Raw genomic sequence first — 115,343 nt, 5'->3', positions numbered from 1 at the left:
GCTTGAAGTGCTTGAAGATTCCATTAAATTCTCCATTTGATTGTTCGATTAAATAAGCTAAGAATCCCGTTCCACTTTTGATCATTTTATTAATCATGCTTGGAAATTAAATGATTTTGTTTGGGTTGGGGGAAGAAAATTCAGATTCCTAAATAGAGGCGAAACACCTCTTAATAGTACATCAGTATTATGTAATGTCAATTTTATCTTCTTTGGTTATGCAGATTGTCATGCACTATTGAATCTGCTATATATAATATTAAAAATCTATAAAATTAAATTAAATATATATAATTCTTTTATTTACTCAATTAAGAGCCTGAATCGAAATAAAAATAGCTAAAAGTTAAATTTAGAAAAATTCAATATAAAATTATTGTTTATATTATATTTTTATTTTAGATTTTATTAAGTAGTAATTAAATTTGTTTATAAATAATTTTTATGAGGACGTACTTAAGCATAAGTTAATATTCGATATTATTCTATATCATAAATATATATTTCTCATATTTTAAAATAAAAATTGAATAAAATATTCGCTATGGAATCATTCAATATTATATATCTATATTATTAACCTAACTAAATGTAAATTTATCTATAATTAGTATCTCTTGTTCTGAGAAATCACTAGCAGATATACAGTTTATCCACTCTTTATACTCTTGTGCAATAGCTAATTGATCCTTAGGGCTCACTTCTACTGTTCTTTTTAGAATATGTGATAAACCTTTAACTAATATGTCTTCTATGCTTTTTTGATCTTTTTCCATTTGCATTTAGCATGTATTTCATACTACCTTTTATCGATATAAGTGTAAATAGATAGATAGCTTTATAAAGACAATTATTTAGTATTGATGTTAGATATAAAAAAATTATAGTGCATTATTATCATTATTGTTTTTTATAGAGGGAATGAATCCTAGCTCTTCTATTTTTTCAACTAATGTAAGCTGGGGACCATTTGTTATTGATTTTGTATTGATAGAATCAGATTTTTTTACCTTATCTTTTTTAATTAACACCTGATATACTTTTTCAATTATTAAATCTATTTTTAATGATCTTAGAAAACTAGTAATAAAATTAATGTTAATCAAATATAATGAAAATATAATTCCAATCAGAACTAATAAAATATTATGAATAAAAAAATAGGAGATAATTACGGTTGCTGATAAATATTCTAATAGATTATTTATTTTATTTATTTTCATAATTAGGCAATATCTTGTTTGTTTATCTTGTTTTGTCTTTCTAATAACGTAAGATCGTATGATGATTGAATCTGATTATTGTAATCTAGTTCATCGATGAACTTTGAGATATATTCTTTATTTTGTATCCACTTACGTCTTATTGTTTTTGGTAGATTTGGGAGTTCAACTATTTTTTTATCTAGTGACCTTATATATCTTTTTCTCTGCCCACTATCGATTGTAGAGATATCCAATGCATTGTTTTTAGAAAGAGTTTTTTTAATATCTCTTGAGTCAGTCATTACCATTAACTCTGAAATACTTCTAATAAATGGAATCATGCTGCGTACCTTTCTGGATTCTTTTTGTTTGTTTTTATTTCTAATTTATTATTTTTTTTATAAGCATTTATATAGTGGACATCGTATGATCCCAATCCTTCTTCCTTTGGGTTGTATAAATGGATGAATCCATTTCTAGATTTTGATTTCTTATTCATAATCTTAGGCAAACCTCTTCTGATCTTTTCTGTCTTTAATGCCGTCTGTATCGCAAAGACTTTTGAGCTTGTATTTTTGAAGCAATCTCTTCATTAAACCTTGATCTGCGTTATCGATGCTATCGTTTTTACTAATTCCTTCATTTCTAGAACGAATTGTTGTGTTTGGTTTTTGCATTTTTAATAAAACTTGGGGAATAGTGGTTTTTCTTGATTGGCATTAAACAAGCGAGTCTATTTTTTCTCTATTTGATAGCAATTTGCTTAACTTTTTGTTTTCATCTTTAAGATTTATTATTACTTTTTTGTATGTATCAATCTTGTCTTTGAGGGATTTTATCTTTTCACTTTCTGTCTTTTTGGAAATCGTGGTTGCCTTTTTCTTGTTTCCTTTTACCAAAACTCTTACCGCTGCCTCTGTCATTCTTTCGCCGTTCCCAACGGCCTCGAATACCTTTTGACGCTCCTTGTCGGTTACTCCTTTGCTGCCCATCAGGGCTAGTGACCTAGGAGTTAAAGAAGCGAGTAGGTTGTCTTCTATATCTGAGCCAGCTAGCCAGTTGGTGTATGCGCTTACGAGGTCAATAGCAAACCTTTCGGAGCAATTAATCGCGCCTGATTTTAAAAAGGCTCTCCAGTTTCCTGGCTTGATGTTGCTCTTTATGTCTGAGAGATTTGCGGCAACAGCTCTCAGAGATTGGCCAACGCAGCTAAGCTCCTCGTTGATTTCGACGACTGACTCTTTAACGTACTCCACTTGGGCGGGGACGAGTCCCTTCGTGACCTCGCTATTTAGTGGAATATTTGCTACATCAACCACCTCTGTAGGCGATAAATTCATGAGCTTAGCCAATTACGTGTTTAATATACTTCTTGTGACGAATCGGAACAATGGATACAAATGTATTATCTTTTGTGTTGTCTTCTTGCAGCTTGGTTTGATTCCTCTATATTCTATTATTATAATAAATATGCTAGAATATTGTGGTATCTTAGTATTTAAAAAATGTTTTTATTCTAGAATGTGATTAATAGCTTTTTGAAAAATACTAATTTTAGCAATAATACTAAATATATGCTTTTTGACGTTTACTTAAAGATATTAATAATTTTTTTTTATCATTAAACCTTATTGCGATGTCATATTACTCTTAGTACTTGCTCTGCCACTATGTAAGTATATATACTTATGTGTACTCCGGTTTGGCCTCGTTAGGGGCTCGGTAATTGATTTGCGTTTGAATTGATTGCCCTTTTTGATCTATTCCCACCTTGATTGCTGGATATATTTTTTGGCTATTTGCTCTATAAAGTTATTTTTTTTCACCTTTGACTCTAGCTCTGTCAAAACTAATATTTTCTTGTGATACAAGGTTTTTGTTTTGCAAACACTTTTTTGATATACCGTATCAATATTTTTGAGAATTGATATTACAAGTCCATGAGATGTTTGATTACTTTTTGCCTTAGACTGTATTTTAATATTTAAGTATTTAAATTTTTAATGGAAGTTAAAAAAATATCTCCTCGAGTCAGTTGTTTTTTGCAAGTAAAATTAGATCAAGCAGTTGTTGATTATCTATGGAAAATTATTGATATTGGTAAAACGAATAATAAAAATCATAAAAACAAGTTAGTTGGTAATATTTCGCAAAGTCTTTTGTTAGACGATATTGATTCTTTTTTTTATAAATCTGTTTGTGTTCCTTTGATTAAATATTACCGTGAAAATAATCCTATTTCTGGTGACCCTGTATCTGAAAATACATTGTTAAAACCAGGATCTAAATTAATATTAAACAACCTATGGGTAAACTATCAATATAAGACAGAATTCAATCCTTCTCATGATCATAGTGGAGTCTATTCTTTTGCTATATGGATGAAGATTCCATATTCATGGGAGGATCAAAAAAAATTACCACAATTTCGTAATATTAGAGATGGAGATATAAAAGCAGGTTGTTTTGAGTTTGAATACATTGATTCTCTTGGAGGTATTCTGAACTCAATGTATAGATTATCTTCAGAATATGAAGGCTATATGGTTTTCTTTCCTGCTAGATTAAGGCACTGTGTTTATCCATTTTACGGTAGTGATGAACCCAGGATATCCGTTGCAGGAAATCTAAATTATTTACCTGATTGATATAATTAAAATATTAAAATCATTTAAATATTTCCATATTCTGTTTTTTCTTATAAACTTTTTATTTAAGTGTATTTTAAGTGTATATTTAGTAGATGAATCTATTAATTCTAAAAGAAAAATCAACTAGATAAGTCACTATATTATGTATTTCCAGGATATAATTTCTAGCCTCAATAATTTCTGGAGTGAGAAAGGTTGTTTGCTGCTTCAGCCATATGATTTAGAGAAGGGCGCAGGGACGATGAGCCCTCATTCTTTTTTAAGAGCGATAGGTCCTGAACCTTGGGCTGTAGCTTACCCAGAGCCCTGTCGTCGACCAACTGATGGTAGGTATGGAGACAATCCAAATAGAGCACAGCATTATTTTCAATATCAAGTTCTTATCAAGCCCTCTTTAGACGGTATACAAGAAATTTATTTGTCTTCTCTTGAAGCCTTGGGGATTTCAGCTAAAGATCACGATATTAGATTTGTTGAAGATAATTGGGAATCTCCAACTTTAGGCGCCTGGGGAGTGGGTTGGGAAGTTTGGCTTAATGGGATGGAAGTTACCCAATTTACTTATTTTCAGCAATGTGGAGGTCTTGATTGCAAGCCTGTTTCAATTGAGATCACTTATGGCCTGGAGAGACTGGCAATGTATTTACAAAATGTTGAAAGTATTTGGGACCTTTCCTGGAATAAAAAGAATAAATATGGTGACATCTGGCTTCCTTTTGAAAAAGGTCAATGTAAGTATAATTTTGAAGAATCTAACTCGGAAAATTTAAGGAAACTTTTTGAAATTTATGAGGAAGAGGCTCATCAATTAATCGCTAAAAATATACCTGCAACTTGCCTTGATTACGTTCTAAAATGTAGTCATACATTTAATTTGCTAGAAGCAAGAGGGGTTATTTCAGTTACTGAGAGAACTAAGATTATTGCAAGAATTCGATCTTTAGCTCGGAAAGTTGCTCAAGCTTGGTTAGAGGAAAGAGAGAGCCTCGGGTTCCCACTTTGTACCAATAATTAATTAACCTCTAGTAATAATTAGAGTTTTTAAGATAATAAAAAGTTCGAATATTATATTTGGCTGTATAAAAAGATACTTCTAAGAGCTTGAGTCCTGGAATGTCTTATTGAATACACTATTATAAATCCGAAATATTTGTGTGAGGACACAATGAAGCTTTTTCAGCGTTTGCTGGTAGCTCCTGCTGCTTTGGGCCTAATGGCACCTTTAGCTGCAAATGCCGACGTTTCTACAGTATCTAACGAGTCAGACCTTAGTTCTGAAGTTATTCAAGCTCGTGTTGATGGTGTTGAGTCTCAACTCGGCGAAATTATGGCTGGTCAATTCTCTTCATCTACAAAGATGAGCGGAAAGGCTGCTTTCATTACTGGTTATGTTGATGATGATGCTGAGTCAGATACTGACAGCATCACTATGGAATATATGTATCAGTTGAACATGAACACCAGTTTTACTGGTGAAGACATGCTCTACACAAGAATTAAGTCTGGTAATGTCGGCGATCATTTCAAAGACAAAGGACAAGGTACATACCTATCCGCTGCTAACGGTAATGCTGATGCATTAAAAGTTGACAAGATTTGGTATCAATTCCCGGTTGGCGATGACGTAACTGTTTGGGTTGGTCCAAAAATTGAGAACTACTACATGCTTGCAAGTTCTCCTTCTATCTATAAGCCTGTAACTAAGCAATTCACTCTTGGTGGAAACGGAACTGTTTATGGTTCTTCTACTAAAGCTGGTTTTGGTGCAGCTTATGTACAACCAACTGAAGATCCTTCAGAAGGTAGATTTGCAGTAAGTGTTGCTTACACAAATCAAAGTGGCGCAAAGTCTGGAAAAGACGAGGGTCTTTTCGGTGAAGATGGTAAGTCAGCTTTGCTTACTAAGCTTGAGTACGGCACACCTCAGTGGCAAGTATCTGGTGCAGTTGCATTAAAAGAAAATGGCTGGTCTGATAGCTACTTCACAACAGCTGCAGGTGGAAAAAGATCTGCTGCTGGTTCTGAAACTGCAGTCGGTTTAAGAGCATATTGGAAGCCTGATACAACTGGTGCTATTCCTGAAGTTCAGCTTGGTTATGACGTTTCTACTATTGACGACGCTCCAACTGGATATGCTGATGAAGCATCAGGTTGGATGGTTGGACTTGGTTGGAAAGACCTACTGATCGATGGAAATAGAGCTGGTGTTGCTTTTGGTTCAAGAGTTAGCGCTACTTCTATTGTTGGCGGTACTTCTGATCCTTCTGAAGACAACAGTGTTTGGGAAGCTTATTACTCCTTCAAAATTAACGATGGCGTAACAGTTACTCCTGCAATCTTTGGTGGTTCAGATGTTGAGTCTGAAGGCAAAGATGTTAGTGGAGCAGTTGTTCTAACTGAATTCAGATTCTAATTCTTGTAATTAGTAGATTTGAGAACGCCCCTACCTGGGGCGTTCTTTTTTTTTTTATATTCAAATGAAAAAGGCCCCTTACAGGGGCCTTTTTCATTTGAATATAAAAAGCTTTACCAGCAGTTCTCGCCCTCACCAATAGGGATGCAAACATTTGATTTCTTAGCTTTATCAGCAGCTTTTTGTGCAGCATCATCGAGCTTTCCATCTTCATCTGCTTCTTGATCTGTGGTCCATTCCTTGGTGCCACCCATGTCACCATGTTTGTCCCCAGCCATTGCATTTTCAGGAATAATTGCGGTTGTGGCTAATGCCGCTGTTGCCGCTAGGAATATTCCTACAGTTGTGTTTTTAGGCATATGTAATGAGGTTTGAGTCTATTTTGATAGCTAAAGTCTATCAATGAAAGTTCATTTTTTACGTTATTTAGTATAAAGAATCTATCTTAATCTCCCATTCTTCTAAGTAGATTGCTATATGCCTGAAAAATTAAGTCTAATTCGTCTGATCTCCCATGTTTAGCTAGTAAACCTTTTGCCCCTGCGTCTAGTTCAAAGAGGAAAGATCTATCTTCATTGTTTTGTACATAACTTTGAATCCACCCTACACATACATGACGTTCACCATCTTTGACTTCAGCTACAGAATGTAGTTTTGTGCTGGGATAAATTATCATTTCTCCAGCAGGCAGTTTGATAGTTTCCATCTTATTGATTGTCTGAATACATAATTCACCACCTTTATAATCTTCTGGCGCGTTTAAAAATAACGTAAATGATAGATCGCTTCTTCCCGAGGGCATATAAGGATTATCGATATGTGAGCCATAGCTATGTCCAGCTAGGGATTGAGTAAACATGAGTCCATGGATAAGGTTAGGTAATGTAAAACTTTTTAGAAGTGGATTTGAAATTATTTTGTTAACAATAATATCTCTAAGTTCAATTGATAATTTTGAATTTTTATCTAATTGAAAATTAGATTTTATTTTTGCAGCATGGCTTCCTGCTGTTTTTTTACCATCTTGCCATGATGATTTCTCTGCTTTTAGCTTATTAACTATTTGAAGAGCTTCTGATTCATCTATTAGAGAATGAGTTAGATATTCCATCTTTAATATTTAGATTTAATTTCTATCATAAAGTATAAATAAGATATCAATTTATACTTCAATACGTATCAAAGTTGCGAATCTATTCTTAGCAGTATCTTCTTGTCTAGTCTATTCAAAGTTATTAATCCCTTCCTAGATAGATTAATGAATTTAATTAAGCGTCTTTTCACTTCAGTAATAGCAGGTACTCTTTTAGTCTCTTCAAGTTTTAATTATGTAAAAGCCTCTGATAGAGAAGTAAGAATTTATTCAGGCAGGCATTACAACACCGATAAGCAGATATATAAGCAATTTGCAGAAAAGACTGGGATAAAAATCCGATTAATCGAGGCGACAGGAATTTCTCTAGTTGAAAGATTGAAAAGGGAAGGATCAAATTCTAAAGCCGATGTGATTCTTCTTGTTGATGCGGCTCGAATTAGCAATGCTGCCAAAAGCGGTCTACTTCAGTCGTATAGGTCTGCCAAATTAGACAAAAATGTTCCAGTGGAATATCGAGATCCTCAAGCAAGATGGTATGCCTTAACAAGAAGGGTGAGAGTCATGGTTGCTAACCCTAAGAAAGTTGATATTAATTCAATCAAAGATTATTCAGATCTTGCTAAACCTTCTTTGGAGGGACTTGTTTGTGTGAGAAAAAGAAGCAGTCCATACAATCAATCTTTAGTCGCTAATCAAATTGTCAATAAAGGAGAAGCGCAAACTAAAGAGTGGTTGAAAGGGATGATTTCAAATATTTCTCAGCCTTTTTTCCCCGGTGATATAGGTGTTATAAGAGCTGTCGCTCAGGGGAAGTGTGGAGTAGGTATTGTGAATCACTACTATATTTCAAGAATGCTCGCAGGTGTGAATGGAAGAAAAGACAAAGGTTTGGCTAAAAAAGTAAAGGTTCTTACTCCTAATCCTGCTCATGTGAATGTCAGTGCAGGTGGAATTGCTAAATATGCTGAAAACAAAGAAGAAGCTATTCAGCTCTTGGAGTATCTTGCCTCTCCTGCTGGGAGTAGTGGGTTAGCTGGTCCAACATTTGAACACCCTTTAGTTGGTTTTAATAAAACTAATGAGGTTGCACAATTTGGAGGATTTACTCCTGATAGTGTGACCATTGATCAATTAGGAGCAAATAATAAAAAAGCAATTCAGCTTATGAGAAAGGCAGGTTGGGATTAAACAATTAAGAATTAGATTTTTAATTCTGCTTATTCTTAAGTGGAAAGAGAAGATTGCCTTAAACTAACTTCTAGGGAGAGGTGGCTGAGTGGTCGAAAGCGAACGACTCGAAATCGTTTGATAGTAAACTATCCGTGGGTTCGAATCCCACCCTCTCCGCTTTTTGATTTATATCAAAAAAGAATTTACCCTTAATATGCAAACATGTGGAATTCTTTAGTTGCCTTTAGTATCTTTCGAAAATAATCCAATCAATGCATCTATTTCTAATGAAATAAAATACCCTCTGATGGTTTGTTCTCATGAGAGAAGTGGAACACATTTTCTTATGAATTCATTATCTTCCTCTACTTTTTATAGTGTTGAACCTTACTTAAATTATGACTATTCCCGTTTAGGATGTTCTTTGAATTTTTATAGTAAAAAAGATATATTTTCTTTTATTCAAAAGTGTTCAAATATTTCTACTAATACTGGTAGTTTTTGTATAAATAGTATCATAAAATCTCATTTTCCTCTGTCTTTGATTGGTGATGATTCTACTAAAATTTTAAAAATTGCATACATATATAGAAACCCTGTAGATGTGTTTATATCTTATTGGAAATTTCTTCATAAATGGGATTGGTTTGAAGGACCTAAACTAAAATGCCCTCTAGAACTTATGAAGACTAAACCTTGTGGCCATTCCCAGAGATACCAATTTGAAAATTATAATACTTATTTTGCTAGGTGGGCAAATCATGTAAGCAGTGCTTTCATAGCATCAAAAAAAATAAGAAATATTGTTTGTATTAATTATTCTGATTTACTTTCTAATTACACAAGTTGTATTCAAAATTTGTGTAAGGATCTTTCTATTGAATTAATTGAAGGAACAAAAATACCTAAAAAAAGTAATTATATTAAAGGTATCGAATCTTTAAAAGTTTCTGAGGATATAAGAACTGAAATGAGTGAATACTGCCGAAATGAGGTTCAGAAATATAAATATCTTCCTAGAGATATTATTAGTAATTTTTCCTGAATTGTATTTTTTCTTATTTTTCAAGGTCAAATCTAACGGTAAAACTTGTTAATTCTAATAGGTGAGATACTTACAACTGAAATCTTGATTAAAAACCATCTTCTTCGATTCATTCGTCTTCCTGAGGTGCTTCATCGCACTGGATTGTCGAGAACTACTGTTTACAGACTTATGGATTCTGATGAATTTCCTAGACAAATTCCTCTTGGTTCAAGAATTGTGGTCTGGAATGAAAAAGAAATTGAGCAGTGGATGAAAGAAAAATTGAGGGGTTAACACCCCTTCTTTTTTGGGTTTAAGTTTGTCCCTTACTATCCCATTTTTGGTGCTAGGGAATGTGCTAGGGAAAATCGACTTCAAACAGATACTCGTAGTCCCATATCATCCTATGCTGTGCCAAAAGGTACTATTTCGAGGACACCCTCTCCGTATTGCTCAGAAGTTGCTTTTTTCTACTATATTTTCTTGAAGACTTTTAAACTGACTGTATTTAATGTGCTTAAAATAAAGAAGAGGTTTAAATCATTTGAAAAAATTAGTAGAGCCTTCATCTTTTTATTATGAAGCAATTAATTTGATTGATCTAGATGATTATGATGGGGCCATTAACTATATTAAAAAGAATATTGATAGTCTTGAAGACCCAGATGATATTGCTTTAGCATATTTAAATTGTGGTTTCTTGAATGATAAGTTAGGAGAGAATAAATCGGCTATAGATGACTTCTCAAACTCAATTCATTTTGAATCTAAGATAGATATTATTAAACAACGGTCTAAAGACATTTCATTTAGTGGTAGAAGTGACTCTAGATATAAAACTGGAGATTATCAGGGAGCAATAGATGATAAAAGAAAAGCTAAAAAAATTAGATTATTGGAAATTGATAAATCCAATGAATTAGATAACATTAAAATAGATTATAAAAATATTTTGTTAGGTACATTTAAAAAAATCGATCTAGAACCTAAATATAATGCTTTGATTAAATGTTCAAAAATACGAAAAAGTAAATATGATTTAATTGCAGATTATAAAAAAGTGATTAGTGAGAAGAGAAAAGAGGAGGTAAGAAATAAATTAGAGGTTATTAGTGAATCAAAGTATAAAATAGGAGATTATAAAGGTTCAATTAAAGCTATTAGAAGAGCAGAGAAATATTATTGATTATCAAAAAGTTGGATTTATTTTCTTTTACCAATAGGGATCACTAAAAAATTCAACATTTAGTTCTTTTTTATCCGGAACTGTTGCAATACATGCACGTACTACTTCACCATTAACTTCTATTTCGCAAGCTCCGCAGCTTCCTCCTAGGCATCCAGTAGGGATCTCGATATCCGCATTATAGGCAGCTTTTAGCCAATCAACTCCAGGACAGCAATTGCTTGATTTCTTATTAGGCCAGTTTATTTTCACAGTATTCATTGTTTAAATTATTTGATTAAAATATCTATATTTATATTTTTTTCGAAGGCATCAGTTAATAAATCTAATAATTTTTCTCTTTTATCAATATTGTTTTCTTCATTAATTTCTATATGATTTAATCCCTTTTTCTGTCTTATTTTGTTGATCCATTGCCTTCGCCATTGATTATTTTCAAAAATTCCATGTAAATAAGTTCCTCCAATAAAGCTTTTATCTTTTTTTTCAATTACCCACCCTAAAGAACTGTTTTTAAATAGAGAAATAATTTCAGAATCTTTATTATTGATTAAATCACTCTCCCCATAATGCATTTCAAACCCCTTTATTTTCTGAGAACCTGGCCATGAAACTTTTTCTTCTCTTTGTGAGGTATGCTTGATTTCTCCAAAAGTTGTTTTGATTGGAAGAAGGTTCATCCCCATATTTGGAAATGCATTTATTTCATTAATACTTTCCTGCTGATGTGGGTCTTCCAATGATTTCCCTAGCATTTGCAATCCTCCACATATGCCAAAAATATTCCCCCCATTTTTGGCATATTCTTTTATTTGAGCGCTCAATCCAGTTTTATTTAAACTCTCTAGATCTTTAATCGTTTGTTTGCTTCCAGGAATTATTAATACATCTGGATTACCTAGGTCTTCTCCAGGTTCTATCCATCGCATTTGAATACTTGAATCGCTAAAGAAAGGATCTAAATCAGAAAAATTGCTAATTCTAGGTAATTTTATTATTGCGATTTCTATTTCTGCACTTTGATTTATTTGTTTCCTTTCAAGTAAGTCAAGGGAATCTTCAGGTGGAAAAATCTCTTTTAGCCAAGGTAATATTCCTAAAACTGGGATTCCTGTTTCTTTTTCTATCCATGTTACTCCTGATTCGAATAAGGCTTTATCGCCTCTGAATCTATTAATAATTATTCCTTTAATCAATTTTTTTTCATCAGGTTTCATCAATGCGATTGTTCCAATGATTTGAGCAAAAACGCCTCCTCTTTCAATATCTGATACTAAAATACAATTTGCATTTAGAAATTTTGCTAATTTCAAATTTGTAAGATCTTTATGTTGCAAATTCACTTCTACTGGGCTCCCAGCCCCTTCAAGAATAAGTCTTCCTTCTGTTTTACTCTTTAATAATATTGCTAGGCCTTTTTTAATAGCTTCCCACCCTGAATCGAACCAGTCTTCGTAATAATTGATTGCTTTGCAAGTCCCTACACTTTTGCCTAGATGAATTACTTCACTTGTGCAATCCCCTTTTGGTTTTAGAAGCACAGGATTCATTTCAGCACTTGGCTCTAAGCCTGCAGACCAAGATTGAAGGGCTTGAGAATATGCCATTTCTCTTCCCTGCTTATCAACCCAAGCGTTATTGCTCATGTTTTGGCCCTTAAAAGGTATTGGCTGTTCCCCTTTTCTTTTTAAGCATCGACAAATAGCAGTAGCTATGAGCGTTTTACCTGCGCCACTAGAGGTTCCTAAAACCATTAGTGGAGTCCTTTTGAGATCTATGTTCATCTTGGCGATAATCGATACTTTAGGCATGTAATTAATTTTTTTATAAGCGATATTCTTTTAGTAAATAAATCTGCACAGCTTTCTATTACTTTTCTTCCTGTTGGTGTAATACGAACTTTTGAAGTAAGCCCTTGGCCATCAACTTCCCTTCTTAATACACCAATTTTAATTAATTTAATAAATTCATTCTCTATTAATAAAGAACTATTGATAAACATAAATTCTTGACTCAAATATTTTGATTTATGCTCAAAAACATTTTGAGCACTGAGACTCTCTCTTTGAAGACTTTGAAAAAGGAATAAGTTAAAGGGACAATTCCTAATCCCTTTCTTTGCTCTTCTAAAGATTTTTTGGTCAATCAGCAACATTTAATTAAAAGGATTAATTTTTTAAATAGAAGATCAATAATAATCGTAGGTATTAAAAAATTTAGTTTTCTATGTTTGTGCTTGCCTCTGCATCCAAAGCACGTCAAAAATTACTTGATCAAATAGCTTTGAGATACAAAGTTATTGTAAGTGATATTGATGAAAAACAGCTTCAGGAACCAGATCCAACTTTGAAGGTCAAATTATTAGCTAAGGGTAAAGCTGCCGGTGCAGTAAAAAAGTTGATAGAAGAAAATCATACCTTAAATACTTATCAAGCTTTATTAGCTTGTGATTCTTTGTTTGAGTTTAAGGGGGAAATTTTCGAAAAGCCAATTAATAAAGAGCAATTGATATCTAGATGGCAAAGAATGTCAGGTCAATCTGGTTTTTTACATACTGGTCACTGTTTGATTTCGTTGGATAATTATAAATCTGATATGGAAAGTATTTCACAAAAAAATAGTTGCCAAGGAGTTGTGAGTACAAAAATTGAATTTATGAATTTATCCAATTTTGAGATTAAGAAATATGCTTCGACTTCAGAACCATACAATTGTGCAGGAGGCTTTGCGATTGAGGGTAATGGAGGACTCTTTATAAAAAAAATAGATGGATGTTTTAGTAATGTTATTGGTCTTAGCTTACCTTGGTTAAAAAATAATTTAGAAAAACTTGGTTTGTCTCGCTTGCTTTTAGATAGATAAATAATATTAAGATCAAATATTTTTAAGCATAAAAAAAGCCCTCTAGTAGAGGACTTTTTTTATTTATTTAAGGATCTAATCTAGATCAGGCATTGAAAGAGCAGGCTCTTGTGAACGACTAATACCTTTTTCAAATCCAGCTGCAGCGGCTCTTGCGCGTCCAGCATGCCAAAGATGACCTACAAAAGTAAACCAACCAAGGAAGAACTGAGCACCTGCAAGCCATTGACGCAAGTTAACAAAGTTAACTGCATTGGGCTCGGTAATGATTCCACCAACTGAGTTAATAGAAGCGTTAGGAGCATGTGTCATGTATTCAGCAGCACGGCGAACCTGCCAAGGCTGAATATCATTTTGAATTTTATCAAGACTTAATCCATTAGGACCTCTAAGAGGCTCTAACCATGGACCTCTAAAGTCCCAAAAACGCATTGTCTCTCCACCAAAGATGATTTCTCCTGTAGGAGAGCGCATTAGGTACTTACCTAAACCTGTTGGTCCCATAGTTGAACCCACATTTGCTCCAATTCGTTGATCACGAACTAGGAATGTGAAACTTTGGGCCTGAGAGGCTTCAGCGTTCGTTGGACCGTAGAATTCAGAAGGATAAGCAGTGTTATTGAACCAGATGAAACATGAAGCTACAAAACTAGCAACACAGATTCCACCAAGTGCATAACTTAGAAGTCCTTCACCGTTCCAGATAAAAGCTCTTCTTGCCCATCCATATGGACCAGTAAAGATATGGAAAAGTCCACCTATTATCTCGATCACTCCCAGGTAAACATGTCCTCCGACAATATCTTCCATTGAGTTGACACCAACTATCCAGCCTTGTCCACCCCATGGGGTTGAAACTAGGTATCCAAAAATAACTCTTGGATCGAGAGTTGGATTGATTAGCCTAACTTCTCCTCCACCAGGAGCCCATGTGTCATATGCACCTCCTATGTACATCCAGTTAATGGACCATAGAAGAGCACCAACTCCAAGAACAACCAAATGAAAACCAAGAATATTGGTCATTTGATTTTTGTCTCTCCAATCAGTGGAGAAAAATGGGAAATCTTCTTCAAGTTTCTCTGGCCCAGCTAGGGAGTGGAAAACCCCTCCAAAACCAAGAATTCCAGATGCAACAAGGTGAATAACACCTGCAATGAAGAATGGCCAAACGTCTGTGACCTCTCCGCCTGGGCCTATGCCATATCCAAACATGGCTACATGAGGCATACAAATTAAGCCTTGTTCCCACATGGGTTTATCCATGGTGAAATGACTTACTTCGAAAAGCATCATTGCGCCAGCCCAGAAGACAATTAGTCCTGCGTGAGCGATATGAGCACCTAATAGTCTTCCAGAGAGGTTTATTAGCCTTGCATTTCCTACATACCAGGCGTAACCAGTCTCTTCGAGACTTTGATTAGGAGCTTTAAGTAAACTATTAAAGGGCGTTTCCACGTGGGAGTACCTCCTCAGGGAATACAAAGTTTTCGTGTGGCTGGTCTACAGAAGACATCCATGCACGCATACCTTCATTAAGAAGGATGTTTTTGGTATAGAAAGTTTCGAATTCAGGATCTTCAGCAGCTCTGATTTCTTGGCTAACAAAGTCGTAAGCACGAAGGTTTAGAGCTAATCCGACGATTCCAATTGAGGCTGCCCACATTCCTGTTACTGGAACGAAGAGCATCAAGAAGTGAAGGAAACGCTTATTTGAGAAAGCAATACCGAAAATCTGACTCCAGAAACGGTTTGCAGTAATAAATGAGTAAGTTTCTTCTTCTTGAACTGGATCGAAACCTCTGAAAGTAGAACTCTGAGCTTTACCATCAGAGTACTGACTTGAATCTTCGTAAAGAGTGTTCTGAACTGTTGCGCCGTGAATAGCACAAAGTAGAGCACCACCAAGAATTCCTGCTACTCCCATCATGTGGAATGGGTTAAGCGTGATGTTATGGAATCCTTGAATGAAGAGAATGAAACGGAATATTGCTGCAACTCCAAATGAAGGAGCGAAGAACCAACTGTGCTGTCCTAAAGGATATATAAGGAAGCAAGCAGTAAATACTGCAATAACTGCTGAGAAAGCAAGTGCGTTATATGGACGGATACCAACTAGTCTTGCAATTTCGAATTGACGAAGCATGAAGCCAATAAGACTGAATGCACCGTGAAGAGCAACGAAATTCCAAAGGCCACCAAGTTGGAACCAACGTGTTAAATCGCCCTGAGCTTCTGGTCCCCAAAGGAATAGAAGACTGTGACCCATGGCATCGCCAGGGGTGCTAACAGCGGCTGTGAGGAAATTGCATCCCTCAAGATATGAACTGGCTACACCGTGGGTGTACCAGGAAGAAACGAAGGTTGTACCTGTAAACCATCCACCAATAGCTAGGAAAGCCGTAGGGAAGAGTAGTAGTCCAGACCAACCAACAAATACGAATCGGTCGCGCTTTAACCAGTCATCGAGGGCGTCAAACCAACCTCGTTCTGTTGCGCTTCCAACAGCGATCGTCATGGGAGGAGCGTTGCTGAGCTTTTGTATACGTCGAGGACTTTAACAACGATGACGGGGTTTGTGGGTAAATCTTTAACTTGATGAAATCCCTTGTATTGAAATGAGATAAAACTAATTTTTTTTATTTCTACTTTTTAAATGTCAAAAACTTAGTCTCTATAATGTTTTGAAAGGGATGTGCTTCCCAATTTAATTAGATTATGTCATCTGAATCAAATTTAAGCCAATCAGCAAAAGAGTTATCTGGTTTGGTTTTAGAACAAAAAATTAAAGGTTCACGTAAGGTTTCGAACTATCTAGTTGCTTCGATGCTGAGTATTGGTGGCGTTGGATTTTTGTTGGCTTCATTCTCTAGTTATTTTGGAAGAGACTTTTTACCACTAGGCAACCCTTCTACCCTTATTTTTGTTCCTCAAGGCTTAGTTATGGGGCTATATGGTATTGCGGCTTTTTTGCTGGCTCTTTATTTTTGGAGGCTAATAAGCATCGATTATGGTTCGGGAGTTAATAGATTTGATAAAAACAAAGGAGTTTTATCTCTATCTAGGAGAGGTTTGTTAAAAAATATAGAAATAGAAATCCCGATTGATGAGATTAAAGCTGTCAAATTAGAGGTAAGAGAAGGTTTTAATCCACTAAGAAGAGTATCTTTGAGAATAAAAGGTAGGAAGGATTTGCCAATATCTAGAGTTGGATCTCCTAAACCATTATTGGATTTGGAAAATGAAGGAGCTGAAATCGCGAGATTTTTAGAGGTTAACCTTGAAGGAATCTAAAAAGAAAAATACTATTTTCAGCCTATTAAATAATTCAACTTTAATTTATAGATTTTTTAAACCATTTTATATTTTTTTAATTGTCAATTCTATATTAATAACTGGATGTTCTGCTTTAAAGAAAAATGAAAATGTAGATATATGTTCTTCTACGAGCTTTCCTTGTCTATTGTCAAATGAATATGTTTTGCTAATTACCAACAGAGGAAATATAAAATTAGAACTTTATGGTAAATCAGCCCCAATAACTGTTGGTAACTTTATTGATTTTGTTGAAAAAGGTGCATATGACAAAACTATATTTAATAGAGTTATTAGGGAACCTTACCCTTTTATAATTAGAGGGGGCGAGAGCACTTTTATAGATAAAAATACAGGAAAAATAAGATATATTCCATTGGAAATCAAACTGAAAACCAAAAAATTACCAATTTATGGAAAAGAAATAGATATTTCTAATCAAATTAATAACATTGAACTTAAGCATAAAAGATCATATTTATCCATGGCAAGAAATAAATCATTGAATTCAGCCAGCGCGCAGTTTTACATATTATTAAAGTCTTTACCAGAACTTGATGGTAGGTTTGCCGTTTTTGGGAAAGTGATTAGTGGTATGGATATAGTTGATTTAATTCAAGAAGAAGATTTTATAATTGAAGCAAAAAGAGTTGATTTTTGAAGAGAAATATTACTTTGTGGCTTTTAGCATTTCAGTATTGACTCCTGAGGCCCTCTTTAGAGCAACTTTTCCTGTCCTGGCAATTTCTAAAATTCCATAAGGTTTGAGTAAGTTCTCTAGGGCAACAAGTTTTCCAGGGTCTCCAACAACTTCAAGTGTCAGTGCATTATCAGAAACGTCTACAACTTTTGCTCTAAAAACTTGAACAAGATCTAAGATTTTTCCTCTATTTTCAGAGGATGCTGAGACTTTCAAGAGCATCAACTCTCTTTCTACAGCGGGCAAAGTTGTTAAATCTAGAACCTCTAAAACATTTATTAATTTGTTCAATTGTTTGGTCATTTGTTGAAGTGTTGATTCGTCTCCTTCAACAACCATAGTTAATCTAGATATTCCTTTAGCCTCTGCAGGACCAACTGCCAAGCTATCAATATTAAATCCTCTTCGTGCAAAAAGCCCTGCAATCCTGCTTAATGCTCCAGACTCATCTTCAACTAAAACTGAAAGTGTGTGCTTCATATTGGTTGCTCAGAGGTTTTTAAATTCTCTAGCCATTTCAGAACAATTTGATTGAAATGATTTGGTAGTTCATCGTGAAGACAATGACCTGCATTATCGATAACACTTAATTTAAGCCAAGGATGGAGCTTTATAAGTTTTTTTGCCAAAAATATAGGTATCAATTTATCTTTATTGCCCCAAATCAATAAAATTGGTGGACGATTTGGCAGGTTTTTAATTTTTTCTAAAATTGACGGACCTTTTGAATAGTTTGCTCTATTACTCATCCCAACGCACATAGATCTAAGCGCTTTTGAGGCATTGGGTCTTCTAGCAGGAACTGTAACTATTCTTTTTAACAAATTGTCATTTGAAATTGAGCGAAAGTAAGCGCTTTGAAGAGCAAAAGTAATTAATTTTGTTCTTGATATTAAATTTATTAAGATCTTAAGTGGAAATAAATGAAAAAAAATTTTTATCAAAAAACTTTTAACTTTTACCAGCCAACTTGGAAAATAAAATTTAATTGGATTAATGAAAACTGGTTCTGGTAGTGGGGCTGCAATGATTGTTTTTATTAACTCAGGTCTCTCAGATAGTGTTGTTATTGCTGTTAAAGCTCCCAATGAATTTCCAATTAATATAACCTTACCGTTCTTTTGAATATCTACAATTTCATCAAGAAAAGAAGCTAATTGATTTGCCCAAAATTGATTCTCTAAATACTTTATTTTTCTTTGAAGATTTTGCTCTGATTTCCCAAAACCTATTAAATCTATTCCGAATACCCTAAACCCTTCTGAAGCAAATATTTCTGCATTATTCCTCCAGTGATCACTACTAGCTCCAAAACCATGTATTAGAACAATGGGAGGATTAGATTCATCTCCAGTCACTCTGAAGTGAACACTTAGATCTTTGTAGCTCCAATATTTAGACTCACCCCATTCAGGAGATCCAATGAAAGGATCTTTTTTAAAAATATTTGACTTCATTTAGTTCAAGACTCACTTTGACTTTGAGTTTTATAGTTTTTAAATCCATTTTAAGTTTATTTTAAAAATTTGCGTATGACTTTGGATTGTTATCTGAATGTAAGAGCTTTAGGTTTTAATAGTAAATGAGTTAAATTATTTGAATGGCATCAGAAATTTTCGGAATCGCTGCAGTCTTTTGGGTTTTAATTCCCGTTGGGCTTCTAGGAGGAGTACTTCTTTTGAAACTTCAAGGTGATTAATTTCCACAATCCATAGTTTGCCCATTTAAGCTCCAATCTTGTAATGAATTCAACTATGCAAGTTCTGGTGATTGGTGGCACAGGAACTCTTGGTCGCCAAATAGCCAAAAACGCCATAGATGCAGGGCATAAAGTGCGTTGCATGGTTAGAAAACCAAAATCTGCTTCATTTCTTCAGGAGTGGGGTTGTGAATTGACTCGTGGCAATTTGATAAATAAAGAAGATATTGAGTACGCTCTTGATGGGGTTGATGCTGTTATTGATGCTGCTACTAGCAGACCTGATGATCCCCGTAGCGTTTACGAAATAGATTGGGATGGAAAATTAAATTTATATAATGCTTGCGAAGAAAAAAATGTAAAAAGAGTTGTATTTCTATCTTTGTTAGGTGCAGAGAAATATAGAAAAATCCCATTAATGGACATTAAATACTGTACTGAAGAGTTATTGGTAAGTTCATCTTTGGACTACACCATCTTGCAAGGTGTTGCTTTCATGCAAGGTGTAATAGGTCAATTTGCTATTCCTATTTTAAATAATGAACCAGTTTGGATAAGTGGAAATCCCACTGAGATCGCTTATATGAATACGCAGGACATAGCTAGATTTGCCGTTGCAGCTTTAGATAGGCCTCAAACAATAAAGGGAAGATTCCCTATCGTTGGTCCCAAAGCTTGGAGCGCTAAAGAATTAGTCAATCTATGCGAAAAATTCAGTGAAAAAAGAGCAAGAGTACTAAAAGTTTCTCCAACAATCATTTCCGTTGCTCAATCAGTTGTATCGTTTTTTGAACCAACCTTAAATGTAGCCGAAAGGCTATCTTTCTCTGAATTGAGTGGTAGTGGAGGCAAATTGGATGCGCCAATGGATGATACTTATAGTGCGTTTGGGTTGAAACAAGCTGATGCAACAACAATGGAGGGTTATATACAAGAGTATTACGGGGTCATCTTGAAGAGGCTTAAAGATATTGGAGTTGATCTTGATATTGAAGAAAAAAAGAAATTCCCAATCTGATCTATTGCAAAAATGTAGTTAATATGTACTATCAAGGAAAATCCTTTTTCTAATGTCAATTAGTCAAATTAAGAACCTTAATAGAAGGCTAGAAAATCTATCTAAAGAAGCTTCTGCGGAGCTAGATAAGTTATGTGGTAATGAGTTATGGAAAAGTATTGGATTTGAAGCTTTTGATGGTTTGGCTGATGCTGGTTTAAGAGCTTCCGCGAATTATTATTATGGACAGTTTCAAACTGCTAGAGAGTTGAAAGACATTTTTAGTTAAATATACATTTATTGGTTAATTAAAGACTTTTTAGAATACAATCATTTAGTTAATTAGTGATGCAAAAAAAAACACATGATTGAAACATCCGGTGTGATTGAAAAAGAGCAAGGAAATGGATTCTATCTTGTAACTCTTGAACAGCCCGCTGGACATCAATGCTTGTGTAGGGCAGCAGGGAAATTGACAAAATTTAGAATAAAATTGCTCGCAGGAGATAAAGTTCTTGTAGAAATAAGTCCCTACGATTTAACAAGAGGTCGTATAACATATAGAGAAAGAAACGTAGGTCCTGGAGGAGGAAGACAAGGAGGGAATAGACCAGGAGGGCCAAGGAAAAGATAATAAGTTGTTAACCCAATAGTTCATCTAACGCTAATTTATATTCACTTCTTGCTTTAACACCTTTCCATTGCCTTTTTAATTCCTTATTTTTGAAAAGATGTACTGTTGGAGTTCCGCTCACTTCGGCTTGTTTAGCAATATCTTGATCGTTCTCAATGTCAATCTCAACACCTACTGCTTTTCCATTTGATTCATTAAGAACTCTGTTAAGTTGAGGCTTGAGTATGTGGCAAGGCCCACAACTACTAGATGTATATATTACAAAAAGAGGTTTTTGGGTCTCATGGTACAACTTTCTTAGTGCATAACTTCCCTTTTGCCAGGTTTTTTCGGGATCGAAATTTTGCTCGTTACTAACTTCTAAAGTTTTTGTTGTCTCAGCTTTTGATGGTTCTAATTCATCTCGTTTGATAATAGTTGCTAGTTTATTTTTTGATAGCCATCTTTCGGCAGCTAGAGCTGCTTTGCAACCACTGCCAGCAGCGGTAACACCTTGACGCCATTCCGAATCAGCAACATCTCCTGCTGCGTAAACACCTTCCAAAGAAGTTTCTGGTCTTCCAGGCTCTGTTAGTAAGTAACCTTTTGAGTCTGTAATTAACTGGTTTATGAACAAAGACGTATTGGGAGTATGTCCAATTGCATAAAAAAGGCCTTTGGCTAAAATTTCATCTTCCTGGTTGGTACTTTTTCGTTTAACTTTTAATTTCTCCAGCCATTCATTACCTAAAACATCTAAAAGCTCAGTCTCCCAGTGGATAGTAATATTAGAGTTTGCTTCTACTCGATCGGCCATTGCTGCAGAGGCCTTTAATTTTTTTGATCTGACTAATAAATGTACATGGCTTCCGTATTTTGTTAGATATTCCGCCTCTTCACAAGCTGAGTCCCCTCCTCCAACTACTGCTAATTCTTCGTTTCTGAATTGAGGAGTTGCCCCATCGCAAATTGCACATGCACTAATACCTTTGCTCCAGAATAACTTCTCGTTTTTAAGATTTAAGCGATTGGCGCTTGCTCCGGTGGAGATGATTAACGAGTTTGATTTAATATTTTGAGTTGAAGTAACAATAGAAAAGGGTCTTTTGCTTAGATCAATTGATATGGCGTCTTCCTCAATTAACTTTGTCCCCCATCTAACAGCTTGAGCTTTGATTAAATCCATCAATTCTGGTCCTTGAATTCCATTAGGGAAACCTGGGAAATTCTCTACAAATGTTGTCGTCATTAATTGACCACCTGGGATTCCACCTTTTTCAAAACCAGTAATAAGCAATGGCTGAAGATTCGCTCTTGCTGCATATATCGCTGCAGTGTATCCAGCGGGACCTGAGCCTAAAATTACTAAATTCTCAGTTTTTAATTCTTTTTTCTTGGCTGGCATGCCATAGCAAATAGGACTGAATTACACGATATAAGAAAAAACCATCAAAGTGTATTTACAGCTTAAAAAGGATTATTTAATCTAAAATTTATTGAAAATCAAAGCTCTAAAAGTTCATCAGCATCAAAATTTTCTGTTTGAAAATTAGGAACTTGTAAGGTTGAGGCTTTTAATCCCTCAGGGTAAGTATTGATACATGTAATCCATTCACAGAATTCTTGGCTGATAGCGTAACTATCTTCATATCTTTCAACGCTATCAAGTAAAGCTATTCTGCTTGCTGCCCAACAGCTTGCGATATTTATTCTCTTGTTGAAAGAAGCATTCATAATTAATCCCCAACGACCACACCTTGCCATGCCATTGGTAGATTAACTTGTGTTTTTTGGTACAAATTTGCGTTTTGTCTGCAAAACGAAATTATCACTTAAGATTTTAGATTTCCTTAATATTTTGGGTTTTATTTTATTCTCTTTAGTTAATGGCAGTATTGATAGCTAATTAATATGATTATTTAAGCACTTATTGACTAACAAATTAAACTGCTTCTGTATGGTTTATTAATAGTTTTTCAACATCATTAATACCCTCAACTGCTGCATTTTTGGCTAATTCTAAATCTCCATTAGCTTCATTTTCTAATGCTTTGGCAATCTTATTTGTTAATTCTTCTTTTTTGCCTTCGATCATGACTATGATTTCATTCTCTATCACTTTTCTAACGGCTTTAGACGGTAATTTGTCATCTTTCGCTTCAGCAAATGTTCCTTGCACAAGTTCTTGAATAAATAATCGATGAACTTCGCTGCTTCTTAAAAAACTTTCAGTAGCATTGATGATCCCTTCAACTAAAGTTTCGTCTGGTTCAGATTCTTTGTTCGCAAGTTTGAATTCCCAGTCAAGATGCTTCCTCTGCCAACCAGAAGAATGAAGGCTTGGCATGACTGTTTGAGAAAAAGTATCTACAGACATTTCGTAAATTCGTTCTGCTAATCGCTCACACCATTCTTTGCCATGACTTTGCAGATTTTTTTGCATGGCTGTTCTTGGAACAGCATGCCCACCGTGATGGCTATGACAAACACCATCAGGACATTCGATCGCGGTGAGGCTCATTTTTTTTGATCGATAACATTTTCTCATTTCCTTCATAGCCAAGGAAAACTATTAGGAAAACCTTTCTTAACTAAAAATGCTGGTATTCAAACCTTTCCTCTCCTAATCTGAAGGAGGATAAATATTTTTACTTTGGTTAGTTTCTTAATTCCCTGCGAATCAGCTTTAGGTGAGACACGTGTTTCTGCTACTCCAGAGACTGTTAAAAAGTTTTTGGACTTGGGCTGTAAAGTTTTTTTTGAAAGAGGTGCAGGAGAGTCTGCTGGCTTTCTAGATAATTCTTATATGGAGGCTGGGGCTGAATTAGTTGAAAAGGACAATAATGATGTAAAAAAAATAGTTGATATTGTTCTCTGCGTGCAACCTCCTGAAGACAAATTTCTTTCACATTTAAAATCAGGCTCTTTCCTTGTGGGCTTATTGGATCCTTATGGGAATAAATTATTAGCAGAAACATTAAAATCCCAAAAAATTTCTGCAATATCTTTGGAGTTGCTTCCGAGAATTAGCAGAGCTCAATCATCAGATGCATTATCCTCTCAAGCAAATATAGCTGGATATAAATCTGTACTTTTAGCCGCTACTGCTCTTGATAGATATTTCCCAATGTTAATGACTGCTGCTGGTACTATTCAGCCTTCAAAAGTTGTTGTTTTAGGTGCTGGGGTTGCAGGACTACAAGCTATTGCAACTGCAAAAAGACTAGGTGCAGTTGTTTATGTGAGTGATATTCGAGAGGCTGTAAAGGAGCAAGTTGAATCATTAGGAGCAAGATTTATTGCGCTTCCAAAGATTGATGAAACTCCATCAGAGTCAGGAGGATATGCAAAACAAGTCTCTGATGAATTTCTGATTGCACAAAGAAAAGAATTGGCGATTCAATTGTCTGAAGCTGACGTAGCAATTTGTACTGCTCAGGTGCCTGGTAAACAAGCTCCCAAGCTTATTGATGAGAATATGTTGGATGATATGCGTCCTGGTTCGGTAGTGGTTGATCTTGCTGTGCTCAGTGGTGGTAATTGTGCATGTTCGAAACCAGGAGAAACCATTGTTAGAAAAGGGGTCAAGATTGTGGGTGCTTCTAATCTTCCTTGTTCAATTCCGAATCATGCCAGTTCTTTGTATTCGAGAAATTTATTGTCTCTTCTTCAACCAATGTTGAAAGAGGGTAAGTTTTTAATTGATAACGATGATGAGCTTATTGCTGGTTCTTTGATTAGTAAGGATGGAGTAATACTTAAATCAGAGATTATTGAGAATGGAGGAACTAAGTCATGAGTTTTTTTAGTGAAGCTCTTTGGGTGCTTCTCCTTGGAAGCCTTTTGGGGTTGGAGCTTATAGGTAAGGTCCCTCCAACTTTGCACACTCCACTAATGAGTGGGGCTAATGCAATTTCAGGCATCACGATGCTTGCAGCTTTAACATTAATAATAAAATCGGGAGACAATTTACCTCTACTAATAATTGGATCAATATCTCTTGGATTTGCTTTGTTTAATGTGATTGGCGGTTTCCTGGTTACAGACAGGATGCTTGCAATGTTTAGTCGTAAAAAAACTCGTAAATAGGATTATCTCTTATGACTTTTATTGCTCCCGTTAAGTTTGCTATTGATCTACTGGCAGTTTTATTGCTTGCTTTAGGTATTAAAGGCCTTTCAAAAGTTAGATCAGCAAGAGAGGCCAATAGGCTTGCTGCCATTGCAATGATATTTGCTGCTTTTGGAGTATTGCTTAACTCTCAAGGAACTATAGGCATTTCTATTAACTCTTGGATTTGGATAATTTGTGGAACTTTAATAGGAGGCCTTTTAGGCGCCTTAACTGCTAAAAGGGTTCCGATGACTGCGATGCCTGAGATAGTAGCTTTATTTAACGGTTGTGGAGGAATGTCATCGCTATTGGTGGCACTTGGTGTGGCTTTGTTCCCATCTTCAGACGGCTCCGATGGGGTGGTCGGTGATCTTATTAGAAACTTTTCAATAGTCGTTTCACTCTTCGTTGGAGCCATTACATTCTCTGGATCAATTGTAGCAATGGCCAAGCTTCAAGGTTGGCTGTCTACGCCTTCTTGGACCCAAAGCAAAGCTAGGCATTTCTTTAATATTCTTTGTGCTGTTATTGCTTTGATAGGTGGAATCTATCTTTCAATTGATGGACAGAATGGTCTTTTTCTTATTGTAGTTGCTTCATCTCTGCTGGGTATTGGAGTGACTCTTCCAATTGGTGGAGCCGATATGCCAGTAGTTATATCCTTGCTAAATAGCTATTCAGGAGTTGCGGCAGCAGCAGCAGGTTTTGTTGTTGGTAGTCAACTTTTGATTGTCGCCGGTGCCATGGTTGGAGCTGCTGGATTGATACTTACTCAAGTGATGTGCGATGGCATGAACAGATCTTTGGTTTCTGTATTATTTGGTGGTGCACTTGGAGCTAGTTCTGTGGCTTCAGGAGGTGGAGGGGGAGAATATACAAATATTACTAGTTGCAGCCCAGAAGAATGTGCACTCACACTTGAGGCAGCAGAGAGAGTCGTGATTGTTCCTGGTTATGGTCTTGCTGTAGCTCAGGCTCAGCACACACTAAGAGAGGTCACCAGAGTTTTAGAAAACGCCGACATTGAAGTTACATATGCTATTCATCCTGTTGCAGGAAGAATGCCTGGTCATATGAACGTTCTTTTGGCCGAAGCAGATGTTCCTTATGAGCAATTAAAAGAAATGGATGTAATCAATCCTGAATTTCCCGCGACGGATGTAGTATTAGTTTTAGGAGCGAATGATGTGGTTAACCCTCAGGCCAAGAATGATAAGACTTCACCTTTGTATGGAATGCCAGTTTTAGATGTTCAAGAAGCTAGAACTGTATTTGTTGTTAAGAGAGGAATGAGTGCTGGATATTCAGGGATAAAAAATGACCTTTTTGATTTGCAAAATACCTCTATGGTCTTTGGAGATGCAAAAAAGGTTCTTGGAGATCTTTTATTGGAATTAAAGGAGCTTGGAGTTGGCAGTAAAGGATAATTTAAAAAAAAAAGATTTACTTTCAGATTTAGGAATAAGCCCTTTTAAAGAGCGTCTCCCATGGATCGGTCCTGACCTTCAGACACTAAGAGATACCTTTGCTTCAGATGAATTGCCTGATGCCTATTCATCTGAAATTCGTATAAAGGTCCCACCTCTCAAAAGTAGAAAGACAGGAGGAGGCTTCTTGGTTGCCTACTTGGATAAGCCATCAAGTGTATCTAGCATTAATGGTTTAGTTCTACTTCTGCATGGTCTTGGTGGTTCCACTCGCAGAAGAGGTTTGACGAGAATGGCGAGTGCTTTGGTGCAATCAAATTTCGCTGTGTTGAAGCTTAATCTGAGAGGTTCAGATCCTTGTAGGGATTTTGTTGATGGTACCTATGCTGCTGAATGCAATAGTGATTTGATTCCTGTTTTAAGGCGTGCCAGAGAGATTTCATATCAATTAACTGAAGAGTATCAATCTTCAAAAAATATTCCTGTCTTTGGAGCTGGGATCTCTTTGGGTGGAACTATTCTTTTAAATGCTTGCATGTGTGATGAGTCTTTATTAGATGGATTGGTATGTATAAGTAGCCCTTTGGATTTGAATGAATGTAGTTCTTCTATTGAAAGACCAAGAAATTTTATTTATCAAAAATGGTTGTTAAATCGTTTAATTAGGCAAACTTTAGAAGATCCTTTTGGGATAGAAGAAAGGGAAAAGAATGCATTGTTAATAAATAGAAAGGATAAAGAAAGAAAAATAATTGATATTAGATCTTTTGATGATGTGATAACAGCTCCAAGGTGGGGATATAAAGATGTTGGAGAATATTATGCAAAAGCATCTCCTTTCTTCTCTCTTATAGAAAATAAAAAATCTCTTCCTAAAACATTATTTATTCAATCCAAAGATGATCCCTGGGTTCCTTTTTTAGCTGCTGAAAAACTAATGGAAAAAATAAAATTTTCTAATAATAAAATAGCTAATCAATTTATTTTTACTGAGAAAGGAGGCCACAATGGATTTCATGGGGTTCATGGTTGTTGGGGGGACAAAGTTGTTTCTAAATGGTTTTTATCTTTGAAAACTATTTAATCTAAAACTGCATTTCTGTAATAGTTTTTTCTGAATAATCTAAGACTTCTTCTCTGGCCCAGCTGTCAATTTCAAGAATTTCACTGAGGCTTGGATTTAGATTTAAGTCGCGTTTATGTTTTTCGCAAATCGCCTCAATTACTTTTGGAATATCGATAAATTTAAACCTTTCTTTTAGAAATAGTTCTACTGCCTTTTCATTAGCGGCATTAAGTACTGCTGGCATTGTGCCCCCTAATTTTCCTGCGCTGTAAGCAAGTTCCATACATGGATATTTTTTAGTATCTGGTTCTTTAAAAGTTAAATTGCCTATTTCAGTAAGCTTTAATCTTGGCCACGGTGTTTTAAGTCGACTGGGCCAACTTAAACAATACAAAATAGGGAGCTTCATATCTGGCCATCCCAATTGAGCTAAAACTGATGAATCATCCAATTCAACCATCGAGTGAATTATGCTTTGTGGATGGATAATGATTTCGATTTGATCATATGAAAGGCCGAAAAGATAATGCGCTTCAATGACTTCTAGTCCCTTATTCATAAGGGTTGCAGAATCTACAGTTATTTTCTTTCCCATGCTCCAATTAGGATGGCTAGTCGCATCCTCGACAGTTGCTTTCACTAAATCTTCTGCTTTCCAATCTCTAAATGCTCCTCCTGATGCAGTTAATTGTATGGATTTAAATCCTGGAGTAGGCACTCCAGTTGAGAGTCGTGCATTTTCAGCCCATGGCGTTCCTTGGAGACATTGAAATATCGCTGAGTGCTCAGAATCAGCAGGCAAGAGCCTACTTCCACTTTTTTTTAAAGCAGGAATGACAACTGGTCCTGCTGCAATCAAAGTTTCTTTATTTGCTAGAGCTAGGTCCTTCCCTGCTTCAATAGCTGCAAGTGTTGGTAAGAGGCCAGCACAGCCAACTATTCCAGTTACAACAAGATCTGCACTTTCCCAAGCTGCTGCATTATTAAGTCCTTCGGCTCCCCCCATCAATAAGGGCTTCTTGAATATTTTAGAATCTTCATTAAGACTATTTATTCGCCTAGACAGTTCTGGCAAAAGAGACTCATCGGCTAGTGAAACGACTTCAGGTTGATGAGTTTCAATTTGTTTGATTACTAAATCAAGATTCTTTCCTGCTGTTAGTGCAACAATTTTAAATTGATCTGGAAACTCTTCTGCAATTTGAAGGGTTTGAGTCCCAATAGATCCTGTCGAGCCTAAAACGCTTATGGCTTTCACATTGTGAAGTCAAGTATGACCAGTCTCCCATTTAAAGGTATAACCCAGTTATATATTTACCAGTTTCTTCTGGATTTTAATAGAGATTTATTATGCAAGAAAGGGAACAATGGAGATCAGGGCTGGGATTCGCCCTCGCCGCGGCCGGTAGTGCTGTAGGGCTTGGAAATCTTTGGGGCTTTGCTTATAGGTCATCTCAAGGCGGTGGACTTGCTTTTCTTATCCTTTATGTATTGGTTGTTTTAGTTGTTTGCCTACCTGTATTAGTTGCAGAGATGGTCTTGGGGAGAAGCACTGCGAGTAGTCCTTTCCTTGCTCCAATCAAAGCTGCTGGAGAGAATTGGAAGCCTCTAGGTTGGTTATTTGCAATAGCTTCTTGTGGAATTCTTTCTTATTACGCAGTGATAATGGGATGGACAATTGATACTTTCTTCCATTCCTTATTTATTGGCCTACCCTCAGACATGACAGAAGCGGGAGAGTTCTTTGGTAAAATTAGCAGTGGTAATAGTGTATTTGTAGGTCAAATAATCAGCTTATTGTTAACTGCTTTTGTTGTTGTAGCAGGCGTTCGTGGAGGTATAGAAAAACTAACAAAATGGGCAATGCCATTTTTATTTGGACTCCTTTTGTTGTTAGCTATATGGGCTGCAACTTTATCTGGGGCATGGGAAGGATATACATCATTTTTACTTAAATGGGATTCATCTCAACTTTTTGATAAAAACACAATAAGTAATGCATTTAAACAAGCTTTCTTTTCTTTAAGTTTAGGTATAGGAATTATGGTTGCCTATTCTTCATATCTAAACCGTAAAAATCATCTTCCTAAAGAAGCTTTGAGAGTTGCAACTTTGGATACTGCTGTGGGTTTACTTGCCGGGCTGATTACATTCCCTGTCGTTATGAGTTTTGGTTTGAAAGATGTTATCAGTGAATCAACTGTTGGGACTTTGTTTATTGCTCTTCCAACTGGGTTTGCAAATCTTGGATTGTTTGGGAGATTGATTGCTGCCGTTTTCTTCGGATTGGCCTTTATAGCTGCTATTACTTCTTCTATTTCATTAATGGAAGTACCAGTATCTTCTTTAATGGACAGGCTGAATTGGAGCAGAAAGAAGGCCGTTTGGACTTCAACATTATTGATTTTCTTGATTGGAATACCGTCTGCTATTTCTACAGACTTTTTAGGTAAATCTGATGCTATCTGTAATACACTTTTGATATTAGGTGGTCTTCTGATTTCAATTCTTTTGGGATGGATTGTTCCAAATCGTTATGATGAGGATCTTGCAAATTCTAATGCTAATATAAGAGTTAGAAGGTATCTAAAGTTTATGCTGCGCTGGGTGTCTCCACCAGTTATTGCTATAGGACTTTATTTAACAGTCTTATCTACAATAGAAACATTTGCTTAATCTGAAAGTTGTTTCCACTCAGTAACCCCTTTAGGTTTATCAATTAAATCAATTCCAATATTTTTCAAATCAGATCTTATTTTATCAGCCAGTAAAAAGTCTTTATTAGCTTTTGCTAAGGATCTATTCTTGATAAGTTCTTCAATTTTATTGGTATCAAGTTCATTATTATTTTTTGGTTCTTCTTGGTTTAAATTTACTTTTAAGCCTAGAACTCCTGCCAACTCAGAGAGTATTTCCCATCTATTAAAAACTTGATTTAAAATATCTTCGTCAACTTCATTGATATCTTTTCCTTTTAATAAATTTAGGCACTTTCTAATAGGTTGAGACAATTCAAAAAGTATAGATAAAGCACCAGATGTGTTTAGGTCGTCATCCATATATTTTTCAAAGTCTGATAATAATTTAAATGAGTCTTTATCAAGTTTACTGTTGGCAGATCTTTCTATCGGTTTTTCTAGGTTGATTTCTTTTTTAGCTTGATTTTTAATTTTATAAATATAACCAAAAGACAGACAATTGTTTAATCTTTCCCACCCTTTTGAAGCAGCTTTTAGCGCTTCTTCAGTAAAATCTAGTGGCTTTCGGTAATTAGTTTGTAACACAAAAAATCTCAAAGTCATAGGTGAAATACCTTCATCTAATAAAGACCTAATGGTTGTAAAATTCCCTAGTGATTTACTCATCTTTTCACCCTCCACATTAACCATTCCATTGTGAAGCCAGTATTTTGCTAACTCTTTCCCATTACAGGCTTCAGATTGAGCTATTTCATTCTCATGATGAGGAAATATCAGGTCTGATCCACCAAGGTGAATATCAATACTTTCTCCTAATTCCTGTTTAACCATTGCTGAACACTCAATATGCCAACCTGGTCTGCCGTTTCCCCAAGGCGAAGAGTAACTAACCTCTCCTGATTTGGACTTTTTCCAGAGAGCGAAATCAAGCAAGCTCTTTTTACTTTTTTTTTGATTTGTTTTTAATCTCCCTGCTGCATTATCTATCTGATTCTCAATTTCTCTTCCACTAAGTTTCCCATAATTTTTATGTTTATCTACTGAAAAATAAACATCACCATTTGCTGAGTAGGCTATTTTTTTTTGTTCTAATTCTTCTATGAAATTAATAATTTGATGGAGGCATTTTGTTGCTCTTGGCATGCTACTTGGTCTAAGAATGGAAAGAGAATCCATGTCTTTGTGAAATTCATCAATATTTCTTTCACTTAATTCATTAGTAGAACATCCTTCTTTTTTTGCTCGATTAATAATTTTGTCATCAATATCAGTGAAGTTTTGTACAAATTTAACTTCAAATCCTTTCCAAATTAAAAACCGTCTTAATACATCCCAATTAAGATAACTTCTTGCATGACCAAGATGACAAAGATCATAAACAGTTACACCACAACAATATATTTTAACTTGATTAGGATTTATAGAAATAAAATCCTCTTTCTTTTTGGATAAGGTGTTTGTGAATTTTAGGGACAATTTCTTAGATAAAAATGTGAGAAATTATTGAATTTGTCAGCAACTATTTTGCCTCCATCCAATTTACTCCAACGCCAGTTTCAACGATAAGAGGGACACTAAGTTTTATAGCATTTTCCATAGTGTTTTGGACAAGGAGTTTTGTTTCCTCTAAATCTTTGGGATCAACTTCTAGCACGAGTTCATCATGCACTTGAAGTAGAATTTTCGCTGCCAATCCAGTCTGTCTTAAAGCTGAATGCAATTGAATCATTGCTAGCTTAATTATGTCTGCACTTGAGCCTTGAATAGGTGCGTTTGCTGCGGCTCTTAATTGTTGTGCTTCCATACCTGCTCTTCTGGCTGTAGTTAAATCAATTTCATTTGGGGGAGTTCCCAGAAGTCTTCCAAGCCCATTTTTATTGAAATGAAAATAACGTCTTCTCCCTAGCAATGTTTCAACAAACCCTTGGCTTAAGGCAAGTCTTTCTTGATATTCTAAAAATTTAAAAACGGCTGGATAACGTTCTTTGAATTTACTTAAAAAATATTTTGCTTCTATTAATGTGACGCCCGTTGATCTTGCAAACCTTTGAGCCCCCATACCATAAATAACCCCAAAATTTATTGTTTTTCCTATTCTTCTTTCATCGGCGTCAATGGCATCTTTTTCAAATAAAATTTTTGCTGTTAAAGAGTGGACATCTTCATTTTTTAAATAAGCATTTTTTAGTACTTCTTCACCTGAAAGATGTGTGAGTATACGAAGTTCAATTTGTGAGTAGTCTGCGCTTAGAAGTTTCCAATCTTTTTGCGGAAGAAAAGCTTTTCTTATCCGTCTACTAAATTCAGTTCTGACAGGTATATTTTGGAGATTTGGATTGCTGCTACTTAATCTTCCAGTAGCGGTTACGGCTTGATTGAAATCTGTATGTACTCTTCCCGTTTCTTTTTCAATAAGCTGAGGCAAAGCGTCTACATAAGTATTAAGCAACTTGCTTATTGTGCGATGTTCAATGATCATTTTTACTATTGGATGGTCTGATTCCAGCTTTTCCAATACACCTGCATCTGTACTCCATCCTGTTTTTGTTTTTCTTGATTTCTTCCTATCTAAATCAAGTTTCTCAAAAAGTAATTCACCTAATTGTTTAGGTGATGAAAGGTTAAATTCACTTCCTGCAATCTTATATACTTCTTCCTCTATAGTATTTAATTTTTTTGTTAACTCTAAAGATAAATCTTTTAGATAAGGTATATCAATAATGATGCCTGTGGATTCGATTTCTGCTAAAACCTGCTCAAGTGGTTGTTCAACTTCTTTGAGTAAGTTTATTAATTTTATACTTTTTTCTTTTAATCTATTAATATAAATAACTGCTAATTTTCTTGTTAAATAAACGTCCATCCCGCAGTACATACTTGCAGACTTAATGTCCACATAAGAAAAGTCTTCTCCTTTTTTGACAACATCAGAAAAACTTTTGGGCTTAAATCCAAATTCTCTATAAGCAATTTCATCTAAACTATGTTTAAGAGTTGCATCACATATATAATCTGCAAGTAAAGTATCAATTACAACGCCATTTAATATAATTCCGTGTCTTAGTAGAATCAGTCTGTCGTATTTTGTATTCTGTAGGGTTTTAGGATTTTCATTACTAGCAAACCAATCCTTAAGTGCAAAGATAACTTCTTCAATCTTTAATTGTTTTATTGGATTAATTTCTATTAAATGGGATTCTTTATTTTGATGCCCTATTGGTATATAAGCTATATCTTTTAATGATTCACCAAAACAAAATCCTAAGCCAACAAGTTCAGCTTTAAATGGATTCAAATTAGTTGTTTCAGTATCAATGGCTATTGGTTTTGTCTCATCAGTATGTTTCATTATTTTTGCAACAAAATTATTAAGTTCTTCCAGATTATCTATAATCTTAGGCTCTATCTGAGGAATCTCTTTTGTTCCATTAAGCTTAGTTATTTCAATATTCTCACTTTTATTATTAACGGTCTTACTTTCTTTTGATGAGCGATTATTGTCTTGCTCTGATAATCCTTCTTTAGAAAATAGCGCTTTAAAAGTTGAAACTTGTTTTAATAAACTATGTAACTCAAGTTTTTCAAGGCTTTCAGTTAGTTTTGATTCATTAATACCTTCTAAGTTATGTTCTATTTTTGGACTTATAGGAATTTTAATTAATATTTCTGCAAGTTTTCTTGAGAGATATGCATTATTTTTATCTGCTTTTAGCTTTAATCTTACGGCTCCTTTTATTGCGCCTCGTTTAGCTTTTTCGCCTTCTTGCTCTAGCTCTTGGAGTGATTTATAAACTCCATCGAGATCATTGTTTTCGTTTAAAAGATTTATAGCCGTTTTTGGACCAACTCCTTTGACTCCTGGAATATTATCTGAGCTATCACCAGTTAAGGCTTTCAGATCAATAACCTTGTTTGGATTGACTCCAAGTTTATCCCTTACGCCCTCTTCCTTAATAAGTTTAGGATTTCCGCTTTTTGCGTAGGGACCTCCTCCCATGTACAAGACTGCTATGTCTCTTTCATCATCAACTAATTGGAATAAGTCTCTATCTCCAGATAGAATTCTTACACTCCACCCTTTTTCAGCGGCATTGTTGGCGAGTGTTCCTAAGACATCATCAGCCTCATAGCCTGGGGCTTTGCAGATTGAGAGATTCAGGCTTTCTTTGAGAATCTCTTCAAGCTGGTCTAAATCTTGAAAAAATATATCTGGTGCGACATCCCGATTCGCTTTGTAGTTTGGATCTTCTTTGTGGCGAAATGTTGGCTCAGCGGTATCAAAAGCAATTGTTATCCCTTTTGGTTTGAGAGATTTGCAATTATCTAAAAGACTTTTTAGAAAACCATAGGTAACACTTGTAGGTAAACCATCTTTTGTCGTAAGGCCTCCTTCCCCACCTTTGCTAAAAGCATAAAAACTTCTAAAAGCTAATGAGTGGCCATCAATTAATAATAAAGTTGGCTTTTTTATTTCTTTCATGAAACATTCATGATGAGATTAATTTATTAATTTTTTCTTTTTTTAGCCCAAGGAGGAAGATCAATAAAAACTTTCTCTCCAGGATCTAATCCAGATATTATTGCAGTCTTGCTACCACTACTTGTACCCAATTCAACTTTTTTAAATGTTGGTTGATTGTTATTTCCAACTACAAGTACTCCAGCTTTTCCTTCTTCCGTGACAATTGCAACTGTTGGAATAAGCGTGCTGATTTTGGTTGCTCCAGTTTGAAAGTTGATATCAGATGTCATGCCTAGGCGTAAATCTTCAGGCCTTTTGCTCAACAACAACGTAACTTCAAATGAAGTTACGTTGTTGTTCTTGATTGCACTTGGAGAGATTTTGGAAACAACTGCTTTAAAACGCTTATCAGGAAAAGCATCTACCCTGATACTTGCTTCTTGACCTGTTTTTATTCTTCCAATATCACTCTCAGGAACTTTCGCAACTATTTCAAGACCTTGAGAAAGCTCGACTATTGATGAACTTGTAGCACCACCCTCTCTTGATGAAGAAGCAGAGGTTGTAGGAGTTACAAATGCCCCAGGAACTGCGTATCTGCTAGTTATTACTCCTCTAAATGGTGCTCTTATGTTTGTCTCATTCTCTTCGACTTCTATTTGTTTGAATTTAGCTTTGCTTTTTAAAAATCTATTTTTATATTCTTCATACTCTTCGGCACTTATGGCCCCTTCATTAAAAAGCATCTCCCTTCTTTTATAGCTTGATTTTTGAGTCTCATAGTTAGCTTTTATTTCGTCAATTCTAAATTTCAAGTCTCCAAAATCCATTTTTGCAATCAGATCTCCTTTCTTTACCTGATCGCCTTCGTCCACGAAAATCTCTTCAAGTATTCCTTGCCTTTTGGGGCTTACATTTACGCTTTTATTTGCTTTTAATTCCCCACTTGCTGTTATCAATCCAGGCAATCTGCCGCTTTCAGCTGCAATTGTAAATTCACTTATGTCTTTATTAGACCCATCTCCTTGTAAAAGTTTAAAACTAATGCCACCAACACTTAAGAATGAAAGTGCTATGAGGCCTATAACTTTTTTCTTTTTGAAATTTTTCCAAATCATTTTGTGAAAATCAATTACTCAAGAGTTTTAGAAGTTTGGACGATGTAAAGAAAAATCTTAAAAACTTTCCTTAAGAGATTTATAACAATATTTTCGCTGTTAATGGGCACTATTGGGTTTAATTTAGTCAGATTAATCCGCTGGGTTCCTTCAATGAATCGTTTCAATGCTTAAGGCCGGAATTGTTGGACTCCCAAATGTGGGAAAGTCCACCTTGTTCAATGCTCTTGTTGCAAATGCTCAAGCTCAAGCAGCTAACTTTCCTTTTTGTACTATTGAACCCAATGTAGGTTCTGTCTCGGTTCCTGATCAACGTTTGAATTTGCTTGCTGAAATTAGTAATAGTAAGCAAATTATTCCAACTAGAATTGAGTTTGTTGATATTGCTGGTCTTGTTAAGGGAGCAAGTAAAGGTGAGGGACTGGGTAACAAATTCTTAGCAAATATAAGGGAGGTGGATGCAATAGTTCATGTGATTAGATGTTTTAGTGATGATGATGTTATTCATGTCTCTGGATCAGTAGACCCATCAAGAGATATTGAGATAATAAATTTAGAATTAGCATTATCTGATTTAAATCAGATAGAAAAACGTAGAACTCGATTAAAAAAACAAATAGGTACTAATAAGGAAGCAAAGTTAGAAGATGATGTATTGGCAAAATTAAGTGAGGCCCTTGGAAATGAAAATGCAGTAAGGAGTATTTCATTAACTGATGAAGAAAAAAAATTAATTAAACCATTAGGCTTGTTAACGGAAAAACCAATTATTTATGCAACTAATCTTGGAGAAGATGAACTTTCTAAGGGCAATTCCTTTTCAGAAGAAGTAAATACACTTGCAAAGAAAGAAGGTTCTGAATGTGTGAAGATTTCAGCGCAAGTTGAGGCTGAGTTAGTTGAATTAGGGGAGGAGGAAAGAGATGATTATTTAAATGGTCTAGGAGTTGAAGAAGGCGGTTTGATTAGTCTGATTAAAGCTACATACCGACTTTTGGGGTTAAGCACTTATTTTACTACTGGAGAAAAAGAAACAAAAGCCTGGACCATTTCTGATGGGATGACAGCTCCTCAAGCAGCTGGGGTAATTCATACAGATTTTGAGAAGGGATTTATTCGAGCTCAAACAATTTCATATAAAAAACTACTTGAAGCAGGATCTTTAGCGGAAGCTCGAAACAAAGGTTGGCTAAGAAGTGAAGGCAAAGAATACGTAGTAAATGAAGGGGACGTAATGGAGTTTTTATTCAACGTATAAGCATCCAGTCATAACAAGGGTTTTCAGCGATTTTTATAGCTGTTCTAACTTTGTTCTAACTTCTGAATTATTTTAGAAATCTTTTTTAGTTATTTTCCCTCTAAACATGCATAACCTTAAGTTCGTTCGATGCTTGAGATTTATGAGGAAATAATAGAAGATCATGCAAGAACTGTATTTTAATATACTTAAATCATAAACTGGAGATATTTAAATTCTTTTTTGTATTTTTAGCTACCTGAATAATTGCTGGCTTGATTCATATTTAATTAACTAATTGGAGGTTGATATGTTTACAGATTATCAACCAAAAAAGGGATATGATGAATATTTTACATCTGAAGATTTTTCTCCTAGAACATCCCTTGAGCCTCTTCTTTCGTCTTTAAAAAAGATAGGTTTAGACCAGTTAAATGTAAGTCATGAAATTGCAAGAAAATTACTTCTACGTCATGGAGCAACTTTTCGTCTTAACGACTCCGGTAATAAAGGTTCTGAAAGGATTCTTCCTTTTGATCCTTTGCCGAGAGTAATTGGTGCCTCTGAGTGGTTAGAGCTAGAAAAAGGACTTGTACAGAGACTTGAAGCAATAGATTTATTTTTATCTGATGTTTATGGTAAACAGCAAATAATAAAAGATCGGATTATCCCAAGAGAATTTATAGAGAGTTCTGATGGTTGGCGGCCACAAATGCAGGGATTTGTGTTGCCATTAGGTAAATGGTGCCATGTGTCTGGATTGGATTTAATTAGGGATGGAAAAGGAGACTGGCTCGTTCTTGAGGACAATCTTCGGTGCCCTTCAGGAGTTGCATATTTCTTGGAGAATAGATTAGTTATGAAAAGAATTTTCCCTAGCCTTTTTGCTGGCAGGATTGTTAGACCTATTGATGATTACCCATCATATTTATTGAAATCACTTCAGGAATTGGCAGTTTGGACTGACAATCCAAAAGTTGTTTTATTGACTCCTGGAGTTTTTAATAGCGCATATTTTGAACATAGTTATTTAGCTCAACAGATGGGAGTTCAATTAGTTGAAGGAAGTGATTTAGTTTGTCAGAATGATAATGTTTATTTGAGAACCACCTCAGGGATAAAAAAAATTGATGTTATTTATCGTCGAATAGATGATGATTTTTTAGATCCTAAATTCTTTAGAAAAGATTCAATGCTTGGAGTCCCAGGTCTTCTTGATGTGATGAGTAAGGGTAGAGTTGCTGTTGCAAATGCTCCTGGCACAGGATTAGCAGATGATAAATTAATTTATACTTTTGTGCCAGATATGATTAGATATTATTTAAAAGAGGAACCTATAATAAATAATGTTAAAACATATGTATGCGCAAAGGAAAAAGATCTTAATTATGTACTTGAGAACCTCAATTACTTAGTTGTTAAAAGTGTTTCTGAAGCTGGTGGCTATGGAATGTTAATAGGTCCACATTCTTCTCAAATAGATATTGATAAATTTTCAGCAAAAATCAAAGCTAATCCAAGAAATTATATAGCTCAACCAACTCTAGATTTGTCTACGGTCCCATCACTTAGTGATGGTGAAGTATACCCATGTCATGTTGATTTAAGACCATATGTTCTTAGGGGAAAGAATACTTGGGTAAGTCCTGGAGGTCTCACAAGGGTTGCTTTAAAACGAGATTCTTTGATTGTTAATTCTTCTCAAGGTGGAGGGTGTAAAGACACTTGGGTGGTAAGCCAATAATATAAATGTTACTTAGTAGAGTTGCTGAATCACTTTATTGGATTAATAGATATTTAGAACGTGCAGAGAATATTTCTAGATTTGTTGAAGTTAGTGAGTCTATGGCTCTAGATTGTCCGCCTGGTAGTGCTGAACCATGGTTGCCTTTAATAGATGCTAGTGGTGATAGAAACGAATTCGATAAGAGTTATAAGAATAAAACTTCAAGCGATGTAATAAGTTTTCTTATTAAAGATAGAGAGAATCCAAATAGCATTGTTAGTTGTATTTATATGGCAAGAGAAAATGCTCGCCAAATAAGAGATGTTATTACTTCTGAGATGTGGGAACAAATAAATAGTTTGTTTTGGAGTATTCAGGAGGGTGAGGTCATTTGGCATCAACCTGCTCAAGAACAATTATTCGAAATAAGAAGAAGTTGCCAGTTATTTTATGGAGTTACAGATGCTACTTTTAGTCATGATATTGCATGGCATTTTAGTAAATTAGGAAGGTTGATTGAGAGAGCGGATAAAACTTCTAGAATATTAGATGTAAAATATTTTTTGCTTTTACCAAATCTAAATGAGCTTGGTGGAGCGTTAGATGAGCTGCAATGGATTTCTTTATTACGCTCAGCGGGAGCTTATCAAATGTTTAGAAGATCTGAACAAGGATCAATAACTCCTAATGCAATCGCAAGTTTTTTACTATTAGATCCTATTTTCCCAAGATCTGTGAGATTTTGTCTTGAGGGTATTAAAGAATCTTTAGGTAAGATTCAAAATTCACCTGTTTCTGAGAAGCCAAATGATCTGGAATGTTTAATAGGTTTATTACTATCAAAATGGAGTTTTGTAAGAATAGATCACTTAATTAAAAATGGTTTGCATGAGGCTATTGATAGTCTTCAAATTGATTTAAATAAATTAAATGATCTTATACATAGCTTTTATTTTATAAACGAAAAGGGATTTGATTTTGATTCTTTACAAGAATGAAAAAGAAAATAATTCACAAACTATTTTATTCTTATGAAGAGCCCGTCTCTCTTAGCGAGCATTTGATTTGTATGAAACCCAGGTCTGGCGGCTTCCAGAAGTTAAATTATTTTGATCTTGAAATTAATCCCTATCCCCATTCAATATTTCCTTTGATCTCTGCTAATGGAGATGATATTTTTAAAGTATTTTTTAAAGAACCTACTGATTCTCTTCTTATTAAGACAGAAAGTGAAATTGAGACACAGACTCATCCAGATTTATATCAATTACAAAATTATAATGATCTAAGTTTACCTATGAAAATAGAAGGAGAAAATAGCTCATTGAATGGATTTATTCAAGGTTGGTTCCTTAATGGACAACATGATCCGGCAGCTATTCAAATTGCTCAAGAGGCATTGGTAGGGATCGAAAATAATGTATTGGACTTTTTATATCAATTAATCGCTCTAATAAAAGATAGAGTTAAATATACACCTAGACATATTGGACCGGCATGGACTGCAGGAAGAACTCTTAGAGAAAGAGTTGGTTCTTGCAGGGATTTGGCGATTTTGTTAATGGAGACTTGTCGATGCGTTGGCATACCTAGTCGTTTCGTTAGCGGGTATCAATTTATGGACCAACCCCCAGAAAAATATGAACTTCATGCATGGACTGAGGTTTTTATACCTGGTTTTGGATGGAGAGGATTTGATCCAAGCGGTTGTGGTTTGATTAATAGTAAATATATAACCCTAGCCTCTTCTTCTAAGTCTGAACTTGTAGCTCCAGTAAGAGGAAGTTTTACTGGTGCTCCTGACTTGAAAAGTGAATTACAGTGGAATATTGAAATTATCTGAATTGTATGGAAATTATGAATGGACTCACTTATTGATAAATCTTCGATCAGTCTTTCTCGTTTCTGCCTCCTTCTTGATAGTTATATCTGTTCTAACTTCGTTCTAGTCTTCTAACTTACGTCTAACCGCGATTTTCGCCTGTAATCGCTTGGTATAACTGGACGTTATGGAGTTTTATTCAACGTATAGCAGTCTAGTTATACCAAGGGTTCTCAGCGTTCTCGATAGGCTTCTATTCTAACTTCGTTCTAACTTTTGAACAAAATTAAATAAATACCCTATTTCAACTTTTTAAAGCTATTTCAGTTTTTTTTAAGCTAACTTTTTTAGTTGTTGAATCTAAATAAGAGTAGATGCTTTAATGTAATTAAAGTTTTTCTTAATGGCTTCATAAGTTTTAAAGCTAAAGATGGAAAGTTTTCATAAAAAAAAGCAGGTAAAACATAATTCCACTAATTTACATACATTTACTATTCCTCTTGCCTTGAGAGAAGTTAAAGAAAATATATCTATTAATACTGAGTTCCCTTCTCAAGATTCTCAGAAAGAAATAATAAATAAAGCATTTAAATTTCATTCTCAGGGAAATATTTTGGAAGCAGCAAAATATTATCAATGCTTTCTTGATAAAGGTTTTGAAGACCACAGAGTTTTTTCTAATTATGGAATCATACTGAAAAGCTTAGGGGAATTATCTGAAGCGAAAATTTTGTTTCATAGAGCTATTAATATTAAACCTGATTTTGCAGAGGGTCATAATAATCTTGGAACATTATTTGAATCTATTGGAAATTTTAGGCAAGCAGAAAAATCTATAAGAGAAGCAATTAGATTAAAACCAAATTTTGCAGAGTTTTATTTTCAACTTGCTAACGTATTAAAAAAATCTGAAAAATATAATGAAGCTGAGATCTCAATAAGGAAAGCTATTAAATTAAAATCTGATTATGCAGAAGCCTATTCAAATCTTGGAAATATATTAAAAAATCTTGATAAATTCAATGAGGCTGAAAGATATTTTAGAAAAGCCATCAAACTTAAGCCTGATTTTGCAGAAGCTTATAATAACCTTGGAAGTCTATTTAGAACTCTTGGTGAATTGGAAAAAGCTGAGGAAGTCACTCGAAAAGCTGTAGATATAAAACCCGATTTTTCAATGGCTCTTTCTAATCTTGGAAATACATTACAAGCACTTGGTAAATTAAATGAAGCAGAAATTTTTACTCGAGAAGCTATTAAATTTGATCCTAACTATGCATTGGCTCACATTAATCTTGCATCAATCCAACTATTAACTGGAAATTATGAATCAGGTTTAAAGCATTATGAATTTAGAGATAAATTAAACAATTCTTTATTACTTTATGCAATTCCGAAAGTCAAAAAAGTTGATAATGAAAATTTACAAAAAGGGTCAAAAATCTTGGTTATTAGTGAACAGGGATTAGGCGATACCATTCAATATATGAGGTATATACCTTATTTAAGAAATAAAGGAATAGATATTTCTTTTTGTGCGCAAGAAAAATTACATAGATTGATCAAATCCTCTGGAATTGATCCAAATCCTCTTACAGCAAAACAAGCTACGAAAGTTTCAGAAGGGAAATGGATTTCACTACTATCCTTACCTAGACATCTCAACGTTAATCCAAAAAATCCAATCATTTCAGAACCATATATTTTTTCAAAAGATGAACTGAACCTGAAATGGAAAAATATTCTTTCCCAAGAAAAAAGACCAATTGTTGGTATTAATTGGCAAGGGAATCCTGAAATGGAAAAAACTTACCAAGGAAGATCATTTCCTTTAGAAAATTTCTCAGGAATTTTGGATCAAAATAAAATAACTTTGCTTTCCCTACAAAAAGGATTTGGTACAGAGCAATTAGATAATTGCTCGTTTAAAAATAAGTTTGTTGAATGCCAACCGCAAATTGATTCGACTTGGGATTTTCTTGATAATGCTGCCATTATTCACAACTGTGATTTGATTATTACTTGTGATACATCTATTGCTCATTTGGCTGGTGGAATGGGTAAAAAGGTGTGGTTACTTTTAAAAGATATACCTTTTTGGACTTGGGGCTTAGATGGTGATAGTACTTTTTGGTATCCTTCCATGAGACTATTCCGACAAAAAGAGAGAAATAATTGGAGTGAAGTCATGGTAAGAGTATCAAAGCAACTAAAAGAAGACGTCTGAAAAAAATTATATGTTCAAGAAATATTATGTCAAAATTTTTAGTCTCATCTCCAAAAGAAAAACTCTTAAGAAGAGTAGTATTCGCAAATAAATTATTGGCTTCTTCCTTAGTTTATTTCTCTCTGAAATACTTAGAGTTAAACTATTCCAACTTCGTTCTACTGTTCTAACTTACGTCTAACCCTGGTTTTTCGCTGTAATTAGTTGGCATGACTGGACGTGATGAAGTTTTATTCAACGTGTAGAAGCTAGTCATACTAAGGGTTCTCAGAGGTTTGGCCAAGGTTTGGTCTGCCCATTTTGTCTAACCTTTTGAGACGAATAATTGTTTTTTTTGAGATAGATTGGTTTAAGTGTTCAGTATTAACCGAAAAAATTTAGTTCTGATGTTTTTTGGTTATTCAAGATTAGCTAAATATCTAGTAACCCATGTCAAGATATTTAGCTAATCACTACCTAGAGTAGTGATTAATGATTTATTTTTTCATTGAAGAAATTTGTGCTAAATGCACCCTCTTGGCATGAGCTGCTTTCCTTGCTAAATGACTATTTAATAACGCAGAAGTACTTCGAGCAGACCTAGAAGCTATATACAATTCTGCTTGATGCAGTCTTTTCTTTTTGGTGTTTTCTTCTACTAAACGTAGATTTAATTCTGATGAATTTGCATGACTTGGCTTAGAAGCTAAAACCAATTCTGCTTGATGAAGTAATTCCTTTTTGCAGAGACTTTTTCTTATCAGAGGAAGGTGATTCATAACGTTTCTCAGTAAAGACAACCCCGTACCTTGTTGCCTAACATGCATTTCCAGAGAGGAAACGAACGTACTAAAAGTGTAGCGGTTGATACCATTTCAAGTGAATGGAGTGAATTACTCAATTCTTGTGACTGTTAATCAAAGACTTCTTGTCGTTAGTGATGTTCCATTTAACTTTTGATTTCTTGCATTATTCAAGAGTAATAGCTTCATGAGAGACTCAACATGTCTCAAAAATGGTCTAACTTTTTGTTGTATTGGCCTAACCTAAAATTATCACTTAAATACGTTGCTATCACTTGATATATAGGAGTTTTTATTTAACGTCTAGAAGTTCAGTTATGCCAGTCGATCTCGGCTTCTTTGATTATACACTATTCTAACTTTATTCTAACTTTTTAGATAAAATATCATTAGTTGGCAACGGATTCATAGTTGATTTCTGAGACATTAAGACATGAAGAGAGTGCAGTCTTACTGTTAATCAATACATATGCAAGTAATCTTTTTCTTATCTATAAACTTACACATATAACCTATTAATCTTGCGCTAAATCGACCAAAGGGATTTGATAGAGACAAGCATTTATCAAGGTAATTAATTTCTTCAATTCTTTGATGTAGGAAATTGTAGTTACCTCGATTAATTAGTAATATTTCGACAATTTCATGCATCTGATTATATATAGGGTATGTATTATTATCTCTAAGATAATATTCTAATTCATGCAGCTTGTTAGTACTAAAATATTGAATTTTAATATAAAATATTTTTAGCTCTTCTGAGTGTAAAAACATAACTAGCTTGGATGAAATTTTTTATATAATTGATTCTCTGAAAGCTCTATTCCGAAACATACAACATTATCAAAGTCACCTGATAAATGCATGGCTGACATATAATCTTTAATTTCTGAATCATCAATATTCATTCCAAAGTTATTACAATAATCTGATAATACTCTCATTGCTCCTTCATGATCAAATAAGAATTGCTCGCATATCTCTGATAAAACTTCACTTTTTAAATCTTTTATCATTTCTTTGAATTGATTAAGATTATTCATAGAGGAAGTCGAAGATATAATATTATTGATAATCAAAAAAGAAAAAACTTGCAAAGCAATTATCACTATCCAATGTATTAAGATGACATCTATCGATGAAACATATGCAACATTTTTATGTTGTATTGAGCATTAGATTTGGTGTTTGATAATCTCTTCGTGATGGATATTTATGAGAGTGCATATATTTACTCACTTATCTCTGTAGGTGCTATCGATAAATGTCTAAATTCATTAGCTTCTGTTTCTATTTCTGGGTGCTGGGAATGAAAAGCAAATAGGTATACGAATTTTAATTGGGTTTATCGTTTGGCTAGATTTCTCTCGTTGTTTGTCTGTCCTAGCTTCGTTCTGCGCTCCTAACTTACGTCTAACCTTAATAAATGCTTGTAATCGGTTGGGATGACTGGACGCTAAGGAATTTTTATTCAACGCATAGCAGATTTTTAATCCAAATGGTTTTCAGCTTTCTCAATAGAGGCTTGTCTAACTTCTACGCACGTTTTGTTGGCTAATTCCTTAATAGATAAATGATAGAAAATGATTTAATCCTTGCTGGAAGTAGTTGATTTTTATGGAGAATATATATACTAGAAAATATATAAAAAAAGATGAAGAGTGAAGACAAGTCTCAGCTGAATATCAAGATTGATCCGCAACTCCTGCTTGAATTGAAGGCTAAGGCAATAAAGAGTGGAAAAACACTAACAGCTTTTGTTACTGAGCTGTTAAAACAAGGTTCTATTCAAGCATCAAGTGATATTGATATCCTTGAACAGAGACTCTTAAGAATAGAAGAACTGCTTAATTTAAAAGATAATTTCCATTCTGATAAAGAAGAAAATTCGACCCAAAGTAATGCTATTTTTTCTAATAGTGGAGCAAAGAAATATGGTGAGGTTGCTAGAGAATTGTTTGATTTATATCGGATAGAAAAGAAAATATCTTTGAAAGATGCTTTCGCAGAATTAACTACTTGTCTTGCTAATTATGAGAGTCAACCTGAACTAGTCTTTGCCATCCTCTCGGGAAATCATGAATTGACAGGTGCAGAAATGACAGATGCATATAGGAATGGGTCTTGTGGAATGAGAAGTGCTCTATCTGAATGGACTAAAAGCTCTTTAGAGCCATTAAATGAAGCTTTTTTAAATGCTGTGGAAGTTAGAAATCTTGTATGACTAAAGATGGATAGGTTAGCGGCAAGTTCCTTGTTCTGCTTAAGTTGTTCTAACTTCTTAGACTCCATCAGTAAATATCTATTCTATAATCCAGCTTAGGAAATAGATTTCAGGCGTTTTTTTCATTTATTCACAGTCGTATTAAAGCCTTATTGACAAAGTACATTATATAATTAAGTTTTATTATTTATATATGGAGACTATAGGTGATCAAGAACAGGAGAACAAAAAACTCACTGAAATAAAAACATTCCCAGTTCCATTAAGTTTAGGAGAAATTAAAGAGAGTATTACGATTCCGACTAAAAACCAACGGCAAATTTCTAAAGAAGAAATAATTAAACAAGCATTAACTTTGCATTCACAAGGAAACTTGCTGGAAGCAGCAAAATATTATCAAAATTTTATAGACTTAGGATTTTCGGATCCAATAATTTTTTCTAATTTTGGAATAATACTTGCTACTTCAGGTGATTTAACAAAAGCAGAAAAATTGATCCGTAAATCTATTGAGACTTATCCTGAATTCATCAATAACTATTTTATTCTTGGAAATATATCGAGGGATCTAGGGAAACTTTTAGAAGCAGAAATATTTATGCAAAAATTTATTGAACTAAATCCTAATTTCTCAGATTCATATTTGTGTATGGGGAATATATTAAAAGATCTTGGTAAAAATAAGGAGGCATTTGATTTTTATTTGAAAGCTATTAAATTAAATCCAAAAGATCATAAGTTATATTCATCAATAACAACTTTTATAAAACAATCAATTCTGTCAGAACTTGATATCAATAAATTAAAATCTATATTAATAATTTTAATTAAAAGGGATGATATTTTTCATAGTGATTTACTTGAAGCATTCAAAAAAATATATGAAAATAAATTATCATTTTATATTAAATTACTGGAATCAGAAGAATACAATGAAAAAATATTTCAAGAATTAATTGAAGATGATTTATTAATTAATGTAATGAAAAAGATTCCTCTAAGAGATTTTAAATGGGAAAAGCTATTAACAATTATTAGAAATAAAATTTCTCAAGTAATAGCTATAAAAAGGAAAGAAATTGATTATTCAACATTTAATTTTATTATTTCTCTAGCGGAGCAATGTTTTATAAATGAATATGTTTTTTCATTGAATAATTATGATTATATTTCTATAGATAATATTATTAAAATGTGCAAAAATAAAGAGTTGAATGAAGTAAATATTGCTATTTTAGCTTGTTATTATCCACTTTATAAACTTATTGATAAGATTCCTGAAATAAAGTTTATCAAAACTTCTGATTTGAATTTTAATAATCTAGTCAAGTTGCAGTTATTAGAACCTAAAGAAGAGATTGACATATCTAAAAATATCTTAAAATTAGGTTCGATAAAAGATAAAATTTCAATTAAAGTAAAATCACAATATGAGGAGAATCCATATCCTAGGTGGAGGTATGGTAATCCTTCTAAGGAACAAAAGTTGCTTCCTATTCAAATAGTCAATAATGAAATAAAACCAAATTCAATTAATTCTAAATTTAAATCTGAGAAGGTTCAAGTTTTAATAGCTGGCTGTGGCACAGGCTATCAGACTTTATATGCACAAAAATATAAAGGTTGTGAAATAATAGCAATAGATTTAAGTATGGCATCACTTAGCTTTGCTCAACGAAGAATAAATGAACTTAACATTAATAATGTTGATTTCATTCAAATGGATATCTTAGAGGTTAGCTTATTGCAAAAAAAATTTGACATTATTATATGTACCGGCGTGCTTCATCATATGAAAGAACCTTTAGAGGGATTAAAAGCTTTATTAGGAGTATTAAAATATAATGGCTTGCTTAAATTAGGTTTATATAGTGAATTAGCAAGATCAAATATTATAAAAGCAAGAAATTATATTCAATTAAAACAACTTAAACCCAATATAAATGACATTCGTAATTTTAGATCGATTGTCTTTTCAGAAAAAGTAAAAGAACTTAACTCTTTAATTGAGAGTCCTGATTTTTATACACTTTCTTCCTGCCGTGACCTTTGCTTCCATTCACAAGAACATAGATTCACAATCCCAAAACTAAATGAGACTATAAGCTCTAATAAATTAAAGTTTCTTGGTTTCGTCTTGCCGCATACTATTAAAAGCATTTATAATAATAATTTTCCAGAAGATAAAACTCAAACTAATTTACAAAACTGGGCACGATTTGAGGAGATTTATGCTGATACTTTCGCTGGTTTGTATCAGTTTTGGGTTTCTAATGATTATCAAAATTTGAATTAGAATTATCTTTAGTAGTTAAATAATTAATATGTTTTTAATTAATTATTTTTTGAGGCTGATCTAACTTCCGTCTATCCGCGACTTTCTCGTATTAAATATTATAAATAGATGTTATGTGCTTTTATCTAATGTATAGGCGTCCATTCATTGCAGGTTTTCGCAAAGGTTGTAAGAGGCGCTGTTCTAACTCTTGAACTCAATTAAATATCCTATTACAATCTCTTAAAGTTATCTGAATTTTTAGATCTAAGCTTATTTCTTTAATTTTTTAATCTAATGAAGGCGTATGCTCTAAAGTACTTATAATCTGTCTGAATGGCTTAATAAGTTTTAAAATTAAAGATGTGTAGTCTTCATAAAAGAAAGAAAGTAAAACATAATACCGCGCAGGTATCTATATTTACTGTCCCTCATGAATTAAGAGAAGTTAAAGAAAATTTATTTATTACTACTGATAATTTTTCTATATATTATCAGAATGAAATCATAAATAAAGCATTTAGGTATCATTCTCAAGGAAATATTTCAGAAGCAGCCAAATATTATCAAGACTTTCTAGATCAAGGTTTTAAGGATCACAGAGTTTTTTCTAACTATGGCGTTATCTTAAAAGACCTTGGGAAATTAGAAGAGGCCGAAGCCTTTATGAGAAAAGCACTTCTAATAAAGCCTGAATCATCAGATTATAATTATAATCTTGGAGGAATATTGAAAGATCAAAATAAATTTAGAGAGGCTGAATTCTATACTACTATTGCCATTAAATTTAATCCAGTATTTGCAGATGCATATTCAAATCTGGGTGGAATACAGAGCGATCTTTATAAATTTAGTCAGGCAGAATCTAGTCTGAGAAAATCAATAGAATTAAACTCTAATGTTTCAGAGTATTATTATAATTTAGGAGAGGTATTGGTGCACCTTGGAAAGTTTTATGAAGCGAAGGAATATTTAATTAAAGCAATTAAGCTTAAACCAAATTTTATTAAAGCTTATTATGTCTTAAGTAGATTTGGATCAATAGGAAATAAAGAAATTGAAGAAAATATTTTTTCTGATGAAATACTATATAGTACTAAACAAGAAGAATTGGTTGATATATATTTTGCAAGATCTAATATCTTGCACCGTAGAAATAAATTTAGAGAAAGTGCAAAATATCTAAAATTAGCGAATAATATTAAATTTAAAATTAGACCTTATGAATTTGATAAGTTAAGTAAGTATTCATATAAGCTATTAAATAAAAATGAAATTCAAAAATTAGAATCTAATAATCTATTGGCTAATATTTTTATTGTCGGCATGACGCGAAGTGGTTCTACATTGCTGGAATCTATATTAAGTATTAACAAAGAAGTTCTCGATTTAGGAGAAATAAATATTTTTGAGGATTCCTATCTTGAATGGATGAATTTACAAAAAGATAATATTAATTGTTCATTAGAAGACATATATAATAAAAATATACTAGAAATTAATAATTCACGATTTATAACAACAAATAAATGTTTACATAATTATATTTATACTGGAATTATTGTTAATTATTTAAGTAGTTCGAGAGTTATCCATTGCTATAGAAATCCATTGGATAATATTCTTTCTATTTATAGGAGTAATTTTGCAAGAGGGAATGATTATTCATCTTCTTTAGTTGATTGCGCGAAGCTTTATTTACTTCATGATCATGTTATGGGTGAATATAAAAAGAAGTATAGATCAAAAATATATGATCTTAATTATGATCTTTTGGTTAAAGATCCTATTGGTGAAATTAAATCTTTAATTAAATGGTTGGATTGGGAATGGAAAGATTGTTATTTATCACCTCAGCTCAATAAACGATCAGTTCTAACAGCTAGTAACATTCAAGTTCGCTCACCAATTAATTCAAAATCTATAGGAGGGTGGAAAAACTATCGGGAGATGCTACAGCCTGCTATTGATATTTTAGTAAAGCATGAAAAATATAAAAACTTACAATTCTTATAAAGACAATACGAATAAATAAATTTCATTGTTGGTGATGTCATTAAATCCAGAGGGCTAGGGTTCGCGTAACAAAACTGTCCGAAGGAATTGAGACGATTTACATAAAAGACTTAGAAATTTTGCAATACTAGGGTATGCATATTCTTGACAGCTCTCCTCCTTAAGTAGCGCTGAGAGGGACAGGTGGTAGTAAAATCCCTAGAATAGATTTTCTTCAGTTGGCGGAATTCCTGCAAGAGCATAAGTCAACTACCTCAATAAATAAGACTTAGTTGACTTGTTATATGATTCTAGTTCTCTTCTGACTTAGGTCTAATGATATTTTATCTCTCTAACTAGTTGTTAGGAATTTAGTAATCGAGAGGAGTGTGATTGTGATAACTTCATAGGTCCAAATAGGACTACTATTTCGAGATGCTCTTGTCATCCATTCAGCAATACCATTATTCTTAATAACGAATAGATAGAGGAATTCAAAGCTTGATATTGGGATAAATACAGCAAGGAAAAGATTCATTCGCAATTCCCCTGCATTGGCTTGGCTGCTTCTTTATCTCCAAGATCTAATGCTTTTCTCCAGTCTTCGCAAGCACCATTGATATCTCCAATTTCTTTTTTTACATTGGCACGATTAAAATATGCATCGGAGTCCTTTTGTTTTTTGGTAATGAGCGAGGAAATAAAAAAAATTACTGAAATAAAAATATTTCCCATTCCATATGCTTTAGAAGTAAATAAAAAAAATATTAATATTGTGACAAATATACCTTCTAAAATTTCTAAACAACAAATCATTGAGAAAGCAGTCAATTTTCATCTTGAAGGAAATATTCAAGAAGCCTCAAAATATTATCAATACTGTATTAGTCGAGGTTTTAATGATCACAAAGTTTTTTCTAACTATGGAACAATATTAATTGGTCTAGGTAAACTAAAAGAAGCAGAAGAATCTATTCGTAAAGCGATAGAACTTAAACCTGATTATTCAATAGCTTATTCCAATCTTGGAAATATATTGAAAGAATTAGGTAAACTAAAAGAAGCAGAAGAATCTATTCGTAAAGCGATAGAACTTAAACCTGATTATTCAATAGCTTATTCCAACCTTGGAAACATATTGAAAAAATTAGGGAAGCTAAAAGAAGCAGAAGAGTTTATGCGTAAAGCTATAGAACTTAAGCCTGATTTTGTTGAAGCATATTCCAATCTTGGAAACATATTGAAAGAATTAGGGAAACTAAAAGCAGCAGAAGTATCCACGCGCAAAGCATTAGAACTTGATTTTGATTTCGCTGATGCACATAACAATCTTGGGGATATTTTAAGAGAGCTTGGTAACTTACAAGAAGCGGAATTATGTACTCGCAAAGCTATTGAACTTAAGTCTGACTTCGCAGAGGCTCATTTTAATCTTGCTTACTTACAACTCTTAAATGAAGATTATCAATCTGGACTGGAGAATTATGAATTTAGATTTAATACAGAAGAACCTGCTATTATTTACGGTTCTACAAAACTTAAAAGAGTTAAGAATGAGAAGTTAAAAAAAGGAGAAAAGCTTTTATTAATTAGTGAACAAGGGTTAGGCGATACCTTGCAATATATGCGCTATGTGCCTTATTTAAGAACATTGGGTTTAGATGTTTCTTTTTGTGCACATAAAAAATTACATACATTGATAAAATCATCAGGTATTGATCAACAACCATTAAATCCTGAGCAAGTAAATCAAATTACAGAAGGGAAATGGATTCCATTATTATCTTTGCCTAAATATCTAAAAGTTAACCCGAAAAAACCAATCATTACTAATCCGTATATTTTCCCATCGGGTCAATTAGTAAAAAAATGGGAAAACATTCTTTCTAATGAAGAAAGACCAATTGTGGGTATTAATTGGCAAGGAAATCCAGAAATGGAAAAAACTTATCGAGGAAGATCATTCCCCTTAGAAAATTTTTCAGAAATTTTTAATCAAAACAAAATAACTTTGCTTTCTCTACAAAAAGGATTTGGTTCAGAGCAATTAGATGATTGCTCATTTAAAAATAAGTTTGTTGAATGCCAACCCTTAATTGATCAAAAGTGGGATTTTAATGAAAATGCTGCAATCATAGAGAACTGTGATTTGATTATTACTTGTGATACATCTATTGCTCATTTAGCTGGTGGAATGGGTAAAAAAGTATGGTTACTTTTAAAAGATATACCTTTTTGGACTTGGGGGCTTAAAGAAGAGAGAACTTTCTGGTATCCGTCGATGAGATTATTCCGGCAAAAAGAACGAAATAATTGGAAAAAAGTCATGATAAGCGTATCAAGGGCAATCAAAAAAGAAATGTATGCAAAATCATGAGATTAAAAGTTAAAATCTTTTTACAAGTATATATTCCTAATTAATATATACTTGTAAAATCAATAAATGTGAATTAGTGATAAAGAGATCAAAATAAAGTAGGATCTGAACTGATAGCTTTCTTAGGTTAATTTGCTTTAGTGGAATATTAAGGAAACCTTGTCATCCACAGCAATACATCATATAAAACTTCTCAAGAATAAATAATTGGTCAAGCTTTTAAGTTTCATTGAGAGGGAAATATTCAAGAATCAAAAAAAGTTTTATCAATATTAAAGTTAAGAGGATTACTTTTATTTTATAAAAATATTAAACATTTTCATATGCTATTAGTAACAGAGTATAAGATATTTTATAAATATTCTATTGAATATTTAATTTTAGTTAAAGCATCTATTAGTTAATGATTATTTGAATTTAGAAAGTATAAAAATAAATTATTTAACCCCTTCTTCTTATTCTTTTTGATAGGTAATAATTAATTTAGAAACATAATGTCTTTTAGATAATAAGAATCCATCTCGATTTATTTGATTTTCTTTAAATAGCCTGTCTATATCTATTTATTGCCTGAATTTTAAAGCTAAATTATTATAGTAAATAGGTTTTTAAAAAATACATAAAAAAGCTGCAACTTGCTTGCAGCTTTTTTATGTATTGAAATTAAGTGCAATAACGAATTTTAATCATTAACCAAATAAAGCTGAAGCCACACCAGCAACGGCTATCACGATTCCACCCCATTTGATTACGGACTGATCCTTGTCATAGGTGTTTGAGACAAGAATTGCAGCAAGAAGGATTTCTACAAGGTTCTCATTGATCATGGGTCGAAGCCAGAAATGTAATTGTTGCTACTTTTTAGCTGGTTTTTGATTTATGGGCAACAAATATTAAGTACTTATTAGGCTAATTTGTTTTAAAGCTAAAAAATATTGAGACCTGAATTGTTAGTTTTATGCAAAAGGCAAAAAAAAAGCCCTCTAAAAGAGGGCTTTAAAACAATCAAGTTAAAGACTTAACCAATTGCAGGTGCAACAAGAGCTACAGAAGTAGACTCAGCAGCTGCTAGGTCAAGTGGGAAGTTGTGAGCATTACGCTCGTGCATTACTTCCATACCAAGGTTTGCACGGTTAAGTACATCACCCCAGGTTGGTACAACCTTGCCTGAAGTATCAACTACAGACTGATTGAAGTTGAAGCCGTTCAAGTTGAACGCCATGGTGCAGATGCCCATAGATGTCAACCAAACACAGATCACTGGCCATGAAGCCAAGAAGAAGTGAAGGCTGCGGCTGTTGTTGAAGCTTGCATATTGGAAGATCAAACGACCGAAGTAGCCATGAGCTGCAACGATGTTGTATGTCTCTTCTTCTTGTCCAAACTTGTAACCGTAGTTCTGAGAATCAAGTCCTGTGGTCTCACGGATAAGTGATGAAGTAACCAAAGAACCGTGCATTGCAGAGAACAAAGCACCACCGAACATACCTGCTACACCAGCCATATGGAATGGGTGCATCAAGATGTTGTGCTCAGCCTGGAAAACGAACATGAAGTTGAATGTTCCAGAGATTCCTAGAGGCATACCATCAGAGAATGAACCCTGACCGAATGGGTAAACAAGGAATACAGCGAAAGCTGCTGATACAGGAGCTGAGTAAGCAACACAGATCCATGGGCGCATACCTAAACGGTATGAAAGCTCCCACTGACGTCCCATGTATGCAGAGATACCAATAAGGAAGTGGAAGATTACAAGCTGGTAAGGGCCACCGTTATATAGCCACTCATCAAGAGTTGCTGCTTCCCAAATTGGGTAGAAGTGAAGGCCGATAGCGTTACTTGAAGGAACAACAGCACCAGAAATGATGTTGTTTCCATACATAAATGAACCAGCTACTGGCTCACGGATACCGTCGATATCAACTGGAGGAGCAGCGATAAATGCAACGATGAAACAAGTTGTTGCCGCAAGAAGGCAAGGGATCATCAATACACCGAACCAACCGACATAGATACGATTGTTGGTGGAAGTAACCCACTCGCAGAATTGTGGCCAACCTTTGAGCAACGAAGAACGCTGCTGCTGAATGGTGGTCATGGATAAGAACGTTTTGGTTTGCCCGAAAAGGCAAGGAATAAGGTCAGAAAAAATCTGACATACGAAATTTAGCTTTCAAGTGAAATACATAGGGTGGGTAAACTCACCAAAATCTGATTAAAGGAAATTAGTAAATCTATTAGCTAGAATAATTTTTTCTTATTCGATAATATTATCTAAACTATTTAAACTATTCGATCTATTTTTACTAGTATAAATAGTTTAGTTAGTAGTGAACTTATCTATTGAGTTAACTGTATTTTAATTATCTTGTATGGTCTTGTTATTGTGGAATAAATGATTATAGTTTATCAAGATGTTTATGAATAAATGACTAAGAGTCAGTTTAATATAAAGATCTCAAAAGATTTGTTGATCAGAGTTAAGCGTCAGACAATGATGTCGGGGAAAAGCCTAACGGAACATATTACTGATTTAGTCTCTAATTCCTTATTAGATAATGAAATTCAAGATAATCACTTGTCTTCAGTTGAAAAGATTAATAATTTGGAAGAAAGATTATTGACTCTAGAATCAATAGTAAGAAATCGGGAATACATAAGTCAAAAGTTAAAACCATTTACTAATTCAGAGGCAATTAATTGCACAAAATTTATGCGAGGTGTTTTTGATAAAGAATTAGAAAAAAGAAATTTTGATGATAAATTCGATGCCTTTGATGATTTTTTTCAATCAGTGAAAGTTTTTGATGAGTTAAATAAGTCCTTTTCTGATCGATTGAAAGAAATAATGCTTAGCGATAATCCAACTCCTTGGACCGGGAAAGAACTCAATGAATTTACTGCTGGGGATAAATGTAATTGTTCAATTAGAAAAGGCTTAATTAATTGGACTGGAGTAACAGAATGTCCTTCGCAACAAGAAATATGTGATAAAGGAGAAGAGTTGCTTTCAATGTTTTGATAGGAAATTAATTAATATTTATTAGCTTTTTGCTTATCTCCCACAATTTTTTTCTTGTAGTCTTATTTAATGCTTTTGGAGCATTTCTACATATTTTTGGGAACCCTCTGAAATTAAATCTTGGACCATATTGTTCTCCTCCTTTAGCGCTAGGAAGTGTAGAGGCTGTTAGTTGAGGTAATGCGCCCATTTTCGCGCTTTGAAACATAGGATCCATCAATTTATAAGCAATTTCTTCTTGCCAAGATTGATTCGCCTCAACAGACTTTGGCTGTAAATTTGTACGAGCAAATCCTGGATGAGCAAGTAGTGAAGATGTTTTTGAATTGCTTTCTTTAAGTTTTGAATTGAGCTCTAAACCAAACATTACGTTTGCAAGTTTACTCTGAGCATATGAAGCCCAGCGATCGTATTTAAGATTTCCTTGTAGATCGTCCCATTTGATTACCCCAAAATATTGAACGCCTGAGGTTACAGTAACAACCCTAGAATTATTCTTTTCTTCAAGAATAGGTAGTAATTCCAAAGTTAAAAACATGTGTGCAAGATGATTAACAGCAAACTGTATTTCTAAACCTTGTTTGCTAAAAGTCTTTGGAGGTGCCATTATTCCAGCATTATTAATTAAAACATCTAAGTAATTGAAATTTTGTTTTATAAATTCAGAAAATTTCTTAACGTTATTTAAATCGGATAAATCTAATTCAACTAGTTCAATCTTGCCAGAGAAATTAAATTTTAAAAGTTCTTGTTTGGCCTTCTCTCCTTTGAGTAAATCTCTGCAACACATAATCACTGTTGCTCCCTTTTCTAGCAGGGCTTTAGATGTCTCATAGCCAAGACCACTATTCGCTCCAGTGATTAAGAATATTCTTCCGTCTTGCCGCTTAATTTTATTTAACCTAACCATAACTATTTAAAATGTATACTTACTATAATTATAATTTGATTTAATTGTGGTAGTTTGATCTTATTATGTTTGAATTGATTTCACATGACTTGATAAGATTTTAGATTTTATTAATTCTATGAAATGAAGACTTAAATCTGTAAAATCCTGAATTTGCATAATTCCAATATTTAAGATCTTCTTCTCTATATATATAATTAATAATAATTTGATTTTGATTAGCGTATTTATTTATCAAATCTAGATTATGACCAACTCCTGGGTAGATAACATCAATACATCTGTGATCACACAAAAATTTTTCTATGTCTCTTGATTCAAATATTTCTGAGTTTGGGATTAATTTATTTATATTATCAATTAAACCTAATTTGAATTGACTTACTTTCTCACTTAGCCCAAATCTATTATTGGTTATTCCATTGCTCAATATATAAACTTTACAGTATGAATTGAATAACTTAGATCTGTTCAAAATATTCATATCATTGTCGAACATTAGTAGAATATTACTGTTAGAGAAACTTCTTTGAACTGGAAGTTTATTAGATTGATGTTTATTACTTTTTATTGGTTTAATTTTGTTTGATCTGCTAATCGATGTATTCCTGAATCGATTAATTGTGTATTTATTGATGTTTTCTTTGGATGCTAAGTAAGGCTTATTATTTGTGTGCATGCCCGCTACCCATCTCCAGCTAAGGGTATTTGATGAAGCATCCCCATCAAATAGATGTTTCATGAAAAATCTTGCACCTAGTTGCCATGGAAGTCCTAAAGTGAAAATCCATATACTTGCAAACCACATCCTTGAGTGATTATGTAAATAGTTATTTTCTCTAAGCTCCTCTATCCAAGTATCAAAGCAATCTATACCTGTTTTACCATCCATTGCACTAATTAAGTTTGAATTATTTGGATATTCTTTAAAATTTATATATTCAAACCATATTGATTTGTAATTTTCAAGATAACCCTTCCAGTATATCCTCCAGAGAATTTCATCAGTATACTTTTTTTTCTTATCAATTCTTTTTAATTTTTCAACTATAGCGTATTCGTAAAGGATTCTATGAGATGTATATTTAGAAATTTGAGAAACATTAGTTCTTTTTTTGATACCGAAATCGTAATTTCTTAGCTGATGGTATGAAATAAGGTGATTGATGATAAAAGTATCTAATACATCATTAGCCTCTTCAAAAATATTCATCTGAGTATCAATAGTGATTTTTGACTTATCATTGAAGTTTTTTTAATGCTTTTATAGCTTCTTTTATATGAGCTGGACCATTTAAAAGGTCTTCAAATATGTGTATTATTCTTCTTTCACAATTTATTATATATGTTACTCTCCCTTCGATTAATCCTAGTTTTTTTGGCACACCAAATTCTTTTCTAATAATATTATTTTGGTCGCAAAGTAATGGATACTGAAGTTTATTTTTATTAGCAAATCCAAGATGACTTTGTATACTGCCATTACTTATTCCCCACACCTCAGCTCCTAGAATTTTAAAAAGATCATATTTGTCTCGGAATCCACAAGCCTCGATAGTGCAGCCTGGAGTATCGTCTTTTGGGTAAAAAAACAAGACCAGAGGCTTTTTTATTTTATTGGATGTCCTGATGTTTCCATTTTGATCTTTCAAAGAAAACGATGGAATCTGATCACCAATTTTCAGCGTCACTCTATCTAATCAAATTATAAGTATAATGAATTCTTTTTTTTTCGAGAGTTCTCTTTTGGCGTAAGAACAGCACCTAGACAAAGATAATAGAAATTGATAATTAAATATCTGAGTTGATATTATTAAGTTAGATTAGATATGAATTCATTAGCATTACGCCTGTAGTTCATTTTTTTATTAGGGTCCATTTTTTTTAGATTTCTTAAAATCATAGACAATCGATATTGGTCCTTGAACTTATTTTTATAGTCATCTATAAATGTCCAAAAAAGGCTATCCCAAGTTGAGCACCAATCTTCAGATTTATAGTTAGACATTTTTTTTATATAATTAGAACTTGAAATATATGGCTTAGTTGTGAATAGTCCTCCATCAGCAAATTGACTCATTCCATAAACATTTGGAACCATAACCCAATCATATGCATCTATAAATAACTCCATAAACCATTTGTATACTTGATTTGGGTGGAATCTGCATAGAAGCATTAAATTTCCAACTATCATCAGTCTTTCTATATGATGAGCATATCCGGTTTCTAAAATTTTTTGTATTGTGTCATCTAATGGCTTTATTCCCGTTTGACCAGTGTAAAAACTTGAAGGTATTGGTTTATCCTCAAAATCCCAGAAGTTTCCATTTCTGAGTTCTAAACTATTTCGTTTATATATCAATAGGATAAATTCACGCCAGCCAATAATTTGTCTAACAAATCCTTCATAGGAATTAATCCCAATATTATTCGATTGATAAAAATACCAAGATTTTTCTATTATTTGTCTTGGAGTAAGTAATCCGGAATTAATTAATGGAGAAATAACACTATGCCAAAGTGTTCTATGGTTTGAATGTATTGCATCTTCGTAATCTCCAAATAAATTCAATCTTTCAATTAAAAAATTGTCTAACCATTCTTCTGCATCTTTGTGAGATATAGGATAATTAAAGTCCTCATATTTACCATAATATTCATTATATTTCAAAGAAACATCTTTCTTCGCTTTATCTATAAATTTGTTTGCTTTTAGAGTTGGTATTTTTGGAATTTTAATTGAATTTGGTATTTTTTTTCTATTTAGTTTGTCGAAATTCCATGCACCACCTGTTGGCGAACCATCTTTTTCAATAAGAATATTTAGTTTTTTTCTTTGAATCTTATAGAATTTATGCATTCCATGAATTTTTTTATGATTAAGGAATTCTTCAGATATCTCATGTCCAGTTAAAAACATATCATTTTTTCTTATTTCTAACTTTGAATTATTTTTCAAAGAGAAATCCTTAACTCTTTTTTCTAAAGACCAATCAAATGCCTCATAAGTAATAAAATAATTAAAACCTTTTTCTGATAGATAATTAAGATTATCTTCAGTTCTGGTTTCTTTTTTATGTTTTATATAGATGACACTTAAACCGTGAGATTTCAGCTCTTGTTCGTAAGAGTCCATCGTGGCCATGTGAAAAATTATTTTTTGACAATGAAATTTTTGTTTCCACTGGGAATCACAACCAAAAAATAAGTTATCTTGGATTAAAGCAACATGCTTTACATCAGAAAATTGTTTTTTTATTTTGAATAATTGATTCGGAAAAATTAGGAAAATTTTTCTCACTTTATTTTCACATAATTTGACACTTTTTAGATAATGTTTAATAGATTAATTTAATCAAAATAACTAAGAATTTTTTTAAGTGCGAAAAATTAAGCAATATTATTAGTTTGATTTTTTCCTCTTCTACATCTTTCTGAGCAGTAAATGACGTTTTCCCAATCTTTAGACCATTTTTTTCTCCATTGAAAATTTTTAAGACAAATTGGACAATTTTTTGTCAAATTGATTTCACTTTTGGTTTGCCGACTTGAATCTTGTCTTTTTATTAGGGAACCCATGCTTTAATTTTCTTCCAGTAACTCTTTTTCTCCATATTTTAAAAGAAGATGATTTTAAATTCGAACGCATTAACTGAATGACTTCTTTCTCTTTGAGTTTGAATTGAAAATCAATTGCTTCAAAAGGAGTTTTGTCCTCCCAAGCCATTTCGACAACTCGGTCAATTTCAGCTGAATTCAGTTCTCTAAGTTTGATTTTTTTTAATCTAATTAGTTCTTATTTTATAGGAAATTTGTAAGTGCATAAGTACGTATATCCCTCAAATTTTTCTTTGATCTATAAAAATCCAATTGCTAATTAATTTGTTTTGGCTTTATTAAATGAATTATTTGTTCTCGCACTAAGGATTGATTTTTGTTATGACAGTTCTTGTTGATAGGAATTGAAGTCGAAGTTCTTTTCTCTGTCAACACTGGAAGAGTTCTTGCACTCTTCCAGTACTAAACAAATTCTACAAAAGTTCTACATATAGTTAAGTAGAACTTATGCAATTCCTTGAATTAAGACACCCAACTTATCATGACCTGTCTTTGTATAATTGGCTACTAATATCATTGTTAAGTTTTACTTATGAGCGAGTATATAATGATATCTGATTATTAATCATTAGCTGTTTCTTTGGGTTTTAGATAGTTAAAAAGTCTACTGACTTGTAGTCTGGAAAATATATATTCCCCCCTAATTTCATATGCAAACCTATGGAAATCCAGATACCACCTACGGGTGGTGGGCTGGTAATTCAAGGGTTACTAACCGCGCTGGAAAATTTATTGCAGCTCATGCCGGTCATACTGGCCTGATTTCATTTGCTGCGGGAGCTAGCACTCTTTGGGAGTTAGCGAGGTTTGATCCCTCTATAGCCATGGGGCATCAAAGTTCTATCTTTCTTGCTCATCTTGCCTCTATTGGAATTGGATTTGATGATTCAGGGGTTTGGACTGGAGCGAATGTTGCTTCAGTAGCAATCGTCCATATTATTGCTTCGCTTGTATACGCAGGAGGAGCTCTTTCTCACTCTCTTCTTTTTGATGGTGATTTAGCTTATGGGCCTGGACCTACTACACAAAAATTTAAGCTTGAATGGGACAATCCTGATAACTTGACATTCATTCTTGGTCACCATCTGATTTTCTTCGGTGTCGCTTGTATCGCTTTTGTGGAATGGGCAAGGATTCACGGAATTTACGACCCTGCGATAGGAGCTGTTAGACAAGTTGAGTACAACCTTAACTTGACCAATATTTGGAATCACCAGTTTGATTTCTTGGCTATCGATAATCTTGAAGACGTTTTGGGAGGCCATGCATTCTTAGCATTTGTTGAAATTACAGGCGGAGCATTTCATATCGCTACTAAGCAAGTAGGTGAGTACACCGAATTCAAAGGAAAGAACATTCTTTCTGCTGAAGCTGTACTTTCTTTCTCTTTGGCTGGTATTGGTTGGATGGCTATTGTCGCAGCTTTCTGGTGCGCAACAAATACAACTGTTTATCCCGAGGCTTGGTACGGAGAACCACTGGCTTTGAAATTTGGTATTTCTCCCTATTGGATTGATACGGTAGATGTGAGTGATAGCAATGCATTTGCAGGTCACACAACAAGAGCTGCATTAACTAATGTCCATTATTATTTTGGATTCTTCTTTTTACAAGGTCACTTATGGCATGCAATTCGCGCATTAGGCTTTGACTTTAGAAGAGTTACAAATGCTGTTTCCAGTTTGGATACCGCAAAAGTTACTCTTAATGGCTAGCTGATTTAATTATTGGATAATCAAAAAAAAGCCCCGTATTTTTTTGACGGGGTTTTTTATTGATTTTTTTATTGATTTATTTAAAAATTGATTGATATTAATAAAAATTCTCACTTTTCATCTGTCACTGCTTTTGTAGGAAAAATCAATGAATATTCATAGCTCTTTTGTTGATTAGTTTTGTGCATTAAATAAAGACCTTTTACGATTTCAAGCAAATTTATTGCACTAAATGTAAGGTAGGTCGAATTTCGACTTCAATTTCCTCAATTATGCAGTCCTACGGAAACCCAGACGTCACTTACGGGTGGTGGGTTGGTAATTCTGTCGTAACAAATAAGTCAAGCCGATTTATTGGCTCGCATGTTGCTCATACAGGATTGATTTGTTTCGCCGCTGGTGCCAACACACTTTGGGAGCTCGCTAGATACAACCCAGATATTCCAATGGGACACCAAGGAATGGTGAGTATCCCCCATCTTGCTTCTATTGGTATTGGATTTGATCCAACTGGAACGGTATTCGATGGAACATCAATTGCTTTTATCGGCGTATTCCATCTGATTTGTTCAATGGTTTACGCGGGTGCAGGTCTATTGCACTCTTTGATCTTTAGCGAAGATACCCAAAATAGTTCAGGTTTGTTTGCTGATGATCGTCCTGAACATCGTCAGGCAGCAAGATACAAGCTTGAATGGGATAATCCTGATAATCAGACATTTATCCTTGGTCACCATTTGATTTTCTTTGGTGTGGCATGTATATGGTTTGTTGAATGGGCTCGAATTCATGGCATTTACGATCCTGCATTAGGAGCAGTTCGACAAGTCGAGTACAACTTAAACTTGACCAACATTTGGAACCATCAGTTTGATTTCTTGGCTATCGATAGTCTTGAGGATGTGATGGGTGGTCATGCATTCTTAGCATTTGTTGAGATAACAGGTGGCGCATTCCATATCGCTACTAAGCAGGTTGGAGAATACACTGAATTCAAAGGAAAGAATATTCTTTCTGCTGAAGCTGTTCTTTCATGGTCTCTTGCTGGTATCGGTTGGATGGCAATTATTGCAGCTTTCTGGTGTGCAACAAATACAACTGTTTATCCAGAGGCTTGGTATGGAGAAACATTAGCTCTAAAGTTTGGGATCTCTCCTTATTGGATTGATACTGCTGATATGACTGGTGTTGTTAGTGGTCATACTTCAAGGGCTTGGCTTGCTAACGTTCATTACTACCTTGGATTTTTCTTTATTCAAGGTCACCTATGGCATGCAATACGTGCTTTAGGCTTTGATTTCAAAAAGGTTACTGATGCAATTAGTAATCTTGATTCAGCAAGAGTTACTCTCACTGATTGATTATCTGAATTTTTCAGCATTAAAAAAGAGTCTCGTCAAAAGACGAGACTCTTTTTTTTTGAAAAAAATTAAATAGGTTTTTAACTTTCTTTAGTTTTTGTAGTTGTCAGGCTTAGCCCAAGGATCGATCCTTTTTGAATCATCAGAATAATAGAAGAATTGAGACGCACCAAATACTGCTCCGAGACCACATAGAGCTGCAGCTATATTAAATCCACCGGATGGTTTGATTAAACCAATATCTGATGGGTGTGGAAGCTGAGTGGCAAAATCAAGAAGGTGAGAAAAATCAATCATTGAGTAAAAATTTTTTTTTTATTGTTAACCCAGGTGGCCACTATGCCAAACCCGTGTTTGAGGATATTACATTAATTTGTCAACTATCATTGAAAAACAAAATTTTCTTAGTCATTTAAAATCCTTTTGGGCGTGATTTTTTCTCAAGAGGAAGATCATCAGCAATTTTAGTTTTGGGGCTGTAATTTTTTTGAAAGAGATAAAAAATCACTGCTAAAAGACAAACTCCAAGTAGAACAAACCAAATTATTGTTGCTATATAAGGAAGTCCATGAAGATCTTGCAGTTCAAGTTGTAAAGCAGATTTCATTTTTGATATTTAAATTTTTTCTTGAGTATTTCCATGAAAACCTAGTTTGGTTGCGGGTTAAGCCAATTTGAAGAAAAAAAACTTTACTACTTCTGAATAAGACCTTATTACTAATAGTAGTTTTTGAATTGAGCTGCCTGTAAGGTGTGCTCACCGTATTACGCCAAAAATCTTAAATCATGCAGACCTACGGAAACCCGGATGTCACCTATGGTTGGTGGGCTGGAAACGCTGGGGTTACTAACAAATCTGGTAAATTCATTGCTGCTCACATTGCGCATACTGGGCTAATAGCCTTTGCAGCAGGTGGAAGTACTCTTTGGGAACTAGCAAGATATAACCCTGAGATCCCAATGGGACATCAGAGTTCTATCTTTCTTGCTCACTTAGCTTCAATTGGTATTGGCTTTGACGAGGCTGGTGCTTGGACAGGGGCAGGAGTCGCTTCGATTGCCATCGTACATTTGGTTCTTTCCATGGTTTATGGAGCCGGTGGTTTATTGCATTCAGTGCTATTCGTTGGCGATATGCAAGATTCAGAGGTTCCTCAAGCTAGAAAGTTCAAGCTTGAGTGGGACAACCCAGATAATCAGACATTTATTCTTGGACATCATTTGCTTTTCTTTGGTGTCGCATGTATATGGTTCGTTGAATGGGCACGAATTCATGGAATTTATGATCCTGCTTTAGGAGCTGTTAGACAAGTTGAGTACAACCTTAATTTGACTAATATTTGGAACCATCAGTTTGACTTCCTAGCTATCGATAGTCTTGAAGATGTCCTAGGTGGACATGCTTTCTTGGCTTTCATAGAAATAACAGGTGGAGCTTTTCATATCGCAACCAAACAAGTTGGTGAATACACCAAATTCAAAGGAGCTGGTCTTCTTTCAGCAGAATCAATTCTTTCATTCTCTTGTGCAGGTATTGGTTGGATGGCTGTAGTTGCAGCTTTCTGGTGTGCTCAGAACACAACAGTTTACCCTGAAGCTTGGTATGGAGAAGCTTTGATCTTGAAGTTTGGCATTGCTCCATATTGGATTGATAGTGTTGATCTTTCAGGAGGTCCTGCTTTCTTTGGCCATACAACTAGGGCTGCTCTAGCAAATGTTCATTATTACTTTGGATTTTTCTTCCTTCAAGGTCATCTGTGGCATGCTTTAAGAGCTATGGGATTTGACTTTAAGAAAGTTCTTAAAGAACCTCTTCCAGCTCAGCTTTATTGATTAGTTAAAAAACAAAATGTTCCTAAAGAGGAGATTTCTCTCCTCTTTTTTTTTGCAAATTTTTATCTTTTAATTTCGATCTATTTAAAAAAATTTATTGTTTTTTCAACGTTGAAATTTTTCTATCAAATATTGTTAGATCTTCTGGATTGAGCTTTTTTTAATGATTACTCTAGGAATTCACTTATTTAAATCAAGCTATAATTAGACTTTGGAAGATTTTTACTATTTCATCGAGATAATATCTCAGCATCCATAAAATCGTTTTTATTATTGAAATGGGCAAAAATAGTCAAACTAAATAACGACCTCTAACTATTTTGCACATATCATTTCAGCAGCGTGTAATCTGCACGCATATTTCGCCTGTATCGCTTAAAAAATTATGCAGAGCTATGGAAATCCAGATGTTACCTATGATTGGTGGGCTGGTAATTCTGTGGTCACCAACCGCTCAGGCCGATTTATAGCCTCCCATATAGGGCATACAGGCTTAATCGCATTTGCGGCTGGTGGAAGCACCCTTTGGGAGCTTGCCCGCTACAACCCTGATATTCCAATGGGGCATCAGAGCTCACTTTTCTTGGCTCATTTGGCTTCAATTGGAATTGGTTTCAATGAGGCAGGAGCATGGACAGGTGTAGGAGTAGCTGCAATAGCTATTGTCCATTTAGTCTTGTCAATGGTTTATGGAGGAGGAGCTCTCTTGCATGCAGTCTATTTTGAGGCTGATGTTGAAGAAAGCGAAGTGCCTCGAGCTAGAAAATTCAAACTTGAATGGGAAAATCCCGATAATCAAACTTTTATTCTTGGTCACCATTTGTTTTTCTTTGGTGTCGCTTGTATATGGTTTGTTGAATGGGCAAGGATACATGGCATATACGATCCAGCGATAGGAGCTGTTCGTCAGGTTAATTACAACCTTGACTTGACAATGATTTGGGATAGACAGTTCGATTTCATTGAAATTGATAGTCTTGAAGATGTTATGGGTGGACATGCATTCTTGGCTTTTGCTGAATTGACAGGAGCAACTATTCATATGGTTGCTGGTTCAACTCAATGGGAAAATAAGAGGCTTGGAGAATGGAGTAAATTTAAGGGAGCTGAATTGCTCTCAGCAGAAGCTGTGCTTTCATGGTCACTTGCTGGTATTGGTTGGATGGCAATTGTGGCTGCTTTCTGGGCTGCAACTAATACAACCGTATATCCAACAGAGTGGTTTGGGGAACCTTTGAAATTACAGTTCTCCGTTGCCCCTTATTGGGTTGATACTGGAGACCTTTCTGATTCCACCGCTTTCTTTGGTCATTCAACCAGAGCCGCTTTGGTGAATGTTCACTATTACTTTGGTTTCTTCTTCTTACAAGGTCATTTTTGGCATGCTCTTCGTGCTTTAGGATTTGACTTTAAGAAAGTTGCTGATGCCATTGGTAACAGTCAAGGCGCAACAGTTCGAGTTGATGGTGCAGGTTTTAACGGCAGAGCACCAAGATAAATTCAATTTAAAAATAAAAAATGCCTCCATTCGTGGGGGTATTTTTTTTGTTTTTTTTCAGTAAAAAGTGTTTTTTTGGTAAAAAAAGACAGATACCTATAAAGACCTCTAACTATTCTGGTAAAAACAATTGCAATAAGTGTATGGTAGCCAAAATTTCGACTTTAATTCCTTAATTATGCAGACCTACGGAAATCCGGACGTCACCTACGGGTGGTGGGTTGGTAATTCTGTGGTGACCAATCGCGCAGGTCGATTCATAGGGTCACACATAGGCCACACAGGTCTTATTTGCTTCGCAGCAGGTGGAAGCACCCTTTGGGAGCTTGCTCGCTACAACCCAGAAATACCAATGGGACATCAAAGTTCCATATTCCTTGCTCATTTAGCCTCTCTTGGAATTGGCTTTGATGAAGCGGGAGTATGGACTGGTGCTGGTGTAGCAACAATTGCTATTTTCCATTTGATTTTTTCAGCCGTATATGGAACTGCTGGATTAGCTCATTCACTTTTATTTGACCCGGACTTGAAAGATGGTCCAATCCCTACCACTAAGAAATTCAAACTAGAATGGGACAATCCAGATAATTTGACATTCATTCTTGGTCATCATTTGATTTTCTTTGGGGTTGCAAATATTTGGTTCGTTGAGTGGGCAAGATGGCATGGGATTTACGACCCAGCTATAGGCGAAATCAGAACAATCTTCCCTGGATATGGTGATTTTGGAATGGTTTACGGGCATCAGTTCGACTTTTTAACCATTGACAGCCTTGAAGAAGTAATGAGCGGACATGCATTCTTAGCATTCGTTCAAATAAGTGGTGGTGCATGGCACATAGCTACAAAACAACTAGGCGAATACACTGAATTCAAAGGTAAAGGATTGCTTTCAGCAGAAGCTGTCCTTTCATGGTCTCTTGCAGGTATTGGTTGGATGGCAATTGTTGCTGCATTCTGGTGTGCACAAAATACAACTGTTTATCCAATTGATTGGTACGGAGAGCCTTTAGCTTTGAAATTTGGAATTTCTCCTTATTGGGTAGACACAGGAGATGTCTCAGATAGCACTGCGTTTTTAGGCCATACTACTAGAGCTGCATTGTCCAATGTTCACTATTACTTTGGATTTTTCTTTATTCAAGGTCATATCTGGCATGCTCTAAGAGCAATGGGCTTTGATTTCCGTCGTGTTGTTGGATCAGTAGCTTCTCTAGCATCAACTGAGAGTTAGTAGATTCAAACGCAAATTTCAATCAAAAAGCCTCATCAAATTTGATGAGGCTTTTTATTGGAAAAAATATTTAATTAAAAATTGCTTGTTTTTGTATCAATATTTTCATCATTAATTGAATCATCAGAAGGTTTTTCTAATTCGCTAGTTAGTCGAATTTCAGGTTCAGCATTTACCTCAGGTTCAGAAGTTCCCTCAGGTTCAGCAGTTACCTCAGGTTCAGCAGTTCCCTCAGGTTCAGCAGTTACCTCAGGTTCAGCATTTACCTCAGGTTCAGCATTAGCTTCAGGTTCAGCAGTTACCTCAGGTTCAGCAGTTCCCTCAGGTTCAGCAGTTACCTCAGGTTCAGCATTAGCTTCAGGTTCAGCAGTTACCTCAGGTTCAGCAATAGCTCCAGGCTCAGTAGTTAGATCAGTTTCAGCATTAGCTTCAGGCTCATTAGTTATATCAGGTTCAGAGGGCGCTTCAGATTCTGAAATGGTTGATTCATCTTTCAGTTGAGTTGGCTCTTGATCTAATTTTGATTGAATGACCTCTTTAACTATCAGAAAAAGCTTTTTAAAATTTGAGAAAAGTTCTTTGAAATTTTCATATATATCTTTGAGAATGCTTTTGATCTCTTGAGCTTTTTCCCCTTTGTTAAAGAAAAGCAAAGCGGAAACCACTAATACTGAAATTAATATGAAAATAAATAGTGCACTCATTTTTTTTTAACAGTTAGATATCATTAAGATCGCTCGTTATTGTTATGCTATCAAGTGTTTATTTACATTGAACAACGAATATAGCCTTCCATTTTTAAATTTAAGCTTTTATGAGTATCTAAATTTTTTATGAATCTAATCAAACTTACTATTTTTTTTTGATGGAGGGTGCCCCTTATGTAAAAAAGAGGTTAATTTCTTGCAATCAAGAAATTAAAAGGGATACCTAAGCTTTATTGATATAAACAGTTCTGATTTTTCTTTAGATATTAAATACGGAATTTTTTATAAACAAGCGATGGAGAGAATCCATGCTTTCAAAAGTGATGGTTCAGTAAACAAGGATATTAAGGTTTTTCAAGAGGCTTATAGCTTGATTGGTTTAGGGTGGATTTATACACCAACAAAATTGCCCATTTTAGATAAATGTATTGAGTTTATTTATGGATTGTGGGCTAAATATAGATTGAAAATAACTTTTCGCCCTTCTATCGAAAAGCTATGTTCTGAAAGAGGTTGTGACCTTTCCTGATTATATGAATGGTTAATTTATTTAATAATAAATTTCAGCTTTAATTAAACAAGATAATAAATTTACTATCCAAATGTTGAACTATTAAATCCCCAGTGTGAGGCTTTAACGTCGATAAATTCAATATAAATCCTATTCTTATTTATATTCGTTTTAGATGCAATTAACTCGCATAAAGACTTGCTCATCGAGGAGGGGGTTAGAGAGCCAATTGATTTAACATTAATAAAACAGCATGGTTCATCGGATCCACCGAATGTCATCTTGTTATCTCTTTGGATCATCGTCATTACATAATTTTCAGGTTTGCCGGTTAGATCTGCAACCATTTTTGAAATATCTTTTTGGAGCAAATCAACATTTTCGACATTACTTTTGGAGGATGTGTTGATTTGTATGAATGGCATGAGTGAATCAGTCTTTATCAGATACTAATACTTGAGTGAGATATTGATTTTTATAAATCTAGAAACATCTAAGCAGCCCTCATTAAGATCTCTCAGTAAAAAATATTATTCAAATCTTAAAAAAATAGAAAGATCCTGTTAATTCTCCTGTTAGGGCCTCAAAAATTTTGTTTTTCTAGTAACTTGGTCAGGTGTTATTACGCAAAATGAACCAGAATTTTCAAGCTATTGTTCAAGAAACTACAGAAGATAATTCTTCGAATTATCAGACTTTTTTACTAAGTGGAGCTTTAATATTTTTTAATGTGTTTGTCATGTTATTTGTAGGCTTATATTGGATGAATCCGGTAATGCATGAATTTATCTCCGGAAGGCCTCTTTTGTGATAATCATTTAGATATTTCTTCTTACATTAATTTGTCTTATCAATGTATATAAAATTCTTTAATAGGAGAGATAATTGCATTATTCAGGTGGATTATCATCTTTACTCATGAATTTTGATCTTCTTTTTTCAAAAATAATTAAATATGTACTGAGCTTTGTAATCATATTTTTTGGAGTTAACCCAGTATTTGCGGGTGCAAACGTGGCCGTTAAGGGAGAAGGGGACGAAGTACCAAGCTACGTTCGATCTGATATCACTGGTTTTAATTTTCATGGAGAAGACTTACATCTTTCTTCAATAGCTGGGGCCATGGCAAGAGATGCTGATTTTAGTGATGTTGATCTTCACGGAACAACATTAACTTTATCTGATTTAAAAGGTTCAAATCTTAATGGGATAGACCTTACTGATACCCTCTCAGACAGGGTTAATTTTCAGAAAACCGATCTTAGAAATGCTGTATTGATAAACATGATCGCCTCGGGTAGCAGCTTTGCTGGTGCTCAGATTGAGGGAGCTGATTTTACATTTGCAATTCTTGATAGTGAAGATCAGAGAAATCTTTGTAAAATAGCTGATGGTGTAAATCCAACTACAGGTGTTTCTACTAGGGAAAGTCTTGAATGTGTAGGAGATAAAGAATCATATAAACCAGCCATGCCAGCTGCTTAATTTCTAGGAATAGTACATGAAAGATTTGTTATAAAAAAATAGAATTAGTTGCAATTTTCTTTTTATTGGTTTTCCTTAAAAAAGAGATTTAATTTATCGTGAAGAATTTTTGGCCACATCGATCAAAGGCAGAAGGGTTCTCAATTCAAAATCTTGCGCGTAAATATCGTTTAAAGATATCAAGAGTTTCTTCTAATCAAATATCAAATAAACTTGTAGATGATAGGAATGTAATCTCTATGAAAGAAGAAAGTAAGAATATCTCGTCGGTAAATCTATCTATCAAAAGAATACATTGGGCGAATAGAGATTTTTCAGAATACAAGGAGGCTGCTTGAATGTTACTTTTTTGAAGAAATATTTTTTGTATCTTGTATATTTTTAGTAAGAGGAATTGTTGATAAAACAAAAGATACGACAAATAGCAATGTAATACCAACAAGGCCCCAAAAAGTTAGGTTAGATAGCTCTAGCTCTCCAAATGAGACCGTTAGGTATAAATTCAATTTTAATTGAGTGAAGAATTATTGATTTGATTTTAGCAATAATTAGTTTTTTTATAATGTTTACTTTTTGTCTTTTAAGATTTACACATATTTTTTCTTTCCATCATCACTTATTTTGTAAATCCCTCCTTTTGGTCCGACAAATAGCATTTCGCCATTAATTTTTGATTTACCAAATTTACTTAATCTAGATCGATGAATATCTGCTTTCTCCCTAAGCTCATCCTCTGAATACCATGTACCTATTGGGATGTTTTTACAAGGGTCAAGTAAAAGAGAGTTTGTAAATTCCTCAGATATCCTTTTTCGACGAACATTTATACTTTTGAACCTATTCTTAAATCTCTCCATCAAACTCTTTTTATTAGAAAAATTTTTTCTCTTATTTAAAATTAAGAACATATATAAAAAAAATATTATTAAAAATATTGGAATTAATTGCATTATAGATAATTATAACTTTTTCTAATTAAAGCAACTTCTAGAAATAAAGCCAGTTGATTGTAAATTATTTAATTTATTTATTTTGATTTTATCACTTTATTTTCTTTTGATTGTCAAGTCGAAGCCTAGATCTGTTTTTTTTGAAAGTATTTCTTTCTTTACAATACCTTTTTTAAATAAACTGATAATTATTAGTATTGATTCAAAAAAAAGAGAAATAATAGAAAATATTAGTATAATAAAATTATTAGTAATAGAATTTTTTTTGTTTGGTTGTGGATTTTTATTTTGTTGGCTTTTCATTTTAGTAAGGTCCGAAATGGGTTGAGCATTCAGCGCCGCAATATGCACCTATATTAATTGCTTGCTCTAAATTTAGTTTTGCTGAGAGAGCTGCCGTGACAGCTCCTGCGAAGCAGTCACCACATCCATAGGTGTCGATCTCTTTTGAACTAGGCTTAATGGATTTATATTTAATATTTTCAGGAAAAATTGTTCCACCTAATTTACCTTTTGTTGAAATGTATATGTCTGGTTTCGGTTCAAGTTCTTCAAGATTTATTTTTTCACCAGGATCAAGAGCGCTACCAATTAAAGCGTTTATTTTTACTTTGGAATTCTTTAAGGTTTGTTCACCTGTTCGGGGAGTGGCAGAGAGGAATTTAGCTTCTCTGGCAAGTCTTATTCCTTCTTCATCTGTCGCCGTAACAAAAATACCATCGTAATTTTGCATATCACCCCATGGTAGATTGTCAGAAGCAATTGGTTGTAATCTCTCTCCAATAACCGTAATTGCTCTTTCTCCATCTTTACTAATCAAGCTAATACCTTTTCTTGTTGGTTTTTCACGCCAAGCCACTTTTAAATTTAAACCGATTTTAGTAAGTCTTTCGTAGCATTTTTCACCATAATTGTCATTACCTAATGATGTAATTAAGTCAACAGGTCCATTTATCAATCTTGCCATTTGAACCGCTGCTACTGCCGCACCTCCTGCTGCTTCCTCAAAGCTATCTTTCGCATGTGAAATTTCTCCCGCTAACGGAAGCTGGTCAACCTTTAAGAATGAGACCCATTCAACATGACCAATTACAGCTAATTTAAGTTTAGGGAGCCTAAATATTTCTTTAGGTGCAATAATTCTCATTCTTGAATAACTATATTATTTCTAATATAGTTAGTTAAGTTCATAGGTAAAACTATGATATTTTTTTTTCATAAAATAGATAATCTTTATAATACTTCTGATATATTAAATTGTATTAAATAAAATTTTTCTTATGATAAGGCAGATTAAATGGTTGAAATGGGTTTATTTATTATTGGTAATATTAGGAGCCATTTTACCTACACTCGCAAATATTGAATTCGCAAAAAGCTATGGACCTGCTTTTGATATTCAATTATTTTTAGAATTGGCTAATAATAATCCAGCTTCACAGTCTTTATCTAGAGATCTTTTTATAGGTTCAACAGCAGTATTTGTTTGGATAATTTCAGAATCGAAGAGACTAGAGATGAAAAACCTTTGGATTGTAATATTAACCACATTTACAATTGCATTTGCCTTCTCAGCACCTCTTTTTTTATATTTAAGGGAATTAAGAATTGAAGAAATGAATAGGAATCAAACTATTTAAAAAGAATTAGATATTCTTATTTAATATGTTTAGATATTGGTACTAAAGCTAAACAGATAAGACTAACAATTAACCATAAATGAAATGCTGTATTGAAATTATCTATTAACTTACCAGCCATCCAAGGGATAGTTAAAGAACTAATGCCAAAGCACTGAGAATATAAAGCAATTGCCGTACCTTTATATTTAATTGGAGTTGATTTTATTATTGAATCTGAAGCTGATGGTAGAAATATACATAGAGAAATTGTTAGAGGTATGAAAGCTAAAAGTATTAATAGATATCCGTTAATCAATAAATTAGAAAGTGATAAGAAAATAAAACCTATTAGTAGCGATATTAAGCATAATTTGAATTTAAAAGATGAATTTTTATTCCTTAAAATATAACCTACTGGCCATTGAAAAATTGCAAGTAAAACAAGTTTAAGTGTTACTAATGTAGCTACTCTTTGCTCTATGAATGGCGGCCTTATTATACCACCGTTCGCTAAATCTAATGGAAGAATGCTTTGCAATAGACTCATTACACCTGTTACAAATAGAGTTACTAAAAATAAAGGAAATAACTTTATAACCCATTTTAGATTAGATTTTTTCTCTGTATTATTATAATTGAATTCTATATCAGCTTTTGTTTCGAATTCCTTTTTGATTGTAAATATTCCTAGATTATTTAATAGAATATTGAATATGTATAACATGCATAAAATATCTATTAAATATATTATTCGTTCGAATTCAAAATACGTTCCAATTGTGCCTAGCAGGACCCCTAATGTGACTCCAATAGCGTCAGCACTTCTTGCAAGAGAATAACCTTCACTTGATTTGATTTTGCTATAGCAATTTAAGGGAACTGCTAATTCTGCGGAAGGCCAATAAATTCCAGCGGCAGCTCCTAAAAAAAATTGACCATAGAGGTATGCTAAATGGCTTTGTGAAAAAAAAAGTATAATATCCGATAATATTGCAATTAAACATGCGATTTTAATTGAATATCCATAGTTAAATTTTTTGTCAAGTAAATATCCTGTTCCAAATCTTGTCGTTATTCCAGCAAATGCAGCTATAGTTATGCCGCTACCAATTTGCTCTGCTGAGAAACCTAAACTATTAAAAATTATTGGACTTAAATACAATACCCCTCCTGCTCCTATTGCTGTCCATAAACGAGCCTTTATGATTAATTTTAGGGATACAGGGAATCTCTTCCAATAATTGCTATAAATAGACTTTGAGAACAAATTCATTCATTAAAAAATTAGTTGTTCTTGGAACTGTTGGAAGTTTAGTAGCTCCTTATTGTTTTTATCCAAAATTTCAAGCAGCAGAGAGATTTGAAATTCATTTTGATGGAATGTCTATTCCAATTTCAATAAAAGAATTGATTGATTGGAGTAATGGAGAAGAGTCAACAAATTCAGAACTAGCCAGCTGGCTAAATTTACTTGGATTTAAAGAAAGGAAAGGTTTAGCAAAGTTTTTAAGCACACCTTTGGTTAGAGATAAAAGTATGGCTAGACAAATTTTGCGAAGTTGGTCTGGACGAAAATTACTTGATGAAGTAAGTGATCTCATCCTTATGGATGAAGACAACACTGGTGAAAGCGTTCTAGATACTTTGGAAACTCTTTTAAATAAAAAGGATGAGGTGACAACTCTTGATCTTCTAAATTCACTTTCTGTTAAAGCAATTCATATTGATTTGGACGGTTGGATTGAAGTAGCCAATAATTGGAGAAGTGAATTAAATAAACAACAAAAACTAATCTCTGATTTGGTTTCTATTAATGAAAAATCAGTAAAGAGAGAAAAAATTAATCTTTTGCCTTTTGAGATTAAAGAATCTGAATATAAATTGATTTCCTTAAATGTTACCCATCGAAATGAACCTTTAAATTTGGAGGTATGGAATCCTTCCTTTAGAGAGAAAACTAAAAAAAATTGGATTTTGTTAATGCCTGGTTTAGGAGGAGATCGTAATCATTTTAATTGGCTTGCAAGAAGTCTTAGTCACAATGGTTGGCCTGTTGTTGTTCTAGATCATCCAGGTAGTGATTCATTAGCATTAGAAGACTTGTTGAAAGGGAAACTGCCTCTGCCTGGTGCTGAAGTTATCCCTGATCGATTGAATGATTTAGATAGTGTTTTTAATGCTAAAAAATCAGGCAAGATTGATATTTCAGTAGAAAATGTTGTCCTTATGGGGCATTCTTTAGGAGCTCTTACCGCTATTTTAGCTTCAGGGGTAAAAATAGATGATCAGCTTGAGAATAGATGTCAGAGGGTGCTTGATAACCTTTCTCTTACTAATTTATCTTCACTTTTACAATGTCAGTTAGTAGATATTACTTTATTAGACAGAGGAAATATGGAAAATCTTTCAGCGATCGTTGGTATGAATAGTTTTGGGAGTTTTTTGTGGCAAAAGGATTTAGAAAATAAGATAAATATTCCTCTTTTTCTTACTGGAGGAACTTTTGACTTGGTTACACCATCTGTTAGTGAGCAACTCGGATTATCGATTGCTTTGAGTTCAAGTCCATTGAGCAGAGTACTATTAATTGAGGGGGCAAGTCATTTTTCACCTATTAGAGTAGAGGGGCAGATGAAGCAGTCTGAAGGAAAGGACTTGTTTAATCTGGGAGAATCAATTGTGGGCTACCACCCACTTTCTGTACAGAGCTTATTATCTTTTGAGATAATAAGGTTCTTAGAAAAATTAGAAGAGAAAAAATCAATTCCTTCGAATACGAATTTAACTAAAGGCGAGCTTAAGTTTCATATTTTAGATAGGAATGTAATTGAAAAACTTATCAAGATTCAATAGCTAACTCTTGGATCAAGATATGCAATAACGATATCTATTCCAACACTAATCATGACAACAAGGCTTGATATTATAACAACTATTCCTTGCACAACAGGATAATCTCTTTGGTTAATAGCCTCTTGAAGTCCAAGAGCAATACCTGGCCATGAGAATGTTATTTCAATTAAAAGTGCTCCACCAATTAAAGAAGAAACTGTTAAACCAGTAATTGTCAATATTGGGAGAAGTGTATTTGGTAAAGCATGCTTAATTAATATTCTAGAATCATTTATACCTCTACTTTTGGCGGCCTCAATATAATCTTTTTTTAAAACTTCCTCTAGATTTAATCTTAATGCCCTACTGAATATTCCGCTTAATAATATTCCTAGAGTGAATGAAGGCAATATTAAATGTTTAAAAGAGCTAAAAATTATTTCCATATTTTTGTTTAAAATTCCATCTAAAAGTAAGAAGCCAGTAATTTGGGGTGGAGGAATAGCCCCGGGAGGTAATCTGCCACCAATTGGTAGCCAACCAAGCAATACAGCAAAAATAATTTGAATTAACATAGCGGCCCAAAAAGGAGGCAAAGCATAGGTCCCAATGCCGAAAATCCTTCCCCAAAAATCTAATCTGCCTTCTGGTTTTACTGCTCCTAAAAAACCAATTAAATAACCAACTATTGATGCTATTAATACTGAAAATATTGCTAATTCCAAACTTGCTGGAAGAGCTTTTGAAATAATTATTTTAACAGGTTCTTGTGTGTTTAATGAGATTCCTAAATTTCCATGCATTAACTGATTTAAATATTCAATGTATTGATTAATTAAAGGTTTATCTAAGCCAAGTTTAATTCTTAGACTTTCCCTTGCAAATTCATTGGCTCGAGTGCCTAGAATTGCATCTACAGGGTCGCCAGGTGCGATTCTCAATAATATAAAAACTAAACTCGAAATGATCCAAAGCATAATTGGCAATAGAGCTAATCTCGAGAGTGTATATTTGAAAAGTTCCTTTTTAGATGACAAAACTATTCTCTTTTTAAGTTCTTTAGAATAATTAATCCATCGCTTGAGAATTCTGGTTGACTTATATCTTTTAAAGACCAAGCTTTAGGATTAACTAGCCAAATTGGTAAATAAGCACTTCCTTGTGCTGCAAGTTGTTCAACTTTTATTAAATTTTTTAATCTACTTTCTCCTTCTGATTCTTCACTTTTCTCCAATAATTCTTGTAATTTATTATCACCCCAAAAACTCCCACTAAACACAGCTTCCCCTTTAATACAAGTATTATTATTTATTTCATTACAACTTAATAAGGGAGTTAAGTATGCTTCTGGGTCAGGATATGCTCCAGTCCAATCTAATATAACTGCATCAAAAGCTCCTTCGGAAAGTTGTTTGTAAACTGTGGTTGATTCAATTCCATTTAAAGTTATTTCTATACAATCAGATAAATCTCTTTTGATTTGATCTTTCCATGTAAGGGCAAGTAGTTTATCAGCAGGTACATTAGATCTAAATGTTAATGGAATAGAAAGAACATTTGTTCCACAATAGCCTTCTTTTTTTAATAAAGATCTTGCAATATGGGGATTGTATTTAGGCCATGGCGTAAGTTTGTTTTTGTGTAATTGAGGAGGAACTATTGATCTTAATGGTTCTCTAGTCCCAAAACTTACTTGCTTACTAATTAGTTCTCTATCAATTGTGTAAGTAAGAGCTTCTCTAATTGTTTTATTTTTTAAAGGTAATTTGTTACTTCTAAATGTAATGTACCCTATCTCTATTGGATTACCTTCTCCTGATTTAAGCAAATCTTTATTAACCATGTTATTTAATGTTAATCGCTGCATATCATCGATCGAATTTGAAATCAGGACGTCAACTTCTTTCGTTTTTATAGCCCCGAAAAGAGTACTAGAATTACTATAATTTATAAAGTCAATTCCTTTATTTTGAGGTTTGACTCCCCAATAGTTGTTAAATGGCTTGATTATTTGTTGACTTGAGTTGAAGCTTTCTAAGAGGTAAGGCCCAGTTCCTATGAAACTTTTATTTTTGAAACTATCTATATGATTTGAATATGAATTAGGTGATACTGGAGTTAAATTTACTGAAGTTAAAAGACTTTTTAAAGAACTGGATGGCTTTTTTAATTTGATTCTTATAACGAATTCATCTTTGACTTCAATATTTTCTATTTTGTCATTTAACAGGTAATTTAAAGTTCCTATCTTCATAAAGCGATTAAGACTAAATGCCATCGCTTCTGCATTGAAAATACTTCCGTCATGAAAAGAAATATTCTCTTTTAATATAATATCTATTAGCAAACCATTCTTACTAACTCTTGGTAACTCTTTAGCTAAGATTGGGGAAAGATTTCCTTCCTTATTTATTTTATATAAAGTATCTCCAAGAGCGCTTAATATTTGTAGTGTCCTAAGAGTATTTGCTTGAGCAGGATCAAGGGATTCAATTTTACCTGCACTTGCAACAATAATATTTTCTCTTTTCTTATTTTGTACACAAGATAATTGGAAGAGTATTAGTAAAATACTTGAGAATTTTAAAATATTTTTTATATAATTCAGTTTTAACATTTATTATTATTCTATAAAAATTTCTGCCTAAAACTATTTATTGATTAGGTGATACTTGTTTAATTGAGATCTCAAAAACAGGAGATCCGTTAGGATTAAGTGGCCATTGTCTAACCCAACATTTTTCATAAGCATTATCTATACCTAATACTTGAAAAAGTTCTTCTTGATTCTTTAGATAAACACAATCTCCTTGATTAATATTTTTTTCTGTTTCTTGTCTGGCTTCCTCAACTACGCTTTTGGATGTTTTCATGGTTTAGTTACGAAAAGAAATTTAAGATATAATTTCCTTTGTTCTATTTATATAAGTAGCAACTTAATTCCGATTTGACTAGTTTTCGTTAGCTAAAGGCAACCCATCGTTGTTGCAATTCTCTTAACTTGTGACAAGTGTTCTATATCTAAAAGAGCCTCTTCAAGCTGACCTTGATTAATCTTATGAGTAATAACTACTATTTCTGCTTCTTTATCCGTTGCATCGAATTGCACAATTGATTCAATAGATATTTTTTTCTTTCCAAAGATAGTTCCGATTTCTCCAATTACTCCTGGACTATCTTCTGCGATAAGCCGTATGTAATTCTTTTTAGTTATTTTTTTCTTTTCTGCTACATGACAACTTCTCCAACCTTTTGCTGATAGAAGCGGATCTAAGTTAAAGATTTTGTCTCCACTCATAGACTGAATACCTGCAATATTAAGTATGTCTGCAACAACAGCTGATGCAGTTGGACCTGATCCTGCACCTGGTCCGAAAAACATTACTTCTCCAATGGGATTACCTTCCACAAGGATTGCATTGTTCACTCCATTTACCCCTTCTAATGGATTATCTTCAGGTACCAATGTTGGCTCAACCCAGACAGATAGTGGTTGACTGTTTTCGCTTTTTGATTGAGTTTCTCCTTTCTCAGATATAGCTAAAAGTTTAATTCCATAACCCAACTTTCTTGCATAATTGACATCGATACCCTCTAGAAGATTTATCCCAGTCGTTGGGATGTCAGCTCGATTAATTGCTCCACCAAAAGCAAGGCCACTTAGAATTGCAATTTTGTCAGCGGCGTCAGATCCTTCGACATCAGCTGCTGGGTCACTTTCTGCATATCCCAGTGCTTGTGCATCTTTTAAAACATCAGCATAATTAACTCCTTCTTTATCCATTCTGGAGAGTATGTAATTAGTTGTTCCATTTATTATTCCGCTTACTTTAGTTATCTGATTTCCACCTAAAGATTGCTTTAGAGGCTCAATTATTGGTATCCCGCCTCCTACTGCCGCTTCTATAAGGACATAAACCCCAGCGGCTTTCGCTTCATTTGAAATCTCTTCACCATGTCTTGCAATTACGGCTTTGTTGGCAGTTACAACAGATTTACCTGCTCTTATCGCTTGGATAATTAATGATTTTGCGGGCTCTATTCCCCCCATTACTTCAACAACTATTTGAATATTAGAATTATTTACTATTTCAATTGGGTTTGTTGTAAGTATTGAATCGGGAAAAGATACATCTCTTTTCTTTTGGAGATTCCTTACTGCAATACCCATGATTTCAAGTTCTCCAACCAATGGATGTCTATCATTTGGGTTGTTAATTATATTTGCAACACCCTGCCCAACAGTGCCTAGGCCAAGTAAACCAATACCAACTTTTTTCATTTTTTATAAGGAGATAATTTTTTTTTGAATTTTTTTTTATTCATTATCAGAAATAGGTAGTGAGAGATTTTTGGCTTGAGCTTTCATTTTTAGGAATATGTTGAGAAAACCATTTGCTCTCGATGGAGTCAAGCTTTTGTTTAGTCCTGTCATCTCTATAAAATTTTCATTTATAGAGAGTACTTCAAAAGGTGTTAGATCATTCAAACCTTTTATTAGAAAAGCTAGTAATCCTTTTGTTATGAGTGCATCTGAATATCCTTTCCATTGAATTTTTCCATTATAAAGAATTCCAAGAACATATACTTCTGAAATGCATCCTTTTACTTTTGTGGTTTCCAAGTGAAGATCTTCAGTCAGCAATGGCAAACTTTTAGCTAGCCATAAAATATATTCATAGCGCCTTTTGGGATCTGAAGTTGATTGTAGACGCTTTATAAGATTATCTAATGAATCACTCCCATAAGTATTGATGGAAGATTTTTCTTTGATTTCACTCACCCCTTGACTTTAAGCATTTTGTATATATTAAAGCCTAACTAATTATTTAGCTGCTTCAATTTCATGTAGACCTTTTTCGCTAATCCAGCCATTAAAAGGAACGTCCCATTTGTCTCTAGGTAATGGTTCTCTAGAAATGCAATTATTACTGATAACTACAAATGATGGTATTGAAAACCATAAATCTCTTTGTCGAAGTCGATCAAAATATCCTCCCCCGTAGCCTAATCTGTATCCTTCTTGATCGATAGCTAGTGCGGGGACAAATAGAATAGAAATATCATTAGGGTTAATAGGGTTTTCTCTTGATGGTGCAGGGATACTATTTGCGTCTATTTCTAATTGATTGTTTGACCAATGATGATAGCTTATACCTTTGGTTTTAGAACTTGAAGGCAGAACAACTTTTTGATTATTAATTTCTTTAATAAACCTTATATCTATCTCCCCTTTTAATGGCCAATAAATACCTATAAATTGTCCCTCCACATGATATTTATTTAAAAGTATATTTAGTTTTGATTTGACGTTGAATTTTATTTTCTCATGTATTAATGATGAGTTTGAATTACGGATTAAATTATATTCCTTTCTTTTGATTTCTTTTTTTGATTTAATATCGCCATACATACTTGCCATGAAATAACATATTTTTATTATAGATTTGGTTATTTAAGATAGATACCAGTAAGTGCGATTGCTAATGCATCTGCAGCATCGTCAGGCTTTGGTGGTGAAGTGATACCGAGTTCATTCATGACAGATTTTAAAACTTCATTTTTATCTGAATGGCCATAACCAGTCACAGTAAGTTTGATTTGCATTGGTGGAAATTCTTGAATCGGAAGATTGTGTTTCCCTAAAGTCATCATTATCACTCCCCGAGCTTGAACAACACTAATTGTCGTACTAGAGCGGTAGAAAAAGAACTTTTCTACCGCTGCAAAATTTGGATTCCATTTATTTAATATTGAACTTAAATCACTTGAAATTTCTACAAGTCTTTTTTCCTCTTTTTGTGTTGATTTAGTTTCTATGATTCCGCAATCCAGCATTATTTTCTTTCCCTCTATTTCATCAATAATTCCGTACCCCACTCTGGCCAAGCCTGGATCTATTCCTATTATTCTCACTTAGTTTGTTGTGGCTAGTTCAAATTCAGATACATCATTACTTTCATTCCTTTCAAAAACTTTGCAAAAAGCTTTTATTACTCTATCTCCAGAATCAACTTGTTCAAGAGGATCTTTTCTCAGTCTGTGCCTTAAAGCGGTCGAAACGACACGTGCAATATCTTCTTCAGTAACCTCTTTTCTTCCTTCAAAGGCTGCAAGGGCTCTAGCTGCTCTATTTGTTACAATATCGCCTCTAAGTCCATCAACATCAAGCTCACCACAAACTGCTGAAATCCTCAATCTGAGATCTTCATCGATAGAAACTTCGTTAAGTAAATTTTGAGCGTCAACCACCTTTTGTTGAAGCGAGTCTTGATTCTCCTGAACCGAATTAGTAAAAGATTCAGGGTCATTGTCAAAGGCTGTGCGTTGATCAACAACTTGAACGCGAAGTTTTGCTTCCCTTACGGTTCTTACTTCTACACTCATTCCAAAACGATCAAGTAACTGTGGCCTCAATTCTCCTTCCTCAGGGTTCCCTGAACCAATAAGTACAAACCTCGCAGGATGTCGAACCGAAATACCTTCACGTTCAACTGTATTCCAGCCTGAGGCGGCAGAGTCTAGAAGTACGTCAACAAGATGATCATCTAGCAAGTTGACTTCGTCAACATAAAGCAATCCTCTGTTTGCTTTGGCCAGCAGTCCTGGTTCAAAAGCTCTAACACCTTCGCTAAGAGCTTTTTCGATATCAATTGTTCCACAAAGTCTGTCTTCAGTGGCTCCTAATGGTAAATCAATCATAGGAACTTGTTTCTCGCCTTTTTTTAGGTCACTACCACTGTCAATCCTCTCCCTTACATCATTGCTTTGAAGGTCTGGATCATCAAGGGAGCTGTTATAGGGATCTCCTTCAACGACTTCAATAGCAGGTAAGAGATCTGCAAGTGCTCTTATGGTCGTGGACTTCCCTGTGCCTCTATCACCCATTATCATTACACCGCCAATTCTCGGGTCAATAACGTTTAAAAGAAGCGCTAGCTTCATTTCTTCTTGTCCAATCACTGAAGTGAATGGAAAAACTCTGCGTTTTCTAGTTGAACTCACTTTCTTAGTACTGGTAACTAGATTGTTTCATAAGCAGGCCACTTTAAATTGATTAAGGTCAAAAAAAAATGATAATGAAAAGCAAAAGTTTATTTAAACCAGAAAAAAATCTAATTTTGTTTACTTGATTTTTGATCTGGTACTAGAAAAGGAACCAATTCTGCCGATAAATTTCTTATCAACTCAGGTGATCTTGGATCGTTAAATGGACCTTTCACTATAAAACTTGCAAATGCCTTTGAGTTATGGGGAGTTTGAATTAAAGCAGTATCTGAGTATGAGATTCCAATATCACCAGTTTTGTTGTGAACTAAATAACCTTTTAATGAAAGGCGATAGTCTGTATCTTTAGATTCTTTACCAAGACCTCTTAAAATTCCCGAGGGTATTAATGTATTTGTTTTTGATTTGCTCATTATGTCTCTGAAAATATCCCTAGAACTAACATTAAGTAGAGATCCATTATCTACAAGTGACATGGCTAAAGATAGATCCTTAGTTGACGTTAGATTTGTTCCATCTAGATCAGGAAGATAGTTATTTATTTGTGTGTTGTTTAATCCAATTTCTTTGAATTTTTGATTAACTATATTGATTCCACCTATTCGTTTTATTAGTAAATTAGTTGCTGTGTTATCACTCACTCTAATCATTTCCGTGGCCACTTCGTAAATAGGGAAACGGTCACCAATCTCTTGGTATGACATCCAGCCAGAACCGCTACCGATTGTATCTTTTGAAAGTATTAACTTTTCATTCCAAAATATCTCCTCTCTATCTAGCATTGTAAGTAAAATAATTAGAATAGGAACCTTGATACTGCTTGCTGCAGATAGCTTTATTTCAGATTTTATTTCTGCATAGACTTGCTCATCTAATGATAAGAAAAAAGCACTAACATTTAGATCTGGATTTTTATTTATAAGATTTTCCCATTTATTAATTAATTTTTCAAGTCTTTCAAACTTTTCTAATTTTTTATTGTAAAATGATATAAAGTTTGTTTTCCTAGCTTTAAATTCTTTTTTAGCTAACCTTCGTGATTTAGCAGATATATTAATTTTTCTATTTATTGTATGGTGTTGATTAATTGGACCAACAATTCTTAGCAAACTACCAATTAAAACTGATAAGCCTATGCTTGATAAAAATATGTTCGTTATTACTTTGAGGTAACTTTTCACTTTCAATGAAAGAATATAAACCTTTGCTATTTATTCTAGCTTTTTATTTTAATTAATCATTTTTATTTTTAATTTTCCATCTTGCTTGGCTAATTATTCCTCTAATTAGTGCAACTTCATCATCTTTTATCTCACCTCTTAAAAGTAATTGCTTGATTTTCGTCATTTTGGCTTTATATGTATGTTTCATCAAGAAACCAATATCAAGTAAAAAGCTACCTGCATCATTAATACAATCTTCTAATTTTATTAAATTCGCAGGACAACTTGTTTTTGTATGGGGCCCTAATAAATCAAGCTTATTAAGTTGATTGAATTGATGGAGAACAATTGCTACTGCATGTGAAAGATTTAATGACGGATAATCCTCACTTGTACTAAGGCTAATTACTTTATTTGCTTTTAGAAGCTCTTCGTTAGATAAACCCCGGTCTTCTCTTCCGAATACAAAAGCTATTGTCTCTTCTCTTTCTGATTTAAGAGCCCAGCTCAAGGCATCTTTATTTGAATTAAGTGGTATTTCTCCATGTTCTTTTCTTCCGCAAGTGGCAATAATTCTTGAGCAATCTGAAAGCGCTGAATTTAGATCCTTATAGACTTTTGCTGTTTCTAATATCTTCAATCCTTTGACAGACATCTTTTTCGATTCTTTAGCTAAATAATCACATTTAGGAGAAACTAGTCTTAATTCATGAACACTAAAGTTTTCGCAGAGTCTTGCCACACTCCCAACATTGATTGGTCCTGCGGGTTCAACAAGTACTACTTTGAGATCTTTTTTTATAGCCACTATTTATTGAGTGAATGCATATACGCCAATAGATCTGCCATTGATTGAGGTTCGATTTCAAAACTTGGCATTGGTGGAGTCAATCCTCGAATAACTTGATTAATAATCTTTTTATCACTCATTTCTTGAGTCACTTCATGGAGATCGGGTCCTACAAAACCTTGAGCTGATATCCCATGGCAACCGACACAATTGATTTTGAATAATTTGCTTCCTGATAAAGCTTCACCTTGAATAGATAATGTTTCATTTATGAAAGGATCTTCTTTAAAGTCACCAATTCTCCAGAAAAGAATAAGGAAGGCAATAGTGACTATCGATAATAAAAATATTCGCCAAGAGCTAATCTTTTGCTCCTGATTAATTAATGCTTTTGATGACGGAGTATTCACTAAAACCTCTTTGACATGAAAGAATTGTTACTAGTAATCATGAAGTATGCGAGCCAATGATTGAGCCTCTGCTATGTGGGATTGTTCTTGGACTAGTTCCCATAACATTATTAGGCCTTTTTGTTAGTGCATGGAATCAGTATCGTCGAAGCAGTTCAATGCCTGATTGGGAATAAGAAAAAGAAGAGAGGTGTTTCCATAAAATTTCTCTTTATTTAATTTCCACCCATTATGTATTCTTGGCATAGTTTTTGACGAGCATTCACATATCAAAGTAGTTGATTCCTTAATCCATTGTTTAGACAATAAAAGTTCTTGAGAAAGTTCATATAATCCAGATTCGTAAGGAGGGTCAAGAAAAACATAATCAAATTTTTGTTCAGGAATTAGGCAATCTTTAACAAAATCAATTTTCTTGTTTTTTGGACCCTTTTTGAGGAATGAGATCAATTCAGTGCATATGACTTCAATATGGATTGAGCTGTTAATAGTATTTGATACATCAATAAGGTTTTTTTTGCATATTTTTGCCGTTTCCCTCTGCTTTTCAATCGCAAGAACTCTTTTTACTCCTTGTTGAAGAACCTCACATGCCATTACTCCACTTCCACTGCAAAGATCTAGCCAACTTGTGCCTATAAGTTTGTTCCCAAGAATATTTATTAGTGCCTCTCTTACTCTTGAGGAGGTTGGCCTTGTCTTTTGGGATGAAGGACTTTCTATCCTTTTCCCAGAAATTAGTTTAAGTTTCCCTTTCAAACTAAAATTTATTTTTTTTCAACCAATTAATCCAATTAAAAATAAGTTTTTGTCCTGCAACTCCTGATTTTTCGGGATGAAACTGACATGCACCAGTGTTTTTATGCCAGACCATAGATGAGAAATCAGTTTTACCAAATTTTGTTGTGGCTACGGTTTGTTTTGGTTCTAAAGGACAAGCTGAGTAAGAATGGACGAAATACATCCAATTTGAATCAGGATGATTTTCTATAATAGGACAATCATTTATTTTGTTTATCGGAGACCAACCAATGTGCGGAATCCTCTCATTTTTTTCTTGAGGTAATCTCCGAATATGACCTTTGAAAATTCCTAAGCCCTCTGAGGAACCCTCATCACTAGTCTCGAATAATAGCTGTAATCCTAAACAAATTCCAATTAGCGGTTTACCATTATTTACCCACTCAATTATTAAAGGTACTAGTTCAGTCTTTTTTAAATTCTTCATTGCTGGATCAAAAGCACCAACCCCAGGAAGAATTAAAGCATCACAAGAGTTGAGTGCTTTGATATCACGAATAATATCTAAAGGTTGATTCAACCTTTTAAATGCTTGTTGAACGGAAAAAAGATTACCCATTCCATAATCTATTAATCCAATTTTTGCCAATAGATTTACCTTTGAATCATTTATATAAGGACCTAAAAGACTAAGTTCTTTAATCGATATTAGAGATGTTTAGAGATTGTTCCAGAAAGGGTGGCTTTAGGAACTGCTCCGACAACAGTATCTACTTTTTGACCTCCCTTAAAGATCATCAAAGTTGGTATGCTTCTAATTCCATACTGACTAGCAACATTAGGGTTCTCATCAGTGTTCAATTTGAAAACTTTTATTTTGCCTTCGAAATCTTTTGAGATTTCTTCAACAATTGGAGCAACCATTCGGCAAGGTCCGCACCAAGGTGCCCAAAAATCAACCAAAACAGGAACATCGCTCTGGAGGACTTCTTGTTCGAAAGAGGAATCAGTTACTGCAGAAGCTGTGGACATACCTTAGAAGTCTTAAGAACTAGATCATAACAATTGTATTTTGCCTATAAAAACTTTTGCTGCCATTTTTAAACGAAGTTTGAATATTGATTTGCGTCCTTTTTAATAAGAAAAACCCGAACAAGTCGGGTATTTTTTGTGTGAGGAGTGTGAGAGCAAAGGCTCTCACTACTCAATTCTAACCATTGTATTTAATTATGAAATCTTTCGGTAGCTTTTATTTTCCCATCCCAAGCTGTTGTGCTTTTTGGTAAACCTTTCCTTCTGTTAACAAAGAGGGTGCGATAACTACCTCAACTTGTTGCATTTCCTTTATGTTCGTCGCTCCTAGAGTCCCCATTGAGGTTTTTATTGCTCCTAGTAAATTGTGTGTTCCATCATCAAGAATTGCAGGTCCACAAAGAATACTTTTTAAACTACCTGTTGTCCCAACCTTAATCCTGGTCCCTCTAGGAAGAACAGGACTTGGAGTAGCCATGCCCCAATGAAAACCTTTACCAGGTGCTTCCTGAGATCTTGCAATTGGGGAACCAATCATAACTGAGTCGGCACCACAAGCTATGCATTTGCAAATATCACCACCAGTGATAATTCCACCATCAGCAATAATCGGAACATATTTCCCACTTTCTTTTTGAAAATAATCCCTTGCTGCAGCGCAATCAGAGATAGCAGTTGCTTGAGGGATGCCAACACCTAATACTCCTCTTGAGGTGCATGCAGCTCCAGGCCCAATACCAACCATTACTGCTGCAGCTCCTGCTCTCATTAGTTTTAAAGAAACTTCATAAGTTACGCAATTACCCACAGCAACTGGTATTCCAATGTTTTTGCAAAGATCATAAAGGTCAAGATTTTGACTGCCCTCTTTGCCCAGATGTTCTGTTGAAACTACAGTTGCCTGAAGAAAAAACAAGTCTGCACCTGAGCCTTTGATTAAATCTCTATATCTAATCGCAGCTAATGGGGTTCCACTTACAGCCGCAATACCTCCACTTTTTTTGATTTCTTGAATTCTTTTTAAAATTAATTCTTCTTTTATAGGTTTCTTATAAATTTCTTGCATAAGAGGAACAAATTCCTCTTTCCCAATTGATTGGATTTTGCTTAGGACTTCTTCTGGATCTTCATATCTGGTTTGGACTCCTTCTAGATTTAAAACACCTAGGGCTCCTAATTCTGACAGGGCGACAGCCATGTTTACATCTACAACGCCATCCATCGCACTTGCGATTATGGGAATATCTCTTTCAATTCCTCCGATTTCCCAATTGGTTTTTGTGATTTCAGGGTCAACTGTTCTTCCTCCGGGAACTAATGCAATTTCATCAATCCCGTAAGCTCTTCTAACAGTTTTGGTGCGTCCTAGTTGAATATTCACACCTAAATTTTGTAAGTTCTCGTCAAACTACCAACTGAAGTGCCAAATTGAGCAAATGTTGGGAATAGATAATCAAGATTTTGCTTGTTTTTCTTATTAATTCGATGATTTGTGATTATTTAGAGAGAATTTTTACTATGTTTTTGTAATTGTTGATTTTGTCAGAGGTGATTTACTTTCAGATATATGGTTATTCACTCTAAAAGGTTTATTAATGCTGAGATGTTCTTATAATTGGTAAAACCCTTATATATGGCTGATCCATTGGGACCTAATAGTACTGGTCCCGGGGAATCCGACGATCGGATCATTCAGACTGACTTAAGAAATGAAATGTCGCGTTCCTATTTGGAATACGCGATGAGTGTGATTGTTGGAAGAGCTTTACCTGATTCGAGAGATGGACTTAAGCCCGTTCATCGTAGGATTCTTTATGCGATGTATGAACTTGGTCTAACTAGTGATAGGCCATACAGAAAATGTGCACGTGTAGTTGGAGAGGTTTTAGGCAAATTCCATCCTCATGGTGATACTGCCGTTTATGACGCTTTGGTCAGAATGGCGCAAGATTTCTCTATGCAGATGCCTCTAATTGATGGGCATGGGAATTTTGGATCTGTTGATAATGATCCTCCTGCTGCGATGAGATATACAGAATCCAGATTGCAATCTTTAACCACTGATAGCTTGCTTGAAGATATTGAATCTGAAACAGTTGATTTTGCCGATAATTTTGATGGATCAGTACAAGAGCCAACAGTCTTGCCGGCAAGAATTCCTCAATTGCTACTAAATGGTTCGTCTGGCATAGCTGTAGGTATGGCAACCAACATACCTCCCCATAATTTGGTCGAACTGATTGATGGATTGATGGCGTTAATTTCTAATCCTGAGTTAGATGAAATAGAATTGATGAATTTAATTAAAGGCCCAGATTTTCCTACTGGGGGCCAGATACTTGGCAGAAGTGGAATTAAAGAAACATACCTTTCTGGAAGAGGCTCAATAACAATGCGTGGAGTTGCTGAAATAGAAACCATTGAAAATCCAGGAAGACCAGATAGAGATGCTGTAATAATCACTGAACTTCCTTATCAAACAAATAAAGCAGGATTAATAGAACGAATCGCCGATATGGTTAACGATAAAAAACTTGAAGGTATTGCAGATATAAGAGATGAAAGTGATAGAGATGGTATGAGAATAGTAGTTGAATTAAGAAGAGATTCATATCCTCAAGTTGTTTTAAATAATTTATTTAAACTTACTCCTTTACAGACTAATTTTAGTGCAAATATGCTTGCATTAGTTAATGGTGAGCCTGTTATATTGTCACTTAAAAAAATGTTGCAAGTATTTTTAGATTTTAGAGTAGAAACCATTGAAAAAAGAACTAAATATCTCTTAAAGAAGGCAGAGAGTAGAGACCATATATTATTAGGATTATTATTAGCTTTAGATCAGCTAGATGACATAATTAGCCTTATCAGGTCCGCATCTGACTCCGCTACTGCTAAACGTAAATTACAAGAACTTCATGGCTTAACAGATATTCAATCTGACGCTATTTTGCAGATGCAGTTAAGAAGACTGACTGCTTTAGAGGCTGATAAGATAAGACTTGAACATGAGGATTTAGTTAGAAAAATAATAGATTTAAAAGATATTTTAAATACGAAAGAAAGGGTATTTGAAATAACAAAAATAGAACTAAATGAAATAAAAGAAAAATATAATACTCCAAGAAGAACAGAAATTCTTGATCTTGGAGGAGGCCTTGAAGATATTGATTTAATTGCTAATGAAAGATCAGTCGTTTTGTTGACAGAGACAGGATACCTAAAGAGGATGCCTGTTAGTGAATTTGAAGCAACAAGTCGAGGAACTAGAGGTAAAGCAGGAACGAGAAGCCAAGGAGAGGAAGAAGTGAAAAAATTTATTAGTTGTAATGACCATGACAGTCTCCTGCTTTTTAGTGATAGAGGCGTTGCGTATGCTCTTCCTGCTTACAGAGTTCCTCAATGCAGTAGAACTGCGAAAGGTACTCCTATTGTTCAATTGCTTCCAATTCCGCGGGAAGAAGCTATAACTTCATTGCTTTCTGTTAGTACTTTTGATGATGAAAACTATTTATTGATGCTTACTAGGGGGGGATATATTAAAAGAACACCTCTTTCAGCTTTCAGTAAGATTAGAGCAAATGGATTAATTGCAATAGGTTTAGAGGATGGTGATGCTTTAACTTGGGTTCGATTGGCTGAGTCTGGAGATAGTGTTTTGATTGGTTCCAAGAATGGAATGACAATTCATTTTAGATTAAATGATTCTGAATTACGCCCTTTAGGTAGATCAGCAAGAGGGGTGAAGTCAATGAATCTTAAGTCTGGTGATTCTCTTGTAAGTATGGATGTTTTATCTACTGAGTTGGCTGATCATGTTGATAAAAGTGAAGACGAAGAACTACAGGATGAATCATCAGAATCTGAAGGGCCTTGGGTACTTGTTGCCTCTGGAAGCGGTCTAGGTAAAAGAGTTCCTGTGACACAATTTCGCTTGCAAAAAAGAGCAGGAATGGGCTTAAGAGCAATAAAATTCAGAAAAGACGGAGATGAACTTGTAGGTTTAAGAGTTCTAGGCAAAGGAGAAGAATTATTATTAGTTAGTGAAAGGGGAGTAATTGTCAGAACTAGTGCGGATAAGATCTCTCAACAGTCTAGAGCTGCAACGGGGGTAAGAATTCAGAAACTTGATAATGGGGATAAGTTGTCTGAGGTCGTTTTAGTTCCTCCAGAACAAATTAATGAAGATGAAGAAAAAGAATTGTCCACAAGTATGGAATCAATAAATACTGATCCAACTTCAAAAAATTGAAATTGAATAACTTTGCTGATGTATTAGTTATGGGAGCAGGACCAGCTGCTCTTTGCATCACTGCTGAGTTGGTTGAACAAGGACTTAATGTTCAGGCAATAGCTTCTAAATCTCCTTTAGAGCCTTGGCCAAACACTTATGGAATCTGGGCATCTGAACTTGAGTCTTTAAATATGGATGAATTATTAAAATATAGATGGAAAGATACTGTTAGTTTCTTTGGAGATGGATTAAGTAATAAGGGTAACAGTTGTACAAATCATTATCTTGATTACGGTCTCTTTAATTCAATTAATTTTCAGGAGGCTCTTCTTGAGAGATGTAATGGACTCGCTTGGCAGGTAGAAACTGTCAAAAATATTGATTTTAGTGAGAGAGAAACGGTTGTTATTTGCACCTCCGGGAAAAAATATTTCGCTAGGCTCGTTATTGATGCAAGCGGTCACAAAACCTCTTTTGTTAAAAGGCCTAAGCATGATCAAATAGCTAAGCAGGCAGCCTATGGGGTGGTTGGGAAATTTAGTTCTGCTCCTGTGGATAAGGATCGCTTCGTTTTAATGGATTTTAGACCAGACCATTTAAATGCCAATGAACTGGAAGAGCCACCTTCTTTTCTTTACGCTATGGACCTGGGAGACGGTAGTTATTTTGTAGAAGAAACATCTTTGGCATGTGCACCGCCAGTTTCATTTGAATCATTAAAAGCAAGATTAAATTCACGACTAACTAACAAAGGTATTCAAATTGAGGAAGTTATGCACGAAGAACATTGCCTTTTCCCAATGAATTTGCCATTGCCTTATAGAGATCAACCTCTTTTGGCCTTTGGAGGGTCTGCAAGCATGGTTCACCCTGCATCTGGATACATGGTTGGCAGCCTTTTAAGGAGAGCCCCCTCATTAGCAAAGGAGATAGCAAAAATAATGAAAAAAGATCCCCTCATGCCTACTTCTAAAATAGCAAGAATAGGATGGAAAACCCTTTGGCCAACTGAATTGATTCAAAGACATCGTCTTTATCAGTTTGGTCTTCAAAGACTAATGACGTTTGAGGAATCCCTGTTAAGATCTTTTTTTGATACTTTTTTTAAATTACCCAAAAAAGATTGGTATGGATATTTAACTAACACTCTTCCTTTGCCGAGGCTTTTTATTGTTATGCTCAAGTTATTTTCTATTGCTCCATTGAAAGTTAGATTCGGAATGATTGGTTTTTTAATAAAAAAGTAAGAAAAAAATTAGATTTTCTTTTTCCAATCTATGGGAGAGATCAGAGGAAATATACAATCCTCTTTTTCAATTTCATCTATAATTTTTTCAGTTATATTTTTATTGTCTTTAATTGCATTTATCAATATCCAAAATCTTTTTAGATGCAAGTTTATTCTTTCTCTTGCAAGCTCCGTAGTCGTTTCGGCTTTTAAAATGAAACTCCAATCTGAAGATTGAGACAGTAAAAGTTCTCTTCCAGCTTGTTTGATTATCTTTATATTTGATTCTTCTATTAAACCTCCTGAACAAATACTGACCATTTCTCTTCCGGCTTTACTCCATTCATGAACAATCCAAGCATTTGATTTGTCTAACCAATAATTATGAAAACCACCTTGTCCCCAACTAGATGGAGAAGGATTGCATAATTGGATTTGGGGCGTTAATTGAAGAGCATCTTTTAAAGTGATTAATTTAACACCTTCCCTTTTAGCTTTGATAAATAAATGTGATAGAAATTTAGGACCTTCAAACCACCAATGACCAAAAAGTTCTGCATCAAAAGGTGCTATTAACAATGGTTCTATTTTCATTGATTTTTCAAGTTTTATAAGTTGTTTTTTTCTGTCCTTTAAATAACTCTCTGCATCTTTTTCAACACTTTCTTTTGCTGCTTGTGGGTCATATTCTTGTTTGTCTTCTAAAGATGTATTTTGAGATGAAATCTTAAATAATTTTATTCCTAATGGCCTTTTTTCCTTAATCCCTATCTTTTTTAGGTTTTCTATTGATAAATCCCAGCCTAGGTCTCTATGAAATTCTCTGTAGTTTGGATTCCCTGGATATCCATCCCTTGCTGACCAAACTGGAAGAGTTGATTCACTATCTCTACCAAAAAAAGCTACTCCTCTTCTTGTGCATATAGGAGCATATAAACCATATCTTGGTCTTGGATCTGCATTTAATAAGCCATGTCCATCTAGGACGGCATACCTAAGTCCTGATTCAGACATTAAATCATCTAAGCCCTCGTAATAGGCACATTCAGGCAACCAAATACCCAATGGGGCGTTTGTAAAAAGGCGCTGGTGCTCTCTTACTGCAGTTTTCAATTGAGCTCTTACTGCCTCAGGGTTTTCTCTCAAAAGAGGCAGATATCCATGAGTAGCTGCACATGTAAGAATATCAATTATTTCTAATGTTTGTAGCTTTTTAAATCTTCCTATTAGATCACCTTTGCAGCTCTTCCAGCTTTTTAATTGACGTTTTAAGTGACCTTTAAGATCTAGGGCTGCTGCTGTGCAGTTTGTCTCTAATTTATTTAGAAGTTCTAATCTTATTGATACCCATTCTTCAAAGCGATTTTTTAATACTTGATCCTCCAAAAGCGAAAGCAAAGTAGGAGATAAACCTATTGTGATTTTAGGTGTTTGATCTTTTGCAGTAGAGGCCTCCTCAAGTGTTTCTAAAAGTGGCAAATAACATTCCACTAGAGCTTGAAAGAACCAATCCTCCTCTAAGGAGCCGGGTTCTTCTGATCTCACGTAAGGCAGATGGGCATGCAGGACTATGGCGAGATTGCCTTTAGTCATTAAAACTCCCAGATTTTTTGAATAGACCTTCGACACTTATACTCTTTAGCTGCTCTAGAAAAGATAAACTTTAAGTTCTAATATAAATCTAGTCAAAATAGATACTAAAAAATAATTAATTTTTACTTATTAATTAGAGCTTTTTTATTTGAATTTGATATTAAACCTTAAATTTTTACTATTTTAGAGAAAGAAATATATAAAAAGATAAATTAAATTACTAGAAACTTAATATTTTTTCTAGTAATTTATTAGAAACATACTACAATTAAATAGATTCATTTAGATCTTAAAGGTCTATTTATTTTTATATAATCCATGTTATGGCCAAAGATCCGGGCCGAGTTTTAATTTTCGATACCACTTTAAGGGATGGAGAGCAATCCCCTGGGGCGAGTCTTAATTTAGAGGAAAAGTTAGCCATAGCACAACAATTAGCAAGATTAGGCGTTGATGTTATTGAGGCAGGATTCCCTTTCGCTAGCCCTGGTGATTTCGCTGCAGTTCAGAAAATAGCTGAGAATGTAGGAGGAGAGGAAGGACCTATAATTTGCGGACTATCAAGAGCCTCAAAACCTGATATAAAAGCTTGTGCTGATGCTATTGCTCCAGCTCCAAGAAAAAGGATTCATACTTTCATTGCAACCAGTGATATTCATCTTGAACATAAATTAAGGAAATCTAGAAAAGAAGTTCTTGATATCGTTCCAGATATGGTTGGATATGCTAAAAGTTTTGTTGATGATGTTGAATTTTCTTGTGAAGATGCTGCAAGAAGTGATTTAGATTTTCTGTATGAAGTAATCGAATTAGCCATATCTTCAGGTGCTAATACTATAAATATTCCAGATACAGTTGGTTATACAACTCCATCTGAATTTGGAGATTTAATATTAAATATTAATAAAAATGTTCCAAATATCAATGAAGCAGTTCTCTCCGTTCATGGTCACAATGATTTAGGACTTGCTGTCGCAAACTTCCTTGAGGCTGTCAAGAATGGAGCTAGACAACTTGAATGCACTATTAACGGAATAGGAGAGAGAGCAGGTAATGCTGCTTTAGAAGAATTGATTATGGCTCTTCATGTAAGAAGATCATATTTTAATCCGTTTTTCGGCAGGGCTCCTGAATCTCCTACTCCTCTAACAGCAGTTAGAACAGAGGAGATAACCAAGTCCTCTCGTTTGGTTTCCAATTTGACTGGGATGGTTGTACAGCCTAACAAAGCAATTGTTGGAGCAAACGCTTTTGCCCATGAATCTGGAATACATCAAGATGGAGTATTGAAGAATAGGCTTACGTATGAAATTATCGATGCAAAAACAGTTGGGTTGTCAGACAATAAAATTACTTTAGGAAAACTTAGTGGTAGGAGTGCTGTTAGAGCTAGGTTAGAGGACCTAGGATATGATTTGAATAGAGAAGATCTTAATGATGCTTTCGCTAGATTTAAAGACTTAGCCGATAGGAAAAAAGAGATAACAGATCGAGATCTAGAGGCAATTGTTAGTGAGCAAGTCCAACTGCCAGAAGCTTTGTTCCAATTGAAATTGGTACAAGTAAGTTGTGGAACATCTCTGATGCCTACTGCAACAGTAACTGTTGTTGGGGAAGAGGGAGAGGAAAAAACAGCAGTCTCTCTTGGGACCGGTCCTGTTGATGCAGTTGTTCGAGCTTTGGATTCTTTAACTGAAGAACCAAATGAATTGGTTGAATTCTCTGTAAAGTCAGTTACAGAGGGAATAGATGCTTTAGGAGAAGTTACTATTCGAATAAGAAGAGATGGAAACCTTTTCTCTGGTCATTCTGCTGATACCGATGTTGTTGTTGCAGCGGCGCAAGCATATATAAATGCGCTTAATAGATTAGTAGATGCTCAAGGAAGGAAATCGATTCATCCACAACATGATTTGGCTCAGGTAGATAAGAAAGGGGTTTGATGATATTTTTTTTCTTTAATATTTCTTTAAAAGCGTTCCGTAAATTTTTTTTGAAAAATCGTACTAAATCACTTAATGAAAGATTAATATATGTTGTGACGATTCGATAAGCGCACATAAATGGCTTTAAAAAAAAATCTCTATCGACTTACAGGACTTGATGGATCTCCCCACCATGTTCTAGATGCTCCATATGAAAATATTGATGCAGCTCTGAAAGCAGCAAAAACATGGTGCGATGGTCAAGGGTTGAGTTGCGCTATTAAAAATAGAGGTATTGGTGTACAAGTGCTTGCAGGGAATGGAACTTGGAGAACTGTTTGTTATCCATCTAATTGTTTGCAACCTTCTCTTGCATAAAATAATTTATTAATATCATTTATATGATTCTATTTAAGAGAATAATTTTTTAAAAATGGGTTCAGGGATGCGCGGCTATTGGACCCTTACATGGTTTGGTTTGATCTCAAATACACTTGCGATTCCTTTTATTGCTTATGTTGTTGGATCAGGACCGCCCCTTCAAACTGCAAATATTACTCTCGCAATAAGTCTTGCATGGCCAGCGGCAGTAACTGGAATTGTTGCTTCAGCAGGGCTATTTGCTCAGAGAGTATGGGGTGTTATTTTATCAATAGTTGCTTTATCTATGTCTCTTTCTGGAACTTTGCCTTATGGAATAATCAGATTAATTAAAGTAAATGATCTTTTTGGGATAAGTGGTTTATCATTGCTGATAGCTTTGCTTAATTTATTAGCTTTACTGTATTGGTGTAGAAGAGGTCATAGACGAATAAGGCTTTAAATAATTTTGAATCTTCCCAAATTTCATTTAACTTTTACCTTGAATTATAGGTTGGATATTTTAATCTTCTATGTCGCATCCTCCTCCATACAGAAACAAAAGCCCTAAGTATTATTTCTATTTCCGCTCTAGTTAAACTACTTTCTTTTAATTGACCGTCTATCTGACGAGATTGAATTATTTTTCTAACAGTTTTGCATGCTTCGTTATCTGAGGAAGATGCGTCAAGAGCCCTTAAAGCTGCTTCACAACCATCTGCAAGCATAAGTATCCCAGTCTCTTTTGAATGGGGTATAGGTCCTTTATATCTGAAACGTTTTTCAGAAGCAGAGGGATCACTTTCTCGAGCTTTATGGAGAAAATATCCCATTTTTAATGTTCCTTGATGTTCTGGGATGAAATCAGCGATAGGAGATGGAAGTCGATATCTCCTCGCAAGCTTCAGTCCTTCATCTACATGTGCTTGAAGAATATCGGCACTTTTATATGGGTTTTTTATTTCTTCATGTGGGTTTACTCCATCTTTCTGATTTTCAATAAACCAATTGGGAGCATGTAATTTCCCTATATCATGATAGAGAGCTCCGGTTCTTATTAGGTCAACATCAGCTCCAATAACTCTTGCTCCTTCCTCTGCGAGGCTTGAAATTGTTAAAGTATGCTCAAATGTCCCTGGTGCTTCTCTAGATAAACGGCGAAGTAAAGGACGTTCTTGATCAGCAAGTTCCATTAATCTTGCTCTGGTAAGTAATCCAAATGTATTTTCTAATATTGGAATAATTAATATAGTTACCATTAGTATTGCACTTATTATAAGTGTCTCATTGAAAATAGAATTAGGATTAAATGTTAGATTATTTAATTCTATATTTTTCTCTTTAATTAGTTGATTAAAAATAAACCATTGTCCTAATAATGCACCAAAAGGTATAAATACAGCTATTTGAAGAACTTGTGCACGGCTTCTCATCCTTCTACCTAAAAATGCAACAAAAGATCCAGCGACACAAGCAATTATTAGCCTAGCTTCACTTAATTCATTAATAGATGATGGCCACATTAGACTAGCAGTGGCCATCCAAGCTAATGATGTTGTTGTACCTATTCCTTGCGATAGAAGTAGTGTGGGAGGTAATATTAATTGCATAGGACTTGCTAGCGGACCAAGCCAATCTTTTGTCAATTGAACTACAAATAATAAAGTTAAGGAAAGTAATCCATGTCTAGCCTTAAGCCTGGGCTTTTCTCTTCTCATAATCATAAGAAGTAATCCGCAACTACCCATGGCTTCGGAGAAAGTCATTAACCATTTTAAAGGCCTAGGACTTCGGCTTACTTTATTAAAATGTTCTAGAATATCAAACTCTTGTGAACTTATTGGCTCTCCTTTTTTTGTTATTATACTGCCTTCTTTAACATTTATTGTCTTTATAGAATCTTTATTAATCAAATTTTCAAGTAATAGATTAGTTTTGAATTTATCAACTTTTAAATTACTTTTTTGATAAAAACTGTTTGATAATATTTTTGCACCTAACGATCTATTTGGAGAATCTTTTTCACCTAGATCTATTAATTGAATTGAAGAAGCTTCATTAAGTTGATCAAGTGCAAGTGTATTAATAATTCCTTGAGAAAGCATTTTTCTTGAAACATTTTTTATCTCTTCTTTCCATTCCTCCCATTCATTATCAGAAATATTAACTAGCCAAATTTTCTCTGAATTTGTTAAATTAATTTCTTTTAAATCCTCCTCAAAATTATTATCCTTTAAGTTGCTAAGTAGATTTATTTTCTTAAAAACAGTATTTTCTAAATTGTTTGATTGATTCTTGTCTACTACTTGAACAAAACTTTCTTTTAAGCCTTGTTTCTTTTCTTTTAAATCCTTAGTGTCTATTACTTTTGCATCTCTAGGTGCTATTACATTTACTTGAGAAATATCACCTGGTTTGAGATCGGGAACAGCAAGTAACTTATAGCTTGAAAATATTGCTACTAATAGGCATACCATTAGTAGACCTAATTTGTCAGTGGTTGACCAGCGGAGTATTGGCCGCCTGGGAGATTGACTCCCTAACCATATTCTCCAAATTTTTTTTGGACTGGGTAATTTAGCCAAAGACTTTCTCACCTACCCTGACGCTAGGTTTTATGCGTTGATTAATTGAAATTGCATTCATTTTACTTATGCCAAAAATTTTAGATGGGAAAAAACTTGCTCTGGAGATTGAACTCATCCTTCAACAGGCTATCGAATCTGGTTTGGAAGTTGTGAAACGTCCTCCTGGTCTTGCTGTACTTAGGGTTGGTAATGATCCTGCGAGTGGAGTTTATGTCAATTACAAGGAAAAAGCATGCGATCGAATAGGTGTCAGAAGTTTTGCAAGGCATTTAAAAGAAGATATTTCATTGAAGGAACTTAAAGAAATCATTAAAAGTTTGAATGAAGAAGAGAATGTTGATGGAATTTTATTGCAACTTCCATTACCTGCGCACCTTGATGAGGCTTCCTTGCTGAGGAGTATTGATCCTGATAAGGATGCTGATGGTCTACATCCTTTGAACCTTGGAAGATTGATGAAGGGAGAGAAAGGCCCACGATCATGTACTCCTGCTGGTGTTATGTCTCTGCTTGAGCGAAATCAAATCAAAATTGAAGGTAAAAGAGCAGTAGTTATTGGACGTAGCATTCTTGTTGGCAAGCCAATGGCTTTAATGCTTGAAGCTGCAAATGCTACTGTCACGGTTGCTCATTCTAGAACTAAAGATTTACCTTCTTTGACTAAGGATGCTGATTTACTCGTAGTAGCTGCTGGCAAGCCATATTTGATTGGGGAAAATCATGTCAGCGAGAATTGCGTAGTTATTGATGTAGGAATTCACAGACTTCCGCCTGATCAAGAAAATATTCAAGAGCTCAAAAAGACTAAACTTTGTGGAGATGTAAAGATATTTGAAATTGAAGATAAAGTAGCTGCTTATTCTCCTGTACCTGGTGGTGTAGGGCCTATGACAGTAACAATGCTTCTAGCAAATACGGTTGATAGGTGGCAGAAACATTGTGGATTACCTTTAACTATTAGTCATTTACTTCCATGAATCACAATGTCCTGAGAGAATTGGTAAGAATCGATTTTTTGCATGCAGGAAGCAATCGCTTCTTTTGACTTCGCTGAGTATCTAGAGAAAGCTAGAACTCGCGTTGAAGATGCGCTTGATGCGTCTCTGGGCCCTGAAAAGCCAGAAAAATTAAGAGAATCTATGCGCTATTCCCTTTTGGCTGGAGGGAAGAGATTAAGACCAATACTATGTCTAGCTGCCTGCGAACTTGCAGGAGGCGAAGTTGAAAAAGCATTGCCTACAGCAGTTGCTCTTGAAATGATTCATACAATGTCTCTTATCCATGACGATCTACCTTCAATGGATAATGACGATCTTCGTCGAGGGCGTCCAACCAATCACAAAGTCTACGGAGATGCTGTGGCCATTCTTGCTGGAGACGCTCTTTTGACTCGAGCTTTTGAGATGGTGTCAATTCGAACAGAGGGTATACCGTCAGAGAGACTATTGAAAATAGTTGGTGAGCTTTCTTTAGTTGCAGGAGCTCCTGGACTAGTTGGAGGACAAGTGGTTGATCTCGATTGTGAAGGGAAAGAAGTTGATTTAGAAACCTTGGAGTACATTCACCTCCATAAAACAGGAGCCCTGCTTAAGGCATGTGTGACTTGCGGAGCATTGATTGGAGGAGCTGATGAAAATCTTCTGGAAGCATTAAGTGTTTATGCCAGAGGTATTGGATTGGCATTTCAAATAATTGATGACATTCTTGATGTAACAGCAAGTAGTGAAGTATTGGGCAAAACAGCAGGAAAGGATTTAATTGCTGATAAGACTACTTATCCAAAATTACTTGGTCTTGATGAATCAAGAAGGAGAGCAGATCTTTTAGTCGCTAAAGCAAAAAATGCTCTAGATCCTTGGCCGGTAAAGTCAAAACCTCTTCTTGCCTTGGCTGATTACATTACAAGTAGAGATAGATGAATCTTAATCCAGATTTCGCATTACCATTTATTGATTTTCTTGATAATGCTGTATTGGCCTGGGGGCTAGCAGCATGTGGACTTGCTCAATTTTCTAAATTATTATTTGAATTAATTTTTAGGCAAAGGTGGAGACCGTCAGTACTTATAGAAACAGGAGGTATGCCTTCAAGTCATTCGGCTTTGGTAACAGGAACCGCTGCAGGAGTTGGACTTCAGCTTGGTTTTAATGATCCCTTATTTGCTTTGGCTTCAACAATTGCTTTTATTGTGATGTATGACGCTTCTGGCATAAGAAGATCGGCAGGCTTAACAGCAGCAAAAGTCAATCAAATTTCTAAAGATAATTCCAATGAATTATCTTTAGAAACCACTTTAAAAGAATCTTTGGGTCACACAAAAGCCGAGGTGTTGGTAGGAAGTCTACTTGGCCCAATTGTGTCTTTACCAGGTATTTTCTTTATTGGTTCCCCTTTGCATATTTTGCAAATGATTGGATTAGTTTCTTTGTGAAAGAACTAAAGTCAAAAGAAGATTGTGTCGTTTTAACTAAGGATCAAAAAAAATCTCTTGAATTATTCTGTGAATGGCTAAAGGCCCCATATTCCTTTAAACCCTTCTTAGTTGAAGGCTTTGCAGGTAGCGGAAAAACATATTTATCGATGAAATTATTAAAAAAGGTCGATGAGTTAGATTTGAGTTGGACCGTAGTTGCTCCAACTCATAAAGCTGTAGGTGTATTAAGGCAGGGATTAAGAAATGAATCTATTCAACCCACACTGTATCCCTCTACAATTCATCGTTTGCTTCGACTGAAATTAAAAAGAAAAGCGGAAGTAGAAATATGCGAAAAAACAGATCAAACCGAAAGCTCTTTGGAGAATTTAGGACTTGTTTTAATTGATGAAGTATCAATGATTGATTCTAAATTATTGGAGATAACTCTTGAATGCGCAAGATACAACTCGACTCGCTTGGTTTTTGTTGGTGATCCTGCGCAACTACCACCAGTGGGAGAAAGCTCTAGCTCAGTTTTTTTAATGAAAAGAGCTGTGAAAACTGAACTTAGGGAAGTTGTTCGTCATCAAGGACCTGTTCTGAAATTGGCAACAATAATTAGAGACGGTCAAATCCCTTGTAAACAGCCTCCAATATTGCCAGTTATAAATTCTAAGAAAGGTAAAGTTGGAATATTAGAAAGAACAAGTTGGCTTGAAAAAGCCAAATCGGCATTGAGGTTATCTTCTTTAGATGATGATCACGATGGAGCAAGAATTTTGTGCTATACGAATCGAATCGTTGATAATTTAGTTCCTCATGCAAGAAGAGCTATACATGGTGAGATGGCAGATCAATACCAGGTTTTACCTGGAGAGGTTTTAATAAGCCGTAAAGCAGTAATGGTCAATGCTTCCTTAAATGAGGATGAGCTTGGAGAAGAACCAGATATTTTGATTAGTTCCAATAGAGAGATGATGGTAGAAGATGTGATTCCAAATAGTTTTGAATTGGCCTCTTTAGGAATCCATCAAGATTTTGAAAATCCTTTACCTGTTATTGAAACTCAGATAGCTAAAGTGAGATGTGATAAAAAAGAATTTTCTTTGAGGTTAATGCCTCAAATAGGGTCTAAATCTCGTATTGATTTAGATCTTTCTTTAAATAAATTAAGCAATTTGGCAAGAGATAGAGGAAAAAAAAATAGTGCTAAGATTTGGAAACTTTTCTTTTTTATCAGAGATTCATTTGCATATTTAGGACCTGCTTCTGTCCTTACAATCCACAGAAGTCAAGGAAGTACTTTTGGAGAAGTGTTCATAACATCTGATGTCTTTTGGCCTAAAGACCTTGAATTTAGAAGACGGCTTGTATACGTTGCTGTAAGCAGAGCGAGCAAAGGAGTATGGATTGTTGGTGATAATACAAGCAAGACGAATCAATCTCTTTTAGAGAAATTATTAATCGACTAATTTGGAAAAGTTTTATTTTAAAAAATCAGATTTGCCTTAGGAATAATTCATGACACTTCTTTTCCAGTTTTCTAGAATAAGAGGTGAACTTGCCCAATGTAGATGTATCCAACTTGCATGAATTAAATGATTACAAAAACCTTCATTTTTAGTGTCTATATTCCATCCTCTAATATCCCATAGTGGATTTATTTCTGAATTATATCTTTCATTAATTATTTCCCAGCGATGAAATTCATGTCCTATTAGTTTATTACCGGGATTGCTAATAGGACTTTTATTTTTACTTGTTACTTCTCTATAACCAATTTTTAGATTACCTTTCTTAGCCTTAAAGGGTAATACACCAGCCATTGAATGTTCTTTACCTTCAAGATCAAATATACTTTCACCCAAAAGCATCATTCCTCCACATTCAGCATATATAGGAAACTTTTTTGAAAACATTTTTATTGACTTGAGGCTTATTTTTGAATTACTCAATTGGTTTGCATGTTGCTCAGGAAAACCACCAGGTATTATTAATCCTCTAGCTTCTTTGGGGATCTGTTCGTTTTCAAGAGGTTTCCAAGTAATTGTAGGCATACCGTTTTTTTCTAGTAATTCTTTTGTTTCTTGATACCTAAAATGGAAAGCATCATCATCAGCAATAGCAATTGGGTGAATAAATTCTGATTTTTTCTTTGAGAAAGAGTTAATTGTTTTGTTGTTAGGTTCTGGAGGTAATAAAAGCTTTCTAAAACTTTCTATATCTAGATAATCTTTGGCTATTGAAGCCCAATTTTTAACTTTAATTTCTAAGTCTAAAATTTCATGAGCTGGAGCTAAACCTAAATCTCTTGAAGGAAGATATAACTCTTTGCAGTAAGGAAGAGAACCCAATGCCTTTATATTGATTTGATCAAGAACCTCCAATAATATTTTTTTATGTCTAGGAGTTTGAACATTATTGAGAACAACTCCTGCAATTTTTAATTCTTTATCGTGTTCTCTAAATCCTTTTATTAAGGCTGCTAGTGATGCCGCCTTCCCTCTAGCATCAACAATAAGGACTATTGGCAGCCTTAATAACTTAGCTAATTCAGCAGTACTCCCTTTTGAACTACTGCCAATTCCATCGAATAATCCCATTACCCCTTCAACAAACGAAAAATCAGTTAATCCTCCGAAGTGATTAAAATTTTCTTTAACCCAACTTTCGCCAGACAGAATCAAATCAAGATTGCGGCAAGCTTTATTTGAAACTGCAGTGAGTTGTTGAGGGTCTAAATAATCAGGTCCTACCTTAAAAGTTTGAACTGTTTTATTTATACTTTTTAACCAAGAAATTAAAAGAAGACTTAAAAGAGTTTTTCCACTGTTACTAGATACAGCAGAGATTACGCATGCCATCTAATGAATATGTTTTATTTGGCTTGATTAACTAAATCAAGCATTTCTTTTGCTATTGGTGTCGCACTTGCGAGTAAAGGACTTGTATTGCCTCTACTGCTGGAAAGTAAACGAGCAACATCATTTTCTAAAGAGTTTTTTTGAACAGGAACGACTTGTTCAATAAGCTCCATTCTTGCCATGCCCCCAGCTTCTAATCTCATGCATTCCCCTGATTCTGATGCGAGAATGACACAAAGATCGTTTCTTTGTTTGTTTTTGGCTTTTGCAATTAATCTTAAACCAACTATTTGACCAGGATTTATACTTGGCTTACCCAGTGGTAGAGAAGTGATACTGACTTCAACAAGAGTTTTGTCAGGACGAAGAAAATTAACTTTAAGCTGATCTTTTTTTGAAAAGATGCAATTTGCAATTTTCCAGTTGAGTCGATCGGCAATCCATGAAGCGAGTAGAAGACCTTGAACAGTTTGAGAACCCTCAATATCAATATCAATCTTTTGTAAATTATCAAGAGCATTTCTTCTTTGAAGTGGATCAAATACCATTGCTAAGGTTTCTCTCCAACCTCTAAGTCGTAGCCAATTCAGATCATTAACAGCTTGTCCAGATTGAATTCTTTGAAGCAATAAATTTAAGCAGATCATTGGTTCACCTAGTGCCGTATCAATAATTAATCTCCGATTTGGCAGCGCTAGAGCATTAAGAAATTCAGGGGCCTCATCAATTCTTCCATTCCACCACAACCAAGAGGGAAGTTCATTAGGGACAAGAGTCTCAACAATCTCAAGTCCATCATTGATGGCGGTTTTATTACCTCTTAAAACAATTACATCGCCACAAGCTGTTTTGCCTCCCCCTTCTTCAGGAAGAGGACAATATGCGGCTACTAAAGTTTCTAAATTATTTTCTTTTTCAATTGTTGGTGCAATGGTTATTAATCTTCTAGGTTGCAAATTACTAATTGAGGTGTCAATGTGTTGCCCTCTAAGGTCTTCTACATTTTTAATCAACTCTTCAGATTGAATTGAAGCTTGAACTCTGAAATCTAGTGGTGATGTACTGTTAGGAAGATCTCCTTTTAAAATAATTTCTCTTGCCGCTTCAATAAGATCATTCCTTTGACTCCCTACTACTGGGCCAGATATTTTTCCAGTTTTTACTAGTTTTTGTTCAATCCAAGCTGGTTGCCAAACAATTAAGCAAAAAGTATTAGCTCCTTTATCTCCTCGTTCGTCATGAGACCAGAGTTGATTAAGATAAGTAGGGATTTCAGCTGGAGGGAGCTGAAGAGGCGTTTGTAGGGTTAATTGAGGGGACATTTAGTTTGGTTCGAATAAAAGATTTAGATTAAATTTTTTCAAGGCCTTCGCCATAGAAGCTGATCTTTTCCAATAAGTAAGTCTGATTCAGTAGGCCCCCATGTCCTTGATTCGTATGGATAAACAGGTAATTCCCAGGGAGAATCCTCAATCTTCTCAAGTAGAGGAGTATATAAACGCCAAGCAGCCTCTACTTCATCGCTTCGAGTAAATAATGTTGGGTCTCCAAGCATTGCATCAGCAAGTAGTCTTACATAACCTTCATCTGAGGGCTCTCCAAAGGATTCATCATAAGAAAACTCCATATTTACAGGTCTACTTCTCATCCCAGATCCTGGTGATTTAACCTCAAAACTAAATTCAGCTCCTTCGTTGGGTTGAATTCTGAGAATTAATTGGTTTGATGTTGGGCATCCACCTGCGGCATCAAAAAGGTGAACAGGAGCTTCTCTAAATGTAAGAACAACCTCACTAAGTCTTTTGGCTAGTCGTTTCCCTGTCCTAACGTAAAAAGGGACTCCTTGCCATCTCCAATTGTCTATGAAAAGTTTCATAGCTACATATGTTTCGGTTGTGCTGTTTGGATTAACGCCTGGTTCTTCTCTATATCCAAGGAGTGGATCTTCATCATTACCTCCCTTTGAGTACTGTCCCCTAACGCAACATTCCCAAGGTCTTTCTTCATTGGCAAGCTTGACTGCTTGAAGAACTTTGGCTTTTTCATTTCTTATAGCTTCTGGATCAAAATGTCCAGGTGGCTCCATTGCCGTTAGAGCAAGCATTTGAGTTAGATGGTTTTGAACCATATCTCTTAGAGCTCCTGCAGATTCGTAATATCCTGCGCGATCTTCCACTCCAACTGTTTCGGAACTCGTGATTTGAACACTAGATATATAATTTCTATTCCAAATTGGTTCAAAAATCGTATTTGCAAATCTGAGAACAAGAATATTTTGAACGGTTTCTTTGCCTAAATAATGATCTATTCGAAACACTTGGCTTTCTTGCGCACAACCCTGAACAAGAGAATTGAGTGACTGAGCGCTATTGAAGTCTCTTCCAAAAGGTTTTTCAATTACAACTCTGCTACGTTTGGGATCTTTCAATAATCCTGCGGCAGCTAGAGCTCTACATCCACTCCCATAGAATTTGGGAGATACTGAAAGGTAAAAAGTTCGATGACCATGAGTTGCTCTTAACTTATCAATTATTTCAAGTCTTTCCCCAAGCTTTACTAGGTGATCTGGTTGTTGCAGATCTACAGGCTCGTAAAAAAGATTTTGAGAAAATAGTTCCCATTCTTTTTGACTTTCTTTTATTTGCGAAGAAAGAGCTTCTTCCATCTTCTCTTTAAATATCTCATCAGTCCACGCTCTTCTTGCGCAGCCTAAAACGGCAAACTCACTTGGTAATCTTCTTTGTTTAAAGAGCTCAAATAAAGCAGGAATAAGTTTCCTGTGTGTTAGATCCCCTGAGGCTCCAAAAATAACAAGACATTGAGGAGGAACTACTCGCTCTTGTCGAAGACCTATTCTCAATGGGTTTGTTACTGGCATGCTCATTGATAAATTCCTCCCCCATTAGATGACAAATATTATCCAAGTTGCTTCTAATCATTCCTCTCTATTTGTGGGAGGATGTAAAAAACAAAATTGATATTGATTGATTAAATATAGAAAAAATATTTATAAAGTAATTAATAATTATCGCTTTCCAGACTTTTTATTTATCTAATAAGTCTCAGCATGCCATCTTCCAGCTTTTCTCAGTTTAGGTCTAAGTTCAGACCAGTCTAAACCTTTTGCAGAAGCTGCAGTTGTCATTGCCTCATCTATACCTGGCTCCATCCCTTTTAATCCACATAAGTAGATATGAGTTTTGGGATTCTCAATCATGTTGAATATTTCTTCAGCATGTTCAAGCACTCTGTCTTGAATATACATTCTGCCTCCTTTTGCATTCTGTTGTTCTCTGCTGATTGCTTTTGTATATCTAAGATTGTCGGGGAATTTTGATTTGTAGTGTTCAAAATCAGCGTCGTAGAGCAAGTTGGCTGTCTTTGGTGCACCCATGAACAACCAAGCTTTTCCCTTGAAATTCCAATTGTGTTTTTCAATTTCCGTAGGTTCAAACATCCTTCTCAAGTATGCCCTCATTGGTGCTATGCCAGTACCTGTCGCAAGCATTATTATGTTTGAATCTTCTTCCTCAGGAAGAAGCATTTCTTTACCTACTGGGCCACTAATTTTTACTTTATCTCCAGGAGATAGGTTGCACAAATAGGTGGAGCAAACACCATTAATTGTTTCACCATCTTTTTCATACTGAAGCTGGCGAACACATAATGAAAGCGTATTTCCTGCAAAGTTATCACCATATCTCGTGCTAGCAATTGAATAAAGTCTTGGCCTATGAGGTTTCCCTTTTGCATCTTCACCTGCGGCAAGAATTCCGCAACTTTGACCTTCAACATATTTGAAGTCCGGATCTCCACCAGAAAGATCAAAAGTTATGTGTTGTACTTTACCAATTGCACCTTCTTGCAATGCTGAATAATTTTCAGTCACTGTGCCTGTAAAAGGTGCTTTTGGTTTGTATGTATTAACAGGTACATCTGCATGAGGTTTCTTTGCAGCGGCTGCTTTGGCAGGAGAGGTGGCAGCAGCTTTAACGGTGGCGGGAGCGGCAGGCTTGGCTTTGGCGGGAGGTGTAGCTTTAACTGGAGCTGCTTTAACTTTTTCGCTTAAAGCATTTTTACCAGTTCGCAAAATTGCTCCAAATGAATATTGCCTGCGTATTAGGTAGAAAAAACCAATTATGATAGGGATATGTGCAAGACCACCAAGAACTACCTTTGTCTCTGAGTAAGCCATAAATACTTAAATTAGAAAGTGAGATTACCAAAAGGAGGGGACTTTTAGCTGTTTTATCTCGATATTACTAATTTATCAGTTCACCTTTGATGATCGTCACAAGATCACTTTCATTCTTGGTTGACCATCCTAAAGAGTTTTTAGTGAATGTATGGTTTTTGATTAACCGAATATTATTTTTTTCAATATTTATTTAATAAGTGAAGGATTTAAAATTAAATATATGCATATGCGAAAAATTAAATACAAGAAAATCCCTATTAGGATCTTGTGCTCATATTAAGGTTTTAAATAAATTTTATTTATAGCCCCAAGGGGATTCGAACCCCTGTCGCCTCCGTGAAAGGGAGGTGTCCTAGGCCTCTAGACGATGGGGCCAGATGCAGTGATAAATCACTTAAAAAGTAATTGTTATCACAATTGAAAGTTACGGGCCAGCCTTGCCACTCGTCAAGGCTTCTTGATCCTTGTTTTGACCACGCCATACTGGAACGGTGAAGTAGAAACATGCACCTTCAGTCGGTTTGGAAACTACCCAGATCTTGCCACCATGCACTTCAACTATTCTTCTGCAAACTGAAAGACCAATGCCAAAGCCTATTGTCTCTTGAGAAGTTTGTGGAAGTCTAACTCGATCAACAAATATTCTTTGTTGTTCTTCTTGGGGTATTCCAGGCCCATTATCTCGAACAATTACTTCAACCCATTGATTTGTTCTGTGAAGCATTGTTATAAAAATTTCACCTTCGTCTTCAGAAAATTTCAACGCATTTTCTATGAGGTTTAGCAAAACCTGCATCATTCTTCTTTGATCTGCGAAAACGGAGGGTAAATCAGATGGAATATCTGTATTTATTTTTATTTTGCGATTAAGCCATAACTTCTCAAGTTCTAGTATTGCCTCAGCAGATATATTCGCAAGATCAACTTTTTGAGGATTAAACAAAGTTTCCCAACGAGTACTTCCCACTTCTAATAAGTCTTTGGAAAGTAGTTCAATTTCTTCTAGCCTTCTTTTTAAGACATCTTGAAATTTAGACATAGTTATTTGTCCGAGTTTTTGACTTTGGAGCGCTAAACCTGCTGCAGTTAATGGAGTTCTCAATTCATGAGCAACCATTCTTAGTAGACTCTCCTGCGAGTGTATTTTTTTAGTGAGTGTTTCGTTCTCCTGTCTAAGAACTAGTAGGTCATCCTCTAGAAGAAGTTCTTTTTGTGTTTGATCGGATTCAAAGTTTTTAGCTCTAAGACTTATTCCGATTCCATTTATTAGGCCTTCGTGTTGCCATCTTGGAACCCAAGTTTTAACTTGTGAAAAAATTGAACTCCCAGCGAAAATTTGTTTAGGTGAAGGTTCTAATTTTATTAGTGCAGGGAGCGCTACTAATCTATAAAGCTCAAGTAATTCCGGATTATCAGAAGGGTCTGAAAAATCTAGAGTGACAATAAATCCACAATCTTCGCCTTCCAAGTATTCAATTAACGAGCGAATATCTCCCCTCGAGAGATGGTGGCGAGATGCCACAAGCAACAGTTTTAACTGTCGTCTGTCATTAGCTTCGGCACTAACCACAGTGTCGAGCAATTTAAATAATTACGTATACCTTAAGGTAATGAGACTCGTTTTAGGTATTGGCTAATAATTAAGAGAATACTTTTTAAATTTCTCAGTTCCAGAAAATGGCTATTTCTCATTCATCTGGTATTGGAAGAACTAGAAACTCTTCAATTGGCATTGATAGACTTAGGATTGACTTCGATACTAATTTAAGGCGATGGTTTGGTAGAAATATTGGTTTATGGCATTCTAAAAGACAATATTTTTTTGATGAAGAAAAGGCTGTTAATTTGGAAATGTATATAGAGATAAGCAGCTTAATTCAAAGCGATTCAGAATATGAGAGCTATAGGTTTAAGTGGTGGTGCGAAGATGAAAAAGATTTTTTTATTAAAAGACCAACCTATAAAAGTGAAGGAGAAATAACAGCTCGACTACAAGGCCATAGGCTAATACGTGATTGTTCTTATTTATCTAATTCTTCAGGCATATCAAACATTAGGCAAGTTGATGAACACGAATTGATCTTTGAGTCTAATTACGATAATTGGCACGTATTAGAACATACACGCTTAATAGAGCAAGATAAATTTAGATCTAGAACTATTTATAGTTGGTTTAATGATAAGTTGAAAATAGTTGAGAATCATCACGAAATAAGGGTTAAGAATCCCAACTAATTGATTAGTGAAAATTGTTTAATTTAACTTAAACGTAATACTGTATAGTTTGATTAGCATATATGAATCTATTTTAGGTTTTTGCTAAATGATGTTTTTGGATTAAATTCTCTTGGATAAATTTATTAAATCATTAACTGGAAAAATTTTAGCAATATCTTTTTTAACCATTTTGACTCCAGCTGTCACAAGCACTTCTTCTTTAAGCAAAGAAAATAAGATTGTTGATGCAAGTCGCTCTGACATGCTTTTGTATGGACAAATCTTTTCTAATTATTTTTGTATCGCTAGAAGATCTAAGGTTAAATTCGATGACGCTATTTCCTTGGCTGCAAATAATTTAACTGCAATCATCATTAATAAACATGGAGGCCTTTTAGAGGAATTAGATGGAAAAGCGATAACACCCAAGCAATTAATTAATGGGTCATCTAATGTGATAGTTGAATCGGCTGTATTAACTTGTCCTGATCAAGTACCAGAGAAGATAGAGAGAAAAGTAAGAAAAACTATTGAACAAAGAGCAAAGTCAATTGAGCAAGAAAATAAAAAGAATTAATTAATTAATTCTTTTTTAAATTGATGTTATTATATAAATAGAGAGAATAATTCTATATGAAAGAAAACATACCAACGAAACTATCAGAATATATTCCTTACCCTTTTCTGATACCAAAAGTAAACATAGATTTTAATATTGGTGAGGACAAAGTTTTTGTACAAACTTCAATGTTTATAAAATCTAAGTCAGAAGAATCTTCAAAACTTATTCTTAAGGGTTATGAAATTGAATTAATTTCAGTCTCAATAGATGGCAAAGAATTAGGTTCTGAAAAATATAACTATTCAGAAAACTTTTTAGTTATTAATAAAACTCCAATATCTGAATTTGTATTGAATATAAAATCCACAATTGATCCATTTAATAATACATCATTAGAAGGTTTATATTTAAGCTCTGGTATGTTAGCTACACAATGCGAAGCTGAGGGCTTTAGACGGATTTGTTTCCATCCTGATAGACCTGATGTTTTAAGTAAATATACAGTAAGAATAGAATCAGATAGCAATTTATATCCAATCTTACTGTCAAATGGTAATAAGAAATATGCAGGAAGATTAAAAACTAATTTTGATAGGCATGAAGTTATTTGGGAGGATCCTTTTCCTAAGCCATCTTATTTATTTGCACTTGTTGCTGGAAAATTAAATGAGGTTTGTGATAGTTATATTACTAATTCAGGAAAATCAATTGATATAAAATTATATGTTGAGGAAGGTGATGAGATATATACGCAACATGCTATAAAATCTTTAAAAAAAGCAATGAGATGGGATGAAGAAAAATATAAATTGGAATATGATTTAGATGAATATAAAATTGTTGCTGTAAGACATTTTAATATGGGAGCAATGGAAAATAAGGGGTTAAACATATTTAATTCGAAATTGGTTTTAGCTGACTCAATGACATCAACCGATAATGAATTAGAAAGAATAGAAAACATAATAGCTCATGAGTATTTTCATAATTGGACTGGTAATAGAATTACATGTAGAGATTGGTTTCAATTGTCTTTAAAGGAAGGTTTGACAGTCTTTCGTGATCAATCTTTTACAGCTGATCTTCATAGTACTGGACTAAAAAGAATAGAAGATGTTTCATTCATTAGGAATTTTCAATTTGCTGAGGATAAGGGGCCTACTTCGCATGCTGTTAAGCCTAAAGAGTATATAGCTATTGATAATTTTTATACAACAACAATTTATGAAAAGGGCGCTGAGTTGATAAGAATGCTTGAGCTATTGCTAGGCAAAAAAAAGTTTTATAAGGGCATTAGTCATTATATTAATACTTTTGATGGAAGTGCGGCTACAACTGAGGATTTCATTAACTCATTAATAATAGGGGCCTATTCAGATGAGAAAAATTGCCCTTTTGATGTGAAAAAATTTATAAATTGGTATTACACAGCAGGTACTCCAAAAGTTTATGTAAATCAATCTTGGGACTCGAAAAATTCAATTTTGAATGTTTCTTTCGAGCAGAAAATAGATAGTGATAAAACTAATGACAATATTGAAATGGTTATTCCAATTCTTTATTCTTGTTATAGTAGAGAGAGAGAATCTAGGCCAATAGCTGAGGATAATTTATTTGTTTTAGATAAGAATAAAAAGATTCTGCAAATCAATACTTTTCCAGGTGATAAAGAACCTCCAGTTTTATCGATTTTTAGAAATTTTTCTGCACCTGTTGTTTGGAAATCTGATTTATCTATAGATGACTATCTTTATCTTTTCTTAAATGATAATGACTATTTTTCGAGGTGGGACTCCGGTCAATTCTTGATGCGTGAAATCATTAAAACTAGGCTTTGTTATGAAGTAAATTTTTCATTGGAGGATAGATTTATTTATGCTATTAAACAATCCATAAAATCTTTTGAAATTAATGATCCTTTCTTTTTGGCGACTCTTTTAACAATACCGGGTTTTGCAGAATTGGAATCTTTATTCGAAATAGTTGATCCAATTAATATTTATAGAGAGTCAATAAATTTCCAAGTTTTGATTGGTAATCAAATTCTTCAAGAGCTAAGAAAATTAGCAAAAGATTTGTCAGTTAATATTCATCATGAATGGCCAATGGGTAAAGGAGAAAGAAAACTATTAGGAACTATTTGGTCTTATTTAACTCTTGCAGGCGATAGAAATGTTCAAAAGGATTGTGTTGAATCCATTAGTCATTCTTCAATGACCATCTCAAGGGCAGCTCTTGCCGCACTAAAGCCTCTTGATTGCCCTGAGACAGAGGAGGCATCTAATTTGTTTTTTAATCTTTGGAAAGATAATCCAGTAGTCTTAGATTCATGGTTCGCTTATGAGGCCTCAAGACCTAATAAGAAAGGAATTGATGTTATTGAAAAATTACTATCACACTCTAAATTCGATTGGAAGGCTCCAAATTCGATAAGAGCTGTTTTAGGAGGATTTAGCAAAAATATTGAGTTATTTCATTCTCTTGATGGACAAGGTTATTTATTTATGGCTGATAAATTGATAGAGGTAGATAAAATGAATCCAATAACGGCTTCAAGAATGGTAAAAACTTTTAGTAAATGGAAAACTTACGTAGATAAAAATAAGGAAGGAATGTATACATCAATATTGAAAATAAATAAAGCAAACATATCTTCAAACACAAGAGAAGTAGTGGAACTCATTTTGAAGCAAATTTAGAGAATTATCTGAACATTGAGCTGACAGAACTTTCTTCATGAATTCTCCAGATAGCTTCTCCAAGCATATTTGCAACTGATAAAACCTTTAATTGTGAGAAATCTAAATTTTTAGGTACTGGAATACTATTAGTGACAATAACTTGTTCAAAAAGACCTTCTTTTGAAAGTCTCTCGTAGGCAGGTGGAGAGAAAACAGCATGAGATGCACAAGCAATAATTTTTTTTGCACCCTCTTTCCTAAGTAATTCAGCTCCTGCGCAAATAGTACCTCCAGTGTCAATCATGTCGTCAATTAATATTGCAGTTTTGCCAGAGACTTCCCCAATGACTGTAAGGCTTTCGGCAACATTATGCCCTGAGCGACGTTTGTCAATAATTGCTAGAGGTGAGTCCTTCATTTGCTTAGCAAATGCCCTTGCTCTAGCCACACCGCCCACATCAGGAGAGACGACTACGATTTCATTAAGTTTCATAGTTGATAGATAATCAACTAAAACAGGTGAACCATATATGTGATCGCAGGGGATATCGAAATAACCTTGTATTTGTGCCGAATGTAAATCCATTGCTAGAACCCTATCTACTCCTGATTTGACAAGAATATTTGCGGTTAGTTTCGCAGTTATTGACTCTCTACCTGCTGTCTTTCTATCTGCTCTAGCGTAACCGAAGTATGGAATTACAGCTGTAATTTGTCTAGCAGATGCTCTTTTGCAAGCATCCACCATGATCATGAGCTCCATTAAACTGTCATTAACAGGAGCACACGTTGGTTGTATGAGAAAAACATCACATCCTCTAATTGATTGCTGAATTTGAACATAGAGCTCTCCATCCGCAAACCTTTTTGAAACTAGAGGAACATTGGCTATCCCCATATAAGTAGCAATTTCTTTGGCTAATTCAGTATTTGATGTCCCACTAATTAATCTGAGTCTATTAGTGTCATGCTTGAGACTAGTTGTCTCAGGATGGGATGCAGTGATAAAACTGGTCACGGTTCCACCGCAAGCAAGAAGTAATATTTACCAATCTACAGTTTTGTTGAGACATGATCATCAAAAACTTTTGTTTAATTTTCTCTTATAGGAGTTGATATTTTTTTTTGAAACAGGAAACCATTGCCCTGTCTTATGTTTGGGTTTTTTGCGAACAGAAATCTCTTCTGAAGAATTTTCTTTTGAAAACATTTTTAACTTGATTTTTGGTAAAGAGAGCTTGACTTAGTTACTTGGGTATTTACAAGTATGACTTTGTTGGTAATGAAAAAATATAAATTCTCAAGTTTAATCTTTGCTCGCTTGGATGGCTTCCTTTAAAATTTTTTTAAGATGTTCAAATAAACAAAGCTATTGGTAAAAATAAATATATTAAGTGTTTTGCTTTAACTCAAGAAAAATTTTGTTTTTCCAAACGAAATGTTTAGATTATTAATAGATTTGGTAAGATAAAATTACTAGATTTATTTTTTTGATATTTAAGAAAAAGATTTCCCATTTCACAAGGGAATTCATTTTTAATTTAA

118 protein-coding genes and 2 tRNA genes (1 of these 120 cut by a window edge) are annotated in these 115,343 nt (G+C 34.4%); 54 read left to right on the top strand and 66 right to left on the bottom strand.

Annotated elements, in window-relative coordinates; translation table 11 throughout:
• From O5637_RS04420 to O5637_RS04390, 7 genes are all read right to left on the bottom strand, one after another.
• Positions 1–24: the 5' portion of a hypothetical protein gene (locus tag O5637_RS04420; protein ID WP_269606428.1), read on the bottom strand. Its footprint begins 183 nt before the window's first position; the window shows 24 of its 207 coding nt (coding positions 1–24); it begins with the start codon at positions 22–24; its stop codon lies off the left edge, out of view.
• Between the two features lie 557 nt (positions 25–581).
• Positions 582–776 (bottom strand): hypothetical protein, encoded by a 195-nt coding sequence (locus tag O5637_RS04415; protein WP_269606427.1) that lies wholly within the window; start codon positions 774–776, stop codon positions 582–584.
• A 105-nt stretch (positions 777–881) separates the two neighbouring features.
• On the bottom strand, positions 882–1,223 hold the full coding sequence (locus O5637_RS04410) for a hypothetical protein (protein WP_269606426.1): 342 nt from the start codon (positions 1,221–1,223) through the stop codon (positions 882–884).
• A 2-nt stretch (positions 1,224–1,225) separates the two neighbouring features.
• A complete protein-coding gene (locus O5637_RS04405; protein WP_269606425.1) occupies positions 1,226–1,507 on the bottom strand; it encodes a hypothetical protein in 282 nt (93 codons plus the stop codon).
• 35 nt (positions 1,508–1,542) lie between these two features.
• Positions 1,543–1,704: a hypothetical protein gene (locus O5637_RS04400; protein WP_269606422.1), complete on the bottom strand. Its 162-nt coding sequence runs from the start codon at positions 1,702–1,704 to the stop codon at positions 1,543–1,545.
• Between the two features lie 4 nt (positions 1,705–1,708).
• Positions 1,709–1,882 carry a hypothetical protein gene (locus O5637_RS04395; protein WP_269606420.1) on the bottom strand — a complete coding sequence of 58 codons (174 nt, stop codon included), beginning with the start codon at positions 1,880–1,882 and terminating at the stop codon, positions 1,709–1,711.
• A 42-nt stretch (positions 1,883–1,924) separates the two neighbouring features.
• Complete coding sequence (locus O5637_RS04390; protein WP_269606419.1) at positions 1,925–2,545, bottom strand: hypothetical protein; 621 nt, start codon at positions 2,543–2,545, stop codon at positions 1,925–1,927.
• A gap of 663 nt (positions 2,546–3,208) precedes the next feature.
• On the opposite strand from O5637_RS04390, the gene O5637_RS04385 reads away from it, so the two are divergent.
• The 3 genes from O5637_RS04385 (at position 3,209) to O5637_RS04375 (ending at position 6,269) form a co-directional block, all read left to right on the top strand.
• Positions 3,209–3,853 carry a putative 2OG-Fe(II) oxygenase gene (locus tag O5637_RS04385; protein ID WP_269606418.1) on the top strand — a complete coding sequence of 215 codons (645 nt, stop codon included), beginning with the start codon at positions 3,209–3,211 and terminating at the stop codon, positions 3,851–3,853.
• A 145-nt stretch (positions 3,854–3,998) separates the two neighbouring features.
• Positions 3,999–4,871, top strand: coding sequence for a glycine--tRNA ligase subunit alpha (glyQ, locus tag O5637_RS04380; protein WP_269606416.1), 873 nt, complete (start codon positions 3,999–4,001; stop codon positions 4,869–4,871).
• Between the two features lie 150 nt (positions 4,872–5,021).
• Complete coding sequence (locus tag O5637_RS04375) at positions 5,022–6,269, top strand: iron uptake porin (RefSeq protein WP_269606415.1); 1,248 nt, start codon at positions 5,022–5,024, stop codon at positions 6,267–6,269.
• A gap of 113 nt (positions 6,270–6,382) precedes the next feature.
• Here the strand turns inward: O5637_RS04375 and O5637_RS04370 are convergent, their stop codons facing one another.
• A complete protein-coding gene (locus tag O5637_RS04370) occupies positions 6,383–6,628 on the bottom strand; it encodes a hypothetical protein (protein WP_269606413.1) in 246 nt (81 codons plus the stop codon).
• Positions 6,629–6,714: 86 nt separating this feature from the next.
• Positions 6,715–7,380, bottom strand: coding sequence for a Fe2+-dependent dioxygenase (locus tag O5637_RS04365; RefSeq protein ID WP_269606411.1), 666 nt, complete (start codon positions 7,378–7,380; stop codon positions 6,715–6,717).
• A 147-nt stretch (positions 7,381–7,527) separates the two neighbouring features.
• Here O5637_RS04365 and O5637_RS04360 point away from each other — a divergent pair, with 147 nt between their 5' ends.
• The 5 genes from O5637_RS04360 (at position 7,528) to O5637_RS04340 (ending at position 10,748) form a co-directional block, all read left to right on the top strand.
• A complete protein-coding gene (locus tag O5637_RS04360; RefSeq protein WP_269606409.1) occupies positions 7,528–8,553 on the top strand; it encodes an extracellular solute-binding protein in 1,026 nt (341 codons plus the stop codon).
• A gap of 74 nt (positions 8,554–8,627) precedes the next feature.
• A tRNA-Ser gene (locus O5637_RS04355) sits at positions 8,628–8,712 on the top strand.
• A 61-nt stretch (positions 8,713–8,773) separates the two neighbouring features.
• Complete coding sequence (locus O5637_RS04350; RefSeq protein WP_269606407.1) at positions 8,774–9,580, top strand: sulfotransferase domain-containing protein; 807 nt, start codon at positions 8,774–8,776, stop codon at positions 9,578–9,580.
• 84 nt (positions 9,581–9,664) lie between these two features.
• Positions 9,665–9,856, top strand: a complete 192-nt coding sequence (locus tag O5637_RS04345; protein ID WP_269606405.1) for a helix-turn-helix transcriptional regulator — start codon at positions 9,665–9,667, stop codon at positions 9,854–9,856.
• A gap of 250 nt (positions 9,857–10,106) precedes the next feature.
• On the top strand, positions 10,107–10,748 hold the full coding sequence (locus O5637_RS04340; protein ID WP_269606403.1) for a hypothetical protein: 642 nt from the start codon (positions 10,107–10,109) through the stop codon (positions 10,746–10,748).
• Positions 10,749–10,775: 27 nt separating this feature from the next.
• On the opposite strand, the gene O5637_RS04335 is transcribed toward O5637_RS04340, so the two are convergent.
• Genes O5637_RS04335 through O5637_RS04325 form a run of 3 tightly spaced genes read right to left on the bottom strand, consistent with a single transcriptional unit; the run spans position 10,776 to position 12,903 of the window.
• Complete coding sequence (locus O5637_RS04335; protein WP_269606401.1) at positions 10,776–11,009, bottom strand: 2Fe-2S iron-sulfur cluster-binding protein; 234 nt, start codon at positions 11,007–11,009, stop codon at positions 10,776–10,778.
• Between the two features lie 8 nt (positions 11,010–11,017).
• On the bottom strand, positions 11,018–12,532 hold the full coding sequence (locus O5637_RS04330) for a cobyric acid synthase (protein ID WP_269606399.1): 1,515 nt from the start codon (positions 12,530–12,532) through the stop codon (positions 11,018–11,020).
• Positions 12,529–12,903 carry an Npun_F0494 family protein gene (locus tag O5637_RS04325; protein ID WP_269606397.1) on the bottom strand — a complete coding sequence of 125 codons (375 nt, stop codon included), beginning with the start codon at positions 12,901–12,903 and terminating at the stop codon, positions 12,529–12,531. The genes O5637_RS04330 and O5637_RS04325 overlap by 4 nt, the downstream gene beginning before the upstream one ends.
• Before the next feature lie 71 nt (positions 12,904–12,974).
• On the opposite strand from O5637_RS04325, the gene O5637_RS04320 reads away from it, so the two are divergent.
• Positions 12,975–13,610 (top strand): nucleoside triphosphate pyrophosphatase, encoded by a 636-nt coding sequence (locus tag O5637_RS04320; protein ID WP_269606395.1) that lies wholly within the window; start codon positions 12,975–12,977, stop codon positions 13,608–13,610.
• Positions 13,611–13,685: 75 nt separating this feature from the next.
• Here the strand turns inward: O5637_RS04320 and psbC are convergent, their stop codons facing one another.
• Entirely contained in the window at positions 13,686–15,068 is a 1,383-nt protein-coding gene (gene psbC, locus O5637_RS04315; protein ID WP_036905021.1) for a photosystem II reaction center protein CP43, read from the bottom strand.
• Positions 15,052–16,128, bottom strand: a complete 1,077-nt coding sequence (gene psbD / locus O5637_RS04310) for a photosystem II D2 protein (photosystem q(a) protein) (RefSeq protein WP_036905018.1) — start codon at positions 16,126–16,128, stop codon at positions 15,052–15,054. Before psbD ends, psbC begins: the two co-directional genes overlap by 17 nt.
• Before the next feature lie 200 nt (positions 16,129–16,328).
• Between psbD and O5637_RS04305 the strand changes: the two genes are divergently transcribed.
• Positions 16,329–16,904 carry a photosystem I assembly protein Ycf4 gene (locus tag O5637_RS04305; protein WP_269606391.1) on the top strand — a complete coding sequence of 192 codons (576 nt, stop codon included), beginning with the start codon at positions 16,329–16,331 and terminating at the stop codon, positions 16,902–16,904.
• Positions 16,891–17,586: a peptidylprolyl isomerase gene (locus tag O5637_RS04300; protein ID WP_269606389.1), complete on the top strand. Its 696-nt coding sequence runs from the start codon at positions 16,891–16,893 to the stop codon at positions 17,584–17,586. Before O5637_RS04305 ends, O5637_RS04300 begins: the two co-directional genes overlap by 14 nt.
• Positions 17,587–17,595: 9 nt before the next feature.
• On the opposite strand, the gene ilvN is transcribed toward O5637_RS04300, so the two are convergent.
• Positions 17,596–18,105 carry an acetolactate synthase small subunit gene (gene ilvN / locus O5637_RS04295; protein ID WP_269606387.1) on the bottom strand — a complete coding sequence of 170 codons (510 nt, stop codon included), beginning with the start codon at positions 18,103–18,105 and terminating at the stop codon, positions 17,596–17,598.
• Positions 18,102–19,082, bottom strand: coding sequence for an alpha/beta fold hydrolase (locus tag O5637_RS04290; RefSeq protein WP_269606385.1), 981 nt, complete (start codon positions 19,080–19,082; stop codon positions 18,102–18,104). The genes ilvN and O5637_RS04290 overlap by 4 nt, the downstream gene beginning before the upstream one ends.
• A 143-nt stretch (positions 19,083–19,225) precedes the next feature.
• Here O5637_RS04290 and petM point away from each other — a divergent pair, with 143 nt between their 5' ends.
• The 4 genes from petM to infA all read left to right on the top strand — a co-directional run bounded on the left by petM (position 19,226) and on the right by infA (position 20,955).
• On the top strand, positions 19,226–19,324 hold the full coding sequence (petM, locus tag O5637_RS04285; RefSeq protein WP_011294850.1) for a cytochrome b6-f complex subunit PetM: 99 nt from the start codon (positions 19,226–19,228) through the stop codon (positions 19,322–19,324).
• Positions 19,325–19,379: 55 nt separating this feature from the next.
• Positions 19,380–20,342 (top strand): NAD(P)H-binding protein, encoded by a 963-nt coding sequence (locus O5637_RS04280; RefSeq protein ID WP_269606909.1) that lies wholly within the window; start codon positions 19,380–19,382, stop codon positions 20,340–20,342.
• Between the two features lie 52 nt (positions 20,343–20,394).
• Positions 20,395–20,610, top strand: a complete 216-nt coding sequence (locus O5637_RS04275) for a hypothetical protein (protein WP_269606384.1) — start codon at positions 20,395–20,397, stop codon at positions 20,608–20,610.
• 75 nt (positions 20,611–20,685) lie between these two features.
• On the top strand, positions 20,686–20,955 hold the full coding sequence (infA, locus tag O5637_RS04270; protein ID WP_011294847.1) for a translation initiation factor IF-1: 270 nt from the start codon (positions 20,686–20,688) through the stop codon (positions 20,953–20,955).
• A 7-nt stretch (positions 20,956–20,962) separates the two neighbouring features.
• On the opposite strand, the gene trxB is transcribed toward infA, so the two are convergent.
• From trxB to O5637_RS04255, 3 genes are all read right to left on the bottom strand, one after another.
• Complete coding sequence (gene trxB / locus O5637_RS04265; RefSeq protein ID WP_269606382.1) at positions 20,963–22,339, bottom strand: thioredoxin-disulfide reductase; 1,377 nt, start codon at positions 22,337–22,339, stop codon at positions 20,963–20,965.
• 98 nt (positions 22,340–22,437) lie between these two features.
• Complete coding sequence (locus O5637_RS04260) at positions 22,438–22,668, bottom strand: hypothetical protein (RefSeq protein ID WP_269606381.1); 231 nt, start codon at positions 22,666–22,668, stop codon at positions 22,438–22,440.
• A 208-nt stretch (positions 22,669–22,876) separates the two neighbouring features.
• Positions 22,877–23,455, bottom strand: a complete 579-nt coding sequence (locus O5637_RS04255; RefSeq protein WP_269606380.1) for an EF-1 guanine nucleotide exchange domain-containing protein — start codon at positions 23,453–23,455, stop codon at positions 22,877–22,879.
• A gap of 132 nt (positions 23,456–23,587) precedes the next feature.
• Here O5637_RS04255 and O5637_RS04250 point away from each other — a divergent pair, with 132 nt between their 5' ends.
• From O5637_RS04250 to O5637_RS04235, 4 genes are read left to right on the top strand one after another with little or no spacing between them, the layout of a single operon-like run.
• A complete protein-coding gene (locus tag O5637_RS04250) occupies positions 23,588–24,733 on the top strand; it encodes a Re/Si-specific NAD(P)(+) transhydrogenase subunit alpha (RefSeq protein WP_269606378.1) in 1,146 nt (381 codons plus the stop codon).
• Entirely contained in the window at positions 24,730–25,023 is a 294-nt protein-coding gene (locus tag O5637_RS04245; RefSeq protein ID WP_011294842.1) for an NAD(P) transhydrogenase subunit alpha, read from the top strand. The genes O5637_RS04250 and O5637_RS04245 overlap by 4 nt, the downstream gene beginning before the upstream one ends.
• Before the next feature lie 11 nt (positions 25,024–25,034).
• Positions 25,035–26,474, top strand: a complete 1,440-nt coding sequence (locus O5637_RS04240) for an NAD(P)(+) transhydrogenase (Re/Si-specific) subunit beta (protein WP_269606374.1) — start codon at positions 25,035–25,037, stop codon at positions 26,472–26,474.
• Entirely contained in the window at positions 26,458–27,558 is a 1,101-nt protein-coding gene (locus O5637_RS04235; protein WP_269606372.1) for an alpha/beta fold hydrolase, read from the top strand. The genes O5637_RS04240 and O5637_RS04235 overlap by 17 nt, the downstream gene beginning before the upstream one ends.
• A 1-nt stretch (position 27,559) precedes the next feature.
• On the opposite strand, the gene O5637_RS04230 is transcribed toward O5637_RS04235, so the two are convergent.
• Positions 27,560–28,798, bottom strand: coding sequence for a 1-deoxy-D-xylulose-5-phosphate reductoisomerase (locus O5637_RS04230; protein ID WP_269606371.1), 1,239 nt, complete (start codon positions 28,796–28,798; stop codon positions 27,560–27,562).
• Positions 28,799–28,890: 92 nt separating this feature from the next.
• Here O5637_RS04230 and O5637_RS04225 point away from each other — a divergent pair, with 92 nt between their 5' ends.
• A complete protein-coding gene (locus O5637_RS04225; protein WP_269606370.1) occupies positions 28,891–30,216 on the top strand; it encodes a sodium-dependent transporter in 1,326 nt (441 codons plus the stop codon).
• Here O5637_RS04225 and cysS read toward each other — a convergent pair.
• Genes cysS through O5637_RS04210 form a run of 3 tightly spaced genes read right to left on the bottom strand, consistent with a single transcriptional unit; the run spans position 30,213 to position 35,819 of the window.
• Positions 30,213–31,715: a cysteine--tRNA ligase gene (gene cysS / locus O5637_RS04220; RefSeq protein WP_269606369.1), complete on the bottom strand. Its 1,503-nt coding sequence runs from the start codon at positions 31,713–31,715 to the stop codon at positions 30,213–30,215. The genes O5637_RS04225 and cysS overlap by 4 nt on opposite strands.
• Before the next feature lie 43 nt (positions 31,716–31,758).
• The gene (gene polA / locus O5637_RS04215; protein ID WP_269606368.1) at positions 31,759–34,719 is read right to left on the bottom strand and encodes a DNA polymerase I; all 2,961 of its coding nucleotides are present in this window, start codon (positions 34,717–34,719) and stop codon (positions 31,759–31,761) included.
• A gap of 26 nt (positions 34,720–34,745) precedes the next feature.
• Positions 34,746–35,819: an efflux RND transporter periplasmic adaptor subunit gene (locus O5637_RS04210; RefSeq protein WP_269606367.1), complete on the bottom strand. Its 1,074-nt coding sequence runs from the start codon at positions 35,817–35,819 to the stop codon at positions 34,746–34,748.
• Positions 35,820–35,985: 166 nt separating this feature from the next.
• On the opposite strand from O5637_RS04210, the gene ychF reads away from it, so the two are divergent.
• The 5 genes from ychF to O5637_RS04185 all read left to right on the top strand — a co-directional run bounded on the left by ychF (position 35,986) and on the right by O5637_RS04185 (position 42,831).
• Entirely contained in the window at positions 35,986–37,077 is a 1,092-nt protein-coding gene (ychF, locus tag O5637_RS04205; RefSeq protein WP_269606366.1) for a redox-regulated ATPase YchF, read from the top strand.
• A 289-nt stretch (positions 37,078–37,366) separates the two neighbouring features.
• Positions 37,367–38,800 (top strand): circularly permuted type 2 ATP-grasp protein, encoded by a 1,434-nt coding sequence (locus O5637_RS04200; protein ID WP_269606364.1) that lies wholly within the window; start codon positions 37,367–37,369, stop codon positions 38,798–38,800.
• Between the two features lie 5 nt (positions 38,801–38,805).
• Positions 38,806–39,780, top strand: a complete 975-nt coding sequence (locus O5637_RS04195; protein ID WP_269606363.1) for an alpha-E domain-containing protein — start codon at positions 38,806–38,808, stop codon at positions 39,778–39,780.
• Complete coding sequence (locus tag O5637_RS04190) at positions 39,777–40,625, top strand: transglutaminase family protein (protein ID WP_269606361.1); 849 nt, start codon at positions 39,777–39,779, stop codon at positions 40,623–40,625. The genes O5637_RS04195 and O5637_RS04190 overlap by 4 nt, the downstream gene beginning before the upstream one ends.
• 409 nt (positions 40,626–41,034) lie before the next feature.
• On the top strand, positions 41,035–42,831 hold the full coding sequence (locus O5637_RS04185) for a tetratricopeptide repeat protein (protein ID WP_269606359.1): 1,797 nt from the start codon (positions 41,035–41,037) through the stop codon (positions 42,829–42,831).
• A gap of 476 nt (positions 42,832–43,307) precedes the next feature.
• Here the strand turns inward: O5637_RS04185 and O5637_RS04180 are convergent, their stop codons facing one another.
• Together O5637_RS04180 and O5637_RS04175 are read right to left on the bottom strand one after the other, a co-directional pair.
• Positions 43,308–43,589, bottom strand: coding sequence for a hypothetical protein (locus tag O5637_RS04180; RefSeq protein ID WP_269606357.1), 282 nt, complete (start codon positions 43,587–43,589; stop codon positions 43,308–43,310).
• A gap of 800 nt (positions 43,590–44,389) precedes the next feature.
• The gene (locus O5637_RS04175; protein ID WP_269606355.1) at positions 44,390–44,656 is read right to left on the bottom strand and encodes a hypothetical protein; all 267 of its coding nucleotides are present in this window, start codon (positions 44,654–44,656) and stop codon (positions 44,390–44,392) included.
• A gap of 611 nt (positions 44,657–45,267) precedes the next feature.
• Between O5637_RS04175 and O5637_RS04170 the strand changes: the two genes are divergently transcribed.
• From O5637_RS04170 to O5637_RS04160, 3 genes are all read left to right on the top strand, one after another.
• Positions 45,268–45,837, top strand: coding sequence for a hypothetical protein (locus O5637_RS04170; protein ID WP_269606353.1), 570 nt, complete (start codon positions 45,268–45,270; stop codon positions 45,835–45,837).
• 193 nt (positions 45,838–46,030) lie between these two features.
• Entirely contained in the window at positions 46,031–48,133 is a 2,103-nt protein-coding gene (locus O5637_RS04165) for a methyltransferase domain-containing protein (protein ID WP_269606351.1), read from the top strand.
• A gap of 342 nt (positions 48,134–48,475) precedes the next feature.
• Positions 48,476–50,128: a tetratricopeptide repeat-containing sulfotransferase family protein gene (locus O5637_RS04160; protein WP_269606349.1), complete on the top strand. Its 1,653-nt coding sequence runs from the start codon at positions 48,476–48,478 to the stop codon at positions 50,126–50,128.
• Between the two features lie 331 nt (positions 50,129–50,459).
• Here O5637_RS04160 and O5637_RS04155 read toward each other — a convergent pair whose 3' ends face one another.
• Complete coding sequence (locus O5637_RS04155) at positions 50,460–50,645, bottom strand: hypothetical protein (protein ID WP_269606347.1); 186 nt, start codon at positions 50,643–50,645, stop codon at positions 50,460–50,462.
• Positions 50,642–50,842 (bottom strand): tetratricopeptide repeat protein, encoded by a 201-nt coding sequence (locus O5637_RS04150; protein WP_269606346.1) that lies wholly within the window; start codon positions 50,840–50,842, stop codon positions 50,642–50,644. Before O5637_RS04150 ends, O5637_RS04155 begins: the two co-directional genes overlap by 4 nt.
• A 40-nt stretch (positions 50,843–50,882) precedes the next feature.
• Here O5637_RS04150 and O5637_RS04145 point away from each other — a divergent pair, with 40 nt between their 5' ends.
• On the top strand, positions 50,883–52,484 hold the full coding sequence (locus O5637_RS04145; RefSeq protein ID WP_269606345.1) for a tetratricopeptide repeat protein: 1,602 nt from the start codon (positions 50,883–50,885) through the stop codon (positions 52,482–52,484).
• A 689-nt stretch (positions 52,485–53,173) separates the two neighbouring features.
• Here the strand turns inward: O5637_RS04145 and O5637_RS04140 are convergent.
• Both O5637_RS04140 and psbA read right to left on the bottom strand, forming a co-directional pair.
• Positions 53,174–53,311, bottom strand: a complete 138-nt coding sequence (locus O5637_RS04140) for a hypothetical protein (protein ID WP_269606344.1) — start codon at positions 53,309–53,311, stop codon at positions 53,174–53,176.
• A gap of 191 nt (positions 53,312–53,502) precedes the next feature.
• Positions 53,503–54,585 carry a photosystem II q(b) protein gene (psbA, locus tag O5637_RS04135; RefSeq protein WP_011294225.1) on the bottom strand — a complete coding sequence of 361 codons (1,083 nt, stop codon included), beginning with the start codon at positions 54,583–54,585 and terminating at the stop codon, positions 53,503–53,505.
• Positions 54,586–54,915: 330 nt separating this feature from the next.
• On the opposite strand from psbA, the gene O5637_RS04130 reads away from it, so the two are divergent.
• Positions 54,916–55,509: a hypothetical protein gene (locus tag O5637_RS04130; protein ID WP_269606343.1), complete on the top strand. Its 594-nt coding sequence runs from the start codon at positions 54,916–54,918 to the stop codon at positions 55,507–55,509.
• Positions 55,510–55,516: 7 nt separating this feature from the next.
• On the opposite strand, the gene O5637_RS04125 is transcribed toward O5637_RS04130, so the two are convergent.
• The 6 genes from O5637_RS04125 to O5637_RS04100 all read right to left on the bottom strand — a co-directional run bounded on the left by O5637_RS04125 (position 55,517) and on the right by O5637_RS04100 (position 60,182).
• Positions 55,517–56,419, bottom strand: a complete 903-nt coding sequence (locus tag O5637_RS04125) for an oxidoreductase (RefSeq protein ID WP_269606341.1) — start codon at positions 56,417–56,419, stop codon at positions 55,517–55,519.
• A 100-nt stretch (positions 56,420–56,519) separates the two neighbouring features.
• The gene (locus O5637_RS04120; protein WP_269606340.1) at positions 56,520–57,632 is read right to left on the bottom strand and encodes an FAD-binding domain-containing protein; all 1,113 of its coding nucleotides are present in this window, start codon (positions 57,630–57,632) and stop codon (positions 56,520–56,522) included.
• 28 nt (positions 57,633–57,660) lie between these two features.
• A complete protein-coding gene (locus O5637_RS04115; protein WP_269606908.1) occupies positions 57,661–58,104 on the bottom strand; it encodes a peroxiredoxin in 444 nt (147 codons plus the stop codon).
• Between the two features lie 128 nt (positions 58,105–58,232).
• The gene (locus tag O5637_RS04110) at positions 58,233–59,723 is read right to left on the bottom strand and encodes a cryptochrome/photolyase family protein (protein ID WP_269606339.1); all 1,491 of its coding nucleotides are present in this window, start codon (positions 59,721–59,723) and stop codon (positions 58,233–58,235) included.
• 89 nt (positions 59,724–59,812) lie between these two features.
• Positions 59,813–60,001, bottom strand: coding sequence for a DUF2256 domain-containing protein (locus O5637_RS04105; RefSeq protein ID WP_332299757.1), 189 nt, complete (start codon positions 59,999–60,001; stop codon positions 59,813–59,815).
• A complete protein-coding gene (locus tag O5637_RS04100; protein ID WP_269606905.1) occupies positions 59,952–60,182 on the bottom strand; it encodes a TIGR03643 family protein in 231 nt (76 codons plus the stop codon). Before O5637_RS04100 ends, O5637_RS04105 begins: the two co-directional genes overlap by 50 nt.
• Before the next feature lie 508 nt (positions 60,183–60,690).
• Between O5637_RS04100 and O5637_RS04095 the strand changes: the two genes are divergently transcribed.
• Positions 60,691–61,755 (top strand): chlorophyll a/b binding light-harvesting protein, encoded by a 1,065-nt coding sequence (locus O5637_RS04095; RefSeq protein ID WP_269606337.1) that lies wholly within the window; start codon positions 60,691–60,693, stop codon positions 61,753–61,755.
• 272 nt (positions 61,756–62,027) lie between these two features.
• On the top strand, positions 62,028–63,116 hold the full coding sequence (locus tag O5637_RS04090; RefSeq protein WP_269606335.1) for a chlorophyll a/b binding light-harvesting protein: 1,089 nt from the start codon (positions 62,028–62,030) through the stop codon (positions 63,114–63,116).
• A 90-nt stretch (positions 63,117–63,206) separates the two neighbouring features.
• Here the strand turns inward: O5637_RS04090 and O5637_RS04085 are convergent, their stop codons facing one another.
• Both O5637_RS04085 and O5637_RS04080 read right to left on the bottom strand, forming a co-directional pair.
• Entirely contained in the window at positions 63,207–63,413 is a 207-nt protein-coding gene (locus O5637_RS04085) for a hypothetical protein (protein WP_011294810.1), read from the bottom strand.
• A gap of 115 nt (positions 63,414–63,528) precedes the next feature.
• Positions 63,529–63,723 carry a hypothetical protein gene (locus O5637_RS04080; protein WP_269606333.1) on the bottom strand — a complete coding sequence of 65 codons (195 nt, stop codon included), beginning with the start codon at positions 63,721–63,723 and terminating at the stop codon, positions 63,529–63,531.
• A gap of 179 nt (positions 63,724–63,902) precedes the next feature.
• Between O5637_RS04080 and O5637_RS04075 the strand changes: the two genes are divergently transcribed.
• The 3 genes from O5637_RS04075 to O5637_RS04065 all read left to right on the top strand — a co-directional run bounded on the left by O5637_RS04075 (position 63,903) and on the right by O5637_RS04065 (position 67,681).
• A complete protein-coding gene (locus O5637_RS04075; RefSeq protein WP_269606332.1) occupies positions 63,903–64,949 on the top strand; it encodes a chlorophyll a/b binding light-harvesting protein in 1,047 nt (348 codons plus the stop codon).
• Positions 64,950–65,334: 385 nt separating this feature from the next.
• On the top strand, positions 65,335–66,447 hold the full coding sequence (locus tag O5637_RS04070) for a chlorophyll a/b binding light-harvesting protein (protein ID WP_269606331.1): 1,113 nt from the start codon (positions 65,335–65,337) through the stop codon (positions 66,445–66,447).
• A gap of 178 nt (positions 66,448–66,625) precedes the next feature.
• Positions 66,626–67,681, top strand: coding sequence for a chlorophyll a/b binding light-harvesting protein (locus tag O5637_RS04065; protein ID WP_269606330.1), 1,056 nt, complete (start codon positions 66,626–66,628; stop codon positions 67,679–67,681).
• Positions 67,682–67,755: 74 nt separating this feature from the next.
• Here the strand turns inward: O5637_RS04065 and O5637_RS04060 are convergent, their stop codons facing one another.
• A complete protein-coding gene (locus O5637_RS04060; protein ID WP_269606329.1) occupies positions 67,756–68,385 on the bottom strand; it encodes a hypothetical protein in 630 nt (209 codons plus the stop codon).
• Between the two features lie 235 nt (positions 68,386–68,620).
• On the opposite strand from O5637_RS04060, the gene O5637_RS04055 reads away from it, so the two are divergent.
• The gene (locus O5637_RS04055; protein ID WP_332299761.1) at positions 68,621–68,917 is read left to right on the top strand and encodes a DCC1-like thiol-disulfide oxidoreductase family protein; all 297 of its coding nucleotides are present in this window, start codon (positions 68,621–68,623) and stop codon (positions 68,915–68,917) included.
• 65 nt (positions 68,918–68,982) lie between these two features.
• Here the strand turns inward: O5637_RS04055 and O5637_RS04050 are convergent, their stop codons facing one another.
• Entirely contained in the window at positions 68,983–69,324 is a 342-nt protein-coding gene (locus O5637_RS04050; protein ID WP_269606328.1) for a phenylpyruvate tautomerase MIF-related protein, read from the bottom strand.
• Positions 69,325–69,530: 206 nt separating this feature from the next.
• On the opposite strand from O5637_RS04050, the gene O5637_RS04045 reads away from it, so the two are divergent.
• The 3 genes from O5637_RS04045 to O5637_RS04035 all read left to right on the top strand — a co-directional run bounded on the left by O5637_RS04045 (position 69,531) and on the right by O5637_RS04035 (position 70,722).
• Complete coding sequence (locus tag O5637_RS04045; protein WP_269606327.1) at positions 69,531–69,710, top strand: hypothetical protein; 180 nt, start codon at positions 69,531–69,533, stop codon at positions 69,708–69,710.
• A gap of 107 nt (positions 69,711–69,817) precedes the next feature.
• Entirely contained in the window at positions 69,818–70,384 is a 567-nt protein-coding gene (locus O5637_RS04040; RefSeq protein ID WP_269606326.1) for a pentapeptide repeat-containing protein, read from the top strand.
• 98 nt (positions 70,385–70,482) lie between these two features.
• Positions 70,483–70,722: a hypothetical protein gene (locus O5637_RS04035; RefSeq protein WP_269606325.1), complete on the top strand. Its 240-nt coding sequence runs from the start codon at positions 70,483–70,485 to the stop codon at positions 70,720–70,722.
• 249 nt (positions 70,723–70,971) lie between these two features.
• On the opposite strand, the gene O5637_RS04030 is transcribed toward O5637_RS04035, so the two are convergent.
• Together O5637_RS04030 and O5637_RS04025 are read right to left on the bottom strand one after the other, a co-directional pair.
• Complete coding sequence (locus O5637_RS04030) at positions 70,972–71,241, bottom strand: hypothetical protein (RefSeq protein ID WP_269606324.1); 270 nt, start codon at positions 71,239–71,241, stop codon at positions 70,972–70,974.
• Between the two features lie 397 nt (positions 71,242–71,638).
• Positions 71,639–72,481, bottom strand: coding sequence for a PfkB family carbohydrate kinase (locus O5637_RS04025; RefSeq protein ID WP_269606323.1), 843 nt, complete (start codon positions 72,479–72,481; stop codon positions 71,639–71,641).
• A 133-nt stretch (positions 72,482–72,614) separates the two neighbouring features.
• Here O5637_RS04025 and O5637_RS04020 point away from each other — a divergent pair, with 133 nt between their 5' ends.
• Complete coding sequence (locus O5637_RS04020; protein WP_269606322.1) at positions 72,615–72,974, top strand: DUF2834 domain-containing protein; 360 nt, start codon at positions 72,615–72,617, stop codon at positions 72,972–72,974.
• A 16-nt stretch (positions 72,975–72,990) separates the two neighbouring features.
• On the opposite strand, the gene O5637_RS04015 is transcribed toward O5637_RS04020, so the two are convergent.
• Positions 72,991–74,229, bottom strand: a complete 1,239-nt coding sequence (locus tag O5637_RS04015) for an MFS transporter (protein ID WP_269606321.1) — start codon at positions 74,227–74,229, stop codon at positions 72,991–72,993.
• Between O5637_RS04015 and O5637_RS04010 the strand changes: the two genes are divergently transcribed.
• Complete coding sequence (locus O5637_RS04010; RefSeq protein ID WP_269606320.1) at positions 74,214–75,809, top strand: alpha/beta hydrolase; 1,596 nt, start codon at positions 74,214–74,216, stop codon at positions 75,807–75,809. The two genes, O5637_RS04015 and O5637_RS04010, sit on opposite strands and share 16 nt — an antisense overlap.
• Here the strand turns inward: O5637_RS04010 and O5637_RS04005 are convergent.
• The 11 genes from O5637_RS04005 to O5637_RS03955 all read right to left on the bottom strand — a co-directional run bounded on the left by O5637_RS04005 (position 75,803) and on the right by O5637_RS03955 (position 85,159).
• Positions 75,803–76,825 carry an ABC transporter permease gene (locus O5637_RS04005; protein WP_269606319.1) on the bottom strand — a complete coding sequence of 341 codons (1,023 nt, stop codon included), beginning with the start codon at positions 76,823–76,825 and terminating at the stop codon, positions 75,803–75,805. The genes O5637_RS04010 and O5637_RS04005 overlap by 7 nt on opposite strands.
• 2 nt (positions 76,826–76,827) lie before the next feature.
• Positions 76,828–78,405, bottom strand: coding sequence for an ABC transporter substrate-binding protein (locus O5637_RS04000; protein ID WP_269606318.1), 1,578 nt, complete (start codon positions 78,403–78,405; stop codon positions 76,828–76,830).
• A gap of 37 nt (positions 78,406–78,442) precedes the next feature.
• Complete coding sequence (locus O5637_RS03995) at positions 78,443–78,661, bottom strand: hypothetical protein (RefSeq protein WP_269606317.1); 219 nt, start codon at positions 78,659–78,661, stop codon at positions 78,443–78,445.
• A gap of 92 nt (positions 78,662–78,753) precedes the next feature.
• On the bottom strand, positions 78,754–80,070 hold the full coding sequence (locus O5637_RS03990) for a homoserine dehydrogenase (RefSeq protein ID WP_269606315.1): 1,317 nt from the start codon (positions 80,068–80,070) through the stop codon (positions 78,754–78,756).
• Between the two features lie 36 nt (positions 80,071–80,106).
• Positions 80,107–80,571, bottom strand: a complete 465-nt coding sequence (locus O5637_RS03985; RefSeq protein WP_269606313.1) for a SufE family protein — start codon at positions 80,569–80,571, stop codon at positions 80,107–80,109.
• A gap of 42 nt (positions 80,572–80,613) precedes the next feature.
• Positions 80,614–81,210, bottom strand: coding sequence for a 5-formyltetrahydrofolate cyclo-ligase (locus O5637_RS03980; RefSeq protein WP_269606312.1), 597 nt, complete (start codon positions 81,208–81,210; stop codon positions 80,614–80,616).
• Positions 81,211–81,239: 29 nt separating this feature from the next.
• A complete protein-coding gene (gene ruvC / locus O5637_RS03975; protein ID WP_269606311.1) occupies positions 81,240–81,704 on the bottom strand; it encodes a crossover junction endodeoxyribonuclease RuvC in 465 nt (154 codons plus the stop codon).
• Positions 81,705–82,793 (bottom strand): magnesium chelatase ATPase subunit I, encoded by a 1,089-nt coding sequence (bchI, locus tag O5637_RS03970; RefSeq protein ID WP_269606310.1) that lies wholly within the window; start codon positions 82,791–82,793, stop codon positions 81,705–81,707.
• A gap of 110 nt (positions 82,794–82,903) precedes the next feature.
• Positions 82,904–83,977: a serine hydrolase gene (locus O5637_RS03965; RefSeq protein ID WP_269606309.1), complete on the bottom strand. Its 1,074-nt coding sequence runs from the start codon at positions 83,975–83,977 to the stop codon at positions 82,904–82,906.
• 52 nt (positions 83,978–84,029) lie between these two features.
• Positions 84,030–84,767 (bottom strand): RNA methyltransferase, encoded by a 738-nt coding sequence (locus O5637_RS03960; protein ID WP_269606307.1) that lies wholly within the window; start codon positions 84,765–84,767, stop codon positions 84,030–84,032.
• Positions 84,767–85,159: a c-type cytochrome gene (locus O5637_RS03955; RefSeq protein ID WP_269606305.1), complete on the bottom strand. Its 393-nt coding sequence runs from the start codon at positions 85,157–85,159 to the stop codon at positions 84,767–84,769. Before O5637_RS03955 ends, O5637_RS03960 begins: the two co-directional genes overlap by 1 nt.
• A 56-nt stretch (positions 85,160–85,215) precedes the next feature.
• Between O5637_RS03955 and petG the strand changes: the two genes are divergently transcribed.
• Positions 85,216–85,335, top strand: coding sequence for a cytochrome b6-f complex subunit V (gene petG, locus O5637_RS03950; protein ID WP_011294783.1), 120 nt, complete (start codon positions 85,216–85,218; stop codon positions 85,333–85,335).
• Here petG and O5637_RS03945 read toward each other — a convergent pair.
• The 4 genes from O5637_RS03945 to O5637_RS03930 all read right to left on the bottom strand — a co-directional run bounded on the left by O5637_RS03945 (position 85,283) and on the right by O5637_RS03930 (position 88,313).
• Positions 85,283–85,918 (bottom strand): RsmD family RNA methyltransferase, encoded by a 636-nt coding sequence (locus O5637_RS03945; RefSeq protein WP_269606301.1) that lies wholly within the window; start codon positions 85,916–85,918, stop codon positions 85,283–85,285. The genes petG and O5637_RS03945 overlap by 53 nt on opposite strands.
• Position 85,919: 1 nt before the next feature.
• Positions 85,920–86,549, bottom strand: a complete 630-nt coding sequence (gene hisH / locus O5637_RS03940; protein ID WP_269606300.1) for an imidazole glycerol phosphate synthase subunit HisH — start codon at positions 86,547–86,549, stop codon at positions 85,920–85,922.
• Between the two features lie 59 nt (positions 86,550–86,608).
• Positions 86,609–86,932, bottom strand: a complete 324-nt coding sequence (gene trxA / locus O5637_RS03935) for a thioredoxin (RefSeq protein ID WP_038653576.1) — start codon at positions 86,930–86,932, stop codon at positions 86,609–86,611.
• Positions 86,933–87,149: 217 nt separating this feature from the next.
• Positions 87,150–88,313 (bottom strand): GuaB3 family IMP dehydrogenase-related protein, encoded by a 1,164-nt coding sequence (locus O5637_RS03930; protein WP_269606295.1) that lies wholly within the window; start codon positions 88,311–88,313, stop codon positions 87,150–87,152.
• A gap of 252 nt (positions 88,314–88,565) precedes the next feature.
• Here O5637_RS03930 and gyrA point away from each other — a divergent pair, with 252 nt between their 5' ends.
• Both gyrA and crtL read left to right on the top strand, forming a co-directional pair.
• On the top strand, positions 88,566–91,184 hold the full coding sequence (gene gyrA, locus O5637_RS03925; RefSeq protein ID WP_269606293.1) for a DNA gyrase subunit A: 2,619 nt from the start codon (positions 88,566–88,568) through the stop codon (positions 91,182–91,184).
• Positions 91,181–92,413, top strand: a complete 1,233-nt coding sequence (crtL, locus tag O5637_RS03920) for a lycopene beta cyclase (RefSeq protein WP_269606291.1) — start codon at positions 91,181–91,183, stop codon at positions 92,411–92,413. Before gyrA ends, crtL begins: the two co-directional genes overlap by 4 nt.
• Before the next feature lie 8 nt (positions 92,414–92,421).
• Here the strand turns inward: crtL and O5637_RS03915 are convergent, their stop codons facing one another.
• Entirely contained in the window at positions 92,422–93,987 is a 1,566-nt protein-coding gene (locus O5637_RS03915; RefSeq protein ID WP_269606903.1) for a glycoside hydrolase family 57 protein, read from the bottom strand.
• Between the two features lie 323 nt (positions 93,988–94,310).
• On the opposite strand from O5637_RS03915, the gene O5637_RS03910 reads away from it, so the two are divergent.
• The 3 genes from O5637_RS03910 to O5637_RS03900 all read left to right on the top strand — a co-directional run bounded on the left by O5637_RS03910 (position 94,311) and on the right by O5637_RS03900 (position 96,735).
• Positions 94,311–95,930, top strand: coding sequence for a 2-isopropylmalate synthase (locus tag O5637_RS03910; protein WP_269606290.1), 1,620 nt, complete (start codon positions 94,311–94,313; stop codon positions 95,928–95,930).
• A 120-nt stretch (positions 95,931–96,050) separates the two neighbouring features.
• Complete coding sequence (locus tag O5637_RS03905; RefSeq protein WP_269606288.1) at positions 96,051–96,290, top strand: hypothetical protein; 240 nt, start codon at positions 96,051–96,053, stop codon at positions 96,288–96,290.
• A 67-nt stretch (positions 96,291–96,357) separates the two neighbouring features.
• Positions 96,358–96,735 carry a hypothetical protein gene (locus O5637_RS03900; RefSeq protein ID WP_420063728.1) on the top strand — a complete coding sequence of 126 codons (378 nt, stop codon included), beginning with the start codon at positions 96,358–96,360 and terminating at the stop codon, positions 96,733–96,735.
• A 34-nt stretch (positions 96,736–96,769) separates the two neighbouring features.
• Here O5637_RS03900 and O5637_RS03895 read toward each other — a convergent pair whose 3' ends face one another.
• Positions 96,770–98,857 carry an HDIG domain-containing metalloprotein gene (locus O5637_RS03895; RefSeq protein WP_420063727.1) on the bottom strand — a complete coding sequence of 696 codons (2,088 nt, stop codon included), beginning with the start codon at positions 98,855–98,857 and terminating at the stop codon, positions 96,770–96,772.
• A 68-nt stretch (positions 98,858–98,925) separates the two neighbouring features.
• On the opposite strand from O5637_RS03895, the gene folD reads away from it, so the two are divergent.
• From folD to O5637_RS03875, 4 genes are read left to right on the top strand one after another with little or no spacing between them, the layout of a single operon-like run.
• Positions 98,926–99,837 carry a bifunctional methylenetetrahydrofolate dehydrogenase/methenyltetrahydrofolate cyclohydrolase FolD gene (gene folD / locus O5637_RS03890; RefSeq protein ID WP_269606284.1) on the top strand — a complete coding sequence of 304 codons (912 nt, stop codon included), beginning with the start codon at positions 98,926–98,928 and terminating at the stop codon, positions 99,835–99,837.
• 42 nt (positions 99,838–99,879) lie between these two features.
• Positions 99,880–100,779: a geranylgeranyl diphosphate synthase CrtE gene (gene crtE / locus O5637_RS03885; protein ID WP_269606282.1), complete on the top strand. Its 900-nt coding sequence runs from the start codon at positions 99,880–99,882 to the stop codon at positions 100,777–100,779.
• Positions 100,776–101,291 carry a divergent PAP2 family protein gene (locus tag O5637_RS03880; RefSeq protein WP_269606281.1) on the top strand — a complete coding sequence of 172 codons (516 nt, stop codon included), beginning with the start codon at positions 100,776–100,778 and terminating at the stop codon, positions 101,289–101,291. The genes crtE and O5637_RS03880 overlap by 4 nt, the downstream gene beginning before the upstream one ends.
• Complete coding sequence (locus tag O5637_RS03875) at positions 101,288–102,748, top strand: ATP-dependent DNA helicase (protein WP_269606279.1); 1,461 nt, start codon at positions 101,288–101,290, stop codon at positions 102,746–102,748. The genes O5637_RS03880 and O5637_RS03875 overlap by 4 nt, the downstream gene beginning before the upstream one ends.
• Positions 102,749–102,784: 36 nt before the next feature.
• Here the strand turns inward: O5637_RS03875 and O5637_RS03870 are convergent, their stop codons facing one another.
• The 6 genes from O5637_RS03870 to O5637_RS03845 all read right to left on the bottom strand — a co-directional run bounded on the left by O5637_RS03870 (position 102,785) and on the right by O5637_RS03845 (position 109,908).
• Positions 102,785–104,140 (bottom strand): cobyrinate a,c-diamide synthase, encoded by a 1,356-nt coding sequence (locus tag O5637_RS03870; protein WP_269606277.1) that lies wholly within the window; start codon positions 104,138–104,140, stop codon positions 102,785–102,787.
• 14 nt (positions 104,141–104,154) lie between these two features.
• Positions 104,155–105,462, bottom strand: a complete 1,308-nt coding sequence (locus tag O5637_RS03865) for a glucose-6-phosphate dehydrogenase assembly protein OpcA (RefSeq protein WP_269606274.1) — start codon at positions 105,460–105,462, stop codon at positions 104,155–104,157.
• A 38-nt stretch (positions 105,463–105,500) separates the two neighbouring features.
• Positions 105,501–107,024 carry a glucose-6-phosphate dehydrogenase gene (gene zwf, locus O5637_RS03860; protein ID WP_269606273.1) on the bottom strand — a complete coding sequence of 508 codons (1,524 nt, stop codon included), beginning with the start codon at positions 107,022–107,024 and terminating at the stop codon, positions 105,501–105,503.
• A gap of 168 nt (positions 107,025–107,192) precedes the next feature.
• The gene (locus O5637_RS03855; protein WP_269606271.1) at positions 107,193–108,335 is read right to left on the bottom strand and encodes an FAD-binding oxidoreductase; all 1,143 of its coding nucleotides are present in this window, start codon (positions 108,333–108,335) and stop codon (positions 107,193–107,195) included.
• Positions 108,336–108,640: 305 nt separating this feature from the next.
• A tRNA-Glu gene (locus O5637_RS03850) sits at positions 108,641–108,713 on the bottom strand.
• A gap of 49 nt (positions 108,714–108,762) precedes the next feature.
• Positions 108,763–109,908 (bottom strand): histidine kinase, encoded by a 1,146-nt coding sequence (locus O5637_RS03845; RefSeq protein ID WP_269606900.1) that lies wholly within the window; start codon positions 109,906–109,908, stop codon positions 108,763–108,765.
• A 107-nt stretch (positions 109,909–110,015) separates the two neighbouring features.
• On the opposite strand from O5637_RS03845, the gene O5637_RS03840 reads away from it, so the two are divergent.
• The 3 genes from O5637_RS03840 to pepN all read left to right on the top strand — a co-directional run bounded on the left by O5637_RS03840 (position 110,016) and on the right by pepN (position 113,816).
• A complete protein-coding gene (locus O5637_RS03840) occupies positions 110,016–110,573 on the top strand; it encodes a hypothetical protein (RefSeq protein WP_269606269.1) in 558 nt (185 codons plus the stop codon).
• 112 nt (positions 110,574–110,685) lie between these two features.
• Positions 110,686–111,132 (top strand): Villin headpiece domain-containing protein, encoded by a 447-nt coding sequence (locus O5637_RS03835; RefSeq protein ID WP_269606267.1) that lies wholly within the window; start codon positions 110,686–110,688, stop codon positions 111,130–111,132.
• 56 nt (positions 111,133–111,188) lie between these two features.
• Positions 111,189–113,816, top strand: a complete 2,628-nt coding sequence (gene pepN, locus O5637_RS03830) for an aminopeptidase N (RefSeq protein ID WP_269606265.1) — start codon at positions 111,189–111,191, stop codon at positions 113,814–113,816.
• A 4-nt stretch (positions 113,817–113,820) separates the two neighbouring features.
• Here the strand turns inward: pepN and O5637_RS03825 are convergent, their stop codons facing one another.
• On the bottom strand, positions 113,821–114,816 hold the full coding sequence (locus O5637_RS03825; protein WP_269606263.1) for a ribose-phosphate pyrophosphokinase: 996 nt from the start codon (positions 114,814–114,816) through the stop codon (positions 113,821–113,823).
• Positions 114,817–115,343: the final 527 nt, after the last annotated feature.

This window comes from Prochlorococcus marinus str. MIT 0917 (assembly GCF_027359575.1).
Lineage (GTDB): Bacteria > Cyanobacteriota > Cyanobacteriia > PCC-6307 > Cyanobiaceae > Prochlorococcus_B > Prochlorococcus_B marinus_D.
This window is presented reverse-complemented; position numbering and strand designations above follow the sequence as displayed.

Coding starts and splice junctions, on each gene's coding strand:
- O5637_RS04415 (WP_269606427.1), bottom strand. CDS start 776: ATGGAAAAAGATCAAAAAAGCATAGAAGACATATTAGTTAAAGGTTTA.
- O5637_RS04410 (WP_269606426.1), bottom strand. CDS start 1,223: ATGAAAATAAATAAAATAAATAATCTATTAGAATATTTATCAGCAACC.
- O5637_RS04405 (WP_269606425.1), bottom strand. CDS start 1,507: ATGACTGACTCAAGAGATATTAAAAAAACTCTTTCTAAAAACAATGCA.
- O5637_RS04400 (WP_269606422.1), bottom strand. CDS start 1,704: ATGAATAAGAAATCAAAATCTAGAAATGGATTCATCCATTTATACAAC.
- O5637_RS04395 (WP_269606420.1), bottom strand. CDS start 1,882: ATGCAAAAACCAAACACAACAATTCGTTCTAGAAATGAAGGAATTAGT.
- O5637_RS04390 (WP_269606419.1), bottom strand. CDS start 2,545: ATGAATTTATCGCCTACAGAGGTGGTTGATGTAGCAAATATTCCACTA.
- O5637_RS04385 (WP_269606418.1), top strand. CDS start 3,209: ATGGAAGTTAAAAAAATATCTCCTCGAGTCAGTTGTTTTTTGCAAGTA.
- glyQ (WP_269606416.1), top strand. CDS start 3,999: ATGTATTTCCAGGATATAATTTCTAGCCTCAATAATTTCTGGAGTGAG.
- O5637_RS04375 (WP_269606415.1), top strand. CDS start 5,022: ATGAAGCTTTTTCAGCGTTTGCTGGTAGCTCCTGCTGCTTTGGGCCTA.
- O5637_RS04370 (WP_269606413.1), bottom strand. CDS start 6,628: ATGCCTAAAAACACAACTGTAGGAATATTCCTAGCGGCAACAGCGGCA.
- O5637_RS04365 (WP_269606411.1), bottom strand. CDS start 7,380: ATGGAATATCTAACTCATTCTCTAATAGATGAATCAGAAGCTCTTCAA.
- O5637_RS04360 (WP_269606409.1), top strand. CDS start 7,528: ATGAATTTAATTAAGCGTCTTTTCACTTCAGTAATAGCAGGTACTCTT.
- O5637_RS04335 (WP_269606401.1), bottom strand. CDS start 11,009: ATGAATACTGTGAAAATAAACTGGCCTAATAAGAAATCAAGCAATTGC.
- O5637_RS04330 (WP_269606399.1), bottom strand. CDS start 12,532: ATGAACATAGATCTCAAAAGGACTCCACTAATGGTTTTAGGAACCTCT.
- O5637_RS04325 (WP_269606397.1), bottom strand. CDS start 12,903: ATGTTGCTGATTGACCAAAAAATCTTTAGAAGAGCAAAGAAAGGGATT.
- O5637_RS04320 (WP_269606395.1), top strand. CDS start 12,975: ATGTTTGTGCTTGCCTCTGCATCCAAAGCACGTCAAAAATTACTTGAT.
- psbD (WP_036905018.1), bottom strand. CDS start 16,128: ATGACGATCGCTGTTGGAAGCGCAACAGAACGAGGTTGGTTTGACGCC.
- O5637_RS04305 (WP_269606391.1), top strand. CDS start 16,329: ATGTCATCTGAATCAAATTTAAGCCAATCAGCAAAAGAGTTATCTGGT.
- ilvN (WP_269606387.1), bottom strand. CDS start 18,105: ATGAAGCACACACTTTCAGTTTTAGTTGAAGATGAGTCTGGAGCATTA.
- O5637_RS04290 (WP_269606385.1), bottom strand. CDS start 19,082: ATGAAGTCAAATATTTTTAAAAAAGATCCTTTCATTGGATCTCCTGAA.
- petM (WP_011294850.1), top strand. CDS start 19,226: ATGGCATCAGAAATTTTCGGAATCGCTGCAGTCTTTTGGGTTTTAATT.
- O5637_RS04280 (WP_269606909.1), top strand. CDS start 19,380: ATGCAAGTTCTGGTGATTGGTGGCACAGGAACTCTTGGTCGCCAAATA.
- O5637_RS04275 (WP_269606384.1), top strand. CDS start 20,395: ATGTCAATTAGTCAAATTAAGAACCTTAATAGAAGGCTAGAAAATCTA.
- infA (WP_011294847.1), top strand. CDS start 20,686: ATGATTGAAACATCCGGTGTGATTGAAAAAGAGCAAGGAAATGGATTC.
- trxB (WP_269606382.1), bottom strand. CDS start 22,339: ATGCCAGCCAAGAAAAAAGAATTAAAAACTGAGAATTTAGTAATTTTA.
- O5637_RS04260 (WP_269606381.1), bottom strand. CDS start 22,668: ATGAATGCTTCTTTCAACAAGAGAATAAATATCGCAAGCTGTTGGGCA.
- O5637_RS04255 (WP_269606380.1), bottom strand. CDS start 23,455: ATGAGCCTCACCGCGATCGAATGTCCTGATGGTGTTTGTCATAGCCAT.
- O5637_RS04245 (WP_011294842.1), top strand. CDS start 24,730: ATGAGTTTTTTTAGTGAAGCTCTTTGGGTGCTTCTCCTTGGAAGCCTT.
- O5637_RS04240 (WP_269606374.1), top strand. CDS start 25,035: ATGACTTTTATTGCTCCCGTTAAGTTTGCTATTGATCTACTGGCAGTT.
- O5637_RS04225 (WP_269606370.1), top strand. CDS start 28,891: ATGCAAGAAAGGGAACAATGGAGATCAGGGCTGGGATTCGCCCTCGCC.
- polA (WP_269606368.1), bottom strand. CDS start 34,719: ATGAAAGAAATAAAAAAGCCAACTTTATTATTAATTGATGGCCACTCA.
- O5637_RS04210 (WP_269606367.1), bottom strand. CDS start 35,819: ATGATTTGGAAAAATTTCAAAAAGAAAAAAGTTATAGGCCTCATAGCA.
- ychF (WP_269606366.1), top strand. CDS start 35,986: ATGCTTAAGGCCGGAATTGTTGGACTCCCAAATGTGGGAAAGTCCACC.
- O5637_RS04200 (WP_269606364.1), top strand. CDS start 37,367: ATGTTTACAGATTATCAACCAAAAAAGGGATATGATGAATATTTTACA.
- O5637_RS04195 (WP_269606363.1), top strand. CDS start 38,806: ATGTTACTTAGTAGAGTTGCTGAATCACTTTATTGGATTAATAGATAT.
- O5637_RS04190 (WP_269606361.1), top strand. CDS start 39,777: ATGAAAAAGAAAATAATTCACAAACTATTTTATTCTTATGAAGAGCCC.
- O5637_RS04185 (WP_269606359.1), top strand. CDS start 41,035: ATGGAAAGTTTTCATAAAAAAAAGCAGGTAAAACATAATTCCACTAAT.
- O5637_RS04180 (WP_269606357.1), bottom strand. CDS start 43,589: ATGAATCACCTTCCTCTGATAAGAAAAAGTCTCTGCAAAAAGGAATTA.
- O5637_RS04175 (WP_269606355.1), bottom strand. CDS start 44,656: ATGAATAATCTTAATCAATTCAAAGAAATGATAAAAGATTTAAAAAGT.
- O5637_RS04170 (WP_269606353.1), top strand. CDS start 45,268: ATGAAGAGTGAAGACAAGTCTCAGCTGAATATCAAGATTGATCCGCAA.
- O5637_RS04165 (WP_269606351.1), top strand. CDS start 46,031: ATGGAGACTATAGGTGATCAAGAACAGGAGAACAAAAAACTCACTGAA.
- O5637_RS04160 (WP_269606349.1), top strand. CDS start 48,476: ATGTGTAGTCTTCATAAAAGAAAGAAAGTAAAACATAATACCGCGCAG.
- O5637_RS04155 (WP_269606347.1), bottom strand. CDS start 50,645: ATGAATCTTTTCCTTGCTGTATTTATCCCAATATCAAGCTTTGAATTC.
- O5637_RS04150 (WP_269606346.1), bottom strand. CDS start 50,842: ATGGGAAATATTTTTATTTCAGTAATTTTTTTTATTTCCTCGCTCATT.
- O5637_RS04140 (WP_269606344.1), bottom strand. CDS start 53,311: ATGATCAATGAGAACCTTGTAGAAATCCTTCTTGCTGCAATTCTTGTC.
- psbA (WP_011294225.1), bottom strand. CDS start 54,585: ATGACCACCATTCAGCAGCAGCGTTCTTCGTTGCTCAAAGGTTGGCCA.
- O5637_RS04130 (WP_269606343.1), top strand. CDS start 54,916: ATGACTAAGAGTCAGTTTAATATAAAGATCTCAAAAGATTTGTTGATC.
- O5637_RS04125 (WP_269606341.1), bottom strand. CDS start 56,419: ATGGTTAGGTTAAATAAAATTAAGCGGCAAGACGGAAGAATATTCTTA.
- O5637_RS04120 (WP_269606340.1), bottom strand. CDS start 57,632: ATGAATATTTTTGAAGAGGCTAATGATGTATTAGATACTTTTATCATC.
- O5637_RS04105 (WP_332299757.1), bottom strand. CDS start 60,001: ATGGGTTCCCTAATAAAAAGACAAGATTCAAGTCGGCAAACCAAAAGT.
- O5637_RS04095 (WP_269606337.1), top strand. CDS start 60,691: ATGCAAACCTATGGAAATCCAGATACCACCTACGGGTGGTGGGCTGGT.
- O5637_RS04090 (WP_269606335.1), top strand. CDS start 62,028: ATGCAGTCCTACGGAAACCCAGACGTCACTTACGGGTGGTGGGTTGGT.
- O5637_RS04085 (WP_011294810.1), bottom strand. CDS start 63,413: ATGATTGATTTTTCTCACCTTCTTGATTTTGCCACTCAGCTTCCACAC.
- O5637_RS04080 (WP_269606333.1), bottom strand. CDS start 63,723: ATGAAATCTGCTTTACAACTTGAACTGCAAGATCTTCATGGACTTCCT.
- O5637_RS04075 (WP_269606332.1), top strand. CDS start 63,903: ATGCAGACCTACGGAAACCCGGATGTCACCTATGGTTGGTGGGCTGGA.
- O5637_RS04070 (WP_269606331.1), top strand. CDS start 65,335: ATGCAGAGCTATGGAAATCCAGATGTTACCTATGATTGGTGGGCTGGT.
- O5637_RS04065 (WP_269606330.1), top strand. CDS start 66,626: ATGCAGACCTACGGAAATCCGGACGTCACCTACGGGTGGTGGGTTGGT.
- O5637_RS04060 (WP_269606329.1), bottom strand. CDS start 68,385: ATGAGTGCACTATTTATTTTCATATTAATTTCAGTATTAGTGGTTTCC.
- O5637_RS04050 (WP_269606328.1), bottom strand. CDS start 69,324: ATGCCATTCATACAAATCAACACATCCTCCAAAAGTAATGTCGAAAAT.
- O5637_RS04045 (WP_269606327.1), top strand. CDS start 69,531: ATGAACCAGAATTTTCAAGCTATTGTTCAAGAAACTACAGAAGATAAT.
- O5637_RS04040 (WP_269606326.1), top strand. CDS start 69,818: ATGAATTTTGATCTTCTTTTTTCAAAAATAATTAAATATGTACTGAGC.
- O5637_RS04030 (WP_269606324.1), bottom strand. CDS start 71,241: ATGGAGAGATTTAAGAATAGGTTCAAAAGTATAAATGTTCGTCGAAAA.
- O5637_RS04025 (WP_269606323.1), bottom strand. CDS start 72,481: ATGAGAATTATTGCACCTAAAGAAATATTTAGGCTCCCTAAACTTAAA.
- O5637_RS04020 (WP_269606322.1), top strand. CDS start 72,615: ATGATAAGGCAGATTAAATGGTTGAAATGGGTTTATTTATTATTGGTA.
- O5637_RS04015 (WP_269606321.1), bottom strand. CDS start 74,229: ATGAATTTGTTCTCAAAGTCTATTTATAGCAATTATTGGAAGAGATTC.
- O5637_RS04000 (WP_269606318.1), bottom strand. CDS start 78,405: ATGTTAAAACTGAATTATATAAAAAATATTTTAAAATTCTCAAGTATT.
- O5637_RS03995 (WP_269606317.1), bottom strand. CDS start 78,661: ATGAAAACATCCAAAAGCGTAGTTGAGGAAGCCAGACAAGAAACAGAA.
- O5637_RS03990 (WP_269606315.1), bottom strand. CDS start 80,070: ATGAAAAAAGTTGGTATTGGTTTACTTGGCCTAGGCACTGTTGGGCAG.
- O5637_RS03980 (WP_269606312.1), bottom strand. CDS start 81,210: ATGGCAAGTATGTATGGCGATATTAAATCAAAAAAAGAAATCAAAAGA.
- petG (WP_011294783.1), top strand. CDS start 85,216: ATGATTGAGCCTCTGCTATGTGGGATTGTTCTTGGACTAGTTCCCATA.
- trxA (WP_038653576.1), bottom strand. CDS start 86,932: ATGTCCACAGCTTCTGCAGTAACTGATTCCTCTTTCGAACAAGAAGTC.
- gyrA (WP_269606293.1), top strand. CDS start 88,566: ATGGCTGATCCATTGGGACCTAATAGTACTGGTCCCGGGGAATCCGAC.
- O5637_RS03915 (WP_269606903.1), bottom strand. CDS start 93,987: ATGACTAAAGGCAATCTCGCCATAGTCCTGCATGCCCATCTGCCTTAC.
- O5637_RS03910 (WP_269606290.1), top strand. CDS start 94,311: ATGGCCAAAGATCCGGGCCGAGTTTTAATTTTCGATACCACTTTAAGG.
- O5637_RS03905 (WP_269606288.1), top strand. CDS start 96,051: ATGGCTTTAAAAAAAAATCTCTATCGACTTACAGGACTTGATGGATCT.
- O5637_RS03900 (WP_420063728.1), top strand. CDS start 96,358: ATGCGCGGCTATTGGACCCTTACATGGTTTGGTTTGATCTCAAATACA.
- folD (WP_269606284.1), top strand. CDS start 98,926: ATGCCAAAAATTTTAGATGGGAAAAAACTTGCTCTGGAGATTGAACTC.
- crtE (WP_269606282.1), top strand. CDS start 99,880: ATGCAGGAAGCAATCGCTTCTTTTGACTTCGCTGAGTATCTAGAGAAA.
- O5637_RS03880 (WP_269606281.1), top strand. CDS start 100,776: ATGAATCTTAATCCAGATTTCGCATTACCATTTATTGATTTTCTTGAT.
- O5637_RS03870 (WP_269606277.1), bottom strand. CDS start 104,140: ATGGCATGCGTAATCTCTGCTGTATCTAGTAACAGTGGAAAAACTCTT.
- O5637_RS03865 (WP_269606274.1), bottom strand. CDS start 105,462: ATGTCCCCTCAATTAACCCTACAAACGCCTCTTCAGCTCCCTCCAGCT.
- zwf (WP_269606273.1), bottom strand. CDS start 107,024: ATGAGCATGCCAGTAACAAACCCATTGAGAATAGGTCTTCGACAAGAG.
- O5637_RS03855 (WP_269606271.1), bottom strand. CDS start 108,335: ATGGCTTACTCAGAGACAAAGGTAGTTCTTGGTGGTCTTGCACATATC.
- O5637_RS03840 (WP_269606269.1), top strand. CDS start 110,016: ATGGCTATTTCTCATTCATCTGGTATTGGAAGAACTAGAAACTCTTCA.
- pepN (WP_269606265.1), top strand. CDS start 111,189: ATGAAAGAAAACATACCAACGAAACTATCAGAATATATTCCTTACCCT.